Source organism: Saccharopolyspora erythraea NRRL 2338, assembly GCF_000062885.1.
GTDB lineage: Bacteria > Actinomycetota > Actinomycetes > Mycobacteriales > Pseudonocardiaceae > Saccharopolyspora_D > Saccharopolyspora_D erythraea.
In genome coordinates this window covers 6242327-6352712 of the sequence record NC_009142.1, presented here as the reverse complement: position 1 = coordinate 6352712, position 110386 = coordinate 6242327, and the positions used below count along the sequence as shown (strand labels likewise).

Annotated in this window: 115 protein-coding genes and 1 pseudogene (2 of these 116 cut by a window edge); 56 read left to right on the top strand and 60 right to left on the bottom strand. The window is 71.8% G+C overall.

Annotated elements, in window-relative coordinates; translation table 11 throughout:
• Positions 1 to 1226: the 3' portion of an alpha/beta hydrolase gene (locus SACE_RS39530; RefSeq protein ID WP_231849797.1), read on the top strand. 1114 nt of this gene lie to the left of the window's left edge; 1226 of the gene's 2340 nt are visible here — the last part of the coding sequence; its start codon lies beyond the left edge, outside the window; its stop codon occupies positions 1224 to 1226.
• Entirely contained in the window at positions 1220 to 1816 is a 597-nt protein-coding gene (locus SACE_RS27105; RefSeq protein WP_009948266.1) for an AAA family ATPase, read from the top strand. Before SACE_RS39530 ends, SACE_RS27105 begins: the two co-directional genes overlap by 7 nt.
• A gap of 41 nt (positions 1817 to 1857) precedes the next feature.
• Here the strand turns inward: SACE_RS27105 and SACE_RS27100 are convergent, their stop codons facing one another.
• Positions 1858 to 2286 (bottom strand): VOC family protein, encoded by a 429-nt coding sequence (locus SACE_RS27100; RefSeq protein WP_308196722.1) that lies wholly within the window; start codon positions 2284 to 2286, stop codon positions 1858 to 1860.
• Between the two features lie 40 nt (positions 2287 to 2326).
• Between SACE_RS27100 and SACE_RS27095 the strand changes: the two genes are divergently transcribed.
• The 4 genes from SACE_RS27095 (at position 2327) to SACE_RS27080 (ending at position 7272) form a co-directional block, all read left to right on the top strand.
• A complete protein-coding gene (locus SACE_RS27095) occupies positions 2327 to 3034 on the top strand; it encodes a M50 family metallopeptidase (RefSeq protein ID WP_009948269.1) in 708 nt (235 codons plus the stop codon).
• Positions 3035 to 3080: 46 nt separating this feature from the next.
• Positions 3081 to 3986, top strand: coding sequence for an oxidoreductase (locus tag SACE_RS27090; protein ID WP_009948270.1), 906 nt, complete (start codon positions 3081 to 3083; stop codon positions 3984 to 3986).
• Between the two features lie 155 nt (positions 3987 to 4141).
• Positions 4142 to 4951 (top strand): SAM-dependent methyltransferase, encoded by an 810-nt coding sequence (locus SACE_RS27085; RefSeq protein WP_009948271.1) that lies wholly within the window; start codon positions 4142 to 4144, stop codon positions 4949 to 4951.
• 152 nt (positions 4952 to 5103) lie between these two features.
• Entirely contained in the window at positions 5104 to 7272 is a 2169-nt protein-coding gene (locus SACE_RS27080) for a putative bifunctional diguanylate cyclase/phosphodiesterase (protein WP_050784274.1), read from the top strand.
• Here the strand turns inward: SACE_RS27080 and SACE_RS27075 are convergent.
• Entirely contained in the window at positions 7269 to 8363 is a 1095-nt protein-coding gene (locus SACE_RS27075; protein WP_011873748.1) for an IS630 family transposase, read from the bottom strand. The two genes, SACE_RS27080 and SACE_RS27075, sit on opposite strands and share 4 nt — an antisense overlap.
• A gap of 286 nt (positions 8364 to 8649) precedes the next feature.
• On the opposite strand from SACE_RS27075, the gene SACE_RS27070 reads away from it, so the two are divergent.
• Positions 8650 to 9759, top strand: coding sequence for an AAA family ATPase (locus SACE_RS27070; protein WP_011874790.1), 1110 nt, complete (start codon positions 8650 to 8652; stop codon positions 9757 to 9759).
• A gap of 39 nt (positions 9760 to 9798) precedes the next feature.
• On the opposite strand, the gene SACE_RS27065 is transcribed toward SACE_RS27070, so the two are convergent.
• The 3 genes from SACE_RS27065 to SACE_RS27055 all read right to left on the bottom strand — a co-directional run bounded on the left by SACE_RS27065 (position 9799) and on the right by SACE_RS27055 (position 12138).
• Positions 9799 to 10167 carry a DUF4180 domain-containing protein gene (locus SACE_RS27065; RefSeq protein ID WP_009944572.1) on the bottom strand — a complete coding sequence of 123 codons (369 nt, stop codon included), beginning with the start codon at positions 10165 to 10167 and terminating at the stop codon, positions 9799 to 9801.
• A complete protein-coding gene (locus tag SACE_RS27060) occupies positions 10160 to 10615 on the bottom strand; it encodes a helix-turn-helix domain-containing protein (RefSeq protein ID WP_011874789.1) in 456 nt (151 codons plus the stop codon). Before SACE_RS27060 ends, SACE_RS27065 begins: the two co-directional genes overlap by 8 nt.
• A gap of 98 nt (positions 10616 to 10713) precedes the next feature.
• On the bottom strand, positions 10714 to 12138 hold the full coding sequence (locus tag SACE_RS27055; RefSeq protein WP_009944575.1) for an LVIVD repeat-containing protein: 1425 nt from the start codon (positions 12136 to 12138) through the stop codon (positions 10714 to 10716).
• Positions 12139 to 12351: 213 nt separating this feature from the next.
• On the opposite strand from SACE_RS27055, the gene SACE_RS27050 reads away from it, so the two are divergent.
• Positions 12352 to 13086, top strand: a complete 735-nt coding sequence (locus SACE_RS27050; RefSeq protein WP_011874788.1) for a DUF305 domain-containing protein — start codon at positions 12352 to 12354, stop codon at positions 13084 to 13086.
• 43 nt (positions 13087 to 13129) lie between these two features.
• Here the strand turns inward: SACE_RS27050 and SACE_RS27045 are convergent.
• From SACE_RS27045 to SACE_RS39520, 9 genes and pseudogenes are all read right to left on the bottom strand, one after another.
• Positions 13130 to 13456: pseudogene (locus SACE_RS27045) on the bottom strand (TetR family transcriptional regulator C-terminal domain-containing protein); the annotation flags it as partial.
• A gap of 103 nt (positions 13457 to 13559) precedes the next feature.
• Positions 13560 to 13919, bottom strand: a complete 360-nt coding sequence (locus SACE_RS27040) for a GntR family transcriptional regulator (RefSeq protein WP_009944578.1) — start codon at positions 13917 to 13919, stop codon at positions 13560 to 13562.
• Positions 13919 to 14905 (bottom strand): methylmalonyl Co-A mutase-associated GTPase MeaB, encoded by a 987-nt coding sequence (gene meaB, locus SACE_RS27035; RefSeq protein ID WP_009944580.1) that lies wholly within the window; start codon positions 14903 to 14905, stop codon positions 13919 to 13921. The genes SACE_RS27040 and meaB overlap by 1 nt, the downstream gene beginning before the upstream one ends.
• Before the next feature lie 2 nt (positions 14906 to 14907).
• Positions 14908 to 17202, bottom strand: a complete 2295-nt coding sequence (gene scpA / locus SACE_RS27030) for a methylmalonyl-CoA mutase (protein ID WP_009944581.1) — start codon at positions 17200 to 17202, stop codon at positions 14908 to 14910.
• Entirely contained in the window at positions 17199 to 19058 is a 1860-nt protein-coding gene (locus tag SACE_RS27025; RefSeq protein WP_009944582.1) for a methylmalonyl-CoA mutase family protein, read from the bottom strand. The genes scpA and SACE_RS27025 overlap by 4 nt, the downstream gene beginning before the upstream one ends.
• Positions 19059 to 19145: 87 nt before the next feature.
• Positions 19146 to 20105 carry a helix-turn-helix domain-containing protein gene (locus SACE_RS27020; RefSeq protein ID WP_009944584.1) on the bottom strand — a complete coding sequence of 320 codons (960 nt, stop codon included), beginning with the start codon at positions 20103 to 20105 and terminating at the stop codon, positions 19146 to 19148.
• Between the two features lie 370 nt (positions 20106 to 20475).
• Positions 20476 to 20679 carry a hypothetical protein gene (locus SACE_RS27015; RefSeq protein ID WP_009944585.1) on the bottom strand — a complete coding sequence of 68 codons (204 nt, stop codon included), beginning with the start codon at positions 20677 to 20679 and terminating at the stop codon, positions 20476 to 20478.
• A gap of 111 nt (positions 20680 to 20790) precedes the next feature.
• On the bottom strand, positions 20791 to 21567 hold the full coding sequence (locus tag SACE_RS40300) for a helix-turn-helix domain-containing protein (protein ID WP_157355920.1): 777 nt from the start codon (positions 21565 to 21567) through the stop codon (positions 20791 to 20793).
• Positions 21492 to 22280: a PucR family transcriptional regulator ligand-binding domain-containing protein gene (locus tag SACE_RS39520; protein ID WP_009944587.1), complete on the bottom strand. Its 789-nt coding sequence runs from the start codon at positions 22278 to 22280 to the stop codon at positions 21492 to 21494. The genes SACE_RS40300 and SACE_RS39520 overlap by 76 nt, the downstream gene beginning before the upstream one ends.
• A gap of 106 nt (positions 22281 to 22386) precedes the next feature.
• Here SACE_RS39520 and SACE_RS27000 point away from each other — a divergent pair, with 106 nt between their 5' ends.
• The 5 genes from SACE_RS27000 to SACE_RS26980 all read left to right on the top strand — a co-directional run bounded on the left by SACE_RS27000 (position 22387) and on the right by SACE_RS26980 (position 29118).
• On the top strand, positions 22387 to 23865 hold the full coding sequence (locus tag SACE_RS27000) for a sodium:solute symporter family protein (protein ID WP_009944588.1): 1479 nt from the start codon (positions 22387 to 22389) through the stop codon (positions 23863 to 23865).
• A 41-nt stretch (positions 23866 to 23906) separates the two neighbouring features.
• Positions 23907 to 25550, top strand: a complete 1644-nt coding sequence (locus SACE_RS26995) for a thiamine pyrophosphate-binding protein (protein WP_011874786.1) — start codon at positions 23907 to 23909, stop codon at positions 25548 to 25550.
• Positions 25551 to 25622: 72 nt separating this feature from the next.
• The gene (locus SACE_RS26990; protein WP_009944590.1) at positions 25623 to 26045 is read left to right on the top strand and encodes a hypothetical protein; all 423 of its coding nucleotides are present in this window, start codon (positions 25623 to 25625) and stop codon (positions 26043 to 26045) included.
• Positions 26046 to 26092: 47 nt separating this feature from the next.
• Positions 26093 to 28600, top strand: coding sequence for a DEAD/DEAH box helicase (locus SACE_RS26985; RefSeq protein WP_009944591.1), 2508 nt, complete (start codon positions 26093 to 26095; stop codon positions 28598 to 28600).
• 206 nt (positions 28601 to 28806) lie between these two features.
• Entirely contained in the window at positions 28807 to 29118 is a 312-nt protein-coding gene (locus tag SACE_RS26980) for a hypothetical protein (RefSeq protein ID WP_011874784.1), read from the top strand.
• Positions 29119 to 29157: 39 nt separating this feature from the next.
• Here SACE_RS26980 and SACE_RS26975 read toward each other — a convergent pair whose 3' ends face one another.
• Positions 29158 to 29751 carry a TIGR03086 family metal-binding protein gene (locus SACE_RS26975; RefSeq protein ID WP_009944594.1) on the bottom strand — a complete coding sequence of 198 codons (594 nt, stop codon included), beginning with the start codon at positions 29749 to 29751 and terminating at the stop codon, positions 29158 to 29160.
• A 169-nt stretch (positions 29752 to 29920) separates the two neighbouring features.
• Positions 29921 to 30199: a hypothetical protein gene (locus SACE_RS26970; RefSeq protein WP_009944595.1), complete on the bottom strand. Its 279-nt coding sequence runs from the start codon at positions 30197 to 30199 to the stop codon at positions 29921 to 29923.
• 117 nt (positions 30200 to 30316) lie between these two features.
• Here SACE_RS26970 and SACE_RS26965 point away from each other — a divergent pair, with 117 nt between their 5' ends.
• The 4 genes from SACE_RS26965 (at position 30317) to SACE_RS26955 (ending at position 32632) form a co-directional block, all read left to right on the top strand.
• Positions 30317 to 31159 (top strand): helix-turn-helix domain-containing protein, encoded by an 843-nt coding sequence (locus SACE_RS26965; RefSeq protein ID WP_009944597.1) that lies wholly within the window; start codon positions 30317 to 30319, stop codon positions 31157 to 31159.
• 18 nt (positions 31160 to 31177) lie between these two features.
• The gene (locus tag SACE_RS35940) at positions 31178 to 31354 is read left to right on the top strand and encodes a DUF397 domain-containing protein (RefSeq protein WP_009944598.1); all 177 of its coding nucleotides are present in this window, start codon (positions 31178 to 31180) and stop codon (positions 31352 to 31354) included.
• Positions 31355 to 31507: 153 nt separating this feature from the next.
• Positions 31508 to 31930: a universal stress protein gene (locus tag SACE_RS26960; RefSeq protein ID WP_009944599.1), complete on the top strand. Its 423-nt coding sequence runs from the start codon at positions 31508 to 31510 to the stop codon at positions 31928 to 31930.
• A 114-nt stretch (positions 31931 to 32044) separates the two neighbouring features.
• Positions 32045 to 32632 carry a DUF1349 domain-containing protein gene (locus SACE_RS26955; RefSeq protein ID WP_011874782.1) on the top strand — a complete coding sequence of 196 codons (588 nt, stop codon included), beginning with the start codon at positions 32045 to 32047 and terminating at the stop codon, positions 32630 to 32632.
• A gap of 66 nt (positions 32633 to 32698) precedes the next feature.
• On the opposite strand, the gene SACE_RS26950 is transcribed toward SACE_RS26955, so the two are convergent.
• The gene (locus tag SACE_RS26950) at positions 32699 to 34588 is read right to left on the bottom strand and encodes a heavy metal translocating P-type ATPase (protein ID WP_009944601.1); all 1890 of its coding nucleotides are present in this window, start codon (positions 34586 to 34588) and stop codon (positions 32699 to 32701) included.
• A gap of 96 nt (positions 34589 to 34684) precedes the next feature.
• Here SACE_RS26950 and SACE_RS26945 point away from each other — a divergent pair, with 96 nt between their 5' ends.
• Positions 34685 to 35029 carry an ArsR/SmtB family transcription factor gene (locus tag SACE_RS26945; RefSeq protein ID WP_009944602.1) on the top strand — a complete coding sequence of 115 codons (345 nt, stop codon included), beginning with the start codon at positions 34685 to 34687 and terminating at the stop codon, positions 35027 to 35029.
• Between the two features lie 25 nt (positions 35030 to 35054).
• Here SACE_RS26945 and SACE_RS26940 read toward each other — a convergent pair whose 3' ends face one another.
• From SACE_RS26940 to SACE_RS26915, 6 genes are all read right to left on the bottom strand, one after another.
• Entirely contained in the window at positions 35055 to 35387 is a 333-nt protein-coding gene (locus SACE_RS26940) for a YnfA family protein (RefSeq protein ID WP_009944603.1), read from the bottom strand.
• 166 nt (positions 35388 to 35553) lie between these two features.
• Positions 35554 to 37251 (bottom strand): formate--tetrahydrofolate ligase, encoded by a 1698-nt coding sequence (locus SACE_RS26935; RefSeq protein WP_009944604.1) that lies wholly within the window; start codon positions 37249 to 37251, stop codon positions 35554 to 35556.
• Between the two features lie 173 nt (positions 37252 to 37424).
• Entirely contained in the window at positions 37425 to 38267 is an 843-nt protein-coding gene (locus SACE_RS26930) for a methylenetetrahydrofolate reductase (protein WP_044548016.1), read from the bottom strand.
• 18 nt (positions 38268 to 38285) lie between these two features.
• Entirely contained in the window at positions 38286 to 39482 is a 1197-nt protein-coding gene (locus SACE_RS26925) for a glycine cleavage T C-terminal barrel domain-containing protein (RefSeq protein ID WP_009944606.1), read from the bottom strand.
• A gap of 93 nt (positions 39483 to 39575) precedes the next feature.
• Positions 39576 to 42044: a GcvT family protein gene (locus SACE_RS26920; RefSeq protein WP_009944607.1), complete on the bottom strand. Its 2469-nt coding sequence runs from the start codon at positions 42042 to 42044 to the stop codon at positions 39576 to 39578.
• Positions 42045 to 42485: 441 nt separating this feature from the next.
• The gene (locus SACE_RS26915; RefSeq protein WP_009944608.1) at positions 42486 to 43151 is read right to left on the bottom strand and encodes a GntR family transcriptional regulator; all 666 of its coding nucleotides are present in this window, start codon (positions 43149 to 43151) and stop codon (positions 42486 to 42488) included.
• A gap of 93 nt (positions 43152 to 43244) precedes the next feature.
• Here SACE_RS26915 and SACE_RS26910 point away from each other — a divergent pair, with 93 nt between their 5' ends.
• The 4 genes from SACE_RS26910 to SACE_RS26895 are packed head-to-tail and all read left to right on the top strand — an operon-like array spanning position 43245 to position 48224.
• Positions 43245 to 44471, top strand: a complete 1227-nt coding sequence (locus SACE_RS26910) for a sarcosine oxidase subunit beta family protein (protein WP_009944610.1) — start codon at positions 43245 to 43247, stop codon at positions 44469 to 44471.
• 21 nt (positions 44472 to 44492) lie between these two features.
• Positions 44493 to 44768 (top strand): sarcosine oxidase subunit delta, encoded by a 276-nt coding sequence (locus SACE_RS26905; protein ID WP_009944611.1) that lies wholly within the window; start codon positions 44493 to 44495, stop codon positions 44766 to 44768.
• On the top strand, positions 44765 to 47617 hold the full coding sequence (locus tag SACE_RS26900) for a 2Fe-2S iron-sulfur cluster-binding protein (RefSeq protein WP_009944613.1): 2853 nt from the start codon (positions 44765 to 44767) through the stop codon (positions 47615 to 47617). The genes SACE_RS26905 and SACE_RS26900 overlap by 4 nt, the downstream gene beginning before the upstream one ends.
• Entirely contained in the window at positions 47595 to 48224 is a 630-nt protein-coding gene (locus tag SACE_RS26895) for a sarcosine oxidase subunit gamma (protein WP_009944614.1), read from the top strand. The genes SACE_RS26900 and SACE_RS26895 overlap by 23 nt, the downstream gene beginning before the upstream one ends.
• Before the next feature lie 121 nt (positions 48225 to 48345).
• Here SACE_RS26895 and SACE_RS26890 read toward each other — a convergent pair whose 3' ends face one another.
• Complete coding sequence (locus tag SACE_RS26890; protein ID WP_009944615.1) at positions 48346 to 49170, bottom strand: MerR family transcriptional regulator; 825 nt, start codon at positions 49168 to 49170, stop codon at positions 48346 to 48348.
• Between the two features lie 303 nt (positions 49171 to 49473).
• The gene (locus SACE_RS26885; RefSeq protein ID WP_009944616.1) at positions 49474 to 50646 is read right to left on the bottom strand and encodes an NAD(P)/FAD-dependent oxidoreductase; all 1173 of its coding nucleotides are present in this window, start codon (positions 50644 to 50646) and stop codon (positions 49474 to 49476) included.
• A 165-nt stretch (positions 50647 to 50811) separates the two neighbouring features.
• Between SACE_RS26885 and SACE_RS26880 the strand changes: the two genes are divergently transcribed.
• Positions 50812 to 51603, top strand: coding sequence for an IclR family transcriptional regulator (locus SACE_RS26880; RefSeq protein WP_029621472.1), 792 nt, complete (start codon positions 50812 to 50814; stop codon positions 51601 to 51603).
• 130 nt (positions 51604 to 51733) lie between these two features.
• Here SACE_RS26880 and SACE_RS26875 read toward each other — a convergent pair whose 3' ends face one another.
• On the bottom strand, positions 51734 to 53305 hold the full coding sequence (locus SACE_RS26875) for a Na+/H+ antiporter (RefSeq protein WP_009944618.1): 1572 nt from the start codon (positions 53303 to 53305) through the stop codon (positions 51734 to 51736).
• A gap of 141 nt (positions 53306 to 53446) precedes the next feature.
• Here SACE_RS26875 and SACE_RS26870 point away from each other — a divergent pair, with 141 nt between their 5' ends.
• A complete protein-coding gene (locus SACE_RS26870) occupies positions 53447 to 53716 on the top strand; it encodes a UBP-type zinc finger domain-containing protein (RefSeq protein WP_011874779.1) in 270 nt (89 codons plus the stop codon).
• A 129-nt stretch (positions 53717 to 53845) separates the two neighbouring features.
• Here the strand turns inward: SACE_RS26870 and SACE_RS26865 are convergent, their stop codons facing one another.
• Together SACE_RS26865 and SACE_RS26860 are read right to left on the bottom strand one after the other, a co-directional pair.
• Positions 53846 to 55345, bottom strand: a complete 1500-nt coding sequence (locus tag SACE_RS26865; protein ID WP_009944621.1) for an amino acid permease — start codon at positions 55343 to 55345, stop codon at positions 53846 to 53848.
• A 95-nt stretch (positions 55346 to 55440) separates the two neighbouring features.
• Complete coding sequence (locus SACE_RS26860; protein ID WP_009944623.1) at positions 55441 to 56013, bottom strand: TetR/AcrR family transcriptional regulator; 573 nt, start codon at positions 56011 to 56013, stop codon at positions 55441 to 55443.
• A 91-nt stretch (positions 56014 to 56104) separates the two neighbouring features.
• Between SACE_RS26860 and SACE_RS26855 the strand changes: the two genes are divergently transcribed.
• Positions 56105 to 56563, top strand: coding sequence for a nuclear transport factor 2 family protein (locus SACE_RS26855; RefSeq protein WP_009944624.1), 459 nt, complete (start codon positions 56105 to 56107; stop codon positions 56561 to 56563).
• A gap of 46 nt (positions 56564 to 56609) precedes the next feature.
• On the opposite strand, the gene SACE_RS26850 is transcribed toward SACE_RS26855, so the two are convergent.
• Entirely contained in the window at positions 56610 to 57383 is a 774-nt protein-coding gene (locus tag SACE_RS26850; protein ID WP_009944625.1) for a TIGR01458 family HAD-type hydrolase, read from the bottom strand.
• A 47-nt stretch (positions 57384 to 57430) separates the two neighbouring features.
• Positions 57431 to 58432 carry an LLM class flavin-dependent oxidoreductase gene (locus SACE_RS26845; RefSeq protein ID WP_011874778.1) on the bottom strand — a complete coding sequence of 334 codons (1002 nt, stop codon included), beginning with the start codon at positions 58430 to 58432 and terminating at the stop codon, positions 57431 to 57433.
• 653 nt (positions 58433 to 59085) lie between these two features.
• Here SACE_RS26845 and SACE_RS26840 point away from each other — a divergent pair.
• Both SACE_RS26840 and SACE_RS26835 read left to right on the top strand, forming a co-directional pair.
• Positions 59086 to 59892: an HAD family hydrolase gene (locus tag SACE_RS26840; protein WP_157355921.1), complete on the top strand. Its 807-nt coding sequence runs from the start codon at positions 59086 to 59088 to the stop codon at positions 59890 to 59892.
• A gap of 159 nt (positions 59893 to 60051) precedes the next feature.
• Positions 60052 to 60786, top strand: a complete 735-nt coding sequence (locus SACE_RS26835) for an LmbU family transcriptional regulator (RefSeq protein ID WP_269453512.1) — start codon at positions 60052 to 60054, stop codon at positions 60784 to 60786.
• A gap of 237 nt (positions 60787 to 61023) precedes the next feature.
• Here the strand turns inward: SACE_RS26835 and SACE_RS26830 are convergent, their stop codons facing one another.
• Together SACE_RS26830 and SACE_RS26825 are read right to left on the bottom strand one after the other, a co-directional pair.
• Entirely contained in the window at positions 61024 to 61341 is a 318-nt protein-coding gene (locus SACE_RS26830) for a nucleotide pyrophosphohydrolase (RefSeq protein ID WP_009944630.1), read from the bottom strand.
• Positions 61342 to 61391: 50 nt separating this feature from the next.
• Positions 61392 to 61916: a DUF1360 domain-containing protein gene (locus tag SACE_RS26825; RefSeq protein WP_011874776.1), complete on the bottom strand. Its 525-nt coding sequence runs from the start codon at positions 61914 to 61916 to the stop codon at positions 61392 to 61394.
• Positions 61917 to 62128: 212 nt separating this feature from the next.
• On the opposite strand from SACE_RS26825, the gene SACE_RS26820 reads away from it, so the two are divergent.
• The 3 genes from SACE_RS26820 to SACE_RS26810 all read left to right on the top strand — a co-directional run bounded on the left by SACE_RS26820 (position 62129) and on the right by SACE_RS26810 (position 63480).
• Entirely contained in the window at positions 62129 to 62347 is a 219-nt protein-coding gene (locus tag SACE_RS26820) for a hypothetical protein (protein ID WP_009944632.1), read from the top strand.
• A 94-nt stretch (positions 62348 to 62441) separates the two neighbouring features.
• A complete protein-coding gene (locus tag SACE_RS26815) occupies positions 62442 to 63164 on the top strand; it encodes a class I SAM-dependent methyltransferase (RefSeq protein WP_011874775.1) in 723 nt (240 codons plus the stop codon).
• A gap of 136 nt (positions 63165 to 63300) precedes the next feature.
• Positions 63301 to 63480, top strand: a complete 180-nt coding sequence (locus SACE_RS26810) for a hypothetical protein (protein WP_143538239.1) — start codon at positions 63301 to 63303, stop codon at positions 63478 to 63480.
• Between the two features lie 85 nt (positions 63481 to 63565).
• On the opposite strand, the gene SACE_RS26805 is transcribed toward SACE_RS26810, so the two are convergent.
• Positions 63566 to 63994 (bottom strand): nuclear transport factor 2 family protein, encoded by a 429-nt coding sequence (locus SACE_RS26805; RefSeq protein WP_009944636.1) that lies wholly within the window; start codon positions 63992 to 63994, stop codon positions 63566 to 63568.
• Positions 63995 to 64094: 100 nt separating this feature from the next.
• Positions 64095 to 64502 (bottom strand): four-helix bundle copper-binding protein, encoded by a 408-nt coding sequence (locus SACE_RS26800; RefSeq protein ID WP_009944642.1) that lies wholly within the window; start codon positions 64500 to 64502, stop codon positions 64095 to 64097.
• 348 nt (positions 64503 to 64850) lie between these two features.
• On the opposite strand from SACE_RS26800, the gene SACE_RS26795 reads away from it, so the two are divergent.
• Complete coding sequence (locus tag SACE_RS26795; protein ID WP_011874773.1) at positions 64851 to 65102, top strand: DUF2188 domain-containing protein; 252 nt, start codon at positions 64851 to 64853, stop codon at positions 65100 to 65102.
• Positions 65103 to 65127: 25 nt separating this feature from the next.
• Here SACE_RS26795 and SACE_RS26790 read toward each other — a convergent pair whose 3' ends face one another.
• Together SACE_RS26790 and SACE_RS26785 are read right to left on the bottom strand one after the other, a co-directional pair.
• On the bottom strand, positions 65128 to 65841 hold the full coding sequence (locus tag SACE_RS26790; RefSeq protein ID WP_021341743.1) for a YqjF family protein: 714 nt from the start codon (positions 65839 to 65841) through the stop codon (positions 65128 to 65130).
• A gap of 108 nt (positions 65842 to 65949) precedes the next feature.
• Positions 65950 to 66372: an STAS domain-containing protein gene (locus SACE_RS26785; protein WP_009944646.1), complete on the bottom strand. Its 423-nt coding sequence runs from the start codon at positions 66370 to 66372 to the stop codon at positions 65950 to 65952.
• Between the two features lie 472 nt (positions 66373 to 66844).
• Between SACE_RS26785 and SACE_RS26780 the strand changes: the two genes are divergently transcribed.
• A complete protein-coding gene (locus SACE_RS26780; RefSeq protein ID WP_011874771.1) occupies positions 66845 to 68002 on the top strand; it encodes an AI-2E family transporter in 1158 nt (385 codons plus the stop codon).
• A gap of 203 nt (positions 68003 to 68205) precedes the next feature.
• On the opposite strand, the gene SACE_RS26775 is transcribed toward SACE_RS26780, so the two are convergent.
• A complete protein-coding gene (locus tag SACE_RS26775; RefSeq protein ID WP_009944649.1) occupies positions 68206 to 68418 on the bottom strand; it encodes a DUF2188 domain-containing protein in 213 nt (70 codons plus the stop codon).
• Positions 68419 to 68633: 215 nt separating this feature from the next.
• Between SACE_RS26775 and SACE_RS26770 the strand changes: the two genes are divergently transcribed.
• The gene (locus SACE_RS26770; RefSeq protein ID WP_009944650.1) at positions 68634 to 69821 is read left to right on the top strand and encodes a zinc-dependent alcohol dehydrogenase; all 1188 of its coding nucleotides are present in this window, start codon (positions 68634 to 68636) and stop codon (positions 69819 to 69821) included.
• Positions 69822 to 69859: 38 nt separating this feature from the next.
• Positions 69860 to 70405 (top strand): hypothetical protein, encoded by a 546-nt coding sequence (locus SACE_RS26765; RefSeq protein ID WP_009944651.1) that lies wholly within the window; start codon positions 69860 to 69862, stop codon positions 70403 to 70405.
• A 59-nt stretch (positions 70406 to 70464) separates the two neighbouring features.
• Here the strand turns inward: SACE_RS26765 and SACE_RS26760 are convergent, their stop codons facing one another.
• The 4 genes from SACE_RS26760 to SACE_RS26745 all read right to left on the bottom strand — a co-directional run bounded on the left by SACE_RS26760 (position 70465) and on the right by SACE_RS26745 (position 73315).
• Positions 70465 to 71421 carry a hypothetical protein gene (locus tag SACE_RS26760; protein WP_009944652.1) on the bottom strand — a complete coding sequence of 319 codons (957 nt, stop codon included), beginning with the start codon at positions 71419 to 71421 and terminating at the stop codon, positions 70465 to 70467.
• Between the two features lie 150 nt (positions 71422 to 71571).
• Entirely contained in the window at positions 71572 to 71856 is a 285-nt protein-coding gene (locus tag SACE_RS26755; protein ID WP_011874769.1) for a WhiB family transcriptional regulator, read from the bottom strand.
• Positions 71857 to 72006: 150 nt separating this feature from the next.
• Positions 72007 to 72234, bottom strand: coding sequence for a hypothetical protein (locus SACE_RS26750; protein ID WP_011874768.1), 228 nt, complete (start codon positions 72232 to 72234; stop codon positions 72007 to 72009).
• 79 nt (positions 72235 to 72313) lie between these two features.
• Positions 72314 to 73315 carry an NAD-dependent epimerase/dehydratase family protein gene (locus tag SACE_RS26745; protein ID WP_009944655.1) on the bottom strand — a complete coding sequence of 334 codons (1002 nt, stop codon included), beginning with the start codon at positions 73313 to 73315 and terminating at the stop codon, positions 72314 to 72316.
• Between the two features lie 98 nt (positions 73316 to 73413).
• Between SACE_RS26745 and SACE_RS26740 the strand changes: the two genes are divergently transcribed.
• The 3 genes from SACE_RS26740 (at position 73414) to SACE_RS26730 (ending at position 75447) form a co-directional block, all read left to right on the top strand.
• Complete coding sequence (locus SACE_RS26740; protein ID WP_009944656.1) at positions 73414 to 74319, top strand: glycosyltransferase family 2 protein; 906 nt, start codon at positions 73414 to 73416, stop codon at positions 74317 to 74319.
• Positions 74320 to 74562: 243 nt separating this feature from the next.
• Positions 74563 to 74967 (top strand): DUF6292 family protein, encoded by a 405-nt coding sequence (locus tag SACE_RS26735; protein ID WP_009944657.1) that lies wholly within the window; start codon positions 74563 to 74565, stop codon positions 74965 to 74967.
• A gap of 225 nt (positions 74968 to 75192) precedes the next feature.
• Positions 75193 to 75447, top strand: a complete 255-nt coding sequence (locus SACE_RS26730) for a hypothetical protein (RefSeq protein ID WP_009944658.1) — start codon at positions 75193 to 75195, stop codon at positions 75445 to 75447.
• A gap of 21 nt (positions 75448 to 75468) precedes the next feature.
• Here SACE_RS26730 and SACE_RS26725 read toward each other — a convergent pair whose 3' ends face one another.
• The 3 genes from SACE_RS26725 to SACE_RS26715 are packed head-to-tail and all read right to left on the bottom strand — an operon-like array spanning position 75469 to position 77914.
• Positions 75469 to 76413 (bottom strand): glycosyltransferase family 2 protein, encoded by a 945-nt coding sequence (locus SACE_RS26725; protein ID WP_009944659.1) that lies wholly within the window; start codon positions 76411 to 76413, stop codon positions 75469 to 75471.
• Between the two features lie 30 nt (positions 76414 to 76443).
• Positions 76444 to 76971: a GAF domain-containing protein gene (locus tag SACE_RS26720; RefSeq protein ID WP_009944660.1), complete on the bottom strand. Its 528-nt coding sequence runs from the start codon at positions 76969 to 76971 to the stop codon at positions 76444 to 76446.
• A gap of 13 nt (positions 76972 to 76984) precedes the next feature.
• A complete protein-coding gene (locus SACE_RS26715; RefSeq protein WP_009944661.1) occupies positions 76985 to 77914 on the bottom strand; it encodes a polysaccharide pyruvyl transferase family protein in 930 nt (309 codons plus the stop codon).
• A 272-nt stretch (positions 77915 to 78186) separates the two neighbouring features.
• Between SACE_RS26715 and SACE_RS26710 the strand changes: the two genes are divergently transcribed.
• From SACE_RS26710 to SACE_RS26660, 11 genes are read left to right on the top strand one after another with little or no spacing between them, the layout of a single operon-like run.
• On the top strand, positions 78187 to 79821 hold the full coding sequence (locus SACE_RS26710; RefSeq protein WP_009944662.1) for a carbamoyltransferase family protein: 1635 nt from the start codon (positions 78187 to 78189) through the stop codon (positions 79819 to 79821).
• Positions 79818 to 81347 carry an HAD-IIIA family hydrolase gene (locus tag SACE_RS26705; protein ID WP_011874766.1) on the top strand — a complete coding sequence of 510 codons (1530 nt, stop codon included), beginning with the start codon at positions 79818 to 79820 and terminating at the stop codon, positions 81345 to 81347. The genes SACE_RS26710 and SACE_RS26705 overlap by 4 nt, the downstream gene beginning before the upstream one ends.
• Complete coding sequence (locus SACE_RS26700; protein WP_009944665.1) at positions 81344 to 82378, top strand: glycosyltransferase family 9 protein; 1035 nt, start codon at positions 81344 to 81346, stop codon at positions 82376 to 82378. Before SACE_RS26705 ends, SACE_RS26700 begins: the two co-directional genes overlap by 4 nt.
• Complete coding sequence (locus SACE_RS26695) at positions 82375 to 83340, top strand: glycosyltransferase (protein WP_009944667.1); 966 nt, start codon at positions 82375 to 82377, stop codon at positions 83338 to 83340. The genes SACE_RS26700 and SACE_RS26695 overlap by 4 nt, the downstream gene beginning before the upstream one ends.
• On the top strand, positions 83337 to 84554 hold the full coding sequence (locus SACE_RS26690) for a glycosyltransferase (RefSeq protein ID WP_009944668.1): 1218 nt from the start codon (positions 83337 to 83339) through the stop codon (positions 84552 to 84554). Before SACE_RS26695 ends, SACE_RS26690 begins: the two co-directional genes overlap by 4 nt.
• On the top strand, positions 84551 to 85135 hold the full coding sequence (locus SACE_RS26685) for a D-sedoheptulose-7-phosphate isomerase (protein WP_009944669.1): 585 nt from the start codon (positions 84551 to 84553) through the stop codon (positions 85133 to 85135). The genes SACE_RS26690 and SACE_RS26685 overlap by 4 nt, the downstream gene beginning before the upstream one ends.
• Positions 85135 to 86547 carry a PfkB family carbohydrate kinase gene (locus tag SACE_RS26680; RefSeq protein ID WP_009944670.1) on the top strand — a complete coding sequence of 471 codons (1413 nt, stop codon included), beginning with the start codon at positions 85135 to 85137 and terminating at the stop codon, positions 86545 to 86547. The genes SACE_RS26685 and SACE_RS26680 overlap by 1 nt, the downstream gene beginning before the upstream one ends.
• A gap of 29 nt (positions 86548 to 86576) precedes the next feature.
• Positions 86577 to 87266, top strand: coding sequence for an SDR family oxidoreductase (locus SACE_RS26675; RefSeq protein WP_009944671.1), 690 nt, complete (start codon positions 86577 to 86579; stop codon positions 87264 to 87266).
• Positions 87263 to 88219, top strand: coding sequence for a glycosyltransferase family 9 protein (locus SACE_RS26670; RefSeq protein WP_011874763.1), 957 nt, complete (start codon positions 87263 to 87265; stop codon positions 88217 to 88219). Before SACE_RS26675 ends, SACE_RS26670 begins: the two co-directional genes overlap by 4 nt.
• Positions 88216 to 88971, top strand: coding sequence for a UDP-glucose 6-dehydrogenase (locus SACE_RS26665; protein ID WP_143538238.1), 756 nt, complete (start codon positions 88216 to 88218; stop codon positions 88969 to 88971). The genes SACE_RS26670 and SACE_RS26665 overlap by 4 nt, the downstream gene beginning before the upstream one ends.
• Positions 88923 to 90236 carry a UDP-glucose dehydrogenase family protein gene (locus SACE_RS26660; RefSeq protein ID WP_009944678.1) on the top strand — a complete coding sequence of 438 codons (1314 nt, stop codon included), beginning with the start codon at positions 88923 to 88925 and terminating at the stop codon, positions 90234 to 90236. The genes SACE_RS26665 and SACE_RS26660 overlap by 49 nt, the downstream gene beginning before the upstream one ends.
• Before the next feature lie 535 nt (positions 90237 to 90771).
• On the opposite strand, the gene SACE_RS26655 is transcribed toward SACE_RS26660, so the two are convergent.
• The 3 genes from SACE_RS26655 to SACE_RS26645 all read right to left on the bottom strand — a co-directional run bounded on the left by SACE_RS26655 (position 90772) and on the right by SACE_RS26645 (position 92690).
• Complete coding sequence (locus SACE_RS26655; RefSeq protein ID WP_009944679.1) at positions 90772 to 90969, bottom strand: DUF2795 domain-containing protein; 198 nt, start codon at positions 90967 to 90969, stop codon at positions 90772 to 90774.
• Positions 90966 to 91187: a DUF2188 domain-containing protein gene (locus SACE_RS26650; RefSeq protein ID WP_009944680.1), complete on the bottom strand. Its 222-nt coding sequence runs from the start codon at positions 91185 to 91187 to the stop codon at positions 90966 to 90968. The genes SACE_RS26655 and SACE_RS26650 overlap by 4 nt, the downstream gene beginning before the upstream one ends.
• Before the next feature lie 78 nt (positions 91188 to 91265).
• Positions 91266 to 92690: an MFS transporter gene (locus tag SACE_RS26645; protein ID WP_009944681.1), complete on the bottom strand. Its 1425-nt coding sequence runs from the start codon at positions 92688 to 92690 to the stop codon at positions 91266 to 91268.
• A 630-nt stretch (positions 92691 to 93320) separates the two neighbouring features.
• Between SACE_RS26645 and SACE_RS26640 the strand changes: the two genes are divergently transcribed.
• The 4 genes from SACE_RS26640 to SACE_RS26625 all read left to right on the top strand — a co-directional run bounded on the left by SACE_RS26640 (position 93321) and on the right by SACE_RS26625 (position 95726).
• The gene (locus tag SACE_RS26640; protein ID WP_011874760.1) at positions 93321 to 93968 is read left to right on the top strand and encodes a phosphate signaling complex PhoU family protein; all 648 of its coding nucleotides are present in this window, start codon (positions 93321 to 93323) and stop codon (positions 93966 to 93968) included.
• Between the two features lie 186 nt (positions 93969 to 94154).
• Positions 94155 to 94841, top strand: a complete 687-nt coding sequence (locus tag SACE_RS26635) for a DUF6766 family protein (RefSeq protein WP_009944684.1) — start codon at positions 94155 to 94157, stop codon at positions 94839 to 94841.
• A gap of 137 nt (positions 94842 to 94978) precedes the next feature.
• Entirely contained in the window at positions 94979 to 95359 is a 381-nt protein-coding gene (locus SACE_RS37990; protein ID WP_162131624.1) for a hypothetical protein, read from the top strand.
• 34 nt (positions 95360 to 95393) lie between these two features.
• The gene (locus SACE_RS26625; RefSeq protein WP_009944686.1) at positions 95394 to 95726 is read left to right on the top strand and encodes a hypothetical protein; all 333 of its coding nucleotides are present in this window, start codon (positions 95394 to 95396) and stop codon (positions 95724 to 95726) included.
• Between the two features lie 229 nt (positions 95727 to 95955).
• Here SACE_RS26625 and SACE_RS26620 read toward each other — a convergent pair whose 3' ends face one another.
• Positions 95956 to 96147: a CsbD family protein gene (locus tag SACE_RS26620; RefSeq protein ID WP_009944687.1), complete on the bottom strand. Its 192-nt coding sequence runs from the start codon at positions 96145 to 96147 to the stop codon at positions 95956 to 95958.
• 159 nt (positions 96148 to 96306) lie between these two features.
• Between SACE_RS26620 and SACE_RS26615 the strand changes: the two genes are divergently transcribed.
• Positions 96307 to 97437, top strand: a complete 1131-nt coding sequence (locus SACE_RS26615; protein ID WP_009944688.1) for a hypothetical protein — start codon at positions 96307 to 96309, stop codon at positions 97435 to 97437.
• Between the two features lie 14 nt (positions 97438 to 97451).
• On the opposite strand, the gene SACE_RS26610 is transcribed toward SACE_RS26615, so the two are convergent.
• A complete protein-coding gene (locus tag SACE_RS26610; RefSeq protein WP_009944689.1) occupies positions 97452 to 97910 on the bottom strand; it encodes a DUF6328 family protein in 459 nt (152 codons plus the stop codon).
• Between the two features lie 379 nt (positions 97911 to 98289).
• Here SACE_RS26610 and SACE_RS26605 point away from each other — a divergent pair, with 379 nt between their 5' ends.
• Both SACE_RS26605 and SACE_RS26600 read left to right on the top strand, forming a co-directional pair.
• Positions 98290 to 98856: a hypothetical protein gene (locus tag SACE_RS26605; RefSeq protein ID WP_009944691.1), complete on the top strand. Its 567-nt coding sequence runs from the start codon at positions 98290 to 98292 to the stop codon at positions 98854 to 98856.
• 38 nt (positions 98857 to 98894) lie between these two features.
• Positions 98895 to 99401 (top strand): hypothetical protein, encoded by a 507-nt coding sequence (locus tag SACE_RS26600; protein WP_011874758.1) that lies wholly within the window; start codon positions 98895 to 98897, stop codon positions 99399 to 99401.
• A 59-nt stretch (positions 99402 to 99460) separates the two neighbouring features.
• Here SACE_RS26600 and SACE_RS26595 read toward each other — a convergent pair whose 3' ends face one another.
• From SACE_RS26595 to SACE_RS26575, 5 genes are all read right to left on the bottom strand, one after another.
• Entirely contained in the window at positions 99461 to 99943 is a 483-nt protein-coding gene (locus SACE_RS26595) for a DUF4383 domain-containing protein (protein WP_011874757.1), read from the bottom strand.
• A gap of 36 nt (positions 99944 to 99979) precedes the next feature.
• Positions 99980 to 101776, bottom strand: coding sequence for a thiamine pyrophosphate-requiring protein (locus SACE_RS26590; RefSeq protein WP_009944694.1), 1797 nt, complete (start codon positions 101774 to 101776; stop codon positions 99980 to 99982).
• 175 nt (positions 101777 to 101951) lie between these two features.
• A complete protein-coding gene (locus SACE_RS26585; RefSeq protein WP_011874756.1) occupies positions 101952 to 102353 on the bottom strand; it encodes a hypothetical protein in 402 nt (133 codons plus the stop codon).
• 281 nt (positions 102354 to 102634) lie between these two features.
• Positions 102635 to 102856: a hypothetical protein gene (locus tag SACE_RS26580; RefSeq protein ID WP_011874755.1), complete on the bottom strand. Its 222-nt coding sequence runs from the start codon at positions 102854 to 102856 to the stop codon at positions 102635 to 102637.
• 284 nt (positions 102857 to 103140) lie between these two features.
• On the bottom strand, positions 103141 to 103641 hold the full coding sequence (locus SACE_RS26575) for a hypothetical protein (RefSeq protein ID WP_009944698.1): 501 nt from the start codon (positions 103639 to 103641) through the stop codon (positions 103141 to 103143).
• Between the two features lie 836 nt (positions 103642 to 104477).
• Between SACE_RS26575 and SACE_RS26570 the strand changes: the two genes are divergently transcribed.
• On the top strand, positions 104478 to 105335 hold the full coding sequence (locus SACE_RS26570; RefSeq protein WP_009944699.1) for a mechanosensitive ion channel family protein: 858 nt from the start codon (positions 104478 to 104480) through the stop codon (positions 105333 to 105335).
• 102 nt (positions 105336 to 105437) lie between these two features.
• Here the strand turns inward: SACE_RS26570 and SACE_RS26565 are convergent, their stop codons facing one another.
• The 6 genes from SACE_RS26565 to SACE_RS26540 all read right to left on the bottom strand — a co-directional run.
• Positions 105438 to 105683 (bottom strand): DUF6480 family protein, encoded by a 246-nt coding sequence (locus SACE_RS26565; RefSeq protein WP_011874754.1) that lies wholly within the window; start codon positions 105681 to 105683, stop codon positions 105438 to 105440.
• A 129-nt stretch (positions 105684 to 105812) separates the two neighbouring features.
• A complete protein-coding gene (locus tag SACE_RS26560) occupies positions 105813 to 107054 on the bottom strand; it encodes a 3-deoxy-7-phosphoheptulonate synthase class II (protein WP_011874753.1) in 1242 nt (413 codons plus the stop codon).
• Positions 107047 to 107331, bottom strand: a complete 285-nt coding sequence (locus SACE_RS26555) for a chorismate mutase (RefSeq protein WP_009944702.1) — start codon at positions 107329 to 107331, stop codon at positions 107047 to 107049. Before SACE_RS26555 ends, SACE_RS26560 begins: the two co-directional genes overlap by 8 nt.
• Positions 107332 to 107347: 16 nt before the next feature.
• Positions 107348 to 108613 carry a dihydrolipoamide acetyltransferase family protein gene (locus SACE_RS26550; protein ID WP_011874752.1) on the bottom strand — a complete coding sequence of 422 codons (1266 nt, stop codon included), beginning with the start codon at positions 108611 to 108613 and terminating at the stop codon, positions 107348 to 107350.
• 1 nt (position 108614) lies between these two features.
• Entirely contained in the window at positions 108615 to 109604 is a 990-nt protein-coding gene (locus tag SACE_RS26545; RefSeq protein WP_197537794.1) for an alpha-ketoacid dehydrogenase subunit beta, read from the bottom strand.
• 47 nt (positions 109605 to 109651) lie between these two features.
• Positions 109652 to 110386, bottom strand: partial view of a thiamine pyrophosphate-dependent enzyme gene (locus SACE_RS26540; RefSeq protein WP_009944708.1) — the 3' portion only. It continues 396 nt past the right edge of the window; only the last 735 of its 1131 coding nucleotides appear in the window; the start codon falls outside the window, past its right edge — the gene reads right to left on this strand; the stop codon is at positions 109652 to 109654.

The window sequence follows — 110386 nt, the reverse complement described above, 5'->3', positions numbered from 1 at the left end:
TGACGATGGTTCCGGGGACGACTGCGGATCTCGGTGGCGCTGCGGGCGATGTTCAGCGCAATGACGTGATGTTGGGGCTGGCGCGGGAAATGGCTCCACGTCAGGAAGTTGCGGCAGTGATGTGGTGCGACTACGAGTCGCCGGCGGAGGTCTTCCCGTACGCGCTATCCGGCAGCTATTCCGAGGATGCGGGCGGGGACCTCGCCAAGTTTCAGGAAGGCCTACGCGCCACCCATGATGGGCCGCCCTCACACAATACGATCCTCGGCCACAGCTACGGATCCACCGTTGTCGGTGAGGCCGCACGCGATTACGGGGTGCACGCTGACGACATCGCGTTCCTCGGTTCGCCCGGCGTTGGTGTCGAGAACGCCAGCGAACTCGGCGTTCAGCCGGAGCATGTTTGGTCGGGGACCTCGGACAGCGACGCCATCGAGTACGGGGTCACGGCCCGCCCAGACCAGTGGTTCCGGGAAGGGGACTACCACATCCACGGCCACGACCCATCGGACCCGTCGTTCGGCGCGCGGGAACTGCCGACGGACCCAAATGGCGGGCACACGGAGTATTGGGATAAGAAGGCGTCGCTAGAGGGCATGGCCCGGCTGACCGTCGGCAGACGGAAGGGATGCGATGACCGACGACACAGAGCGCTCCGGAACACGGTGGAAGCTGGTTCTTGGTCACATCCTCGCCTGGCCACTTCTCGCCCTCGGTGCCGCAGCGGTCATCACGCTGTATGTGATCGCGAACCAAGGCTACGAAGGCTTCGGCGTGGAGCAGGGCATCGCTACGACGTTCTTCATGGTGTTCGTGCTAGCCAGCGCCATCGGGACCCTCATCCTGGTCACGGTCACCGGATGGCGGCACCCGCTATCCAGGCTCGTGGTTTCGGCGGAGGTCCTGCTGCTCCTAGGCGCGATCATCAGCTTGGTCGTTGGACCCAAGTAACCGTCTCGGATCTTCCTGCTCATCAGAGCACCCGGAGTTTTGCTCCTGAACGCACTGAGACAGCGTCTCGGGTGATATGCAGATGGCCGCCGAGGCGGTGCGGCTGCTGGCGGCCGAGGACGCGCCCGTGCAGCGCATCGCCATCGCGCCGGAACTCGTCGTGCGCGCGTCGGGCTGAGACGGGCGCGGAACTCCGGCTGGTCGCGGCGGGAGCGCCGGGGAGCGTGGAGAATCCCGCGACGGACCGGCTCGCCGTAGGCTGGCCGACGTGCTGATCTGGATCAACGGCGCGTTCGGCGGCGGGAAGACGCAGACCGCCCACGAGTTGCGGAGAAGGCTTCCCGGCAGCCTGGTCTGCGATCCCGAGGAAGTCGGCATCGGGCTGCGCCGCATGATGCCCGCATCGCTGCGAGGGGACTTCCAGGACCTCACGGCATGGCGGCAAGGCGTCCACGAAGTGCTCGACCTGGTCCTGCACAAGCACGAGGGCCCGGTGATCGCTCCGATGACGCTCGTCGAGCCGGTGTACTTCGACGAGATCGTCGGCAGGCTGCGGGACGCCGGCCACGACGTCCGGCACTTCGCGCTGCTCGCCGACAGGCAGACCGTTCTGCGGCGGCTCCGCGGCCGCGGCCTCGGGATCTTCCGGGAGGACTTCGCGGTCTCCAAGGTCGACCTGTGCCTGGACAGGCTCCGGCACCCCGAGTTCGCCGAGCATCTCTGGACCGACCACCTGAGCGTTGCCCAGGTCGCGGAACGCATCGCCGAGTCGGTCGGGGTGGCTCTCGAGCCCAACCGCGACGTGGCGGTGCTCGCCGGACTGCGCCGCTCGTGGACGGCGCTCAAGCAGATCCGGCTCGGCTAGGGTCCGTCGTTCACGACCACTGGCCAGGCGCAGCAGTTCGGCTACCCCCGTTCGGCCGGGCCGCGCTCCACGCAGAACTCGTTGCCTTCCGGGTCGAGCAGCGTCGCCCAGCCGCGGCCGTCGGGTGTGCGGTGGTCCTCGTGCAGCGTCGCGCCGAGGCCGATGACGCGCTCGACCTCCTCGTCTCGCGTGCGGTCGGTGGGCATCCGGTCGAAGTGGATGCGGTTCTTGCTCGCCTTGGGTTCCGGCATCCGGATGAACAGCAACCCGGGCAGCGGCGCGGGTGCCTCGACCAGCACTTCGGGGTCGCCCGGCGCGTACGCTCCGGAGACCGGCCAGCCGGTACCTCGCTCCAGAAAGCGGCCAGCCGGTACGGGTCGGCGCAGTCGACGGTCACGTGGCGCAGGATCACGAGTGCCCAACGTAGTCGCGCGAGCGGAGGCGGTGGTGGGGATTTCCGGGTGTGGCATCCTTGCCGGGCCATCCGACCCCGAACCGTGAGTGTCTGCTGTGGACGAGATCGTACGGAGCTGGACCTCGGAGCTGCTGGACTCCGGCAACCTGCTCGCCCTGGCCGTCGGCGTGGTCGCGCTGGCGCTGGTGGCCTCGCACGGGACCTGGGGGCTGCTGCGCAACGTGGTGACCATCGCCCACGAGGGCGGCCACGCCGTGATCGCGCTGCTCAGCGGCCGCACGCTCAACGGCATCCGGCTGCACTCCGACACCTCCGGGCTCACCGTCTCCACCGGGAAGCCGACCGGCCCCGGCATGGTGTTCACGCTCTTCGCGGGCTATCCGGCGGTTTCGCTGCTGGGCCTGGGCGGCGCGTGGCTGGTGTCCTCCGACGGCGCCCGGCTCATGCTGTGGATCAGCGTCGGCCTGCTGGCCGTGATGCTCCTCGCGATCCGCAACGCTTACGGCGTGCTCTCGGTGGTGCTGACCGGCGGCGTGGTGTTCGCGGTGTCGTGGTTCGCCACCCCGGCTTGGCAGGCCCTGTGCTGCCTGCTGTTCAGCTGGTTCCTGCTCTTCGGCGGCATCCGCCCGGTCGCGGAGCTGCGCCGCAAGCGGGCCGGTGGTCGCGCGCCGAACTCCGACGCCGACCAGCTCGCCCGGCTCACCGGCGTGCCTCCCGCGATGTGGCTGGGGCTGTGGATGCTGATCGGGCTCGGCGCCCTGCTCGCCGGCGGCCGCTGGCTGCTGCTGATCCCGCAGGTGTGAGCCGTCGCTCGTTGCCGATCGCGCCGCGATGCAGCAACATCGCGGCGTGACGAGTTCATCGACGGCACTGGGCGGCACGCTCGACCTGGCCGACGGCCTGGCGGTGCACCGCGTCGGGTTCGGCGCCATGCAGCTCGCCGGTCCCGGTGTGTTCGGCCCTCCCGCCGACCGCGAGGCCGCCGTCGCGGTGCTGCGCCGCGCGGTCGAGCTGGGCATCGACCACATCGACACCAGCGACTTCTACGGCCCGTGGGTCGTCAACGAGCTGATCGCCGAGGCGCTGAGCCCCTACGGTGACGACCTGGTGCTGGCCACCAAGGTCGGCGCCTACCGCGACCACCAGGGCGGGTGGCTGCCGCTCGGCCACCCCGACGCGCTGAAGGCGCAGGTGCACGACAACCTGCGGCGCCTCGGCACCGACTCGATCGGCCTGGTGAACCTGCGCCACCTCACCGAGCAGCCCGGCATCTCGCTGGCCGACCAGCTCGGCGCCCTCGCCGAACTGCGCGAACAGGGCCTGGTGCGGGCGGTCGGACTGTCCAACGTGTCGCTGGAGCAGTTCGAGCAGGCCCGCGGGATCACCGACATCGCCTCGGTGCAGAACCTCTACAACGTCGTCGACCGCACCTCGGCGGACCTGCTGGACCGCACCGCCGAGCTCGGCGTCGCCTTCGTCCCGTTCTTCCCGCTCGGCTCCGGCTTCCACGGCAGCCGGGCGCGCGAGGACGCCGCGCTGCGCGCGGTCGCCGAACGCACCGGCGCGACGCAGGCCCAGGTGTCCCTGGCGTGGCTGCTGCGGCGCTCGCCGAACGTCCTGCTGATCCCCGGTACCTCGTCGCCGGCGCACCTGGAGGAGAACACCGCCTGCGCCGGCATCGAGCTCACCGACGCCGAAGTGGCCGAACTGGACGCCCTCGTCGCCGAGGGCGACACGCTCGAAGAAGCGCACTGAGCGGCTTTCCGCCTCGCCAGGATCCTTGCGGGTCCGGAAGATCTCGATCGATACTGATGACCTCCGCGGTGATCACCGCGGGCTGCGGCCCCGGGGGTGTGGCGTCACCCAGTAGTCTGGCCGACACGTAGCGATGCGACATCCGAGGTGCGGCCTTGAGCGAACAGGTAACGCGGGCAGCCGGGGAGATCGACGAGGAGCTCCCCAGCGCCGCGCGCGTCTACGACTACCTGCTCGGCGGTGCGCACAACTTCGCCGCCGACCGCGAGCTCGCCGAACGCCTGCTGCGGGTGCTGCCCTGCGCGCGCGACCTCGCCCGGCTCAACCGGGCGTTCCTGCGCCGCGCCGTGGTGTACCTGGCGGGCCGGGGTGTGCGGCAGTTCCTCGACATCGGCTCGGGCATCCCCACCGTCGGCAACGTGCACGAGATCGCCCAGGAGGCCGTGCCGGGTGCCCACGTGGTCTACGTGGACCGGGACCCGGTCGCGGTCGCCCACAGCCAGCTCCTGCTGGAGGGCGACGAGCACGCCACGATCGTGCAAGCCGACATGCTCGAGCCGGAGACAATCCTCGGCCACGCCGCGACCCGGCGGCTGCTGGACTTCTCGCAACCGGTGGGGTTGCTCATGACCGGGGTCTTCCACTTCGTCCTGCCCGACGCCGAAGCGCACTGCGTGCTCGCCCGGTACCGGGACGCGTTGGCCCCCGGCAGCTTCCTGGCGTTGTCGCACCTGACCGCGGACACCGGTGCCGAGCAGATGGCCGGTGCCGTCGAGGTGATGTCGCACAGCTCGGACCCGGTGCAGCCGCGCAGCCACGCCGAGATCCGCGAGCTGTTCGCCGGTTTCGACGTCGTCGAGCCCGGCGTGGTGGGCACCGCACAGTGGCGGCCGGACCGGCCGGAGCAGGCCGAGCAGGAGCCCGGCGGCTCGCGGATCTACGCGGGGGTGGGACGCAAGCCGTGATGCCGGGGAGGGGATTGCCACGACAGCAGCGGCGGGGGCCCGCGGCGGGGGCGCGGGTGCCACTGGCACCGATGCCGGAACGCGGCGCGCCCGCCGGACCGGGGCTGGTGTGAGGCGTGGGACCGATGTCGAACAGCTCTGTGGAGCGGGAGATGAGCGTGCGAGAGCCGGGTGACCCGGCGGACGACCGGGTGCCGGGAGTGCTGACGCCGCAACGGCACAACAGCGGGTGGCGCACCGCGGTGGCCAGGAAGTGGGCGAGCCGGCTCAGCTCGGCCTCCTACATCCCGATGTCGCGCGATGCCATCGAGCTGTGCATGCTGGAGCTGGTCGAGCTCATCATCGACGCCCTCGAGGACCCGGAGCGCACCGACCACTCCGGCCGGGCCGTGGGCACCCGCCTGGTGGAGATCCACGCGACCGGCGAGGACAGCCTGACGCTGAGCCTGGACCTGATCCGCGACGTGATGGTCGCCGACACCGCCGACGAGAGCGTGCACCGGATGCTGGGGCTGCTCACCGCGATCGCCGCGGGCTACGCCGCCGCCGACCGGGAGAGCACGTTCGTCCAGCAGGAGACGCTCAAACGCGCGTTGCTGCGCTCGAAGCTGCAGGCCGACCGCGACCTGGCGGCCAGCGAGGCGCGGTTCGGCGAGGTCTTCACCACCACGCCCATCGGCGTCGCGATCTGCGACCTGACCGGCAAGTTCGTGCAGGTCAACCCGGCGCTCGGGGAGACGCTGGGCTACCGGTCGCAGGACTTCGGGTCGATGACGGTGCACGACCTGTTCCACCCCGAGGACGCCAAGTACCTGACCGCCGCCTACGCCGAGCTGGCCGAGGGCGGCCGGACGCAGCGGCTGCGGGAGCGGCGCAGGCTGCTGCGTGCCGACGGCGAGCCGGCGTGGGCCTACCTCGCGGTGTCGGTCCTCAAGGGAGCCGACGGCGCTCCCGCGCACTTCGTCACGATGGTCGAGGACATCAGCGAACTGCACCTGCTGCAGGAGCGGTTCCAGTACCAGGCGCTGCACGACGCCATGACCGGCCTGCCCAACCGGCAGTTCTTCCGCACCCGGCTGGAGGCGGCGCTGGGCAACCTGCCCAAGGACGCCAGGCTGACGCTCTACCACCTGGGTCTGGACGGCTTCGAGCTGATCAACGACGGGCTCGGCCACGAGGTCGGCGACGGCATCATCAAGGCCGTCGCGCGCAGGCTGGAGCAGCTCATCCAGCGCGAGGAGGCGATCCTGGCCCGCTTCGGCGGCACCGAGTTCGCCGTGCTGGTGCTGGAGTCGCCGCGCACCCCGCCGGTGCACGAGTTCGCGCCGATGATCAACGAGGAGCTGGCAGAACCCATCTACGTCGGTGAGCACGGCATCGCCACCTCGGCCAGCATCGGCGTCGTGCAACGCTGCGCTGGAGACGGCGACGCGGCCAACATGCTGTGGGCGGCCGACGTGGCGCTGCGGCGCGCGGAGGCGGCGGGCAAGCGGCAGTGGGCGCTGTTCGACCCCGACCGGGCGCCCGACGAGCGCACGCAGGCCAAGCTGGCGGCGGTGATGCCCGGCGGTCTGGAGCTCGGCGAGTTCGACGTGGTCTACCGGCCGGTGGTGCAGCTCGGCGACAGCAAGCTGATCGCCATCGAAGCGGAACTGAGCTGGGAGACGGGGGAGTTCGGCAGGCTCGACCACGCCGACTGCCTGCGGCTGGCCGAGCGCTCGGGTGTGACGCTGTCCCTGCGGGACTGGATGCTCGGCAGCGCCTGGGAGCAGCTCGCCCGCTGGCACCGGGCGGGACACCGGCCGCCGCTGGTGGTCGGGCTCAGCCCGAACCAGGCGGCGGACCCCGACCTGGTCGGCACCATCCGCCGGGTGCTCGACGAGGGTTCGCTCGACGCGAGCTGGCTGCGGGTGTCGATGCCGATGCGCGTGATGCTCGGCGACAACGACGAGGCCAGGGACAACGTCAGGTTCCTTGACCGGCTCGGCGTGCGCACCGCCCTGCACGGCTTCCACGCCTCGCCCGGCGAGCTGCGCTACCTGCGAGACCTGCCGGTCGACATCATCCAGTTCGCCGACGACGTGGTCCGGCTGGTCCGCGACTCCGCCGAGGACTCGCCGGAGGTGGAGGCGGTGAAGCGGTTCGTGCCGCTGGTGCGGTCCTGCGGGCGGCGGCTGGCGGTCGGCGACGTCGACAGCGAGGAGCAGGCGCGGCGCTGGCACGAGATGGGCTGCGAGGTCGGCGCGGGCGCGCTCTACGGCGGCCCGGTGCCCAACGTCGAGGTGCCCAACCTGCTCGCGCAGCTGGCGTCGGAGAACTAGTGTCGTGAGTCGTTAATTCGTTGGCAGTAGGCTGCGAGGGTTTGGAAGATTTCGTCGGCGGTCTTGGTCCAGACGAAGGGTGTGGGGTCGGCGTTCCAGGATTCGATCCAGGCGCGGACGTCTGCTTCGAGTTCGGTGACGCTGCGGTGGGCGGATCGGCGGAGTTTGCGGTTGGTCAGCTCGGCGAACCACCGTTCGACGAGGTTGAGCCAGGAGGCGCTCGTGGGGGTGAAGTGCACGTGGAAGCGCGGGTGGCGCAACAACCATTTCTTGATCACGGGTGTCTTGTGCGTCGCGTAGTTATCACAGATCAGGTGCAAGTCCAGTTCGGCGGGAGTGTTCTTGTCGATGGTCTTCAGGAATTTCAGGAACTCCTGATGGCGGTGCCGCCGGTAGTGCTGGCTGATGATGGATCCGGTGGCCACGTCCAGGGCGGCGAACAGGCTGGTGGTGCCGTGCCGGACATAGTCGTGGGTCATGCGCGCCGGGGTGGTGGGCATGACCGGCAGGATCGGCGCGGTGCGATCCAGAGCCTGTATCTGGGATTTCTCATCGACGCAGAGGACCAGGGCGTTTTCCGGTGGGTCCAGGTAGAGGCCGACGACGTCTCGGACCTTTTCCACGAACAGCGGATCGGTGCTGAGCTTCCAGGTCTGCACCAGGTGCGGCTTGAGCTCAAAAGCCCGCCAGATCCGGGAAATCGCCGTCTGCGACATCCCGACCGCGTTCGCCATCGAACGAGTCGACCAATGCGAGTCCTCGTTCGGCGGCGCCTCCTCCAGTGTCTTGGCGATCACGGTTTCGACCTGTTGGTCAGTGATCGTGCGCGGGGCACCCGGCCGGGGCTCGTCCGACAATCCCTCCAGGCGATCAGCGACAAAGCGGCGGCGCCACTTCGTCACCGTCGGAGGGGAAATCTGCAACTGCCGCGATACGTCCATGTTGGACACTCCCTCGGCGCAGGCGAGCACGATCCGTGCCCGCAACGCCAACGCCTGCGCGGTTTTCGGGCGACGCGCCCACCTCTGAAGCGTCTCCCGTTCAGCGTCCGTCAACGCCAAATCGGGCAAACGCGGACCTCTACGACCCATCACCAAAACATACAACAAACTTCCAACTCAGGACACTAGTACGTGTTTCGGATGCAGCTTGCGTAGTGGGCGCTTGGCGGAACCTCAGCCGCCTTCCCGCTCCGGGATCTCCGACTGACGTATGTCCTCGACGCCGTGAGGAGACGGCTGAGAACCCGCGGGTGGTCAGGCTGAGTCCCACACCGCAAGCGGCTCCGCCGCTCGTAAGACAGAGCCTGGTCGGCCGACCGGCGGGTGCGCGGGAATTCCGGTCGTCGCCGCGGGTGTGGTGATCTAGGGTCGCGTCGTGCCTGCCGTCGTGTGGTTGCTGGGGACCTCCGGAGTGGGGAAGTCCACCGCCGGCTACCGGTTGCTCGCCGAGCTGGCCGACCGCGGCGTGGTCGCCGCGTTCGTCGACGCCGACCAGCTCCGCCTCGCGGCCGGCGTGCGGGCGTCGGAGACGCGGCTGGTCGCCACCGGACTGCGCGCGCTCGTGCCCGGCTACCGGGAAGCCGGCGCCCGGTTGCTGATCGTCGCCGGTCTGGCCGACGATCGGGAGCACCTCGCCCGGCTGCTTCCCGGCGTGCCGCGCGAGCGCGTCCTCGCATGCCACCTCCACGCCGATGCCGAGGTGCTCCGCGCTCGCATCCGGCAGCGGGCATGGTTGGCCGAGCAGGCCGAACTGGCCGTCGACTACGCCGCGGCGATCGACCCGTCCCTGGCCGACCTGCGCGTCGACACCAGCGGGCTGACGCCCGATGAGGTGTCGCGACGCCTGGCGACGGCCGCGCTCGCGCACGTCGAACGAGCGGCCACCGCAGCGGACCACGAACCGGCGGGCCCTGCCGCGACCGATCCGCCCGTCGGCGTCGTACTCGTGACCGGGCCGGGCGGAGTGGGCTCGTCGACGGTCGGGTTCCAGACCTTCATGCGGCTGGCGAACGAGGGGAGCGGCGTCGCCTACCTGGACGCGCACCAGCTCGGATTCGTCGGCGCCGATCCGCGCGGGCGTCAGCTCGCACCGCTGCGGGCGCGGAACGCGCGAGCCGTGATCGGCGCGCTCGCCGCGCACGGTGCACGAACCGTCATCGTCACCGCCGACATCGCCACGGTGCGCGAATTCGGGGGTTCGGTGCGGGAAGGGCTCGACGTCGCCACCTTCGTCCTGCGGGCCGCGCCGCGCACGCTGGCCGCGCGGATCAGGCGACGTGCCCGAGGAGACGGGCCGCCGATCGCCGGTGACCACCGACGCGGTCTCGCCGGACGTGCCCTGGACGAGTCGATCGCCGCGAGCGTCGACGAGGCCGCCCGCCTCGACGAAGACCTTCCCGGCGCGCACCCGCTCTGCACCGATGACATCGATCCTGCCGATCTCGCGGCGTGGATCGCCGAGAGGACCGGTCGCGCCCCCAGGTGACGCCGGAACCGACTTCCTCCCGGCACCGGCCCTGATCGTTCAGGCGGCGCCGCGCAGACGCGCGTCGAGGGAGTCGAGGTCGGGGACGAACCACACCTGTTCGCCCCGGTTCGACTCGTGCACCAGCGCGCGCAGCGCCGAGCTCGCCGCCAGGTGCCGCGAGATGTCGCCCACGACGGCCAGGCGCAGCCGGTAGTTGGCGAACTTCTGCATGACCTCGCCCGCGAATCGGGTGCTCAGCGTGAAGAAGCGCTCGGGGAGCCTGCTCACGGGTACGGCCACGACCTCGGCGCCGAAGTAGGTCGCGCCGATCAGGTCGAGCACGTCCTGCTCGGTGGCCACCGGCGGTCCGTCCGGGTCGCACACCAGCACCGGCACCCCGGCCCGTTCCTGCGTCAGGTCAGGCATCGCCCGCCTCCCGGGAGAACAGGCCGTTGTCGCCGTCCAGGACGGCTTCGAGCAGTTGCAGCACCTCGGCGGTGTCGCCGGGACTGCCGAGGACCACGATCTTCATCCGGTTGCGCTCCTCGTCGTGCACGGTCTGGATGCGCAGCGGGTGCGCGGAACCGCGGGAGGTGTTGGCCCCGGCCAGCACGAGCGTGCCCAGCCGGTCGGCCGCGGCCCGGTCGACGCCGTCCACCTGCACGATGCTCGACACCTCCGCGGAACCGCCGGGCCCCGCGGTCGCCGGTCGCGTCCGCCCGGTCAGCTCCGCGAGGTCGGAGCGGGCGATCCGGTACTGCTTGCCGATGCGCACCGCCTTGAGGCGCCCGGAGCGGATGTAGCCGCGCACCGTGCGCACGTGCAGGCCGAGCTGTTCGGCGACCTGCTCGACCGAGTACATTTCTTCCGTCATCGCTCCCCAAGATAGCGCACATAGGGAATGATGCGTCACCGACTTCCGCATGAGCAGGCCCCGCCGGGATCGCCCGGCGGGGCCCACTGGTCAGGACGTCAGTCCGCGTACACGGGCTGGGTCTGCGGGTTGAACTCCTCGAAGCGCACCCGCTTGGCGGGGTCGGTCCGCCGGTCCTTGATGTCCAGCACGTCCAGGCCCTCCTGGATGCCGCTGGAGAAGACGCGGCCGTTGTAGTAGTACGCCGACCACGACCCGGCGGTCTGCAGCTTGCCCGGGTCGAACGGGGTGCGGTCGAAGAAGGCGATCTCCTTCGGCTGCGCCGAGTCGGTGAACTCCCACACCGAGACGCCGCCCTGGTACCAGGCCTGCACCATGATGTCCTTGCCCGGGACCGGGATCAGGGAACCGTTGTGCGCCACGCAGTTCTCCGTGGCGGCCTGGTGGCGCGGGATCTTGTAGTAGCTGCGGAACTCCAGCTTGGATTCCGCACCGGAGCCGACGATGTCGTAGATGCCGTTGGCGCCGCGCTTCGGGCCGGTCGGGGCGTCGCAGGTCGCCGCACTGCCACCGCCGAGCTCGTCGGTGAACACGACCTTGGTGCCCTCGTTGTTGAAGGTCGCCGAGTGCCAGAACGCGAAGTTCTGGTCGTCGCGGACCTGGTTGACGACGCGCGGCTTCTCCCGGTCGGAGATGTCGAACAGCACGCCGTCACCCATGCACGCGCCCGCCGCGAGGTCCTTGGACGGGAACACCGTGATGTCGTGGCAGCCCGAGGTCTCCCGGATGCCGCCGGGCTGACCGGGGTTGCCGCCGTCCGGGAACACGACCGGAGCGTCGAGCAAGACCGGTTCGGCCGGGTTGTCCAGCGGCACCTTGATGATTGAGATCTTGTCGTGCGGCGGCTGGCAGTTCGGGAACTCCGGCTTGGGCGCGTAGGAGGAGACGTAGAGGTACACCGCCTTGCCCGCCTTGTCGGGCACCAGGGTGTGGGTGTGCGAACCGCAGGCTGTCGCGATGGAGGAGACGTAGCGCGGCTTGGCCGGGTCGCTGACGTCGAAGACCTTCATGCCCTCCCACCCGTTGGGGTCGGCGGCGGTGGTCGCCTCGCTCTGGCAGGTGTTGTTGGAGCGCGGGTAGTCGGTGGAGACGAACAGCAGGTTCCCGCTGATCGAGACGTCGCCCTGGCCACCGGGGCAGGCCACCTGCGTGACGATCTGCGGCTTGTCGGGCTTGGCGATGTCGTAGACGACGAACCCGCCGTAGTTGCCGACGAAGGCGTGCCTGCCCTTGAAGGCGATGTCGGTGCCGACGGACTCGATGTTGTCGAACGGCGCCTGCTTGGGCAGGTGCGCGGTGTGCTTGATGTTCTTGCTCTTGATCACCTCGCGCGCGACGGCCTGCGCCGAGACCACGCCCGCGCCGGGGTCCTCCGGATGCTCGCTACCGGGGGTGTCGGCCAGCGACGGTGTCGCCAGCAGACCGAGGACCAGGGGAACCACACCGGCGAGAACGCCCGCCACCCGCAACCGTGCCCCGCCGCGACCAGGCCTGCGCCTGGAACTCGGATTCAACAGAACCCACCCCACATTCGATTCGGTTATCGAGCTGCCCGCGCCTGCGCGCGCGCTCGCCAAACAGCGGTACCGGAGTACCAACCCGAATCAGTATCTTTGTCACGTTCTGCGGCCCCAATAGTCCGTGTGGTCGCATTTGGGTCGGTATAAGGAGGATCAATGCAGCTCGGCGCAACCGCGAGGAGGCTCGGCACCGGGACGGCGGCGGTGTTCGCGGTGGTTCTCGCGGCGGGGCTGCTCGGCGCGTGCTCGACCCCGGAACCGCCGCCTGCACCGGTGGTGTTGCCGGGCGCGCCCGGCGACGAGCCGAAGGTCGCGACCGGCGAGGAAGTCCAGGGGCTCGGCCGGCCGGCACCTCCTGGCGAGGCCGAAGCGACCTACGTCGCGATGATGATCCCGCACCACGAGCAGGCGCTGGAGATGACCGCCCTGGCCCCGGAGCGGGCGCAGCACCCGCAGGTGCGGGCGCTGGCCGAACGCATCGGGGGAGCGCAGAAGCCGGAGATCGACATGATGCGCGGCTGGCAGGCGACCCACGGCGCGCAGGGGCGGACCGGGCATGGCGGCGACACCGGCCATGGCGGGCACACCGGCGGCGCGGACACCGGGCACGCCACCGGCACCGGGCACACCGGCGCGGACCCCGCGCACGCCGCGATGCCGGGCATGGCAACGCCCGAGCAGCTCGCCGAGCTGGCCGCCGCCCGCGGCGCCGACTTCGACCGGCTCTTCCTGCGGCTGATGACCGCCCATCACGAGGGCGCGGTGACCATGGCGACCGACCTGCTCACCCGCGGCGTCGACGAACAGGTGCACGCGATGGCCCAGGACGTGCTGGTCACCCAGACCGACGAGATCGCCACCATGCGCGCCCTGTCCGCCGAGGTCGGCTGAGCGGGCGGCTTCCCGCGCCAGGAAGGGAAAGGAGCGTCAGCGGCTACCGGCTCCTGACGCCGAAGACGCGGTCCAGTTGCCGGTCCACCAGCTCCACCGCCTGCTGCGGTGTCCGCTCGCCGATGAGCACGCTGCCGATGAGGCCGCGCACGAGCGAGGTGAGGATTCCCGCCTCCTGCTCGGCGCCGGCGTCCGGATCGGCCTCGCGGATCTGTTCGGCGACCGCCTTCTCGATGATCGGCGAGTAGATCCTGGCGACGGCGGCGAAGTCGTCGTCGACCAGGGCGGCGTTGAAGAAGGCGTGCGACACCAACGACATCCGCCGGCTCTGCGGATCCAGGGGGAGCAGGCCGAGCAGGTGGCCCCGCGCCGTCTCGCGCGGCGCCGCGCGAAGCGCTGAACCCGCCCGGGCCGCGCCAAGCCCGCAGGGCCGCGCTACGCCCGCAGGGCCGCGCTACGCCCGCAGGGCGGCCCTACGCGCGCAGGGCCGCGCGCACGATGGCAAGTGCCTCCTCGCGGGGGATGCCCAGCGCGGCGACGGTCCGGGCGTACTCGGCGGCGGCCTCGGCCGCGCGCTCGTTGCTGCGCTCGCCCGCCGAGCCCACGAAGGTTCCCGCGCGGCCACGGGTTTCGATCAGTCCCGCCTGCTCCAGCTCGCGGTAGGCCTTGGCCGCGGTGTTGGCCGCGATGCCGAGGTCGGCCGCCAGCCGGCGCACGGTGGGCAGCTTGGTTCCGACCGGCAGGACGCGGTCGTTGATCTGCTGCGCGATCTGCGTGCGCACCTGCTCGAACGGTGCGACAGCGGAGTTGGGGTCGACGGTGACGGCCAGCATCAGCGCTCCCGGAAGGCGTCGAGCAGCCGCTCGGCGGCGATGCCCGCGGTCAGTTCCCCGGCCCGCACGTCGGATTCGACCTCGTCGACGATGCGGCGCACCGCCGGGTGCCGGGTCAGGTCGGACATGAGCTGGTCGCGCACCAGCGCCCAGGTCCAGTCGACCTGCTGGCGGCTGCGCTTCTCGGCCAGCTCGCCGGTCTCGGTGAGGGTGGCGCGGTGCTGCTCGACCTGCTCCCAGAGCGTGTCCAGGCCCGCTCCGGTCAGGCCGCTGCAGGTCACCACCGGGGGTCTCCACGACGTGCTGACCGGGGTCAGCAGCCGCAGCGCGCCGCGCAGCTCGCGGGCCGCCTTGCGCGCCTCGCCCTCGTGCGGTCCGTCGGCCTTGTTCACCGCGACAAGGTCGGCCAGCTCCAACACACCCTTCTTGATGCCCTGCAACTGGTCGCCGGTGCGGGCCAGCGTCAGCAGCAGGAAGCAGTCGACCATTCCCGCCACGGCGACCTCGGACTGGCCGACGCCCACCGTTTCCACGAGCACGACGTCGAATCCGGCCGCCTCCATCAGCACGATCGTCTCGCGGGTCGCGCGCGCGACGCCGCCGAGCGTGCCCGCCGAGGGGGAGGGCCGCACGAACGCGCCGGAGTCGGAGGCGAGCTTGGGCATCCGCGTCTTGTCGCCCAGGATGCTGCCGCCGCTGCGCGTGGACGACGGGTCGACCGCCAGCACCGCGACCCGGTGCCCCTGCGCGGTCAGCATCGTGCCCAGCGACTCGATGAACGTCGACTTGCCGACGCCGGGCACGCCGGTGATGCCCACCCGGTGCGCCCCACCGCTGTGCGGCAGCAGCTCGACGAGCAGTTCCTGGGCTTTCGCGCGGTGCTCGGCCCTGGTCGACTCCACCAGCGTGATCGCCTGCGCCAGCTTGGCGCGCGAGCCGCCGAGCACGCCCTTGGCGTAGTCCTGGACGTCGATCTCGCGCGGCATGGTCAGCCCGCGCTCGACGTCTCGCCGGGGGAACCGCCTCGGGCGCCGTCCGACTCGCCGGCAGGCTCGCCGGGCGCGGGGTGGTCGAGCACCGCGCGGAGCTGGTCGAGCAGTCCGAGCGCGGCGTCGGCGATCACGGTTCCCGGCGGGAAGATCGCGCTGGCTCCGCCCTGGCGCAGCGCGTCGAAGTCGGCGGGCGGGATCACGCCGCCGACAACGATCATGATGTCGGAGCGGCCGAGCCCGGCCAGCTCGTCGCGCAGCGCGGGCACCAGCGTCAGGTGGCCCGCGGCCAGCGACGACACCCCGACGACGTGCACGTCGGACTCGACCGCCTGGCGGGCGACCTCGGCCGGGGTCTGGAACAGCGGGCCCACGTCGACGTCGAAGCCGATGTCGGCGAAGGCGGTGGCGATGACCTTCTGGCCGCGGTCGTGGCCGTCCTGGCCCATCTTGGCCACCAGGATGCGCGGGCGCCTGCCCTCTGCCTCGTCGAACTCCTCGACCTTGCGGCGGGCGCGCTCCAGCGACTCCGAGGTACCCGACTCCTCCCGGTACACGCCGGAAATCGTACGGATCTGGCCGGAGTGGCGGCCGAAGACCTTCTCCAGCGCGTCGGAGATCTCGCCGACGGTGGCCTTGTGCCGCGCGGCGTCCACGGCCAGCGTCAGCAGGTTGTGCGCGAGGTCGTCGGGCCGGTTGTCCTCCAGCGCGGCCTCGGCGGCGCCGGTCAGCCTGCGCAGTGCGGTCTCGCACGCCTCGGAGTCGCGTTCCTCGCGCAGCCGCCGCAGCTTGTCCAGCTGCTGGGCCCGCACGCCGGCGTTGTCGACCTTGAGGACCTCGATCTGCTCGTCGCCGTCGTAGCGGTACTTGTTGACGCCGATGAGCGGCTGGCGGCCGGAGTCGATGCGCGCCTGCGTCCGCGCGGCGGCCTCCTCGATGCGCATCTTCGGGATACCGGCGTCGATGGCCTGGGCCATGCCGCCGGCGTCCTCGACCTCGGTGATGTGGGCCCACGCGCGTTCGGCGAGGTCCTGGGTCAGCCGCTCGATGTAGTGCGAGCCGCCCCACGGGTCGATGACGCGGGTGGTGCCGGACTCCTGCTGGAGCACCAGCTGGGTGTTGCGGGCGATGCGCGCGGAGAAGTCGGTCGGCAGCGCCAGCGCCTCGTCCAGGGCGTTGGTGTGCAGCGACTGGGTGTGGCCCTGGGTGGCGGCCATCGCCTCCACGCACGTGCGCACGACGTTGTTGTAGACGTCCTGGGCGGTCAGCGACCAGCCCGAGGTCTGCGAGTGGGTGCGCAGCGACAGCGACTTCGGGTCCGACGGCTCGAAGCGCTTGACCAGCTTGGCCCACAGCAGCCGGGCCGCGCGCAGCTTGGCGACCTCCATCGCGAAGTTCATCCCGATGCCCCAGAAGAACGACAGCCGCGGGGCGAAGGAGTCGATGTCCAGGCCCGCCTGCCGCCCGGCGCGCAGGTACTCCACGCCGTCCGCGAGGGTGTAGGCCAGCTCCAGGTCGGCGGTCGCCCCGGCCTCCTGGATGTGGTAGCCGGAGATGGAGATCGAGTTGAACTTCGGCATCCGCCGCGAGGCGTAGGCGAAGATGTCGGAGATGATCCGCATCGACGGCTGCGGCGGGTAGATGTAGGTGTTGCGGACCATGAACTCCTTGAGGATGTCGTTCTGGATGGTCCCGGCCAGCTTCTCCGGCGCCACGCCCTGTTCCTCGGCGGCGACGATGTAGAGCGCCATCACCGGCAGCACGGCGCCGTTCATCGTCATCGACACGCTCATCCTGTCCAGCGGGATGCCGTCGAAGAGCCGGCGCATGTCGTAGATGGAGTCGATCGCCACGCCCGCCATGCCGACGTCACCGCCGACGCGCGGGTGGTCGGAGTCGTAGCCGCGGTGGGTGGCCAGGTCGAAGGCCACCGACAGGCCCTTCTGCCCGGCGGCGAGGTTGCGGCGGTAGAAGGCGTTGGACTGCTCGGCGGTGGAGAACCCCGCGTACTGGCGCACCGTCCACGGCTGGTTGACATACATCGTCGGGTACGGGCCGCGCAGGAACGGCGCGATTCCCGGGTAGGTGCGCAGGAAGTCCAGCCCGCGGGTGTCGGCCTCGGTGTAGAGCGGCTTGACGCCGATGCCCTCGGGCGCCTCCCACACCAGGGCGTCGGCCTCCTTGCCGGTCTCGGCCAGCAGCGCGTCGTTCCACCGCCCGGCAGGCGCGGGGGCGGGCTCGCCCAGCTCCACGCCGGCGAAGCTGGGGATCGGTTCGTGCTCGTGGGCGGTCACTGCTGCACTCCCAACCTGCGGTGGACGTCCTGCAAGACTTCGAGGGCGTTGCACCCGCCGAACACCCGGCCGTCGACGCCGGGCACCTCGAGCGAGCCGGCCAGCAGCACCTGGTCGGCCCCCGCCTCCCGGAGCGCGCGGGCGGTTTCCTCCGCGTGCTCACCGTAGATCCGGTCACCCGAGCACAGGCAGGCCACCGGCGTGCCCGAGCCGGCGAACGCCTTCACCACGTCCTCTGTGGACTCCGTGGGCCCGGCGTCCGGGGTTTCCAGCCCGCCCGCGCCGAAGAGGTTGCGGGCGAACGACGCGCGGGCGTTGTGCTCGGCGAGCGAACCGAGCGTGGCGAGGAAGACCTTCGGGCGCGCACCGGTTTCGGCGAGGTGGGCGTCGGAGGCGTCGCGCAGCCGCTCGAAGTCCTCGGCGTAGCGGTGGCGGGGCAGGCCGCCCGACAGCGGCTCGGGCGCGGGGTCGCGTCGCAGCGCGGGTTCTTCGAGGTTCGGGAACTCGGTGACGCCGGTGATCGGGTCGGTGCGGTGGGCGACGGCGTCCCGGCGCCGCTGCCAGGTCTCGGCGAGCCGGTCGGCCACCAGACCCGAGCGCAGCGCGGCGGGCAGCCCGCCCTCGGCCTCGATGCGCCGGAACCACTCCCACGCCTTGTGCGCCAGTTCGTCGGTCAGCGTCTCGACGTACCAGGAACCGCCCGCCGGGTCGATCACCTGCGCCAGGTGCGACTCCTCCAGCAGCAGCGACTGGGTGTTGCGGGCGATGCGCCGGGAGAAGGGGTCCGGCAGCCCGATCGCGGCGTCGAACGGGCGCACGGTGACCGACCGCGCGCCGCCCACGCCTGCGGCGAACGTGGCGATCGTGGTGCGCAGCATGTTCACCCACGGGTCGCGGCGCGTCAGCATCGCCGAGGAGGTGACCGCGTGCTGGAGCTGCGCGCGCTCGGCGACGCCGATCTCCCGCGTCACCCGCTCCCACAGCCTGCGGGCCGCGCGCAGCTTGGCGATGGTCAGGAACTGGTCGGCGGTGGCGGCGTAGCGGAACTCCAGCAGCCCGCTCGCGGCCTCGGCACCGAGCTCACCGGCCAGCACCCGCAGGTAGGTGACGCCCGCGGCGATCGAGCAGCCGAGCTCCTCGGCGTCGGAGCCGCCCGCCTCGTGGTAGGGCAGGCCGTCGACGGTGATCGCGCGCAGGCCCGGGTGCGACGCGCAGTGCGCGGCGACCTCGGCGGCGAGGCCCAGGTCGCGTTCCTGCCCGGTGCGAGCCCAGGTGCTCAGCGGGTCGGCGCCCAGGTTGGCGCGCAGCGCGCTGGGCCGCACCCCCTGCTCCCGCGCGAGCTCCAGCAACGCCGACGCGGCCCGCGCCGCCTCGTCACCGGCGTCGAGCACGACGCCGATCATGTCCAGGTGGACGCCTTCGAGGGCGTCGGCCAGCGAGTCCACCGGCAGCCCGGTCGGCCCGAGCTCCAGCCACAGCGAGGTCGTGCCGTTGTAGAGGTCGGCCAGGATCTCGCGGTTGGTCTCCGAGGCGTCGGGGTGGGCGTGGTGCTGGCGGACGTCCCAGCCCTCGCTGACGCAGCCCTGCGCCCGGCTGCCGCGCACGTAGGGCGCCAGGCCCGGGACGCCGCTGGATGCGGGACCCTCGGTGTAGAGCGGGTGCACGGTGATGCCGTCGTAGGTGGCGCTGGCGAGCACGTCCTCGACCGGCTCCGGCGCGGGCCTGCCCTCGGGCAGCAGACCCGACCTGCGCAGGACCTTCTCCACCTGTTGCCGCCACTGCTGCCGGGCGGGCTCGGGGAACTCGGCCGCCAGGGGCAGCTCCGGCCCGTCGCTCGTCGTCGAGTGCGCCACCATGAACAGGATGGTAGGCCGGTGCGGCCCGGCCCGGGGATCGTGTGACGCTTGTCGCAGCCGGACAGGGCAGAGCGTCCGCCGGGCGCCTCAGTCCCAGTCCCAGGCGATCCCGAGCACGCCGCGCGGGACGTCCCGCACCGCGAGGTGCACCGAACGACCACCCACCAGTGTCAGCTCGTCGGTCCCGCGCCCGGCAGCCGGTGCGCCTTGGCGCAGCCGCCTGCACCGCACCGGGACCGCCGACTCCGAGAACCGCACCGACGCGACGTAGCTGCCCGCCGGGTACCGGAACGTGCGGCGGTGGTCGACGCTGCGCACCGGGCGCTCGACGCGGAACTCGTACTCCAGCAGGTGGGTCTCCCCGGCGCGCATCCTGCGGTCGAACAACAGCTCGGCGACCACGATCGGGGCGGCCGGGTGCCTGCTGGTCCGGCCGAGCCGGCAGTTCTCGGTGGCGACCGGGACCAGCGCGCCCGAGTCGGTGCCGGGTTCGCCGCGGTAGACGGCGAGGTGGCGGTCGGGCCCGTCGGCCAGCGCGCGCAGCACCGTGCGGGTACGCACCAGGTGGATCGCCCGGTCCGGGCCGACGGAGGCGATGTCCTCCTGGGAGAAGACGCGCAGGTCGCGGTCGGACGGCCCCAGCACCGGCCCGATCACCTCCGCGAGCTGCCCGGCGGGGTCGTCGATGCCGCGGCCGGGCTCGTGGTTGAGCCACCGGCCGCGCGGGCGCGGCGGACCCAGCAGCGCGCGCAGCGAATGCGCGGGCAGCCGCAGGATGTTCTCGATCGCGCGCAGCGCCAGCATCGAGCCGGTCCGCTCGGGGCGGCTTCGCCCGTGCTGCCAGTAGCTCAGGGTCGCCAGGCTGAGCCGGATGCCGCGCGCGGCCAGTTCACCGCGCAGGGCCTCCAGGGTGAGTCCGCTGTGCGCGATGGCCGCGCGCAGCGCCTCGTGGAAGGGACCGGACCGCAGCAGGGCCTCCACCTCGGCGCGGGAGTCCTCGCACGGCCGGCTCGACGCGGTGCCGTCCGATTGGCCGTGGCCGGACATGGCGACCTCCGTAGCGCGCGGTTCTCCCTGGCGCGCAGCGGATCGTGCGCCCGCGGCCAGGCTATGGCCGCCGCCGGTCCGCGCGACACAGCCGCTCGGCTGGTGAATTCACCGTTGCACGGCGGTGCCGCGCACGCGCGCGGAGTGCGAACATGTCGGATTCGGCTTCGCCGCGCGGTATCGCGGCTGCTCCGCGCCGGTTCGCGGCAGCCGTGCACGATGGGCGGCACGATGGTTTTCCGTTGCCGGAATGGGAAAAACCCACGTCGCGGGACGACTGCGCGTGTTGCACGGGTGATGCGCGAGGAACAGATCCCGGAGCCGCGTCCGAGGTGCCCGGCAGGTGGGTTCAAGCCGGCCACCGAGGTCCCTACGGGCTCTTGCCGTGCGCGCGCAGGTGGTACTCCCAGCCGTTGCCCGGCGTGTAGCGCAGCTCGTAATGGGTCTCGATCTTCGGCCCGTCGTGCAGGTGGATGTGGCGGAGCAGCCGCCCGGCCACCGCCTCGGAGTCGCGGAGGTCCTGGACCCGGCCGTCCAGCGGCCCGCCCACGAAACGAACGCTGCGTTCCTGCATCGGCTTCCTCCCGGGCGGTCGTCGGCTCGGCGCCCATTGTCCCGAACGGGGAGGTCCAGGGCGATGACCGAAACGGACCTGGTACCTGGCTCGGCCGTGGTCGCCGGCCACTCAGCGCGACCAGCGCAGCGCGAACCACAGCTCCATCCGGACCTGCGGGTCGGAGAGGTCGGCCTCCAGCGCGCGCTCGACCTGCCCGATGCGGTGGCGCACGCTGTTGCGGTGGACGCCGAGCGCGGCCGCGGTCCGGTCCCAGCTGCCGTGGTGGGCCAGCCAGCAGTGCAGCGTGTCGGCGAGCTTGTCCCCGGAGCGCGCCCGGTCGATCGCGCGCAGCGGCGCCAGCGCCCGCTCGGCGAAGCCGGCCGCGGCCTCCGGCGCGACGGCGGCGGCCAGGCCGAACCCGGCGCTCTCATCGGCGCGCACCGGGCGGTCCAGCGCGCGTGCCCGCTGCGTGAGCGCGTCGACCTCGGCCGCGGTCTCGCCCAGGCGGTCGGCGGGCCGGGCGGAGCTGACCACCGCCAGCCACCCCTGGGAACGCATCTCCTCCAGCACCTCCGCGCTCGGCGCGGTCGCCACGACCGCGGTGAAGCCGCCGTCGTCGGTGAGCCTGACCAGCGGGTTGCCGAGGCGGCTGCTCAGCCAGTCGAAGGCCGACACCCCGCCGTTGCGGCGGCGCCCCCGCGGCACGCCCACGACCACCCGGTACTGCCCCTTCTCCAGCAGACCGGCCAGCACGTCACCCGCCGGCTGGTCGAGCAGCAGCGCGGTGACCGCGGACCCGAGCGCCGCGTTGTCGGCGCCCGCGCGGCCGGTCAGGCCCAGCAGCGCCGCGCCCACCGCGATGACGGCGCGCTCGGTGGCGTCGAACCGCTGCCTGCGCCCGACCACGAGCAGCTGCGACGCGGTGGCCTGCGGGTACACCGGCTGCGCGACGGCGAAGGAGCCGTCGGCCAGCTCGCCGGTCGCGCTGCGCACCCCCGAGCCCGCCCGCAGCCGGGCGAGCAGCGGCGCCAGTTCGGGCGGCAGCGGTGTGCGCGGGGGGGGGACGTGGCGACGGGCGCGTCGTCGGCGCCCACCAGCGCCACCCAGCAGCGCAGCCTGCGCGCCAGCGCGCCCAGCCCCTCGCCCGCCGACCGGGTCAGCGCCTCCCTGGCCTCGGCGACCCGGCTGCGCTCCCGCTGGGCGGCGTCGCTGATCGCGACGGCGACCGCGCGGCTGATGGCCAGGAACGGGGTGCGCGGCGGGATCACCAGCAGAGGCAGCCCGTGCCGCACGCACGCCTCGCGCAGCGGGTCCGGCAGGGCCTCGTGCATCGGCGGCGTGACGCCGAAGCCGAGCGCGCTCACCCCCGCCGCCAGCAGCCGCTGCACGTAGCGGTCGATCTGCTGCTGCTCGGACGGCAGGTTCACCCCGGCGGTGAGCAGCAGCTCCTCGCCGAGCAGGTACGGCGCGGGGTCCTGCAGCTCGCTGACGTGCGCCCACCGCACGGGCAGCTCCAGCGCGCCGGGCCGCAGCGTCTCGGCCACCACCTCCACGGCCAGCGCGGCGTCGCCGGTGACCGCGTGCAGCGGCACGGAGGGTTGCTCGGACGGCTTGGTCATTCGAACCACGGATCAATCGAATCTGGGATGGATCGTCCCATTCTTCCTGGACCCGGCGAACCCTACGGTTGCCGGAACAGCGTGTCGACGCGGACAGGAGGACCCGATGGTCGCCGACTACTTGGTGATCGCGCTCTACATCGCCGGGATGGTCGGTGTGGGCTGGTACGGCATGCGCCTGGCCAGGACGAAGAGCGACTACCTGGTCGCCGGGCGCCGCCTCGGCTGGTTCATGTACTCCGGGACGATGTCGGCCATCGTGCTCGGCGGCGCGTCCACCATCGGCGGGGTCGGACTCGGCTACACCCACGGCATCTCCGGCGCCTGGCTGGTGCTCACCATCGGCCTGGGCATCCTGCTGCTGCACGCGCTGTTCGCGCGCAGGCTGGTGAAGCTGCGCGTCTACACCGTCTCGGAGATGCTCGACCTGCGCTACGGCGGCTCCTCGACGGTGATCGCCGGGGTCGTGATGTGGGGCTACACCCTGATGCTCACGGTGACCTCCACGCTGTCGTTCGCCACCATCTTCAACGTCCTGTTCCAGCTCCCGAGCATGCTGGGCATCGCCGTCGGCGGCTCGATCGTGGTCCTGTACTCGGTGCTGGGCGGCATGTGGTCGATCACGCTGACCGACATCGCGCAGTTCGTCATCAAGACCATCGGCATCATGTTCCTGCTGCTGCCGGTCGCGGTGACCGCGGCGGGCGGCTTCGGCGAGATGAGCAGCAGGCTCGACCCGGGCTTCTTCCGCCTCGACAGCATCGGCGGCGCGACGATCTTCACCTACGTGCTCACCTACGGCTTCGGCCTGCTCATCGGCCAGGACATCTGGCAGCGCGTGTTCACCGCGCGCAGCCCGAAGGTGGCAACCGCCGGCGGCATCATCTCCGGCGTCTACTGCCTGGCCTACGGCTTCACCGGCGCGCTGATCGGCACCGCGGCCCGCGTCCTCTACCCGAACCTGGGAGACCCCGACGACGCCTTCGCCACCGTCGTCGAGCAACTGCTGCCCTCCGGCGTGCGCGGGCTGGTGCTCGCCGCGGCGCTCTCGGCGCTGATGTCGACCTCCAGCGGCGCGCTCATCGCGTGCTCGACCGTCAGCACCACCGACATCCTGGCCAAGCTGCGCCGCAAGCCCGCCGACGGCTCCGACGTCAGCGCCAGCAGGATGACGACGCTGGTGCTGGGCATCGTCGCGATCGGCATCGCGATGCTGGTCGACGACGTCGTCAACGCGCTCACCGTCGCCTACAACGTGCTGGTCGGCGGGCTGCTGGTGGCCATCCTCGGCGGGCTGGTGTGGAAGCGCGGCACCCGCGTGGGCGCGGTCGCCTCGATGGTCGTCGGCTCGGTGGTGGTGATCGCGTCGATGATCGTCTTCGGCCTGTCGGCCACCGAGCCGATCTACTACGGTCTCGGCGCCGCGCTGCTCAGCTACGTCGTGGTCAGCCTGCTGACGCCCCCGACGGAGCCGGCCGTGCTGCGAGCCTGGACCCAGCGGCTGGCCGGGGTCTCGGCCGTCGAGCCGGCGGATGCCTCGGCGGGGAACTCCGAGCCCGCCGAGCAGGCCGGAGCCGACAAGTGAGCGCGCCCGCGGGCGGCCGGGAAATGACCGAGGAGATCCACATGACCGAAGCCCGCATCGGCGGCGACCTGGTGGTCGAGACGCTGCGCGCCCTGGGCGCGCGGACCGTGTTCGGACTGCCCGGCCAGCACGCGCTCGGCCTGTTCGAGGCCCTGCGGCGGGCCCCCGACCTGCGGCTGGTCAGCTCCCGGGTGGAGAACAACCTCGCCTTCGCCGCCGACGGCCACGCGCGGGCGAAGCTCGCCGAGGGCGGCCCGGTGCCGGTGACGCCGATGATCGTCTCGACCGGTCCCGGCGCGCTGCTGACCCTGGCGTCGTTGCAGGAGTCCCGCGCGTCCTCGGTGCCCGTCCTGGGCATCTCCAGCCAGGTCCCCGCCGCCGGGCTGGGCGGCGGACGCCGCGGCTACCTGCACGAGCTGCCCGACCAGCAGGCCAGCTTCCGCGACGTCGTGAAGTCGGTGCACGTCGCGCGCACCGCCAGCCAGATCCCGGGTGCGCTGCGTGCGGCGTGGGAGAGCGCGGCGACCGCGCCCTACGGCCCGACGTGGGTGGAGATCCCGCAGGACGTGCTGCTCGGCCCGGCCGGGCTGCCGCCGATCACCGGGGTCAGCGCCTCGCCACCGCCGCTGGCCCCGCAGCCCGAGCTGATCGCCGAGGCCGCCGACCTGCTCGCCGCCGCCGAGAACCCGGTCGTCCTCGCCGGTGGCGGCGTCGCCCGCGCCGGGGCGGCCGGACCGCTGCGGGAGCTGGCCGAGGCGCTGCGCGCCCCGGTGCTGAGCACCTTCGGCGGCAAGGGCGTCTTCGGCTGGGACCACCCGCTGTCCGGGCAGTCGTGGATGGAGGACTGGCACAGCACCGAGTTCCTCGCCGCCGCCGACGTGCTGCTCGTGCTCGGCTCCGGGCTGGGCGAGCTGTCCAGCAACTACCACCGGTTCGCCCCGCGCGGCCGGATCGTCCAGGTCGAGGCCGACGCGGGCAAGCTGGAGTCCAACCACCCGGCGCTGGGCATCCACGCCGACGCCGGGCTCGCCCTTTCCGCGCTGCTGGAGCGGCTGCCGCGGCGCAGGGCCGACGGCCGCGCCGAGCGGGCGGTGGCCGAGCTGCTGGCGAAGGTCCACGACCGGCTGGCCGGTCAGGACCTGGAGCGCGAGCAGCACGTGCTGGCCGACGTCCGGGCCGCGCTGCCGGAGGGCACGCCGACGTTCTGGGACATGACGATCCTCGGCTACTGGGCGTGGTCGGCGTGGAACGCCGACGGCGCGCCGATGCACTCGGCGCAGGGCGCGGGCGGCCTCGGCTTCGGCTTCCCGGCGGCGCTGGGCGCCGCGGCGGCGACCGGCGGGCCGGTGCTGGCGGTCTCCGGCGACGGCGGGGCGATGTACGGCATCGCCGAGCTGGCCACCGCCGTCCAGCACGGCCTGGACGTCACGTGGCTCATCGTCGACGACGGCGGATACGGCATCCTGCGCGAGTACCTGACCGGGACGTTCGGCCAGACCACCTCGACCGAGCTGTCGCGGCCCGACTTCGTCGCGCTGGCGGGCGCCTTCGGCGTCCCCGCCGTGCGCAGCGGCCTCGGGACGCTGCGGGCCGACCTCGCCCACGCCCTGCAGACCCCGGGACCGAGCGTGGTGGTGCTGCCGGCCCTGCTGCGCATGTTCGCACCGACACACCTGCCGGTCTGATCGGGCAAGAAGTCCACCCGCAGCGTCTCGCGGCCGTTAACTTGGCGACGCCAGCGAGCTCAGGAGGCGAGTGTGATCGGTAAGGCACGAACCGTGGTGGTCCTCTCCGCGGCGGTGGCGCTGTCCGGCTGTGCGGGCGGCGGACCCGCCCCGGAAGTCGTCGCCGAGGCGTCCGCGCTGAGCGGGGTCATTCCGCCGCCGCATGCGCAGGTGCTCGGAGCGGCGTGCGAGCGCGGCCGGGACCAGTTGTGCAAGTTCGCGGTGGCCGTCGACGCCGCCCAGCTGGAGCCGCTGCTGGCCGCGTCGGACTTCACCGCGGAGCTGGTACCGGGCAAGTCCGCGTCGATGCTGCCGGTCGAAGGCGTCGAGCCGGGGCCGCGGATCGCCTCCGGGGAAGACCAGGTCGTCCACCAGCAGACCGCGAACCGAGAGATCCTGGTGGACCGGACCAACCCGGCCCGGCCGGTCGTGCACGTGTGGGCCTTCACGACCTGACCCCGGCTGCGCGCGCCAGAAGCTGACCAGGGACGATCGGGGGCACGATGATGCTCACCGACCAGCTCCCAGCGACCCCCGAACCCGATGCGCTGCTCGACGCGTTCGTGACGTGGACCACGCACCAGGGCATCGACCTCTACCCCGCGCAGGAAGAGGCGCTGATGGAGGTCGTCACCGGGGCCAACGTCATCCTCAGCACGCCCACCGGTTCCGGCAAGAGCCTGGTCGCCACCGGCGCGCACTTCGTCGCGCTGGCCTCCGGGCGGCGGACCTTCTACACCGCGCCCATCAAGGCGCTGGTGTCGGAGAAGTTCTTCGCGCTGGTCGACGTCTTCGGCGCGGCCGACGTCGGGATGATGACCGGTGACAGCAGCGTCAACGCCGACGCCCCGATCATCTGCTGCACCGCGGAGATCCTGGCCAACATCGCCCTGCGCGACGGTGAGCGCGCCGACGTCGGCCAGGTCGTGATGGACGAGTTCCACTTCTACTCCGAGCCCGACCGCGGCTGGGCGTGGCAGGTGCCGCTGCTGGAGCTGCCGCAGGCGCAGTTCGTGCTGATGTCGGCGACGCTGGGCGATGTCACCCGCTTCCGCGACGACCTGACCCGGCGCACCGGCCGGGACACCGCGGTGGTCTCCTCGGCCGAGCGGCCGATCCCGCTGACCTTCCGCTACGCGATGACGCCGCTGCACGAGACGATCGAGGAGCTGCTGGCGGGCCAGCAGGCGCCGGTCTACGTCGTGTACTTCAACCAGGCTTCGGCGCTGGAGCAGGCACAGGCGCTGATGAGCGTCAACGTCGCCAGCCGCGAGCAGCGCGACCGCATCGCCGAGGCCATCGGCGACTTCCGCTTCACCGCCGGCTTCGGCAAGACGCTGTCCAGGCTGGTGCGCCACGGCATCGGCGTGCACCACGCCGGGATGCTGCCCAAGTACCGGCGGCTCGTCGAACAGCTCGCGCAGGCCGGTCTGCTCAAGGTCATCTGCGGCACCGACACGCTGGGCGTGGGCATCAACGTCCCGATCCGCACGGTGCTGCTGACGGGGCTGACCAAGTACGACGGGGTCCGCACCCGGCACCTGAAGGCGCGCGAGTTCCACCAGATCGCCGGCCGGGCCGGGCGCGCGGGCTACGACACCGCGGGCTACGTCGTGGTGCAGGCGCCCGAGCACGTCATCGAGAACGAGCGCGCGGTGGCCAAGGCCGGTGACGATCCGAAGAAGAAGCGCAAGCTGGTGCGCAAGAAGGCGCCGGAGGGCTTCGTCTCCTGGAGCGAGAAGACCTTCGAGAAGCTGGTCGAGGCCGAGCCGGAGCCGCTGACGTCGAGTTTCGTCGTCAGCCACTCGATGCTGCTCAACGTCATCAACCGCCCCGGCGACGCGTTCGCGGCGATGCGGCACCTGCTCACCGAGAACCACGAGGACCGCGCCGCGCAGCGCAGGCACATCCTGCGCGCCATCGCGATCTACCGGGCGCTGCTGGCGGCGGGTGTCGTGGAACAGCTCGACGAGCCCGACGAGCAGGGCCGCCGGGCGCGCCTGACGGTGGACCTGCAGTTCGACTTCGCGCTCAACCAGCCGCTCTCGCCGTTCGCGCTGGCCGCCATCGAACTGCTCGACGTCGACTCGCCGTCGTACCCGCTGGATGTCCTCTCGGTCATCGAGTCCACTCTGGACGATCCGAGGCAGGTGCTTTCGGCCCAGCAGTTCAAGGCGCGCGGCGAGGCCGTGGCGCAGATGAAGGCCGACGGCATCGAGTACGACGAGCGCATGGAGCTGCTGGAGGACATCACCCACCCCAAGCCGCTCGAGGAGCTGCTGGAGGCGGCCTACGAGATGTACCGCAAGGGGCATCCGTGGGTCGGCGAGCACGAGCTGTCGCCGAAGTCGGTGGCCCGCGACATGTACGAGCGGGCGATGAACTTCGTCGAGTTCGTCAACCACTACGGGCTGGCGCGCTCGGAAGGGCTGGTGCTGCGCTACCTCGCCGACGTCTACAAGGCGCTGCGCCACACGGTGCCCGACGACGCCAAGACCGAGGAGCTGGGCGACATCATCGAGTGGCTGGGCGAGCTGGTCCGCCAGGTCGACTCCAGCCTGCTCGACGAGTGGGAGCGGCTGCGCAACCCGGCCGCGGAGGACACCTCGTCGGCAGCACCGGCATCGGCGGAGGAAGGACCGGCGCGGATCACGGCCAACAAGCGGGCCTTCCGCGTGCAGGTCCGCAACGCGCTGTTCCGCCGCGTCGAGCTGGCGGCGCGCCGCGAGCACGAGCAGCTCGGCGCGCTGGACCCGGAGCTGGGCGCCGACGGCTGGGCCGACGCGCTCGACGACTACTTCGAGCAGCACGACGAGATCGGCACCGGCCCCGACGCGCGCGGCCCGGCGCTGCTGATGATCACCGAGGAGCAGTCGCGCTGGGTCGTGCGCCAGATCTTCGACGACCCGGCGGGGGACCACGACTGGGGCTTCAGCGCCGAGGTCGACCTCGCCGAGTCCGACGAGGCGGGCGAGGCCGTGGTCCGGGTGACCTCGGTCGACCAGCTCTGACGCGAACCGGCCGATGTCGCCGGAGCGTTCGAAGAATCCGGGTTGACCGGCGCTGGTCTTCGCTCCGAGCGGTGGTCGGCGTTCGTCGGTGTGGCGGGTGGCATCCGCGGCCGCTGCGGCACGTGGTGCGTTCTCCCTCCGAGGAGGGAGGCTTCTCCCTCGCTGTCGGGAGGAGGCCGTGGGCAGCCGTGGTTACGGTCGCAACCATGGTCGACTTCTTCCGTCCACGGCGCTGGCCGGCATGGGCACTCGTGGTGCTGTTCGTCGGTTACGCCGCGGGGAAAGCCGTCTTCGCGATGCAGGGCAGGCTGGGGATTCCACGAACGTTGATGCTGTTAGCCCTGGTGGGCATGTCGCTGGCCGTCGGTGCCGGTGCGGCGATCATGGTCGTCGACGGACTCATCGGCCTCGGTGTGGGCTGGCGGTGGTACCACGGCATTCTCGGGATCCTCGTGCTCGGACTGCTCGTGGAGGCGATCCGGTCCTATGCGGTGGTGACCAGGCGGGCCCGGGCCTGATGGCGGGTGCGTACGGGGCGCTGCGCTGCGGCAGCCGGCTCACCCGGCCGGCGGCGTCCGTGGCGGTCGCGGGGTGCGACCTGTGATGGCCACGATCCGGTCGATCAACGGGGCATCGGCTGGTACGTCGACGGCCGTCCCCCACAGTTCCGGAAGCGGCGCGCGGGGAACGAACTCGGACACGTGGTCGAGGCAAGCGCGCAGGGCGTCCTCGGGCATCTCGAAGCGCTGGCCGGTCGCCTGCGCGAGGTCCCAGCCGTGCACGACCACCTCGGTGAGCGCGATCTTGCCCCACACCTCGTTGGGCAGCTCCACGCCACCGCCCGCGTCGGTGCTGCCGTGCCAGGCGGTTGGGGCGTCCCATGCTTCGCCGAGCACTCGCACGTGCCTGGCGACATCCGGTCGGTCGCCGACCACGTCCGGTACGTCCTCGCCGGTCGCACCTTCGCCGCTGCCGTTCGCCGGACCACCGGCCCCGGCGAACACCGCGAAGCCCTGAGCGGCATCGTCGATGTGGGCGATCAGGTCGGCAACGGTGTACTCGCTGCACGGGGTGGCGTCGGCGAGCCGGCTCGCTTCCACGCCCGCCAACAGGCCGATCATCTCCCGGCAGGCCGGCTTCAGGTCGATCAACGGTGCCTCCTCGGGCAGCTCCGCACGCACCCGAGAGAGTAGAGCGCCCCACCGACACGCATGCGCGGCGGAAGGAGCGCCGCACGGTCTTCCTGCCGTGGTCCGGTGGCCTGGGGCGACCAGCTCCGAGCAGCGGGGCACGCCGCCGCGCGTGCCCCGGCCCGGCGTCTCACGCCCACACGAGGTGCAACGGCTGCTCGCGGGACAGGAGCACGTGGGCGCGCTCGGGGGACTGGAAGCTCCCGGTCATCTCCCCGAACGGGCTGACGATCCGCGTGCTGTCGTCGAACGCCATCCCCCAGTAGCGGACGTACCCGTCATCGCGGTCGCCGACCTCCTCGCACAGCGCGAACACCTTCGGCGCCTCGTCGCGCACCAGCTCGCGCAACTCCGCCAGGAACTCCTCGGGATCCATCACTTCGGCCTCCAGGTTGTGTGCCGTGAACACCGAAGATGATGATGTAAATGTTGATGAATGACGATAACTCGGCTGGGTGGTGTAAGCGCAGTGCACTCGACCGGATACACAGAGTGCTGAACGGAGTGGTGGACTCGGAGGCTGACCATGGTGCAACGAAGTGATCCCTCGGCCCTGCGCTGGCTCGTCGGTGTGGAGCTGCGCAACTACCGGCTGCGCGCCGGGCGCACCAGTGCGGCGGCCGCGAAGGAGATCGGCTGCTCGCCGGGCAAGATCACCCACCTGGAGAACGGCCGGTACTTCCCGCAGCCGCAGGAGATCGCCGGGCTGCTGGAGTTCTACGGCGCACCGCACTGGGACGTCGAACGGCTCTCGTCGCTGGCCGCGCGAGCCGATCACAAGACCTGGTGGGCGTCATGGGTGGACGTGCTGCCCGACTGGTTGCGGACCTTCGTCGGTCTGGAGGGCATCGCGGAGTCGGAGTTCATCTACATCCCGCTGGTCCTGCCTGGTCTGTTGCAGACCGAGGACTACGCGGCGGCGCTGACCGCCACCAGTGAGCGCGTTCGGCCCGACCACAACGAGCGGGTCGTCAGCTTCCGGATGGCCAGGCAGCGCCGCCTGGCCGGGGACCCGCCGCTGAAGCTGACGGCGGTGATCGAGGAGTCGGCGCTGGACCGGCCGATCGGGAGTCCGCACGTGATGCGCCGCCAGATGGAGCACCTCATCGAACTGTCCAGCTTGGACAACGTCGACATCCGGGTGCTCCCGACCTCGGTCGGCCCGCACACCGCGCTGATCGGTGGTTTCACGGTTCTGCACTTCGCGGACGCGCAGTCCATCGGCTACGTCGAAATCCAGGACGGGGCGGTTTACGTGCAGGACCAGGACCAAGTGGCCGGTTACATCCGATCAAGCGAACGGCTACTCTCGGTCGCGTTGTCGTCCGAGGACTCGGTGGCGGCGATCAAGGCTCGTACCGTCACCTGACAGGGAAGGCGCACCGCGATGTTCGAGCAGCTGGAGTGGCGCAAGTCGAGCTACAGCGACAACGGTGCGAACTGCGTCGAGGTGGCGTTCGTTGAAGGCCGCGTCGCAGCCCGGGATTCCAAGGACCCGCACGGTCCCGTCCTGGTCTTCGACCGCCGCCGCTGGGCGGCGTTCCTCACCGCGCTGGACGGGTAGCCGCGCCCGAGCCCGTCGTCGCGCCCCGCTGACTGTGGCGTCCCTCCACCGGGTGCCATACGATCAAGCCAGTTCGTCCGGAACGTCCGATAGGTGGTGTGCCGGAGCGGGTTCCTCCCGCGTCATGTGCGCGCACCCGGAGGGAGTTCGACCATGGCGGGTAAGCCGCAGACAGTCATAGCGGGCATCGACGGGTCCGAGGAGTCGGGCAACGCCCTGCGCTGGGCCGCAGAGTACGTGCAGCGCGTGGGCGGCATCGTGCACGCGATCACCGTCTGGAGCCAGCCAGTCCAGTTCGGATACCGGCTGCCCACGCCGGACGCCGAGCTGGAGACGCGCGCCCGCAACTCGCTTGAGACGATCACCGAGCCGGTGAAGGCGGCTTACCCCGACGTCGACATCCGGCCGCGGCTGGTGCGCGGGCAGATCATCGACGAGTTCGTGGGCCTGACCGAGCAGGCCGACCTGCTCGTGCTGGGCAACAAGGGCCACGGCGCGTTCACCGGCATGATGGTCGGTTCGGTCGCGCTCAAGCTGGTGCACCACGCCAAGTGCCCGGTGCTGGTCGTCCGCTGAGCGCTGTCCCCGGCCGTCCGGGCCGGTGTCGACCGCTCGGCGGTGTTCGCAGGGCGCCCGGCGGTTCGACTAGGCTGACGTCGTCGGATCAGCGGGCCAACGGGATCGGTGGGCATGGAGCGGGTCGAGGACCAGACGCTGTTCGGCTTCCAGGGCTGGCGGTGGCTCAACCCGCCGGAGAACTGGCTCTCCTACGCAGGGCTGACCGCCACCGCCGACGGCGGCACCGACTTCTGGCGCACCACGCACTACGGGTTCGTCCGCGACACCGGGCACGCGCTTCTGCGTCCGGTCGGTGCCGAGTTCCGGCTCACCACCCGGTTCTTCGGCGACTACCGCGAGCAGTACGACCAGGCGGGCCTGCTACTGCGGATCGACGAGGCGAACTGGATCAAGACCGGCATCGAGTACGTCGACGGTGAACAGCTCCTCAGCGCGGTGGTGACCCGTGACGTATCGGACTGGAACGTGGTGCCGTTGCAGGCCGTCCACGGCGACGTCGAATCGGTGACGATCGAGATGCACCGCAGTGGCGACACCGTCACGATCCGCTACGCCCCCGAGGGCGAGGAGCCGCGGACCGTGCTGCGCCTGGCGTACTTCCCGCCGGACGTGGACGCCGAGGCGGGCCCGATGTGCGCCTCGCCGGATGGCAGCGGTTTCCCGGTCCGCTTCTCCGACCTCACCTACGCCGAAGGCTGAGCAGGGCTTTTCCGGTCGAGGGCGGGGATCCACGCCGCTACCGCCACCACCGGAGAGCAGCTCACGTCACCGTCCGGCGCTCCATGCGCCGCGCCGCAGCAGTCGCAGGCCGTTGAGTCCGACGATGACCGTCGAGCCCTCGTGGCCGGCCACGCCGAGCGGCAGGGGCAGGTGCCCGGCGAGGTCCCAGACGACCAGCACGGTGATGAAGGTGCCCGCGATGACCAGGTTCTGCTTCACCAGCCGCCGGGCCCGCCGCGACAGGTCGATGACCGCGGGCACCGCCGAGAGCTCGTCGCGCACCACCACGACGTCGGCGGTCTCCAGGGTCAGATCCGCACCAGCGCGGCCCATCGCCACACCGCTGTGCGCGGCGGCGAGAGCGGGCGCGTCGTTGACGCCGTCGCCGACCACCATCGTCGGTTCGCCGCTGGAGCGCACGGCCTCGACCTTGTCCTGCGGCAGCAGGCGGGCGCGGACGTCGGTGATGCCGACCTCGTCCGCCACGCGGGCGGCCGCGCGCTCACCGTCACCGGTGAGCAGGACCGGCTCGGTGCCGGTGACCTCGCGCAGAGCCCGCACCGCCGCCGCGGCGTCGGGCCGCAGCCGGTCGGAGATCTCCAGTTCCGCCGCCGCCACGCCGTCCACGGTGACCACGACGACCGTGCCCGCGGCGGATCCGCCGTCGGACGCCGGACGGGTCACCTCGACCCGCCTGCCACCGACCGTGGCCGAAACACCATGTCCCGCAACGGCCTGGAACTCGTCGGCCCTCGGCACGTCGAGCCCGCGTTCCCGGGCCGCCGCGACGATCGCGTGCGCCAGCGGGTGCTCGCTGAGGTGCTCGGCGCCGGCCGCCAGCGCCAGGACCTCGTCGGCGTCGTGTCCCGGCGCGCCGCGCACCTCGGTGATCCGCGGCCTGCCCTCGGTCAGGGTGCCGGTCTTGTCCAGCGCCACCCGCCGGACCTCGGCGAGCCGTTCCATCGCCACCGCCGACTTCACCAGCACGCCGTGCCGCCCCGCGTTGGCGATCGCCGACAGCAGCGGCGGCATCGTCGCCAGCACCACCGCGCACGGCGAGGCGACGATCATGAAGGTCATCGCGCGCAGCAGGGCGGACTCCAGGCCGTCGCCGAACAGCATCGGCACCGCGAACACCGCCAGCGTCGCGACCACGACGCCGACCGAATAGCGCTGCTCGACCTTCTCGATGAACAGCTGCGTCGGGGCCTGCGTCCGGCTCGCCTCGGAGACCATCTCGACGATGCGGGCGATGACCGTCTCCGACGCGTCGCGGCCGACCCGCACCCGCAGCGCCCCCGAGCCGTTGAGCGTCCCGGCGAAGACCTCGTCGCCGGTCGTGCGGGACACCGGCAGCGACTCGCCGGTGATGGTGGACTGGTCGACGTCGCTGGCGCCCTCGACGACCACGCCGTCGGCGCCGAGCCGTTCGCCGGGGCGCACCACGATCACGTCGCCGACGCGCAGTTCCGCCGCCGGGACGGTCTCCTCCACACCGTCGGCGACGCGGACGGCGGTGTCGGGGGCGAGGTCGAGCAGACCGCGCACGGAGTCCTCGGTGCGGGCGGTGGCGTAGGCCTCCAGCGCCCCGGAGGTGGCGAAGATGACGATCAGCAGCCCGCCGTCGGTCACCTGGCCGATCGAGGCCGCGCCGATCGCCGCGACGATCATGAGCAGGTCCACGTCCAGCGTCCGCTCGCGCAGCGCGCGCAGCCCTTCGAGGGCCGGTTCCCAACCGCCGGTCGCGTAGCAGACGAGGTAGAGCGTCCAGGCCAGCCAGGTGGGGCCGCCGGCGAGTTCGGTGCCGAGGCCGAGCAGGAAGGCCAGCAGCGACCCGGCCGCCCAGCGCGCTTCGGGCAGTGCGAGCAGGGAGCGTCGTGCCGGGGCCGGTGTGCGGGTCGTCGGTGCCGAGGTGGGCTCGGTGAGTGCGCGCATCGAGGCGTCCTCAAGCGGTCGGGGACGGTACGACCGCGGACAATACATGAACAACTGATCAGGTGTTCATATGTGGGTGGTGGCTAGACTGCGCACATGGGTCACGGAGTCGACAGCCAGGCCACGCCCGCCGCGAGGCTGGACGCGGCGTCGGCGGCTTCGGTGGCCGAGACGCTGCAGGCGCTGGCGACGCCGTCGCGGCTGCTGATCCTCAGCGAGCTGCGGCAGGGCGCGCTGTCGGTCACCGAGCTCGCCGAGGCGGTGGGCATGGAGCAGTCGGCGGTTTCGCACCAGCTGCGGCTGCTGCGCTCGCTCGGGCTGGTCACCGGCAACCGCTCCGGGCGCAGCGTCGTGTACTCGCTCTACGACAGCCACGTCGCGCAACTGCTCGACGAGGCCGTGTACCACATCGAGCACCTGCGCCTGGGCATCGCGGACTGAGCGACCCGGGGCCCTCGCGCGCCGGTCACCTGGGGGCGTACATGATCACGGCGACCCCGGCCAGGCAGATCGTCGCGCCGATCAGGTCCCAGCGGTCCGGCCGGAAGCCGTCCACGACCACGCCCCACAGCAGCGAACCGGCGACGAAGACGCCGCCGTAGGCGGCCAGGATGCGGCCGAAGTTCGGGTCCGGCTGGAAGGTCGCGACGAAGCCGTAGATGCCGAGTGCGATCACCCCGGCGCCGATCCACAGCAGCCCGCGCTGCTCCCGCACGCCCTGCCAGACCAGCCACGCGCCACCGATCTCGGCGACGGCGGCGAGCACGAACAGGACCACGGAACGCAGGATGACCAGCATGGCTGAAGGCTAAGCGCGGCCGGAGCGCGGACGGCACGGGGGAGTCGTGCCCGGTCCGAGCCCGATTCCCCCGGCCGCGCCGCGGCTGGTCGGCCATCAGCGCGAGATGCCGACGATGCGTGAGCCCGCGCCGATGCGGTGGGTACCGACCACCGCGTCCACGCACTCAGCTCAGGCCGACGATCTGGCCGTGCTCGTCGATGTCGATGCGCTCGGCGGCCGGGTGCGAACCGAGGCCCGGCATGGTGCGCATCTCCCCGCAGATCGCGTAGATGAACCCGGCGCCGATCGACGCCCGCACCTCGCGCACCGGCAGCGTCCAGCCGGTCGGCGCCCCGAGCAGCGACGGGTCCGACGACAGCGAGAGGTGCGTCTTGGCGATGCACACCGGCAGGCTCCCGAAGCCGATGGCCTCGTAGTCGGCCAGCGCCCGCGCGGCCGCGGGCTGGTAGCTCACGCCGTCGGCGCCGTAGACGCGGGTCGCGATCGTCTCGATCTTGGTGCGCAGGTCGGCGGAGTCCGGGTACAGCAACCGGAACCGGTTCGGCTCCTCGGCCGCCTCGACGACCACCTCCGCCAGCTCCAGCGCGCCCTTGCCGCCCTCGGAGTAGTGGTTGCTGACCGCGACCCGCGCGCCCTCCTCCTCGGCGACGCGGCGGATGGCGTCGTGCTCGCTGCCGTGGTCGGTCGGGAACGCGTTGACCGCGACCACCGGTGACACGCCGTGCAGCCGGATGTTGTCGATCTGCTTGCGCAGGTTCTCCGCGCCTGCGAGCACGTCGTCGGGGTTCTCGGCCAGCATCTCCGGCGGCAGGGGCCTTCCCGCCACGACCTTGTAGCGCCCGGAGTGCGCCTTCAGCGCCCGCACGGTGGCCACCAGCACCGCGGCGTCCGGGCGCATCCCGGAGGTCCGGCACTTGATGTTGAAGAAGCGCTCGGCGCCCATGTCGGCGCCGAACCCGGCCTCGGTCACCAGGTAGTCCGCGCAGCGGCCCGCGATGCGGTCGGCCACGACCGAGGAGTTGCCGTGGGCGATGTTGCCGAACGGACCGGCGTGCACCAGGACCGGCGTGTTCTCCGTGGTCTGCATGAGGTTCGGCTTGATGGCCTCGCGCATGATCGCGGTCATCGCCCCGGCCGCCCGCAGGTCCTCGGCGGTGACGGGCGAACCGTCGCGGGTGTAGCCGACCACGATGCGGCCCAGCCTGCGCCGCATGTCGCGCAGGGACGTCGACAGCGCGAGCACGGCCATCACCTCGCTGGCCGCGGTGATGTCGAAGCCGGTCTGCCGGGGAGTGCCGTCGGCCCGCCCGCCCATGCCGGTGACGATGTTGCGCAGGTCGCGGTCGTTGACGTCGAGGACGCGGCGCCAGGTGATCCGATGTGGATCGACGCCGAGCCGGTTCCCCTTGTGCAGGTGGTTGTCCAGCATCGCCGACAGCAGGTTGTGCGCCGCGGTGACCGCGTGCATGTCGCCGGTCAGGTGCAGGTTCAGCGCCTCCATCGGCACCACCTGGCTGTAGCCGCCGCCCGCCGCGCCGCCCTTGATGCCGAACGTCGGACCCATCGAGGGCTGCCGGACCGCCACCGCCGACACCTTGCCCAGGTGCCGCAACGCCTGGCCGAGCCCGACCGTCGTGGTGGTCTTGCCCTCGCCGAGCGGCGTCGGGGTGATCGCCGAGACCACGACGTAGCGCGCCTGCGGACGGTCCGACAGCTCCTCGATGGCGTCCAGCGAGATCTTGGCGACGTTGTGGCCGTACGGTTCGAGCAGGTGCGGGCCGAGGCCGAGCTGCGCCGCGATGTCCTCCAGCGGCCTGAGGGCGGTCGCCCGGGAGATGTCCAGATCGGACGGGACGGTCATCGGAACTCCTTCGCGGATACCACGGCTTCAGCCGGGGAGAGCAGGGAACGAACCTCTGACGGGCACGGGCGGGCGGCGGCGGTCCACCGCCCGGCGGTGAGCGGGACGCCCGGGGGCGGAGCGGGGAGTCCCCGCCCCCGAAAGGCCCGGCACCGGCGCCGCCGCCCGCCCGCTCAAGCCGGGACCTCCCCGATGCGGGCGAGCAGGTCCTGCCGCCACCGGTCGGTCCGGTCGACCTCGTTGAACGTGAAGAAGTGCCATCCCGCGATGCCGTAGGCCGGGTCGGCGAGGTGGGGGGACAGCTCGTCGAACAGCTCCTCCGGCGTGTAGCGGGTGAGCAGCTTGGTGACCACGCCGTGCTGCTTGCGCAGGAAGCGCATGGACTCGCCCAGGCCGATCTTCAGCGAGATCCGCAGCAGCCGGTGCACGTCGACGACCCCCGGCACGCCGATGTGGATCGGCAGCACCACTCCGCGCGCCCGGACGTCCTTGACCCACGAGGCCAGTGCGTGCGGGTCGTAGCAGATCTGGGAGACGATGTAGTCGGCGTGGGCGGCCTTCTCCGACATGGCCGAGATCGTCGTGGCGTCGGGGATGAACGCGTGCCGCTCCGGATACCCCGTGATGCCGACGCGGGAGGGCCGGCGGCCCAGCTCCTCCATCGCGCGCAGCAGCGACAGGGCGTCCGGGTACGGACCGGCGGGCTCGGCGGAGTCGCCGGCCACCGCGAACACCTCGGTCATGCCCAGGCCCTCGATGCGGTCGAGCACCGCCGCCAGGTGCGCGGGACCGGTCAGCAGCCGTGCCGCCAGGTGCGGCACCACGTGGTGGCCGAGCCCGCGGACCCGGGCGGCGACGTCGAGGGTGGCCTCGACGCCCTTCTTCGGCGAGGACGTGACGGTGACCGTCGTGCCCTCGGGGAGGTTCCCGACCTGCTCGACGACGCCGCGCAGGGGCAGCACCTCGAAACGCGCGTTCTCCAGGTGCCGCTGGAGCGTCCGGGTGGTTTCGCTCATCTCCACTGCCACCTCCAGCTACGCCGACGCGCGCACGAGCCGCTTGGGGATGCTCTTGGTCGGGTCCAGGAAGGGCTTCTGCACCACCACCGCTTCCTGCGGGCCGTGCTGGGTGTGCACGACGAGCTCGGTGCCGTACTCCTGGTAGGCCACCGGAACCATCGCGTAGCCGATGTTGCGTTCCAGGCGGGGGGAGTAGCAGGCCGAGGTGACCTCGCCGATGCGCAGCCCGCGCGGGTCGTGCACGTCGAACACGTCGATCATGTTGCCGTCGTTGAACGAGCCGACGCCCGGACCGCCGATCTCCACGCCGACCAGCTTGCGGCTGACGCCCTCGTCGCGGATCCGGGTCAGCGCCTGCTTGCCGATGAAGTCGGCCTCCTGCTCGAGGTCGACCATCCAGGTCGTCTCGAAGCCGTAGCCGACCTCGAACGGGTTGGTGTCGTAGGTGAGGTCGCAGCCCCACGACAGGATTCCGGCCTCGATGCGGCGGATGTGGCACGGGCCGATGACCCGCAGGTCGTGCGGCTCGCCCGCCTGCCAGATGGCGTCCCAGAGCCGGACGCCGTCGCGGCTGGCGTTGTGCAGGTAGACCTCGTAGCCCAGCTCGGCGGTGTAGCCGGTGCGCGAGACCACGACCTGCATGCCGTCCAGTTCCCGGTCCACCGCGTAGTAGTAGGGAACGTCCAGGATGGACTCGCCGAACAGGTCGGCCATCACCTCCCGGGACTTCGGGCCCTGGATCTGCACAGGGCCCACGTCGGGCTCGTGGATCTGCACGTCCATGCCGAGGCTGTGCGCGAGCCCCTTCGCCCACAGCAGGACGTCGCTGTCGGCCAGCGACAGCCAGAAGTGGTTCTCACCCAGCCGCAGCAGCACCGGGTCGTTGATGATGCCGCCGTCCTCGGCGGTGACGAAGACGTACTTGCACTGCCCGACCTTGCACTTGTTGAGGTCGCGTGGAACGAGCATGTTGGTGAACTCGAACGCGTCCGGTCCGGTGATCTCGACCTGCCGCTCGACCCCGACGTCCCACAGCGTCACGCCTTCCAGCAGGTGCCAGTACTCGGCGACCGGGTCGCCGTAGTGGCGCGGGTGGTAGGTGTGGTTGTAGACGCTGTAGAGCGCGACCCCGTGCCGCCGCGAGGCGTAGTAGAACGGGGACTTGCGCAGCCTCGGGTACTGCAGGACTCCCGGGTTCTGGTTGATCGTCATGGGGGTTCTCTCCCTGGGGCTCGAGGGTGTGCGGGACTCCGGCGGGTCCCGCGCGGGGTCCGCCTGGCTTCGTGACTGGTGTTTCTGCGCCGGCTAGCAGCGCATCCTTCTCATCTCGGGGTCGAACACCGGATCGGCGACGACCGTGACCGGATGTCGCCGGTCGAAGTAGGACACCTGCAGGGAGGTGCCCGGGCCGGACATCTCGGCGGGCAGCCACGCGTAGGCGAGGCTCTGCCCCACGCTGTACCCGTATCCGGCGCTGGTGGTGAAGCCGACGGTCTCGGAGCCCTTTAGCACCGGTTCGGAACCCATCAGCACCGTGCCGTCGTCGATGGTGACGCAGCACAGCTTCCGCCGCGGCGGGTTCTCCCGCCGCCGCAGCAGGGCGTCGCGACCGACGAAGTCGCCCTTGCCGGTCTTGACGGCGAAGTCGAGCCCGGCCTCGTCGGGGTCGTGCACGCTCCACATGTCGGTCCCCCAGGCGCGGTAGCCCTTCTCCATGCGCAGGCCGTTGAAGGCGCCGCGTCCGGCGGGAACCGCACCGTGCCCGGCCCCCTCGGCGGCGAGCAGGTCCCACAGCCGCAGGCCGAACTCCGCCGAGGTGTAGAGCTCCCAGCCGAGCTCGCCCACGTAGGACAGCCGCAGCGCGGTCACCGGCACCTCGCGCACGTGCAGCCTCCTGGCGCGGAAGAACCGGAACGCCTCGTGGGAGATGTCCTCGCCCGCCAGCGGCGCGAGGATGTCGCGGGCGCGCGGTCCCCACAGCCCGATGCAGCAGGTGCCGCCGGTGATGTCGCGGACCGACACCGTCTCGTCGGCGTGCCCGCGCAGCCAGGCGATGTCGCGCGGGCCGTTGCAGCCGACCTGGAAGACGTCCCGCGAGAGCCTGGCCACGGTGATGTCGGCCCGGATGCCGCCGGTCGGCTCCAGCATCAGCGTGTAGGTGACGTAGCCGGGCGGGCGGTCGAGCTGGTTGGTGGTGAGCCGCTGGAGCAGCTCCAGCGCGCCGCGCCCGCTGACCTCGGCCCGCGCCAGCGAGGTCATGTCGTACATGGCGGCCCGCTCGCGCGTCACCTGGTGCTCGGCGCCGACGATCGGCGACCAGTACCGGCCCGCCCACGGCCCCGGCTCGGCGATGGCGCGCCCGTCGGCCAGCGAGCCGTTGGACTCGAACCAGTGCGGCCGCTCCCAGCCGTTGGCCTCCAGGAAAACGCCGCCCAGCTCCTGCTGCCGCGGGTAGAACGGGCTGGTGCGCAACGGCCGCGGGTGCTCGGGCGGCTGCTGCGGGTGGATGATGTCGTAGACCTCGCGGAAGCTCTGCGCGCTGCGCTCGCCCACGTAGGACGGGCTGTGCGCGAACCCCTCGAAGCGCCGGATGTCGGCGGCCCGCAGGTCGATCTCGGGTACCCCGCTGGTCATCCACTCGGCCATCGCCTTGCCGACCCCGGCGGCGTGGGTGATCCACACCGCCTCGGCGGCCCAGAAGTTGCCGACCTCGTTGGACGGACCCAGCACCGGCATGCCGTCGGAGGTGAACAGGAACAGCCCGTTCATGCCCTCGGTGATGTCGGTGCCGCCGAGCACCGGCAGCAGGTCGCAGGCGTCCGACCACGGCTTCTTGAAGTCCTGCGGGGTGAACGGGTGCACCGAGGCCATGCCCTTCCAGCCGCCACCCCCCGACGGCGCCTCGGCACCGCGACCCGGCGCGGCGGTCGGGGCCAGCTCGCCGGTGCTCACCGGGATCGCCCGGTGCTGGTAGGAGCCGACGCCGTAGCGGTCGTGGATCTGCCGGAAGTACATCGAGCTGTCCTGGTGGCGCAGGATCGGCTGCGCCACCTCGCGGCCGGCGTCCAGACCGGGCACCGGGCCGGTGACGGCGTACTGGTGCGCCAGCGGCTGGACCGGGATCGACACGCCGGCCAGCGCGCCGACCTTCGGGCCCCAGATCCCGGCGCAGCACAGCACGGTCTCCACCGACACGTCGCCGCGCGAGGTGCGCACCGTCCGGATGCGTCCGTTGTGGACGTCGAAGCCGGTGATCTCGGTGTCGCCGACGAACCGGACGCCGCGCCGCCGGGCTTCGCGGGCCATGAACTCGGCGGCCCGCACCGGTTTGGCGATCCCGTCGCTGGGCACGTGCAGCCCGCCGAAGACGCGCTCGGCCGGCACGTGCGGGATCAGCTCGGCCACCTCCGCCGGGCCCAGCAGCTCGGCCTCCACTCCCCACGCGGTGGCAAGACCGAGCTTGCGGTGCAGGTCGTCCCACCGCTGCGGGGTGGTGGCGACCTCGATGCCGCCGACCTGGTGGAAGCAGGGCCTGCCGTCGACCTCGGCGCCGGCCCAGGTCCGCACGGTGTGCCGCGCGAGCTGGGTCATCGTCTGCGACGCGTTGGTCTGGAAGACCAGGCCAGGCGCATGGGAACTCGACCCGCCGGTGGCAGGCAGCGGACCCTGCTCGACGACCAGCACGTCGGTCGCACCCAGCAGGGAGAGGTGGTATGCGGCGCTGCACCCCACGATGCCCGCACCGACGACCAAGATCTGCGCACCCGAATCCATTGGCTGCCGCCTTGTTGCGTCTACGACAACATCCCGCGTCAGACGCAACAGTGCGCTTCCATCCGGGTGTGAGTCAAGGCACATTGGCCCTGATTTTCCCGATCTCCCCCGAAGGGGTCAGAGCAGCACTTCCGCGGCTTGATCGACAAGCCTTCGATGGTCGGCGCGGTGCGGAGGACGGCGGGTTTGCTTGACGCGGCAAGGCGTTCCGGGCTATCGCGCGCGGAGGGCTGCGCCGCGGAGCCGGCGTCGGGAGCGCCCGGGGTGATCAGCCCGGTGGGCGCGTGGGGTGCTCGGTCGGCGAGGACCGGGTCGGCGCGGCGGGCACCCCGGAGCGCTCGGGCGTCGGGCATGCAGACGCGGCCGCGGGGTGTTCGGGTGTCGGGCATGCCGACGCAGGAGCGCGGCGTGGCGTGCGCCGGTCGTGTCGCGGGGTCCGGGTCAGATCACGTCGCGGATGGCGTGCTCGAAGTGGTCGACGTGGGCCACCGCGATCTGCTCGGCGCGCTCGGCGTCGCCCGCGATGACGGCCTTGAGCAGCTCGGCGTGCTCGCCGACGTGGTCGGTGACGTCGGGCAGCCGGTCGAAGAACAGGCACCAGATCCGCAGCGCCAGGTTGTAGTACTGGCCGAGGGTGTTCTCCAGGTACCGGTTGTGGGTGCAGCGGTGGATCGTGCGGTGCACCCGCGTGTCGACGGCCATGATCGGCGCCTGCTCGTTGGAGACGTCGGCGACCAGCTCGCAGAGCTGCTCGAGCTCGGCGCGGTCGGCGTCGGTCGCGCGCTCGGCGGCCCGCCACGCCGCGTGCCCCTCCAGCCTGCGGCGGACGTCGGCGATCAGCGCGTGGTCGGTGATGTTGACCTCGGTGACGAAGCTGCCCCGGCGCGGGTAGATCGCGATCAGCGACTCCGACTCCAGACGCTTCACCGCCTCCCGGAACGGGGTCCGGCCGATGCCGAGCTCCTTGGTCAGCGGCTCCTCCTGGACCGGGGAGCCCGGCGGCAGCCGCAGGGTCAGGATCAGGTCGCGCAGCGTCAGGTAGGCGCGCTCGGCCTGGGACTGGCCGGCGTTGCTGCCCCCGTACGGGGAATTGACCACGGCGGACATGGCTCCTACCCTACCCGACATACTGATATATCAGTTGTTGATGAGTCGTATCGCGAGGTCTCGCGCACCCCAGCCGGCTCCACAGGAGGCCGCATGGCCACGACCCGACCGCACCCGGCCGAGCCGCCGGCCCGGCTGTGGCGCAACCCGGAACCCAAGCGGGCCTACGACGTGGTGATCGTCGGCTCCGGCGGGCACGGCCTGGCCACCGCCTACTACCTCGCCCGCAACCACGGCATCACCGACGTCGCGGTGCTGGAGCGGGGCTGGCTGGCGGGCGGGAACATGGCCCGCAACACCACGATCATCAGGTCCAACTACCTGCTCGACCAGAGCGCCGCGCTCTACGAGCACGCGCTGCGCCTCTGGGAAGGACTGGAAGCCGAGCTGGACTACGACTTCCTGCTCAGCCAGCGCGGCGTGCTCAACCTCGCCCACACCGAGCAGGAGGTCCGCGACTCGCGGCGCCGGGTCTTCGCCAACGCGCTCAACGGGATCGACGCGCAGTGGGTGACCCCGGGGGAGATCGCGGAGCTGTGCCCGATCCTCGACGTCTCGCGGGACGTGCGCTACCCCGTGCTCGGCGCGACCTGGCAGCCCCGCGCCGGAATCGCCAAGCACGACCACGTCGCGTGGGCCTTCGCCCGCCGGGCCGACCAGCTCGGCGTGGACCTGGTCCAGAACTGCGAGGTCACCGGGTTCACCACCGACGGCGACCGGGTCACCGGCGTGGAGACCTCGCGCGGCACCATCGCCGCCGGCCGGGTCGGCCTCGCCGCGGCCGGGCGCACCAGCCTGCTGACCGACACCCTCGGGCTGCGGCTGCCGCTGCAGAGCCACCCGTTGCAGGCGCTGGTCTCCGAGCTGCTGGAACCGGTGCACCCGTGCGTGGTGATGTCCAACCACGTGCACGTGTACTGCAGCCAGGCGCACAAGGGCGAGCTGGTGCTGGGTGCGGGCATCGACAGCTACAACGGCTACCGCCAGCGCGGTTCGGTGCACGTGATCGAGCACCAGATGGCCGCGGCGCTGGAGCTGTTCCCGGTTTTCGCGCGGGCGCACGTGGTCCGCACCTGGGCGGGCACGGTCGACGTGACGCCGGACGCCTCGCCGATCATCGGCCCGGCGCCGGTGGAGAACCTGTTCCTCAACTGCGGCTGGGGGACCGGAGGGTTCAAGGCCACGCCCGGTGCGGGCTGGGTGTTCGCGCACACGATCGCCACCGGCGCACCGCACCCGATCAACGAGCCCTACGGGCTGGAGCGCTTCGCCACCGGCGCGCTCATCGACGAGCACGGCGCGGCCGCCGTGGCGCACTGACGACGGAGAGGAGGTCGCCGGATGCTTTCCATCCAGTGCCCGTGGTGCGGGCCGCGGGACGAGGCGGAGTTCCGCTACGGCGGTCAGGCGCACGTGACGCACCCCGACGACCCGGACGCCCTCGACGACGCCGCATGGGGCGAGTACCTGTTCTTCCGCGACAACCCGCGCGGGCCGTTCGCCGAGCGCTGGTGCCACTCGGCGGGCTGCCGCCGCTGGTTCGACGTCGTCCGCGACACCGCGACCAACGAGATGCGCCCCGAGACACCCGCGGCGCGCAAGCCGGTGATCCCATGAGCCGCCTGCCCACCGGAGGCCGCGTGGACCGCGGCCGGACGCTGCGCTTCACCTTCGACGGCGAGCAGTACACCGGCCATCCCGGTGACACGCTGGCCTCGGCGCTGCTGGCCGCCGGGCGGATCGAGGCCGGGCCGTCGGTCCACCGCGGCAGGCCCAGGGGTGTGCTCACCGCCGGCACCACCGAGCCGAACGCGATGGTGCAGGTGGTCGGCGACTGCCCGGAGCCCATGCTGCCCGCCACCGCCGTGGAGCTGGTCGACGGGCTCGCCGCCGAGAGCCTCTCCGGCGTCGGATGGCTCGGCAGCGCGCCCGACAGCGCCGTGCACGACAAGAAGTACGTGCACGCCGACGTCGTCGTGGTCGGCGCCGGGCCTGCGGGCATCGCCGCCGCGCTCGCGGCGGGCCGAAGCGGCGCGCGGGTGGTGCTGGTGGAGCAGGACCGCGCGTTGGGCGGGGCGTTGCTCGACGGCGGCGAACGCGTCGACGGCAGGCCCGCGTCGGAGTGGATCAACCGCGCGGTGCGGGAGTTCGTGGAGATGCCCGAGGTCCGGGTGCTCACCCGGGCCACGGCCGTCGGCCTCCACGACCAGAACTACCTGCTGGTTGCCGAACGCCGCGAACGCGACTCGGTCCGCGCCCGGCTGTGGCACATCCGCGCGGGGCGCGTGGTGCTCGCGACCGGCGCGCACGAACGCCCGATGGTCTTCGCCGACAACGACCGGCCGGGCATCATGCTGGCCTCGGCGGTCCGCACCTACCTCAACCGCTTCGCGGTGCTGCCCGGCACCGAGGCGGTGGTGTGCACGACCTCCGACAGCGCGTACCTGACGGCGCTGGACCTCGTCGCGGCCGGGGCGCGGGTTCACGCGCTGGTCGACACCCGGCCGAGCCCGCCGCCGCGGCTGGCCGCGCGGGTGCGGGAGGCCGGTGTCGACGTCCACCCGGGCTCGGCCGTCGTGGGCACGACCGGCGACCGGCGACTGGCCTCCGCCAGGGTCGCGGGCATCGACGAGTCCGGCGCGATCACCGGCGGCGTCCGGGAGATCGCCTGCGACCTGCTCGCGGTGTGCGGCGGCTGGAGTCCGGCGGTGCACCTGCACGGCCAGGCGGGCGGCAAGCTGCGCTGGGACCGGATCGTCGCGGGATTCGTGCCTGACGGCGGAGTCGCGGGGTCCAAGGTGATCGGTGCGGCCAGGGGCACCTACGACCTCGCGGGCTGCCTGGCGCAGGGCTTCGCCGCCGGGGCCGAGGCGGCCACCGCGGGCGGCTTCCGCGTCGCGGCCCCTCCGGTGCCACCGGTCGACGGCGACCGGCCCGCCACGGCGCCACGTCCATTGTGGATCGTGCCCGGCGAGACCGGCGACCCGTCGAGCTGGCGGAACCACTTCGTCGACCTGCAACGGGATTCCACGGTCGCCGACGTGTGGCGCTCGGTCGGCGCGGGCATGCGCTCGGTCGAGCACGTCAAGCGCTACACCACGATCGGCACCGGCAGCGACCAGGGCGCGACGTCGTCGGTCAACGCCATCGGGGTCCTGGCCGAAGCGCTGAGTTCGGGATCGCCCGGCGCGGTCGGCACGACGACCTTCCGCCCGCCGGCGAACCCGGTCTCGTTCGCGGTGCTGGCCGGCCGCGACCGCGGCGCGCTGCACGACCCGGTGCGCACCACGCCGATGCACTCCTGGCACGTGCGGGCCGGCGCGGTGTTCGAGGACGTCGGCCAGTGGAAGCGCGCCCGCTACTACCCGCTCGACGGCGAGGACATGGACACCGCCGTCGAACGGGAGTGCCGCGCCGCGCGCGGGGGAGTGGCGATGATGGACGCCACCACGCTCGGCAAGATCGAGATCGCCGGGCCGGACGCCGCGACCTTCCTCAACCGCGTCTACACCAACGCCTTCGCCAAGCTCCCGGTCGGCAAGGCCCGCTACGGGATGATGTGCGGGGCCGACGGCATGGTCCTCGACGACGGCGTCTCGCTGCGGCTGGCCGAGGACCGCTACCTGATGACCACCACGACCGGCAACGCGGCGAAGGTCATGGACTGGCTCGAGGAGTGGTTGCAGACCGAGTGGCCGCACCTGGCGGTGCACTGCACGTCGGTCACCGAGCAGTGGGCCACGATCGCCGTCGCCGGCCCCGACTCGCGCACCGTGGTCGGGCGGATGGCGCCCGCGCTGGACGTGTCGGCGGAGGCGTTCGGGTTCATGGAGTTCCGGGAGACCGTGCTGCACAACGGGATCCCGGCCCGCATCTGCCGCATCTCGTTCTCCGGCGAGCTGGCCTACGAGATCAACGTCGCGTCCTGGTACGGGCTCGCGGTGTGGGAGGCGGTGGCCGAGGCGGGCGCCGACCTCGACATCACGCCGTACGGCACCGAGACCATGCACGTGCTGCGGGCGGAGAAGGGGTTCGTGATCGTCGGCCAGGACACCGACGGCACGGTGACCCCGCACGACCTCGGCATGGACTGGGTGGTGTCCAAGCGCAAGGACTTCGTCGGGCGCCGCTCCTTCGCCCGCCCCGACACCGCGCGGGAGGACCGCAAGCAGCTCGTCGGACTGCTCCCGGTCGACCCGGCCGAACGCCTCCCGGAGGGCGCGCAGCTCGTCGCCCCCGGCGCGCCCGCCGAACCGCCGGTGCCGATGCTCGGGCACGTGACCTCCAGCTACCGCAGCGCCGCGCTCGGCCGGACCTTCGCGCTGGCGCTGGTCGCCGACGGCCGCCGCCGCATCGGCGAGGTGCTGCACGCCCCGGTCGGCGACCGCACCATCGCAGCCGTTGTGACCCGGCCGGTGTTCTACGACGAGGGAGGAGCACGCCGTGACGGTCGTCAGCCGAGTTGATCCCGGCACCGCGGTGCTCGCGCTGCGGCGCAGCCCGCTCGCGTCCAGGGCCGCCGAGCTCGCGGCGCGCAGCGCGGACGGCCCACGCGGGGTCGCGCTCGCCGAGGAGCCTTTCCACACGCAGGTGAACCTGCGAGTGCATCCCGGCAGCCCGGCCGTGGCGCGCGTCGAGCACGCGCTGGAGGTCGCGCTGCCGCACCGCACACCGAACCGCGTCGCGGGCGACGAGCGGACCGCCGTGCTGTGGCTCGGACCCGACGAGTGGCTGATCCACGCACCAGACGGGCACGCCGACCGTATCGTCGAGGCCCTGCGCAGGGCGCTCGCCGACTCGCTCGGGTCCGCTGTGGACGTCTCGGCGAACCGGACGACGCTGCGGCTGTCGGGTCCGATGGCGCGCGAGGTGCTGGAGAAGGTGTGCTCGCTGGACCTGCACCCGCGCGCCTTCGGCCCCGGCCAGTGCGCGCAGACGCTGCTCGGCCGCACCCAGGCCGTGCTGTGGCAGGTCGGCGCCGAGCCCGCCTACCGGCTGCTGGTGCGGTGCTCGTTCGCCGACTACCTGGCGGACCTGCTGCTCGACGCGATGGCCGAGTACACCGGCCGGTAGGGCTCGGCCGGGCGGCGGTGGGATTGGGCGCCCGGCCTTCGAGCGCCGGCCTCCGCCCCGTGTCGCAGTCCGGCTTCGGGCGCCGCCAGGCTTCCACCCGGCAGACGCCCGGCGCCTCCTCTCACGCCTTGGTGATCGGCTGCTGGATCTCGGTCACCCACTGGTCGGGTCCGCCCTCGCAGGACAGGTAGTGCTCGCGGCCGAGACCGACCGCGCGGAAGCCGTTGGCGTCGATCCAGTGCGCGAGCTGCTGCACGGTCGGCATGACCTCGTCCATGTCGCCGCGGTGGACGATGGTGGCCGCCCGCTCGACCGCGGGCAGGTCCACGACGTCGAAGCCGCGGCCCGCATGCGGCTCCACCGCCACCGTGACCCCCGCGTGCACGACGACCTCGTCGTCGCCTTCGGGCGACTCCTCGTAGTAGGCGATGTTCGGGCCGGAGCCGGACACCCCGGCCGCGGCCATCCGCCGGCACAGCTCGCCGTAGAGCGGACGGATGACCGGCCCGATGTCCTCGGGCCCGAAACTGCCCGCGATGGCGGTCAGCTCCGCCACCCGAACCGCTGGGATGCTCTTGACCACGACGTCTTCGGTGGGCATGCGCCCCTCGCTCTCGATCGTCCGGAGCCTCGCCTCGACCTGGCGCAGCCGGGCGGTGTCGGCGGCGACGGCGGCCTCCAGCTCGCTGAGGCGCAACCGCAGCATCCCGCGCATCTGCTCGGCGCTCACGTCGGCGTCGAGGAGGTCTCCCACCTGCTGGAGCGTGAAGCCGAGGTCCTTCAGCGCGATGATCCGGTTGAGCCGGCACAGCTGCGCCGCCTCGTACCGCCGATAGCCGCTGGCCGCGTCCACGTGCGCGGGCCGCAGCAGTCCGATCGCGTCGTAGTGCCGCAGCATCCGCACCGAAACCCTGCCGTGCTTGGCGAAATCTCCGATGTTCAACATGACGCCTCCCAGTCCAGGCCCTGACACGGTGTCACGGTCAAGCCCGGACCGGCAGGCGCCCGCGAACGGCTGGCAGCAGTGGTTCGCGCAGCCGGTCGGGTGGTACCGCAGGCGTCCTCTGGCTCCGGGATCTTTTTCCGGCGTATGCCCATACGCCGCGAAAAAGCTGTCCTCGCCAGAGGACGCCTGAGAACCCGCGGCGGTGCCGGTTGTGGTGGTGGGCCAAGCGGCTGCGCCGCTTCGAAGCTCAAAACCCGCAGCGAGCTGGCGCACACCCCAGGGGCCGACGCCGCTTGCGAACTCCTATCCCTTCGCCAGGGCGGGGGTGAGGGTCGCGGCGAGGCGGCGGCGGTGGACGGCGAACTGGCGCGGGCTGTTCATCGCGAACACCGCCACCATCCGGCCGCCCCGCTGGTAGGTGGCGACGAACCGGCGCGCGCCGGGCGAGCCGTCGACGACGTCGATGCGGTCCTTCGGACCGGCGTACCCGGCGAACTGGAACGTCGAGCCGTGCTGCCGCGACCACAGGTGCGGGATGCCGGTGTAGTGCTCGACCGTCCGCCCCGCCAGCAGGTTGCGCACCGCCACCGGCGGCTGGTTCGCCGCCGTCGACCAGTGGCTGCCGCGGACGGTGTGGTTGCGGTGCACCGGCTGGTAGCGCGCGACGTCGCCGACGGCGACCACGTTCGGCACCCTGGTCACGCACCCGGAGTCGGTGAGCACGCCGTCCCGCAGCCTGACCCCGGAGCCGCGGAGCCACTCCGCCGCCGGCTTGCTGCCGACGTCGGTGACCACCGCCTCCGCCGGGATCACCCGGCCGTCGGCCAGCTCGACGCCGGTGACCCGGTCCTCGCCGAGCACCCGCGTCGCCGGCGTCCCGAACCGCAGCCGCACGCCGTGGTCCTCGTGCAGCGCCGCGCACAGCGGTGCGATCTCGATGCCGAAGGTGCGGGCCATCGGCAGGTGCTGGGCGTCGACCACCGTCACCTGCGCCCCGAGCGACCGGCAACTGGCCGCGACCTCCGAGCCGACCAGCCCGCCGCCGACGACCACCACCCGCGCGCCGGCGCGGATGTCGGCTTTCAGCGCGTGCGCGTCGTCGAGGGTGTGCAGGCGGTGCGCCGGCGCCCCGGGCAGCGTCGCCCGCTCCGCGCCGGTCGCCAGCACTACTCCATCGGTGTGAATTCGTGACCCGTCGGCGAGGACGACTTCAGCGGACCGGCTGTCCAGTCCGATGGCTGGGACACCGAGCCTCCACTCGGCGTCGAGCGCGGCTTCCTCGTCCGCGCCGTCCAGCGCCAGCTCGCCGGAGTCCAGGTTGCCTGTCAGGAACTCCTTGGACAGCGGCTGCCGGTCGTACGGCCGGCGCTCCTCGGCCCCCACCAGCACCAGCCGTCCCGTGAAGCCCTGCTCCCGCAGCTCCTGCGCCGCCCGCCAGCCCGCCAGGGCGGCGCCGACGACGACAACGGTTCTCACGCCATGACCCCAGCGTCCGTGGGAACGATCGCCAACAGGACCTCCGTTGCGCATTAGGGAACAGAGAGTATCATGTGCAACGAATCTGCCTTCGCATCGAACCAACGTCAAGGGGGCGTGCGGATGGTTGACGAAATGTCCCGCCGGAACCGATACGGTTGACGCGTGAGTAACGCAGACGCCGCCCACGGGAGGAGTTCCGGTGCCCTGGTGCAGTCCGTCGACAGGGCTGTGACCGTCCTGGAGCTGCTTGCGCGCAACGGGGAAGCCGGCATCACCGAGATCGCCGGTGAGCTCGGCGTGCACAAGTCGACCGCGTCGCGGCTGGTCAGCGTGCTGGAGGCGCGCGGGCTGGTCGAACAGCTCGGCGAACGCGGCAAGTACGCGATCGGCTTCGGGATCGTCCGGCTGGCGGGCGCCGCCACCGAGCGGATGGACCTGCCCCGCCTCGGGCGTCCGTTCTGCGACTCCCTCGCCGCCGAGCTCGGCGAGACGGTCAACATCGCGATCCGGGACAACGACGTCGCGATCAACATCAGCCAGGCCAGGGGCACCGCCTCGGTCACCGCGCACAACTGGGTCGGGCAGCGCACGCCGCTGCACGCGACGTCCAGCGGCAAGGTCCTGCTGGCCCACGCCCCGCCGGAGGACCAGGACGACCTGCTCGGCGAGCCGCTGGAGCGCTACACCACCCGGACCGTCACCGACGCCGCCGAGCTGCGCAAGGACTTCGAGGCGATAGTGCGCGACGGCTACGCGACCAGCTACGAGGAGCTGGAGCTGGGTCTCAACGCCGCGGCCGTCGCCGTCTACAGCTACGACGGCGCGGTGATCGCCGCGCTCAGTGCGTCGGGGCCGTCCTACCGCTTCTCGCGCCGCCGCATGCGGGAGGTCGTCGGCGCGATGCGCGTCGCGGCCAAGGAACTCTCCTCGCAGCTCGGCTACCTCGACGTCTGAGCCCGCAAGGGCAGCCGGGAGGCATCGCCAGTCCTCCGCCAGCCCGACCGGCTCCCGCGGCTCCTCCCGACGGTCGTCGGCCTCCGACCAGCTGCCTCACCAGGCCGCGCCCGCCGCTCCGCCCCCGCGGTCACTCCCGCCGGAGCATCAGCTCCTCCAGGTCCAGCTCGTGCAGCACCCGCCGCAGGACCTCGTCGTCGATGCGGTGCTCGTCGCGGAAGCGCACGAACACGTCCCGCTCGGCGGCCAGCATCTCGCCCCGCAGCCTCCGGTACGCCTCGCTGGGGCTCTCGCCGACCTCGTCGGACGACCGCCCGAGCCGTTCCCACGCCTGGTTGCTGCGGTGCTGGGCGGCCTGCCGGAGCCGGTCGGCGACCATGCCCGGCGGCTCGGACTCCCGCGTCAGGTCGTCGAGCCGGTCCCGTGCCGCGCGGGCGGCGTTGTGCTGCGCCTCGGCTTCGGCGAGCGCGTCGGTGTAGCTCTCCTGGCCCCGCACGCCCAGCAGCCGGATGAGCCACGGCAGCGTCGACCCGTGCAGGAGCAGCGTGGCGAGGGTGACGAAGAAGGCCAGGAACATCACCTCGGCGCGGTCCGGGAAGGGCGCACCGGACAGCGTCGCGACCGGTACGGCCGACGCGGCGGCCAGCGACACGACACCGCGCATGCCCGACCACGACACGACGACGGCGTGCCGCCACGGCGGCGCGTCCCGCTTCCCCGACAACCACGACGGCGCGTACAAGGTGCTGAACACCCACAGAGCGCGGGCCGCGACGACCGCGGCCGTCACCGCGAGCCCGGCGGCGGTCAGCGGCAGCAGGTCGGCGGAGACGCCCTCGACGACGGTGCGCAGCTGGAGCCCGATGAGGGCGAAGACCATCGCTTCGAGCAGGGTGTCGGCGGCGTCCCACACCGCCCGGTCCTGCAGGCGGGTCGCCGCGTCGGACGCGGGGGCGCGGTGCCCGAGGTAGAGCCCGGCCACCACCACGGCCAAGACGCCCGAGGCGTGGATCTCCTCGGCCAGCAGGTAGGTGGCGAACGGGACCAGCAGCCCGACGGCGCTTTCCAGGTTGCCGTCGTCGAGGCGGGCGCGGACCTGGTGCACGAGCCACCCCACGACGTAGCCGACGACGAGCCCGCCCGCGGCGGCCAGCAGGAACATCCCGACGCCGCCCAGCAGCGACAGCCCGGACCCGATCACCGCGGCGATGGCCACCCGGTAGGCGGTCAGCGCGGTCGCGTCGTTGACCAGGCTCTCGCCGCCGAGCACCGTCATGATCCGGCGCGGCAGTCCCAGCCTGCGGCCGATCGCGATCGCGGCCACCGCGTCGGGCGGGGCGACGACCGCGCCGAGCACCAGCGCCACGCCCAGCGACATGCCCGGCACCAGCCGCCAGGCGACGAGCCCGGCGGCCAGGGTGCTGAACAGCACGAGCCCGAACGCCAGCAGCCCGATGGGGCGCAGGTTGGCCTTGATGCCGATCGACGAGCTGCGCAGCGCCGCCGAGTACAGCAGCGGCGCGATGATCAGCACCAGCACGATCTCCGGGTCGAGCTGGTAGTCGGGCAGCCCCGGCAGGTACGACATCGCCAGGCCCACCACGACCAGGGCCAGCGGCGCGGAGAACCCCAACCGCCTGGCCAGCGCCGTCACCGCCAGGGCGCCCGCGAGCAGGGCCATCAGCTCCGGCAGGTCGTGCATGCTTCCTCCCGCTCGGCTGCGCGGCCCGCGACCGCGGGCTAGGTTCGGGGACGTCGTTTCCCCGAGGGAAGGATTCGGCACGACGCGCCGAGCCGCACGCCCGGCGACGCCCTGCCGCGAGCCGACCGAGGAGGTCACGCGATGGCAGCGAGTTGTGAGCACCTGGTGTCGGCCGATGCGCGCAAGCCGACACCGAGCAGCCCGGACGGCTGCGAGGAGTGCCTGGCCGAGGACCGCCACGACTGGACGCACCTGCGGATCTGCACCGAGTGCGGGCACGTGGGTTGCTGCGACTCCAGTCCGATGCGCCACGCCACCGCGCACTACCACCGCACCAGCCACCCGGTGGTGCGCTCGTTCGAGCCGGGGGAGTCCTGGCAGTGGTGCTACGTGGACGAACGGATCGGCTAGGGGAGCGTTTCAGCACTGGTCCGCGAAGGGGCTGACGCCGCGCCCCTGCCGCGGCGTCCGCCGAGCCCCGGAGTGCGACGGGGTGGCCCCGCGCCGCGCGGGGCCACCCCTGTTCGAGTCGGCCGAGGCTCACAGCCCTCCGGCGGCCTCCTCGATCGACTGCTCCTTGGCGAGCCTGCTGTGGCGGGCGCTGTAGGCGAAGTAGACGACCAGCCCGATCGCCATCCAGATGCCGAATCGGATCCACGTCCACCCGTCCAGGTTGAGCATCAGGTACAGGCAGGACAGCACCGCCAGGATCGGGATCACCGGAACCCACGGGACCTTGAACGCACGAGGCAGGTCCGGCCGCGAGCGCCGCAGCACCAGCACACCCGCCGAGACCAGCACGAACGCGAACAGGGTGCCGATGTTGGTCATCTCGGCCAGCAGGTCGATCGGCGTCAGCGACGAGATGATCGCCACCAGGATGCCGGTGATGAGCGTGATCCGGTAGGGCGTCCGGTACTTCCGGTGCACCTTGGCGAACCACACCGGCAGCAGCCCGTCGCGGCTCATGGCGAACCCGACCCGGGCCTGCCCCAGCATCAGGATGAGGATCACCGTCGTGAGGCCGGCGATCGCGCCCAGCGACACCAGCCCGACCGCCCACGGCGCGCCGATGGCCTGGAACGCCGTGGCCATCGGAGCCGCGGTGTCGAGCTGGGTGTACTTGACGATGCCGGTCATGACCAGCGACACCAGCACGTAGAGCACCGAGCAGACCGCCAGCGAGCCCAGGATGCCGATCGGCATGTCGCGCTGCGGCTTGCGGGTCTCCTCGGCGCCGCTGGCGACGATGTCGAAGCCGATGTAGGCGAAGAACACCAGCGCGGCACCGGCGACCAGGCCGCTGAGGCCGTAGGAGCCGGTGGCCCCGAAGATCGCGTTGATCAGCGGCTCGTCCAGCGCCGAGCCCGCCGCGCCCGGGTCCGGTGGCTGGTGCGGCGGGATGAACGGGCTCCAGTTCGCGGCCTTGACGAAGAACGCGCCGAAGATGATGAAGAACAGCACCACGGCGAGCTTGATGGCCACGACGACGTTGGTCACCGCGGAGCTGAGCCGGATGCCCACGACCAGCACGATGGTGAGCAGCAGCGCGATGACCGCCGCGGGCAGGTTGACCACCCCGCCGGCGCCGGGAGCGGCCGTCATCGCGGGCGGCAGGCCGAGGCCGATGGCGCTGAGCGCCTCGACGAAGTACTGCGACCAGCCGACCGACACCGTCGAGGCGCCGATGATGAACTCCAGCACGAGGTCCCAGCCGATGATCCAGGCGAGGAACTCGCCCAGCGAGGCGTAGGAGAACGTGTAGGCCGACCCCGCGACCGGCACGACCGAGGCGAACTCGGCATAGCAGAGCGCGGCCAGCCCGCACGCTATGCCCGATATCACGAACGAAATCGCGATTCCCGGTCCGGCGTCGGTGGCCGCGGCCACCCCGGTCAGCACGAAGATGCCCGTGCCGATGATCGCGCCGATACCGATGCCCAGCAGGTCCCACGCGGACAGCACCCGGCGGAGCCGGAACTCCGGGGCTTCGGCGTCGCGTATCGACTGCTCCGCTGACTTCACACGCATGAATGTCATGGAATGCCTCCTCGCCGGAGGGCCCCGCCAGCCGGGGCGTCACGCGTCCCGGCGAGCTTGGCGACGTACCGTCACGACAAGAATTGTGCGTCAGGTCACACTTGACAACTCGTCGGCTCGTTTCGCTCGGCTGCCGATACCAGTGCTTGAGCGGCCGAGCGGGCGGCGAGCGCGGTGCGGGGCGAGCCGCCGATCGCGGCGCCGGTGATGGCCCCGTCGATCAGCACGAGCACTTGGTCGGCGAGTTCTTCCTGGTCAGGGGCATCCAGCAGGCCAAGCAGGTAGGCGCGCAGGGTGTCCTTGTGATCCTGCGCGGCGCGTGCCACCGCGGGGGAGATGGCCCCCAGTTCGCCGAAGGAGTTGATGAAGGCGCATCCGCGGAAACCGGGTTCGGTGAACCACTCGTGGAGCCAGTCGAAGACGGCCAGCACTCCGCTGTCCGGGTGGGTGGTGACGTAGCGGTCGAGTGACGCCCGCCAGCGTTCGTCGCGGCGGCGCAGGTACGCCTCGACGAGCCGGTCCTTCGACTCGAAGCACTGGTAGAGCCGCTTGAGCGAGACGCCGGAGGCGGTGCGGACCTCGGCCATCCCGACCGCCTGCACCCCGCGCTCGTAGAACAGCGCCTCGGCGGTGTCGAGCAGCCGCTCCTCGGCTTCGCGGCGTTGCACGCTGCCTCCCGGTGGCGAAGGAGAACGGTCGTTCTCTACTGTAGCGGCCGAGCGGAGAACGACCGTTCTCCAACGCACCTGGAGCCGCCGGATGACACCCCGCCCGCCTTTCCCGCCGTTCGACGAGGACACCGCGCTGCAGAAGGTGCAGGTCGCGGAGGACGCCTGGAACACCCGGGACCCGGAGCGCGTCGCGCTCGCCTACACCGAGGACTCGGTATGGCGCAACCGGGACCGCTTCATCACCGGCCGCGCCGAGATCGTCGCCTTCCTGCGCGAGAAGTGGCAGCGGGAGCTCGACTACGCGCTGCGCAAGGAGCTGTGGGGCTTCCGGGGCGACCGGATCGCGGTGCGCTTCCAGTACGAGTGCCACGACCCGGACGGCGTTTTCTGGCGCAGCTACGGCAACGAGCTGTGGGAGTTCACCGAGGACGGTCTGATGCGCCGCCGGGAGGCCGGCATCAACGACGTGCGGATCGAGGAGTCGCAGCGCCGGATCATCGGGCCGCGGCCCGCTTCGGAACGCGGAGTGCTGCTGCCGGTGCACTGATTCCGGCTTCTCGCCCCACCGGCCTGGTCGGACGACCGGTTGGCGGTCAGATCCCGAGCAGGGACGGCACGTCGGCGAACGAGTCGAGCACGTGGTCGGGCACACCCGAAGCGGCCTCGGTGGTCGCCGCCGTGTACTTGCCGGTGCGCACCAGCACACCGGTGATCCCCAGGCGCTGCGCGGCCAGCACGTCGGACTCGACGTCGTCGCCGACCATCAGCGCCGCCCCGGACTCGACCCCCAGGGAGCGCAGCGCCGAGGTGAAGAACTCCGCGCTGGGCTTGCCGACCACCACCGCCTCGCGGTTGGCCGCCCGCTCGATGCCGAGCAGGAACGCGCCGCTGTCCAGGGCGAGCCCCTCGCTCGTGCGCCACCGCAGGCTGTTGTGCATCGCGACAAAGGCGGCACCGCGCTGGACGTGGCGGAACACGCGGTTGATCGCCCCGTAGCTGAACTCCGGGCCCGCGCCGCCGAGCACGACCACGTCGGGGTCGTCGTCGACGAGCGTGACGCCTTCCAGGTCGTCGGTGACGTCCCCGCTGTTGAGCAGCAGGCACCGGGCGCCGGGGTGGTGGCGGCGCAGGTACTCCGCCGTGGCCACCACGCCGGTCATGACGTCGTCGGTCGCGATGTCGAAGCCGCCGGTGCGCAGCGCGCGGACGATGGAGGAGCGGGTCCGCGACGTGGTGTTGGTGACCAGCCGGACGCCAAACCCCGCCGCGCGCAACCGCGCCAGCGCCTCGACGTTGCCCGGCAGCGGCTGCCACGACACGGTCAGCACGCCGTCGATGTCGATCAGCAGAGCGCGGAAGTCCACCATGTCGGCACCGTAAGGCCGAATCCGCGCTCTGGCCGGACGTCGGCTCGTCAGCTGCCCACAGGGGCGGACAGCAGCCCCGCCACGGACGCGAGCCTGCGGTAGGAGTCCAGCATCCGCCCGCGGTCGTAAGTGCTCGTGGTGACCAGGATTTCGTCGGCGCCGGTTCGCTCGGCCAGCCGGGTCAAAGCCGCGCGGACCTCGTCCTCGGTCCCGTGGACGTCGGCGCGCACCGCCTCCTGGAACAGCCGCCGCTCGCGATCGGTCATCTCCAGCGACAACACCTCGTCGACCGGAGCGAGCGCGGGGAACACCCCGCGCGTGCGGGAGTAGGCCATCGCCCATGCCTCCGACACCAGCAGCTCGTACGCGCGTTCGGTCGTCTCCGCCACCGCCACCGTGCGAGAGAGGACCACGTACGGCGCCGGTGTCGAGGCGGACGGCCGGAACCGGTCGCGGTACCGCTCGATCGCGCGCAGCATCGCGTCCTCCCCGCGCACGTCGGCTATCACCAGCGGGAGTCCGAGCTCGGCCGCGTGGTCGGCGCCGGCACCGGTGGCGAGCACGAACGCGGGGACGCGCAGCCCTTCGCTCGGGCTCACCCGCACGCCGGGCCTGTCTCCGGCGAAGTACCCGAGCAGCTCGGCGACCTGCTCCCGGAACCGCTCGGCGTCCGCCTTGTCCGCGCCGAGCGCGCGCCGGACCGGCCCGGTGAAGCCCAGCGAGCGGCCGAGACCCATGTCGATGCGGCCGGGGAACAGCGACTCCAGCACCCCGAACTGCTCGGCCACCACCAGCGGCCGGTGGTTCGGCAGCATCACGCCACCGGTTCCGACGCGGATGCGCGAAGTGGCCGACGCGACCGCGGCGGCCAGCACGGTCGGGGCGGATCCGGCCACACCCGGGACGCCGTGGTGCTCGGAAACCCAGAACCGGTGGTAGCCCAGCGCCTCGATCTCGCGGGCGAACGCGACGGTGTCCCGCAGCGCTTCGGGGTGGCCCTGCCCCTGGCGGGTGCGCGAGCGGTCGAGCACGGAGAAACGCGGTGGCATCACGTTCAAAGTCAACGCACGCACCACGGCGGGATTCCCGCCGCCGCTCGCGGCAGGCGCCGCCTCGCCGCCGCGCGCGTGTGTTGTGGCGGCTGGCCGCGTCGCGTCGTCGCCGCCCGCGTGCGTTGTGGCCGGTGGCCGCGTCGCGTCGTCGTCGGGCACGTGCGTTGCGCTGGCCGCGTCGCGTCGTCGCCCGCCCGCGTCGACCGTTGCTGCCCGCGTCGATCCGCTGGGGCCGCGTCGACCGTTGCCTCCCGCGTCCGCCTCGGCACCTCGCCCCGAACTCCCGGAATATTCCGCTTTTCTCGTTGTCGAATTTCCCCGGGTGCGTTGCCGTCACCCGGATGGCCGCCGACATGGAGGCGTAGCGGTGCGACTCACATCCGATTCTCCCGCGCTACGCCACGCACACCCCTACGTGCGGCTTTGCGTTCAACGGAGTCCGGGCAGGCGGCCGTGGTTGTCCCGCCGGCGGGACAACCACGGCCGGGGCGTGTTGACAGCCGCTCGTGGCATGCAGCACGGTTGACGATCGGCCGACCTGGTGTGCGGCGCCCCGGAGCAAAGCGAGCGGTACCCGTCGTCGCGCGCCGAAAACCCGGCACGTCCAGGCAACGCATGTCGAACACTTTCCCCAGAAGTGGTGTGTGGCGGTGATTGCTGAAACCCGTACCGAATTCCTGGTCGCATCCAGCCTGGACAATGCTTTGGTGGCGGCCGGGGCGGGCGTAACGAAGCGCACCCGGCGCGCGATAACCCGGTTGTGCTCCGGCGGAGGGCGATTCGTGCTCGTCACCACCCGCCCGCTTCGATCGGCGCTGGAATTGGCGCGGCAGGCGGGTGCTCAGACATTGGTCTGTTCCGGTGGTGGAGTCGTGTTCGACCCTTGGCGGGAGCGGCTGCTGGCGGCGAAAATGTTCTCCGTGCAGGAATCGCGTCGGCTCGCGGCAATCCTGCGGGGCAGGCTCGACGACGTACGGCTCGCGTTCGACTCGCTCGGCGGGTGCGAGCTGGACGAGGATTTCCGGATCGGCTGGGCGGACTCGCCCGGGCTGAGCTGGTCCGAAAGAGCCGAGGTTTCGGGTCCTGTGACAAAGGTCATGGTCCAGTCCGATTCCGTTCCCGTGGCGATCCTGGCGGAGAAAGTCCGGCGTGAAATCGCTTCCATGGGGGCGGTGGCGATTCCCGCGCCCGGTTTCGTCGACGTGCTGCCGGTGGGAGTGGACCACGCCAGCCACCTGAGATCGTTGTGCCGTCAGGGGAAAGCGTCGGCCGCGACAACGGTCGCCTTCGGCGCGGTGCCCGCGGACCTGCCGTTGCTGGATTGGTCGGACATCCCGGTGGCGATGGCCGATGCAGATCTGGAATCGATGGACGTGGCGGGTTATCTCGCCGGACCGCATGACGAAGAAGGGGTTGCCGAGTTCATCGAACGGTTGCTGGGCAAGCAATCATTGTGATTTCGTCACCCGGTTGGATGTATGCCGGGGGTGGGTTTGCCCGTATGGTGGGATTGAATGCCTGGGGGCAAGGATGCGTCTTCGATGCCGCGAGGGCATGCGCGTTATTGGTGGGCATGCCGTCGCGCGTGCGCAAGAAAGGGATCAGTGGTACAGGACATGCGCGATCGCGATCATGGTTCTCGGCTGACCAATGGCGATTCCCGGTCCCTGGACAGTGGCAGGGAAAAGCGAGTGGAACGCTCCGGTGAGGTGCTGGCGACCCAGGTGGGGTTGCAGTTTCCGCATTCGCTCCCATTCGAGGACTGGGAGCGGGCGGGAAAGAAGATTACCCGTATTGTGAATTCGTCGGCCTGGTTCCTCGGTGACTGGGTGGTCTACGGGCAGGCGCGGTATTCGGATCGTTACCGGCGGGCGATCGAGACCGCCCGGCTCGATTACCAGACGATCCGCAACTACGCCTGGGTCGCCCGGCGCTTCGAGCTGTCGCGGCGGCGCGACAAGCTGAGCTTCCAGCACCACGCCGAGGTCGCCGCGCTGCCGGTCGACCAGCAGGACCGCTGGCTCGACCGCGCCGAGGAAGCCGGCTGGTCGCGCAACCAGCTCCGCCAGCACATCCGCAACAGCCGGCTGGCCGTGCAGGGCGCGGGCAGCGTCGAGCGGGCGATGCCCGCCATCCAGGTGACCAGCGAGCGCCTGGAGCGCTGGCAGCGCGCCGCCGAGCGGGCGGGCAGCAGCATCGAGAGCTGGATCGTGGCCAACCTCGACTCGGCCGCGGGCCGCGTCCTGGAGGAAGCCGACCAGCCGCCCCGGCAGGTCGAGGCGCCCCGGCAGACCGAGCACCCTCCCCGCCAGGTCGAGCAGCAGCACCGGCAACTGGTCGCCCGGGCATAACCCGGGACTCCGACCGCCGCGCGGGCATCCTTACGGCGTGTGCCCGCACGGCGGTCACTGCCGCGTCCGGTGCGGCCACCCGGCGGCCGCACCGGACGCGGCATCGCCGCTCCGTGGCCAAGCGCACGGCTGCTGACCACATAGGACGAATAGCGGTTTGTCCCCGACTCGCAAGCGTTCCGAGCAAGTCGTGCGCACATGCTGCCGATATGGAACGACGATCTGCCCGCGTGACGGCTAGGACTTCCTGGGGAAGCGGTGCTCGTTGCGTTCGATCTTGGCCTCGGACGCGGCCAGGAGGTCGACTCCCAGCACGTCGGCGAGGCGGACCAGGTAGATGGTGACGTCGGCGAGCTCGTCGAGAACGTCCGGCGAGAGTTCCGGGTCGCGGGCGGCAGCGGCCGACTCCTCGGGGGTCAGCCACTGGAAGAGCGCCGCCAGCTCGCCGACTTCGCCGCTCAGGGCCATGACGAGGTTCTTCGGCGTGTGGTACTGCTCCCAGTCGCGGTCGGCGGCGAACACGCGCAGGCGGTCCCGGAGTTCTGCCAGATCCATACCGCATGCCTACCAGACCCGGCCCCGCGGCCATGGCCCTGCTCGGCGGGTCAGGACTGCGACTGCTGCATGCGGGCGTAGGCGAGCTGCAGGAAGTCGGCGCCGGTCATGGCGGTGAAGGTGGTGGCGACGAGGCGGGTGAGGCGCGGCGCGAAGACCATGCCGACGGCGAAACCGGTGGCGATCCACAGGTCCAGGCAGAAGGGGCAGGTGATGAGCTCGCCGATGGCGTGCCTGGTCTGGCTGCTGCGGCGGACCTCCTCGTTGACCTCGGCCGGCCCGCCGGTCTCCTCGTACCGGGTGAAGGGCGTGCGTAGCGGGCTGGTCACCGCGTCCTTGGACAGCGTGCGCGCAAGCTTGTGCGTGCCGGCGGTGAGCAGGAGCAAGTCGTATCCGCGGACGTCGGAGGGCAGCCGGCGCCCGGTGGCGGCGGCCAGCCCCGCCGCGGCCGCGACCAGGGCGCTGAACAACGCCATCATCAGCACGTGGCCGCGCAGGGGTCTGGGTGCTCCGCCGCGGTAGGTCTCGGCCTCCTCGTGGATCTCTCCGGCCGCCTTCGCGGACTTCTTCGCCATGCCGTCGGCCTCCCCGGCGATCGGGCGGCGCCGCACGCCGCGTCCTGCGCTCTTCTTCGTCAGGGGTTGCCCGCCGGAGATCCGCTCCCAAACCACCCAGTGCGAAGACCGGCCAACTCGCCAGGCGTCGACGACGGCCCGGCGTCCCAGGAGGCGGGGCCGGCGAGGCGGTCCGGTGGTTCGCGTCCGCGCCCGCGGGGTAGGCGGATGGCATGGCTGCACAACGAGATCTCGATCCACACCAGGGCGAGCAGGACCGCGACGTCGCTCCCGGTGACGAGGACGTCTTCGAGACCGAGCTGGTCGAGGGCGACTCCGAGGGTGCCGAGCAGTCGGCGTCCCAGCCGGAGCACCTCGCGATGCGGCCCCGGACCGAGCAGGAAGCGCCCATCGGCACCGAGGGGATCACTGCGGACCCCGACGAAGAGTAGCGGTCAGAGCGGCACGGGCGTCGGTCCCGGCGTCGGTGTCGGTCCCGGGCACTAAGGTCGCAGGGCTCGCAGGAGATGGGCCGGGGAGGTCTTGGTGAACCGGGATATCCGCACGTCGGAAGACGTCATGCGCATGCTCGACCGACTGCTGGTCGACGACGCGGACCGCCGGCGGGCCGGTGGCTCCGGCTGGTGGGACGGTTTCTACGCCGACCGCGATGCGCCGATCCCGTTCTTCGTCGCCAAACCGGACGAGAGCCTGGTTTCGTGGCTCGAGCGGGGGCTGATCGCTCCGGGCCGGGCGCTCGATCTGGGCTGCGGACCCGGTCGCAACGCACTGCACCTGGCGTCGCTCGGCTTCGAGGTCGACGCCGTCGACCTCTCACCGCGCGCGGTCGCCTGGGGGAGGGAACGGGCGCGCGAGGCGGACGTCGCGGTGCGCTTCCACTGCGCCGACGTCTTCACCGCCGAACTGCCGTCCCGCCGCTACGACCTGGTCTACGACTCCGGCTGCCTGCACCACCTCCCGCCGCACCGCCGGGTGAGCTACCTGGAGCTGCTGGACCGCCTGCTGGTCCCGGGAGGTCACTTCGGCCTCGCCTGCTTCGCGTCCGGAGCCATGGGCTCCGAACTCCCGGACGAGGAGTTCTACCGCCGCGGCAGCCTCGAGGGCGGACTGGCGTACACACCTGAGGCGTTGCGCTGGATCTTCACCGAGTACTCGGAGATCGAGTTGCGCGCGATGGCGGAACAGCCGCCGAACTCGCCGCTGTTCGGGGTTCCCTTCCTGCTGGCCGCGCTCTTCCGCAGGGAGTAACCGAAGGACGGGGAACGGAGAACCGGGTGGCTGCGGACAGAACAAGCGGCGAGGCGCGGTACCGGCCTACGCTTGATGTCCGCTCCGCCACTGCCGAGCGGAGGGACGTCAGGACCGGCTACTACGGGGAGTGGACATGACGAGACCGGATTCGCAGCCGCGCCGGGTGCCACCCGAGGACGAACCCGACTTCGCCGAGGAGCACACCGAGCCGACATTCGAGGGCGAGCAGGCCGACCAGCCCGCCGTGAGCGGTGACGAGGCGGTACCGGAAGGCCCGGCGGGCGAGGACGATCGCGGCACCAGACCGCTGTGAGCGGCTGTCAGGACACAGTGGAGGAACCCGTCTGGCGGCCCGCCGACACGTGATCAACGGTGCACGCGGCCTCCGCACCGTGCGATCAACCGCGCGGATCGAATGCTTGAGCGACGGCGAGACTGTCCTCGTAGACGTGGTGGCGCGTGACTAGGCCGTCCTCGACCGTGAGGTGCAAGGCAAAACGCGCGCGATACGCGCGCCCGGTGGACCGGGCGGTCTGGCGGATCTCGCCGAGCACGACCGCATCGCTGCCGTCCACGAGGACGCGCTCGACCTCGGTCGCCGCCCGCTCGGGCAGGTGGTGCTCGGCGAGTTCGCGGTAGTGAGCGGCGGCGTCGCCGCGGGTGGCGCGGTGGCGGATCCACGGCGTGGCCGCGCGGCCGTGTTCGGACTCCGGCCAGTCGAGCTTCCAGTCGCATTGCTCGGCATACAGCTCGGCGATGCGGTCGGGGTCACCCTCACCGATGCGGCGCAGAAGCTCTTCAACCGCGGTGCGCGTGGCCATGGACATGGGTGATCCCTCCTGGAACTTCGTACTGCAACGGAGAGATCGCAGTCTTGCAGGGCCGCCACGCCACGGCGATTACCTCGGAGGTAATCGGGCCGACCCGTCAGCCGAGCAGCGGGATGAGGGCGGTGCAGGCGTCCTCGCAGCGGCGGCACGCGTTGGCGCAGGCCGCGCAGTGGGCGTGGGCGGTGGCGTGGCGCTCGCACTCCTCGGCGCACTGCTGGCACGCCTTGCGGCAGGCTTCCAGCAGCGCCCTGGTCACCGCGCCGTTGTCACCGGTGTGCCTGGAGAGCAGGGCCGTGGCCGACTGGCACAGGTCTGCGCAGTCCAGGCACTTGCGGACGCAGGCCCGCAGCGCTGTCACGTCGTCCTCGGCCAGGCAGGCGTCGGCGCACGCGGCGCAGGCCTGGCCGCAGACCATGCACTCCTCGACGCACACCGTCAGCGCCTCGAGGTCGGGTGCGTCGACCCGCGTCGGGTAGGTCTCGATCATGCGCATCGCCTGGGACATGGCCGTTCACCTCGAATCGCGGGAAGTGCCGAGCGGGGTACGGCCATCGGCTGCCCGTGCCGCCGCGGCCCCAACCCTCGCCGGGGTCGAAGCCCGCGACCGGGTGACCGCGGCGGCGCGGAAAACGGGCCGAAGGTCCCGGCGGCGCGCGACGTAGGCGATCGGCGGAATCCGGCGAAACACCGATGCGACCCGGCTTTGGCGGAGCCGCGCGCTCGGTCACCCCGAACGCGGGCGGACCGGTAGATCGGCTCCAGAGGTCCGAACAGGATTGGCGACGGGTGCGTGAGGGCACTCCGAGGGCGGAACTGGGCGCGACGATCTTGGTGGGGTTTCGTGGAGGGCTCAATGGGAGTGTGGCGGGTCCGTCAACATCCGGAAGGCCGGTGGCAGGTCCTGACGCCGGGCGACACCCAGGCGTGCAAGCGCATGGAGTCGCAGGCCGACGCGGTCGCGGCGGCCTACCGCTTCGCCGCGGACGAAGGCGGCGGAGCGGTCATCGTGCACGCGTCCGGTGACGAGGTGGAGTGGCGGCGGATCGTGCCGCCCAGCGCCGAGCCCTACCGGTGGGAGTGGGGACAGGTGGAGACCTCCGGCTGAAGCGGCCGAGCGCGGCGAACGCGGGTCAGAGGAAGGCCGGCAGGCCGAGCCCGACCCGCGTGCCCGGCGAGTACAGCACGTGCGCGCTCTCGTCCGGTGGTCGCAGCCCGGCGTCGGTGAGCAGACCGCCGTCGGCGAAGGCGACCAGTTCGCCGGTGCGCAGCGCCCACGGTTCGTGCCTGACCGGAACCCGCATCGTCGTGCCGTACCAGCGGTTGTGCAGGCGCCAGCGCGCGGTCAGGAAGTGGTCGAGCGGGTCCGGTTCGACCACATCGCCCAGCCGAACCCGGAATCTCATGCCGATCGGCGGGAAAACGCCCGAAGCAGCGCGACCGGAAGAACCGAGACGGAAGCGGCGACCCCTACGACGGGCGCTGTACTCGACCTCGGTGTCGGAGGCCCGCCCGGCGACCGCCGCAGAGTGGTAGGGAAGCCGCCCGGCGAGCCTTGCCGCGAACCCGAACGACGGCCGGGACGTCTCCATGGACAGGAACACCAGTCCCCGGCGCCCGCGGGAGTCGACGCAGTAGGTCCGGACGTTGAGCTGGGTGCTCCGGGTGGTGCGCCGAACGGGCGGCGGCACCGGAAGACCGAGCGCGCGCACCGGTTCCATCGCGAGCCCCACGACGCCGATCCAGGCCCTGCCGTCGAAGACGTCGGGTTCGGTGCCCGCGGGCAGCAGCGGGCGGATGCGCTCGGGGTCGTACGGCCAGTGCAGGAAAGTCACGTCGTGCAGCATCTGGTGCACCAGTGGACGAAGTGACGGGTGAGGGGCGTGCGGCGTGACGGGCTCGGTCTCCGGCAATGCTCTCCCCGCCCCGCGCGGCGCCCGCGCCTGCCCGCGGCCTCAGATCGGTGACTCGTTGGGCTCCAGCGCGGCTTGCACGCTGGGGTAGCAGTTGATCGACTCGTCGAGCCAGGCCATGTGCAACGCGTGCTTGATCTCGCGGTCGCAGACGACCAGCCGCATCGCGAACTCACCCGCCTGCGCGCGGTGGTAGGTGTAGTCCAGCAGCGCGAGTCCCGCCACGCCGAGGAAGTCGACCGCCACCAGGTCGACCACGATCAGCCGCACCTCCGCCGACAGACGCGGCAGGAGGGCGTCCTCGAAGCGTTCGACGGTGGCGCCGTCGACCTCGCCCACCAGGGTCACCACGATCGCGTCCGGGCGCGGGCTGGAGATCCGCACCCGCAGGGTGTGGGGGAGCGCCGCCGGCTCTCCGAGATCGGGGCCGGGTGCGCCGTTCGGTGCTTGCGGTTCGACGGTCACGGCAGTGCTCCTCTCGCTGGTGCCGAGAGGGGCGCAGCTCTCCGCTGCTCGGCGGCTGACGCAGCCGGCGGCACGCCGCCGAGACGGATCGCCGGCACCTCGTCGGCCTGGTGCACTCGATCCACCGGCTGGCTGTTCAACCACCTGGGAGCATACCCTCCGCGCCCGCTCGCGAGCACAGTCGCGCGAGCGGAAGGCGGCGGTGGAAAGCGGGTCACGCTTCCACCGCCGGACGGGCCACCGGGCCGACGACTCGCCGCGCCGAAGCGGCGGGAAACCGGTGCCAACGCATCCTTACCCGGCGCCTGCGCGGTGCGAAACCACGCGCTCGGCAGCGCACCATGACGGGTGCCACGGTGCGCAGCGGGCGGGTTTAGCGCCGCGGCGCACAGGTCAATCGAGGTGAATGGCTCGTCCGACGATCGGCGCCGCGCGCGCGGAGAACGACCGTGGACCCTCCGAAGAACGCTGGATGCCGCGCGGGCTGAGCGGGGCGGCCGCGGTGAGCTGGCGAGTGCTCGTCGTCGCGGCGGCGGTGGGCCTGGCCGGCTACGTGCTCACCTACCTGGCGGCGGTGGCGATGCCGGTGGTCATCGCGCTGCTGCTCGCCGCGCTGCTCGGTCCTTTCTCGAACTGGCTGACGGGCAAGGGCGCACCCCGCGCGCTGGCGACCGCGCTCGTGGTCTGCGTGGGGCTGATCTCGGTCACCGGCGTGCTCGCGCTGGTGGTCGGCACCGTGGTCGCCGACCTGCCGCGCCTGCAGGCGCAGGTCTCCAACACGCTGGAGAGCGGGGAGGCGTGGCTGCGGCTCGGACCGCTGCGGCTCGACCAACGCCAGCTCGACGAGCTGGTCAACGACGCCACCGCGACCCTGCAGACGCACCAGGGCGGCATCATCTCCGGCGTGCTGAGCACGGCCGTGACCTCCGGCGAGGTCCTCGGCGGCGCGTTGCTGGTGCTGTTCACCCTGATCTTCTTCCTCTACGACGGGGACCGGATCTGGAACTTCCTGCTCCGCGGTTTTCCCCTGGGGAGCAGGGACCGCGTGGACCTGGCCGGGCGCAGCGGATTCGACGCGCTGACCGGTTACGTCCGCGCGACCGCGGCCGTGGCGTGCATGGACGCCATCGGAGTCGGAGTCAGCGCGGCGCTCATCGGCGTGCCGCTGGCCCCGGCGCTGGCGGCGCTGGTCTTCCTCGGCGCCTTCGTGCCGTACCTCGGAATCCTGATCACCGGCACGCTGGCGGTGCTGGTCTGCCTGGTCACGGTCGGTTTCTGGCCCGCCGTGCTGATGGCGGCGATCGTCATCGTGGTCACGCAGCTGGAGGGCCACGTGCTCCAGCCGCTGCTGCTCGGCAGGGCGTCGCACCTGCACCCGCTCGCCGTGGTGCTGTCGATCTCGGTCGGATTCGTGCTGGCGGGCGTTGCGGGCGCGGTCGTCGCGGTGCCCGTGCTCGCGGTGTCGGCCGCGGCGGTCCGGTCGCTGAGCGAACCTGAGGGGCGGCGAGATCGCGGGACGGAGGAAGAGGAGGCGCACGGTGGCGAGGGCCACGGCGGGGAGGGCCACGGCGGGGCGGACCGAGCCGGGGAGCAGGCCGAGTCGCCCAAGCCGCCGCCACCCGGCCGCTGACCCGGCCAAGCCGTCGGCCGGGGACCTGGCCAAGCCGTCGGCCGGGGACCTGGCCAAGCCGCTAACCCGGCCAAATCGCCAGCCGATTCCCGGCCGAACCGTCGGCCGGGGACTGGCCCGGCCATGCTGCTGACCCGGCCAAGCCGCCGGGAGGCCCCCGGGACCTGACGGTCGCGGGTCCGCCGGCGCGCGCACCGGGCGCGCTACCGCTGGCGCGGGTGCACGACCCGCTTCTCCTGCACCGCGCCGTCGAGGCCGTGGACGAGGACCTCGCCACCGTCGTGCGCCAGCTCCGCGATCGCCTGCTCGACCGCTTCGGCCTGGGTGTCGGCCTGCTGCTCGGTTGCGCCGGTGCTCGATCCGATGACCTTCCAGCCGCCGTGCCCCCGGTTCGGGACCACGTGTCGCTCACCCATGGCGTCCTCTCCTGACGATGTCTCCGACGACCACCGCCTACCCGCATCCGCTCCGCGCCTACACCCGCCGACGTTTGTCCGGGTGGCGGAAGCGGGTAGCACCTGATCACCCGGTTCCAAGCGCCGGGCCGCTGCCGCGCAGGGCGAGCAGCGGGCGGGGAAGACCGCGCTTGGAACCGGCTTCAGCCGGAACCGAGTCGTGCGGGGTGCCGAAGATGAGAGCGCTGACCTGGCAGGGACCGCGGGACGTGCGGGTGCAGGACGTGCCCGACCCGCGGCTGGAGACCGACACCGACGCCATCGTGCGCATCACCAGCACCGCGATCTGCGGTTCGGACCTGCACCTGTACGAGGTGCTCGCGCCGTTCCTCAGCCCCGGGGACGTGCTCGGCCACGAACCGATGGGCATCGTGGAGGAGACCGGCTCCGCCGTCGAGCACATCAGGCCGGGCGACCGGGTCGTCGTGCCCTTCAACATCGCGTGCGGCGACTGCTGGATGTGCCGGCGCGGCCTGCACGCCCAGTGCGAGACGACGCAGAACACCGACCAGGGCTGCGGCGCGTCCCTGTTCGGCTACACCAAGCTCTACGGGCAGGTGCCCGGTGGCCAGGCGGAGTACCTGCGCGTGCCGCAGGCGCAGTTCGGACCGATCAAGGTGCCCGAGGGACCGCCGGACGAGCAGTTCCTGTACCTCTCCGACGTGCTGCCGACCGCGTGGCAGGCCGTCGAGTACGCGGCCGTGCCGGAGGGCGGTTCGGTCGCGGTGTTCGGGCTCGGTCCGATCGGGCAGATGTCCGCCCGGATCGCACGGCACCGCGGATTCCGTCCCATCGCGGTCGACCTCGTCGACGAGCGGCTGAAGATGGCCGAGCGCAACGGGATCGAGGTGGTCGACGCCCGCCACACCGACGACGTGCCCGCGGTGCTGCGTGAGAGGACCGACGGCCGGGGCCCCGACTCGGTGATCGACGCCGTCGGGATGGAGGCGCACGGCTCGCCCGGAGCCGAGTTCGCGCAGAAGATGGCGAGCGTCCTGCCCGACGCGGTCGCCGAGCCGCTGATGACCAAGGCGGGTGTGGACCGGCTGGCCGTGCTGCACCAGTGCATCGACTCGGTGCGCAGGGCGGGCACGATCTCGCTCAGCGGCGTCTACGGCGGGATGGCCGACCCGCTGCCGATGCTCACGATGTTCGACAAGGGCCTGCGGGTCGCCATGGGGCAGGCCCACGTGCGGCGCTGGATCGGCGACCTGCTGCCGCTGGTGGAGGACGAGTCCGACCCGCTCGGCGTGCGCGACCTGGCGACGCACCACCTGCCGCTGGAGGAAGCGCCCAACGGCTACGACATCTTCCAACGCAAGGTCGACGGCTCGATCAAGGTTCTCCTGCACCCGCAGGGGTGATCGGAGTACTCCGACGCGGAAGGGGGTAACCGGCCGACATGGGCACTCCTTTCCGGACCGCCCGGATTCGCCGGCGCAGTGCGAACGTCCTGCGGCGCGGCGCGTGGCACGGCCTCGTGGCCGGTGCCGCCGGAGTGGCGGTGATGACGCTGGCGGAGAAGGCCGAGCAGGCGGTCACCGGCAGACCGGATTCCCACGTGCCGCGGCGAACTCTGCTGCGCGTACCCGGCTCACCGGTGCGGCCCGAGGGCAAGAACCTGACCATGCACCTGGGACAGGGCGTGCTGCTCGGGGCGCTGCGCGGTGTGATGGCCGACGCCGGTCTGCGCGGTGGGTGGGCGTCGGCGATGTTCGGGGTGGTCCGCCTGACCAACGACCAGGTGCTGGAGAACGTCACCGGCGTGGGGGCACCACCGTGGACCTGGCCGCGCCGGGAGCTGGTGATCGACCTGCTCCACAAGGCGATCTACGCCTACGCGACGGGTGCCGTCGCGGACCGGTTGGCCGCGCGCCTCGGTGACGCGCCAGGACTCCGGCATGCCCGGCTGCGCGAAGGGCGGCACCCCCACGTCGGGCCGGTGTAGGGCTGCCCAGGCGGCTCGGAGACCCGCCCGCACAACGTCGCCTTCGGGGGGCTTTTCCGTCACTCTTCGAGGTCCGCGACCCGGTCCTCGGCGCGGGAGCGCTGGCGCTCGGCCCGGTCACGCCGTCGTTCCGCCTGCTCCGCGGTGCGCCGCGCCTTCTCGAGTTCGCGCTCGGCTCTGCGGGTCTCCTCCTGTAGTTCGTCGACCCGGCGTTCGGCCGCGCGGTGCTCCTGACGGGCCTGCGCGAACTCGTCGTCGGCTCGTTGCAGGGCGGCGACGGCCTCGTCCCGGTCTCCGCGCGCGGCGGCGAGCCGCTTCTCCCGCAGGCTGGGCCGTTTCTCCTCCGCCTTGCGCGCGGACTTCTTCGCCGGAGCGGGAGAGGGCTCCGGCTTCGCCTTCTCCGGCTTGGCCTTCTCAGGCTTGGCCTTCTCCGCCTTCTCCGGCTTCGCGGCACCCTTCGAAGGCTTCGCGGAGGTTTCCCGCTCCTTGCGTGTTGTGCGGGTCGCGGCGCGGCGGACGGCCTCGGCGGAAAGCTCGTCGAGTCCGAAACCGCTGTAGTCCAGGGGCTTCGCGAGCGTCCCAGCGCGCACCTCGCCTGCGCTGCCGGGGTCCGACAGCGCCGCGTTGAGGGTCTGCTCGACTTGCTGGCGGGCCTGGTTCCCCAGTTCCTGCCCGGCTTCCTCGGCGAGTGCCGCGGCGCGCTCGACCAGGTCGCGGTGCAGCCGCGACCGCTGGCGGTCGAGCTCGCGCAGGTCGTCGGCGCGCAGCGACCGCTGCGCCGAACGGAGCCGGTCACCGACGTCGACGAGCTGTTCCAGCCGTTCGCGGTCGGCCACCGCGACGCGATTGAGCGCCCACGCGGCGAGCGTGGGCTTGCGCAACTTGCCGATGGCCTTCGCGAGTTCGCGGTCGCCGCGTTCGCGCGCCTGCGCGACCCGCTCACCTCGCACGCCGGTGAACTCGTTCGGCGGGAGTTGATAGAGCTCCCGCGCCACCTCGTCGAGCTCACCGCTCACGCGTTCTCCCGAGCCTGGGCGCTATCGGAGGCGACGGCACTCCGGTTGTCCACAGTGGTACGCCAGCGTCGAGCGGACCCGGACCCCTGCTCCTCGTTCGGGTTCAGCCTCCAGCGCCCGCGCCGCGCCACGGCACGACCTCCCCGCGCCTCAAGCAACCTGCCCGCTGGCGACCAGGGTCCGGCGCTCGTGTTCGCTCAGACCGCCCCAGACGCCGTACGGCTCCCTCGTGGCCAGCGCGTGAGCGCGGCACTCCCGGATGACCGGGCAGGTGTGGCACACCCTCTTGGCGTTGCGCTCCCGCTCGTCGCGCGAGTTGCCGCGCTCGTGGTCGGGGTGGAAGAACCGGCTCGAGGCCAGGTCGCGGCAGGCCGCCTTGAGTTGCCACTGCCAGGAGTCGCTGACAGGCTTGGGAAGTCGCGCCGTCGTCGTCAACTCGATCACCTCCGCGCCGATGGGGTATCCGTCCCTCTGGCAGTCGATTACCCACCGGGCCCTGCGCGGACACACGCAAACGGGTGAAGATCTTCAGTGACCGTGCACACGTCCGCGGCGGCGACTACGGTCCGCTCGCCTCGCGAAGAGCTACGCCCCCTGCCCGCCGTCGGGCGGGATGTCGGCGGGGAGATGCCGCGGGTGCGATTGCTTCGGCGGCTCCGGTTCCTCGTCCGGCGGGGATTCGCGGTCAGGGGTGATCCGGTCTCCGGCCGCCTCGTCGTATCCGGTGTCCTCGGGCACGTCGCTGCGCGGCTGTTCGGCCTCGGCCTGCTCGGGCGCGCGGTCGGGGCGTTCACCGCGTTCGCTGTCGGCCATGACGACCTCCGCGATGTCGCACTGCTCGTTGCACGCACCGGATTGCCGCGAAGACGGGCCGGCCAAACTCCGGTGCGGCTCAGCCGACGCTCACGTGCCCGGTGCCGTGCTGGTTGCGCTGGAACCACATGATCGTGCGCAGCAGCCCTTCCCTGGTGCTGGTGGCGGGCCGCCAGTCCAGTTCCCGCTCGGCGAGCCCGATGTCCGGGCAGCGGCGTTTCGGGTCGTCGACCACGGCGGGGACGTGGGTGATCGGGGAGGCCGAACCGGCCAGCTCGCGGACCAGCTCGGCGAGCCCGCGGACGGTCAGCTCGTCGGGGTTGCCGATGTTCACCGGCCCCGGCCAGTCGCCGGCGGCGACACCGAGGAGACCGCGCACGGTGTCTCCGACGTAGCACAGCGACCGCGTCTGCGTTCCGTCGCCCGCGACCGTGATCGGTTCGCCGGCCAGCGCCTGGCGGACGAACGTCGGCACCATCCGGCCGTCGTCCGGGCGCATCCGCGGGCCGTAGGTGTTGAACACCCGGGCTATGCGGGTGTCGGTGCCCCGGCACGAGCGGTGCGCGGAGGTCAGCGCCTCGGCGTAGCGCTTGGCCTCGTCGTAGACGGAGCGCGGGCCGATCGGGTTGACGTTGCCCCAGTACTCCTCGGACTGCGGGTGCTCCAGCGGGTCGCCGTAGACCTCGCTGGTCGACACCAGCAGGAACCGGGCGCCGTTGCGCTCGGCCAGCTCCAGGGCGTGTTCGGTGCCCGCGCTGCCCGCACGCAGCGTCTCCAGGGGCAGCCGCAGGTAGTGCTCGGGTGAGGCCGGTGAGGCCATGTGCACCACGAGGTCGATGCCGCCGGCGTGCACCGGCGAGCGCGCGATGTCGTGGTCGACCAGCTCGAAACGCGGATCACCGCGCAGCGCTTCGACGTTGCCCGCCGAACCGGTCACCAGGTTGTCCAGGCACAGCACCTCGGTGCCCGCGGCGACGAGCCGTTCGCACAGGTGCGATCCCAGGAAGCCCGCCCCACCCGTGACGGCCGCGCGTCCGAATCCGTTGCCCACCGCAGAACCGCCTTCCTGCCGGACCCGCATCGAACTACCCGTTGGTGGTGCCGGACAAACGCGCGGGCGTGGGACGGCGACCGGCGGGGTAGTTCAACGTCGGCGACCGCGACGGCGAGGAGATTCCGGTGCACCACAACGGGAAAGCGCGTTCGACGGTGGTGGTCATCACCCGCGGCCGGCGCGAGGAGTTGCTGAACACGCTGGCGCACATGACCTCGCTCCCCGACGCCGCCCCGGTCATCGTCGCCGACAACGCTTCCACCGACGGCACCGCCGACGCCGTCGCGGAGCGCTTCCCCGAGGTGACGCTGCTGCGCGAGAGCACCAACCGCGGCGCCATCGCCCGCAACGACGCGGTGGCGCTCGTCGGCACGCCGTACGTGTCGTTCTGCGACGACGACACGCGGTGGCAGCCCGGCGCCGTGGAGCGCGCCTCGCAGGTGCTCGACGAGCATCCCGGGCTGGGCGCGGTGATGGGCCGCTGCCTGGTCGAACCCGGCCTGGCGGAGGACCCGCTGACACCCGAGCTGCGCGACTCGCCGGTTCCGGGCCCAACGTGGCTGCCCGGACCGGCGCTGCTGAGCGTGATGGCCGGGCTGACCACGGTTCGCACCGAGGCGTTCCGCCAGGTGGGCGGGTTCTGCGAGCGGCTGTGGCTGGGCGGCGAGGAGGAACTGCTCGCGCTCGACATGGTCTGCCGCGGCTGGTGGCTGTGCTGGGTCGAGGACATCGTCATCCACCACGCGCCCTCGCACACCAGGGACGCCCGGCGGCGCAGGCAGCTCGGTATCCGCAACACGCTGTGGACCACGTGGCTTCGCAGACCGCTGCCCAGCGCGCTGCGGCGCACCGCCGGCCTGCTGGGCTCGGCGCCCAGGGACCGGCACACGGTGTCGGCCGTCGTCGAGGCGCTGGGGCAGTGGCGCTGGGTGCTGCGCGAGCGCCGCGTCGTCCCCGACCACGTCGAACGGCTCCTGCGGCTGCTGGACGAGCCCCAGCGCAACTCCGCCGCGCGCCGCTACGTCGGCTGAGGCCAGGGCGCATCTGAACCGTGGAGGCGGCGAGGTCCCGGGCGTCCGGGATCCGGCCCGTGAGGCCCGGCTCACCGTGCGGTTGGTTTCACAGCGTTGGCATGAGACCTGTTTGAGGGTCGCCCGGCGGGGGCAAGCTAGACACAAGCACCTCACCGAGGAGGGTTTCCAACCCGTCCGAACCGTCCGAACCGCCGGTGCGCCTCCGGTCGCCGACGGACCCGCCGGAGAGGAGGAGCCGTGATGGATGTGAGCGGTTCAGCGCTGGACGGCTTGGTCAACTACGTCGAAGCGGTGGTCGGCCGCCTGGGCGGTGATGTCGAGGGCGCGGAGGTCGACGTCGACGGCGGTTTCGCCACGGCGATCATCGCGGTGCGGTCGAGGGTTCCCACGCTGCCCGGCTGCCGGGTGCTGCTGACCTGGGACGAGATCAACGGCTGGGCGCTGCGGGTCATCACCAGCGAGGAAGACGACACGGTCGTGGTCAGCTACCTGGGCGAGGACATCCTGCCCAAGCCGCAGACCGTGGACCGGTACCTGCGGGAGGCCGAGGACGGTGAGCACCCCGGCGCGCTCGTGCCGCCGGACTTCCGGCGTCCGAACGCCGACGACGGCTTGGAGCACCGCCTGGTCCGGTTCGGCGGGTAAGGAACGTTTCAGAAGTGGTTTGCATAGCGGGGCGGGTGGCGGAACCTCAGAAGCCTTCTCGCTCCGGGACCGCCGACCTCGAGAATGTCCAATCCGCCACGTCGGCGCTGTCCTCGCCAGAAGGCTTCTGAGAACCCGCGGCGGCGCGAGCTGGGTCCCCCCACACCGCAAGCGCCTGACGCCGCTCATGAAACAGAACCCAGCCGTCCGGGAAGGAGCGCAGCAGTGACGATCCCCGAGCGTCGCGACGACCGGAACGCAACGCGGACGCCGGTAGGCGAGTCGCCCGGCTCGCCGCACCCGGGCACGCCGGAGGTGCCGGACCCGGACTGGCCGGGCACACCCGAGGTTCCGGAGCCGCCGAACACCCCGCGGCCGGTCCAGCCGGGCAAGCCGACCGCCCCGGGCAAACCCGAGGTACCGGACCCGGATCGGCCCGACGCGCCTGAGACACCTGAGGTGCCGGAACCGCCGTCGTAGTTTGGACGCCCTTCGCGGAACTCAGCCCTCCAGCAGCCGGATCATGTCCTCGACGCGCGCCGGCAGCCTTCTCCTGCGCAGCAACGCCGACGGCAGGCGCCGAACCGCCGCGAGCAGTGCCCGCCGCGCCACGCGGTCGTGCCGGGCCGCGGCGGCGAGTTCGCGTGCCTCGCCGAGCGCGACCCGGACTGGTCTGCGCATCCACGCGATGAGCGCGTTGTTGCGCAGTTCGAGAGTCCGGCGCCAGTCCGACGGCGGCCGGTGCGGTGACGGGTGGTGGTGGGCGACCACGGAACTGACGTAGCAAAGGTCCCAGCCCTTGGCCGCCAGGTCGTAGGAGAGCAGCTTCTCCTCGGCGACGAAGAACAGCAGCCGGCTGAATCCGCCCGCTTCGGCGAACGCCCGCCTGCGCACGACGGCCGCGCACGCCGTGAAGCCGAGAACGGGCGGACCCGGCATCGGGTGGGTGCGGGGCAGCGCACTGTCCCGCATCAGGTCGGTGACCGGGTCCGGCGCCCCGTCCGCGCCGACCAGCGTCCGCCCGGCGACCAGCGCCACGGCGGGGTGGTCGTCGAGCACGCGTTCGGCTTCGGCGAGAGCGCCGGGCTCCCACCAGGAGTCGTCGTCGCTGAAGGCGATGTAGGGCGTCCGAGCCCGCAGCACGCCGAGGTTGCGGGCGACCGCGCCGAGATTGCGCGGCGAGCGCACGACTTCCACATCGGGGAACTCCGGCTCCACGAGCAGCCTCAGGTCGGCGTCGGAACCGTTGTCGACCACGACGACCGGTGTGCGCGGGAACGCCGTTCGCTGCTCGCGAAGCGTGCGCAGCAGCTCCTCGGCCCGGTTGCGGGTGGCTATGACGATGGTCGTGCGCGGCGCCGGGCCGCTCCGGTCGGCCAGGTCGTCTCCCGCCGTCGAAGCCGCGCGACGACCGGTGTGAGCGGGTGTGTCGTGGGAAGCCGGCATGTGCTCTCCTATTCGGTCGTGAACGCCCGGTCAGTCCGGAAAACCGAAGCCGCGCAACGACATCGAGATCAGGTGGGCGACGCGGTCTATCCGCGGCTGCTCGACCGCGTCGAGGGCGTGCGAACGTCCCGAGTAGAGGTTGAGCGCCGCGGGCCCGGGGTCGCCGCGGGCCAGCGGCGCCGAGATGAAGCCGTGCACGTGCTGCTCGCGTGCCGAGCGCGCGAAAGCGGGCCAGTGCACTCTGACCTCGGTGAGGTCGGCCCGCACCGTGGTCCCCGCGTGCAGCGCCTGCACGCACGGTCCGTCACCCGCCTGCCGTTGCGCGAGGTCGACCCGCCACGCCCGCTCGTCGGTGCAACCGGCCGGCCGCAGCCGCCCGCGGTCGCTGACGACCACGCTCGCCATCTCCGCGCCCGGGACCGCGTCGACCACGAGTGCGAGTCCCCAGTGCAGGACAGGCGTCCACGTGCGCGCGGTGGACATCATCCGCAGCAGGCGTGCCACCTCCGCGGTGGCCGCCGTGGCGGAACGACCGGTTCGCACCACCGGCCCGGCCATGTGGCACCTCCTGTCAGCCCTGCCGGTCGTCGGCCCCGGAACCGGCGACCGCGCATCCGCGGAGTTCGGCGAGCATTCGTTCGGTCAGCCCCCGGCTGGTGTCGACGTCGGTGCGCGCCCGCATCCGGGCCAGGGCTTGCGCGATGGGCGACGTGCACCATGACCACCAGTCGTCCAGCACCTCCCACGGCCTGCGCGACTGCAGGACCTCGTCGACACCGACCACCGCGGGCCAGTTCCACGCCTCGGCCTGGGCGGAGACCTTGCCGCCGCCGTCGACCGGGTCGACCGCGAGCGCGGGAACTCCGCTGCTCAACGCGAAAACGAGCCCGTGCAGGCGGGAGGTGAGCACCACGTCGGTGCGCCCCACGAGCACGGCGAACTGCTCCGGTGTGGAGCAGTGCCGCCAGTCGCCGGTGTCGAGCCGGGTGTCCAGTTCGAGAGGTGCGCAGTCGAGCGCGTTGATCCACTCCCGCAACACCCGGTGCAACTCGTCGTGGCGGCGCCGGTCGCCGTACTCCGGCTGTCCCGGTGCGAGAGCGACTCCGGCGACCGGCAGCGGGCGGCATGGTCGGTGCGAAGCCAGATCTTGCACCGGTGTTCCCGGCCCGTCGCGTGCCAGCACGACGTCGAAGCCGGTGACCGCGGGATCGCCCGGGTCCACGACGGACACGCCCACGGCGATCCGCCGGCAGCGGGCGTAACGCTGGTGCAGCTCGCGCAGCTGCCATCCCTGCGCGGGACCGCAGGTGAAGACCACGTCGGTGTAATCACGGGGCTCCGCCTCGGAGAGGCTCATCGCACCGGGTTCGAAACCCGGGCTCCAGGCGCAGTCGCAAGGCACCCCGGCGGCGTGCAGCGCGGTGGCCACGCGCTCCATGGCGGCCACGTCACCGGCAGTGGCCTCCCCGTGCAGGAAGCTCGCCCAGCCGACCACCAGCACACGCACGCCATCACCCCTCGTCGTCGACGCATCCTTCGTGTAACCCGAATACGGAAGCGGTAACCGCACGCGGCGTAGCGGCTCTCGCGCGGCGGATCTCCGAAAGTGGTTCTTCATAGGCGATTTCCCACGCCTGCGGAGATCGATACCGCCTGCGGTTCGGCGGTTCGCCGTTTGGAGAGTCGCTTCGCAGGGTAGCGGTATAGGTGGTGGCGCGTAGCACAAGCGCTTCTGGCCACAACCGATCATTCACATCCACTGTGGAGGAGCCTGTGCGCATCCTCGGCATCAACTCTGTCTTCCACGACCCCGCCGCAGCGCTGGTCGTCGACGGCGACGTGGTCGCCGCGGCTGAGGAGGAGCGCTTCAGCAGGCGCAAGCACGGCAAGCAGCCGGTGCCGTTCTCGGCCTGGGAACAGCCCGAGCGCGCGGCGGCGTGGTGCCTGCGGGAGGGCGGCATCTCCGCGGCCGATGTGGACGTCGTCGCCTTCTCCTATGAACCCACGCTGGTCGACAACGGACTGGACGGGCTGGACCCCGGCTGGGAGGACCTGCGCACCACCTACGCCGAACGCGCTCCGCGCTTCCTGCGCACCGCGTTGCCCGGGATCGAACACGCGCGAAGCAGGTTCGTCCCCCACCACTACGCGCACGCCGCCTCGGCCGGGCTCGCGGCGCCGTTCGGCGACTGCGCCGTGCTCACCGCCGACGGGCGGGGCGAGAGCACGTCGATGCTGGCGGGGGAGTACCGCTACGGCAAGCTCGAAGTGCACGCGCAGCAACGGCTGCCGCACTCCCTCGGGCTGATGTACGAGGAGCTGACCGAGCACCTGGGCTTCCACCGCGCCGGCGACGAGTACAAGGTGATGGCGCTGGCCGCCTACGCGAAGCCGGCTCACCTCTCCGACTTCGCGGAACTCGTGCGCGTGGCCGACGGCGGCTTCACCGTCGCCCCGATCGACTGGGAGCGCTGGGCGCCGCGGCGCCGTCCCGGCGACGAGATGCTCACCGCGCACGCCGAACTGGCCGCCAGCGTGCAGGTGCGGCTGGAAGAGGTCCTGCTGGAGCTGACGAGGTGGCTGCACGACCGCACCGGCCGGCGGCACCTGGCGATGGCCGGCGGCATCGCGCTGAACTGCGTGGCCAACACGCGCATCGCCGACGAGGGGCCGTTCGACGAGGTGTGGGTGCAGCCCGCGGCCGGGGACGCCGGTACCGCGCTCGGTGCCGCGCTGCACGTGGCGGCCGAGAGCGGGGAGGCCGTCCGCCCGATGAGCGGTGCCGACCTGGGACGCGGCTTCGGCGAGGCCGAGCTGGCAGCGAAGCTCGACGCCGCCCGCGTTCCGTACGAGCGTCCGGACGACCTGGCCGAGGAAGTGGCCGAATCCCTGGCGCGCGACGAGATCGTCGGCTGGTTCCAGGGGCGCGCCGAGTTCGGGCCGCGGGCGCTCGGGCACCGCTCGCTGCTGGCCCACCCCGGACACGCGGGCAACCTCGAACGTCTCAACGACGTCAAGGGCCGCGAGCAGTTCCGTCCGATCGCGCCGATGGTGCTCACCGAACGGGCACCGGAGCTGTTCGGCCGAGGCCCGATTCCCAGTCCGTACATGCTTTTCGTGCACGACGTGGCCGAGGAGTGGCGCGACCGCATACCGGCCGTAGTGCACGTCGACGGTACGGCGCGCATCCAGACCGTCGACCGGAATCGCGAGCCGCTGCTGGCCCGCGTGCTCGACGCGTTCGCCGCGCGGACCGGACTGCCCACTGTGGTCAACACGAGCTTCAACACGGCGGGCAGGCCGATGGTCGACGACCCCGTCGACGCGCTGGAGTGCTTCGGTGCCTCTCCGATCGACCTGCTGGTGCTCGGGCCCTTCGTGGTGAGGAGGCCGGGGGTGCGGCGGTGAGCGCGGGCCTCGTCGACTACGCGGTCGTGGTGCCCACGACCGGGCGCCGGAGCCTCGGCGTGCTGCTCGCCGCGCTGGAGGACCTGCCGGGCCCGCAGCCGGTCGAAGTGCTCGTCGTCGACGACCGTCGCGATCCGCCCGCACCGCTGGAGGTTCCGCCCACGTCTTTCCCGACCCGGGTCGTCCGCTCGGGAGGGCACGGACCGGCCGCGGCGCGCAACGCCGGCTGGCAGGACACGCACGCGGAGTGGGTCGTCTTCCTCGACGACGACGTGGTGCCGGGACCGGACTGGAAGAGCGCTCTACGACGTGACATCGGCGCACTGCCCGGCGACGTGGGCGCGAGCCAGGCCCGCATCGAGGTGCCGCTGCCGCGGCACCGCCGGGCGACGGACTGGGAACGCGGTACCGCGGGGCTCGCCCGCGCGCGGTGGATCACCGCCGACATGGCCTACCGCCGCGCCGCGTTGACCATGGCCGGCGGGTTCGACGAGGAGTTCCCGCGCGCCTTCCGGGAGGACGCCGACCTCGCGCTGCGCGTGCGGGCCATGGGCTACCGCATCGTCTCCGGTACCCGGACCACCGTCCACCCGGTGCGCCCGGCCGGTTTCCTGGCCAGCGTCCGAGCTCAGGCGGGCAACCAGGACAACGCGATCATGCGCCGCAAGCACGGCCGCTCGTGGCGCACCGAGATCGGGGAGGGCCCGGGGCGGCCTCGAAAGCACCTGCTCACCACCGCGTCCCTGGTGGCGACCGGGGCGCTGGCGCTCGCCGGCCGCAGGCGTCCGAAGTGGACCAAGGTCTCCGCGGTGACCGCCGGTGTCTGGTTCGGGATGACCGCGGAGTTCGCCGCGCTGCGCATCGCGCCCGGGCCGCGCGACGCCGCCGAGGTCGCGCGGATGCTGGTCACCAGCACGCTGATCCCGCCCGCGGCGACCTGGCACCGGCTGCGCGGGGAGCTGCGGCAGGCCCGCAGGCGACGCCGGCGCCGGGGACGGCCCGCGGTGGTGCTGTTCGACCGGGACGACACGCTGATCCACGACGTCCCCTACAACGGCGACCCCGCGCGCGTACGCCCGGTCGACGGAGTGCGTGCGGCGCTGGACCTGTTGCGCACCAACGGGATCGGCATCGGCGTGGTCAGCAACCAGTCGGGTGTCGCAAGAGGACTGATCGACGAGTCCGACGTCGCCGCGGTCAACCGCGAGGTGGAGCGCCACCTCGGCCCGTTCGGCACCTGGCAGGTCTGCGTCCACGGCGACGCCGACGGCTGCGGCTGCCGCAAGCCGGCGCCCGGCCTCATCGAGCGGGCGGCCTCCGAGCTGCACGTGCCCACGAGCGCCTGCGTGGTCATCGGCGACACCGGCGCCGACGTCGACGCCGCGAGCGCGGCCGGAGCCAGGGCGATCCTGGTGCCCACCGAACGCACCCTCGCACCGGAGATCCAGTGGGCGTGGCAGAACGCCGAGGTCGCGCGGACGGTGCCGGAGGCGGTCACCCGGATCCTGGCGGAGGCGGCGCGGTGACGGGCCGGGTCCTTGTCGTCCGGCTCGACAACGCCGGCGACGTCCTGCTGGCAGGACCGGCCATCCGGGCCGTGGCCGCGGGCGCCGACGAGGTGGTGCTGCTCGCGGGCCCGCGCGGAAGTGCCGCGGGCGAGCTCCTTCCCGGCGTGGACCGGGTCGTCGAGTGGTGCGCGCCGTGGATCGACCCGGAACCCGGGCCGGTCACCGACGAGGAGATGACGCGGTTCGTGCGGCGGGTGCGCGAGATCGGCCCGGACGCCGCCGTGGTGTTCACCTCCTTCCACCAGTCGCCGCTGCCGCTGGCGCTGCTGCTGCGCATGGCCGGCGTCGGGTGGATCGGGGCGATCAGCGAGGACTACCCGGGCTCCCTGCTCGACCTGCGCCACCGGGTCGACGGCGATCCGCCGGAACCGGAGCGCGCCCTGTCGCTGGCCCGCGCGGCGGGTTTCGAGCCACCGCCCGGGGACGACGGCAGGCTCGCGGTGCGGCGCCCGCTGCCCGACGTGTCGGCGCTGGTCGGCGAACCCGGCTACGTCGTGGTGCACCCCGGTGCCTCCGCGCCAGCGCGGCAGGCTCCGCCGGAGCGCAGCGCGGGCCACGTCGATGCGCTGGTGCTGGCCGGGCACCGGGTCGTCGTCACGGGCGCACCGGCCGACAAGGACCTCACCGCAGAGGCCGCGGGCGATCGGGCCCTGGACCTCGGCGGCCGCACCGACCTGGCCGAGCTGGCCGCGGTGCTCGACGGCGCCGACGTCGTCGTCGCGCCCAACACCGGCCCCGCGCACCTGGCCGCCGCCGTGGGCACACCGGTCGTGTCGCTGTTCGCGCCGGTGGTCTCGCCGCTTCGGTGGGCGCCGTACGGGGTGCCGGTGGTGCTGCTCGGCGACCAGGCCGCGCCGTGCCGCGACACCCGCGCCCGCGAGTGTCCGGTGCCGGGCCATCCGTGCTTGGCGGGCGTCAGCGGTGAGGACGTCGTGCGGGCGGTCGAGCGCCTGCGGGATTGCCGCGTCGGCACCGGGGAGGCGGTATGAGGGTGCTGACCTGGCACGTGCACGGCTCGTGGACGACGTCCTTCGTCCATGGCGACCACACCTACGTCGTCCCGCGCACCCCGCGGCGCGACGCCGACGGCCGGGGACGCGCCCGCACGTTCCCCTGGCCGGACAACGCCGTCGAGCGCTCGCCCGCCGAGCTGCGCGCCGAACCCGTCGACGTGGTCGTGCTGCAACGCCCGCACGAGATCGAGCTGGCCGAGCGCTGGCTGGGCAGGCGGCCGGGTGTCGACGTCCCCGCCGTCTACGTCGAGCACGACACGCCGCGCGGCCCGGCCGCGGCCACCCGGCATCCGATGGCCGACCGCGCGGACATCCCGCTGGTCCACGTCACGCACTTCAACGAGGTCTTCTGGGAGAGCGGCGCCGCGCCGACACGGGTGATCGAACACGGCATCGTCGATCCCGGCCACCACTACACCGGTGATCTCGACCGGGCGGGCATGGTCGTCAACGAACCGGTGCGGCGCGCCCGGATCACGGGCTCGGACCTGCTGCCCGCCTTCGCCGCCGCCGCGCCGCTGGACGTGTTCGGCATGGGCGTGCGCGGCCTGCCGGACCACCTCGGCCTGCCCGCCGGCCGGATGCGGGTGCACGAGGACCTGCCGCAGCACGCGATGCACCGCGAGCTGGCCGCGCGCCGCGTCTACGTGCACCCCTACCGCTGGACCTCGCTCGGCCTGGCGCTGCTGGAGGCGATGCAGCTCGGCATGCCGGTCGTCGCGCTGGCCGCGACCGAGGCCGTGGAGGCGGTGCCCGCCGACGCGGGCGTGGTCTCGACCCGGCCGGACGTGCTCGCCGACGCGGTGCGCGAGCTGGTCGCGGACCCGGGCAGGGCGAAGGAGATGGGGCGGGCGGCACGGGCCGCCGCGCTCCGCAGGTACCCGCTCGAGCGCTTCCTCGCCGCGTGGGACGAGCTTCTGCAGGAGGTGACCGGATGAGGATCGAGCTGATCTCCGAGCACGCGAGCCCGCTCGCCCCGCTCGGGGGAGCCGACGCGGGCGGTCAGAACGTGCACGTCGCGGAGCTGGCCACCGGGCTGGCCCGGCTCGGGCACGAGGTCGTGGTGCACACCAGGCGGGACTCCCCGGAGCTGCCGCCCAGCGTGCGCGCGGCGCCGGGCGTGACCGTCGAGCACGTGCCCGCCGGCCCCGCCGAACCGATTCCCAAGGACGACCTGCTGCCCCACATGACCGAGTTCGGCGACCGGCTGGCGGTGCGCTGGGGGCTGGAGCGGCCGGACGTGGTGCACGCGCACTTCTGGATGAGCGGGGTAGCCGCCCGCCGGGGCCTGCGCGACCTCGACGTCCCGCTGTTGCAGACCTTCCACGCGCTCGGCCGGGTCAAGCGCCGCCACCAGGGCGTCAAGGACACCAGCCCGCCGCAGCGGGAACGCATCGAGAGCGAGCTCGCCTGCGGCGCGGACGTGGTCGTGGCGACCTGCTCCGACGAGGTGCGCGAGCTCGAGGAGATCGGGCTGCCGCCGCAGCGGGCGGCGATCGTGCCCTGCGGCATAGACCTGGACAAGTTCGCCCCGGAGGGACCGGTCGCCCGCTGCGGCGACGCGCCGCGCATCCTCAGCATCGGCCGCCTGGTCGAGCGCAAGGGCGTCGACACCGCGATCAGGGCCCTCGCCGAGGTGCCCGGCGCGGAGCTGGTCGTGGCGGGCGGGCCGGCGCACCGCGACTGGGACGGCGATCCCGAGGTCGCCCGGCTGCGCGCGGCCGCCGCCGGGGCAGGGGTCGCCGACCGGGTGCGCTTCACCGGGCAGGTGCCGCACGACACCGCGGCCGCCCTGTACCGGTCGGCCGACGTGGTGGTCAGCGTGCCCTGGTACGAGCCGTTCGGGACCGTCCCGCTGGAGGCGATGGCCTGCGGCGTGCCGCTGGTCGTCTCCGCGGTCGGCGGGCATCTCGACTCGGTGGCCGACGGCGGGACGGGGCTGTTCGTGCCGCCGAAGGACAGCTCCGCGCTCGCCTGCGCGCTGCGGGACCTGCTGTCGGACCCGCGCAGGCGGGCCGAGATGGGCCGGGCCGGGGTCCGCCGGGTGCGCGAGCGCTTCGGCTGGGACCGGCTGGCCGCCCAGACCGAGGCCGTCTACCAGCGGGCCCGCACCCTGCACCGGCCCCTGGCGTCGACAGGAGGCAAGCCATGATCGAGGAACACTTCACCGCGCTGGCCGACTCCGCCTCGCGGGCCAGCCGGTACGCGCGGTCGATCGACTCCTGGGGCAGGCACCTGGCGACCGTGCTGGAGTCCGGAGGCAGGCTGCTGGCGTGCGGCAACGGCGGCAGCGCCGCCGAGGTGCAGCACCTGACCGGTGAGCTGGCCGGGCGGTTCCTGCACGACCGCAGTCCCTACGCGGCGATCCCGCTGCACGCCGACACCTCGGCCTTCACCGCGATCCTCAACGACTACGGGGAGCAGGAGGTCTTCGCCAGGGGCGTGCGCGCCCACGGCCGGCCCGGAGACGTGCTCATCGCCCTGTCGACCAGCGGGCGCAGCCAGAACGTCATCGCCGCGGTGAAGACCGCCAACGAGATCGGGATGCGCACCTGGGCGCTGACCGGCCCGGCGCCGAACACGCTGGCCGCCGTCTGCGACGACGCGGTGGCGGTGCAGGCACCGAGCCCGGCCACCGTCCAGGAGATGCACCTCGCGCTGATCCACGCCCTGTGCGCGGTCTTCGACGAGGTCGCCGGCGCCCGGCAGGAGGAGAGGAGCGCGGTGCGGTGATGCGCGGTCCGCTGGTGGTGGTCGGTGACGCCCTGCTCGACATCGACATCGAGGGCACCGCGGAGCGGCTGTGCCCGGACGCGCCGGTGCCGGTCGTCGACGTCACCGCGCGCAGGCGCCGCCCCGGCGGTGCGGGACTGGCCGCGCTGATCGCCGCCCGCCAGGGCGTGGAGGTCGTGCTCGTCGCCGGTGTCGGCACCGACGACCACGGCCGCGAGCTGAGCGGACTGCTGGCCGAGCACGTCCGGCTGGTCGACCTGCCGTTCCAGGGCGCCACGCCGTGCAAGACGCGGGTGCGGGTCGCCGGCCAGTCGCTGCTGCGGGTCGACTCCGGCGAGGGCCAGGTGCTCGACGGGCCGCTCGGCGCGCACCTCCCGCCGGTGCTCAACAACGCGGGCGCGGTGCTGGTCGCCGACTACGGACGGGGCACGACGCGCAACTCTTCCCTGCGCCGCGCCCTGCGCGGGCTGCCCTCCGACGTGCCCCTGGTGTGGGATCCGCACGGCAGGGGTGCCGAACCGGTGGAGCGCGCCGACCTGGTGGTGCCCAACCGCGCGGAGGCCGCGTACTTCACCGGAACGCAGCACCTCGACTCCGCCGCCGGCGCGGGCCGGGAGCTGCTGCGGCGCTGGGGGTGCCGAGCGGTCGCGGTGACACTGGGGTGCGAGGGGGCGATGCTCGTCCCCCCGCACAGGGGTCAGCCCTTCCCGGTGCCCCGCGCCCGCTCGGTCAGGTCCAGCGCCGACGTCTGCGGCGCGGGCGACAGCTTCGCGGTCGCCGTCGCGCTGACGATGGCCGAGGGCTCCGAACGCCCGGACGCGGTGTCGGAGGCGGTCGACGCCGCCAGCCGCTTCGTCGCCGACGGCGGCGCCTCGCACCTGGCCACAAGTCAGGAGCGGGCGGTCGCCACCGACCCGACCGCGGGCAGGCCCGCCCTGGAGGACGGGGCCACGGGCGGGCGCAACGCGCTGGACGTCGCCGCCGACGTGCGTCGCGGCGGTGGGCGGCTGGTGGCCACCGGCGGGTGCTTCGACCTGCTGCACCCCGGCCACGTGCGGCTCCTGCAACGTGCCCGCGAGCTGGGCGACGCGCTCGTGGTGTGCATGAACTCCGACGACTCGGTGCGCAGGCTCAAGGGCCCCGGCCGCCCGGTCGTCGGCGAGGCCGACCGCAGGCACCTGCTGGAGGCGCTCGAACCGGTCGACGCCGTCGCGGTCTTCGACGAGAGCTCACCGTCGGCGCTGCTCGACGAGCTGCGGCCCGACGTGTGGGTGAAGGGAGGCGACTACGACCTCGCCTCGCTGCCCGAGGCCGACGTGGTCCACCGCCACGGCGGTCGCACCGTGTTCGTCCCGCTGGTCGAGGGCTACTCGACGACGAGGCTGCTCAGCGGTCTGAGCACGGCCGTGTAGAGCACGCACCGACCCGAGGAGGGAGAACGATGAAGCCGCTCGGCAACGTACTCATCACCGGAGGCGCGTCGGGCCTGGGCGCCGCGACGGCCCGGGCCGTGGCCGAGGAGGGCGGGAGCCCGCTCGTGCTCGACATCGCCGCCCCGGAGATCGACGCACCGCACGTCCGGGCGGACCTCGCCGACCGGGAGGCCACCGAGGAGGCGGTCCACGAGCTGGTCCGCAAGGCAGGCGGCAGGCTCGACTCGGTGTTCACCGCCGCCGGGGTCGACTCCTGCGGACCGATCGACTCGGTGCCCGCCGAGGAGTGGGATCGCGTGGTGCGGGTGAACCTGCTCGGCACGGCGGCGGTGGTGCGCACCGCGCTGCCGTACCTGAAGCAGAGCCGCGGAGCAGTCGTCACCTGCTCCTCGACGCTGGGCCTGAAGGCGGTGCCGGACGCGACGGCCTACTGCGCGTCCAAGTTCGGCGTGCTCGGCTTCTCCCGGGCGCTGGCCGCCGAGACGGCCGGTTCGGTCGGCGTGACCACGCTCGTGCCGGGCGGCATGCACACGGCGTTCTTCGACGGGCGGGACGAGCAGTACAAGCCGCCGGCGGACGCCAAGCTCAACCGGCCCGAGGACGTGGCGCGGACGGTGCTGTTCGCGCTGCGCCAGCCCGCCGGGTGCGAGGTCCGCGAGATGGTGGTGTGTTCGTCGGAGGAAGGGTCCTGGCCGTGACGAGCACCGTGCTCGTCCTGCGGGCGCTGGGGCTGGGCGACCTGCTGACCGCGGTCCCGGCGCTGCGCGGGCTGCGGCGGGCCCACCCCGGCCACCGCATCGTCCTCGCCGCGCCGCGTGGTCTGGGGCCGCTGCTGCCGCTGGTGGACGCGGTGGACGAGCTGCACCCGACGCCGGACATGCGCGAGTTCGACTGGCCGGATGCGCCGGTGGAGCTCGCGGTGAACCTGCACGGCTCGGGTCCGCAGAGCACCACGGCTCTGCGCGCCGCCCGTCCGCGGCGGCTGGTCACCCACGCGAACCCTGCTCTGCCCGATGTGGAGGGACCCCGCTGGCCGAGCGGTGAGCACGAGGTGCGGCGATGGTGCCGGTTGCTGCGGCACCACGGCATCCCGGCCGATCACGACGACCTCCGGCTACGGCCCCCGGACGCGACGAGCCCGGCGCCGGACGCCGTCGTCGTGCACCCCGGCGCCAGCCACGCCGCCCGATGCTGGCCGCGGGAGCGCTTCGCCGCGCTGGCCCGCTGGCTGGCCGCGCGGGGCCGGCGGGTGGTGATCACCGGCGGCGCCGAGGAGCGCGAGCGCGCCCACCAGGTCGCGGCACTCGCAGACCTGCCACCGGAAAGCGTGCTCGCGGGGCGCACCGCGCTGCCGGAACTGGCCGCGCTGGTCGCGAGCGCCCGGCTGGTGGTGTGCGGTGACACCGGCGTCGCGCACCTGGCCACCGGCTTCGGCACGCCGTCGGTGGTGCTGTTCGGCCCGGTGTCCCCAGCGGAGTGGGGGCCACCGGAGGACCCGAACCACGTCGCGCTGTGGACGGGCACGGTGGGCGACACCTTCGCCGACGAGCCGGACCCCGGCCTGCTGCGGCTGACCACCGACGAGGTGATCGAGGCGGCCGCGGCGCAGCTCGACCGGTGCGCCGCCGTGCCACGTGGGGGACCGCCGTGACGGGCCCGCGCCGCCGGGTCCTCGTCGTCGGCGCCGAGGGGCCGTGCCGGGTGGCGGCCGAGGGCCTTGCCGTGCTGGGGCACGAGGTTCTCCGGTCGGGCGAGTCCGCGCGGCGCGCCGAGATCGTCTTCGTGTGCGGAGCCCGCGACGGCGAAGCGGTGCTGGCGCCGGTGCGCGAGCACCTGCGGCCCGGGGCCGTCGTGGTCAATTCCTGTTGCCCACCATGGGAATCGACATATGCGCTGCGCGCCGGGCTGCGCCGCGGCGACCTGGCGCTGATCAGCAATCCACGGCAGTCCGAATGCTCCACCGCGCAGTGGCTCACGCCGGACGCGGTCGTCATCGGGTCTGATGTGGACGATGCCGGCGATGCGGTCCATTCACTGTACGAGGGCATCGCGGCGCCCGTCGTTCGCACGGACGTGCGGAGCGCGGACCTGCTGCCGCACGCGGTGAACGGCTGCGCGGCGGTGAAGCAGTCGTTCTTCAACGACCTCGCGCAGCTGTGCGACCGGCTCGGCGTCGACATCACCAGCGTCGTCCGGGCGCTGTCCTACGACACCCGCATCGGGACTTCCTGCACGAGGCCCGCTCCGCTGTCTCCGGCGCAGCGGCGCAGCATCGAGGTGCTTCGGGCGGCGGCTGCCGAACCGGGGCTGCTGCACGCCGTCGCCGCCGCCGGCACCTTCCCGGAGGAGGACGCATGTTCGCCCGTCGGATCGTTGTGGTGGGGACCGGTTACGTCGGGTTGACCACGGGTGCGTGTCTGGCGTCGTTGGGGCATCGGGTGGTGTGCAGCGATGTGGACGCGGCCAAGGTGGCGGTGTTGGCGCGGGGTGAGGTGCGGATTCTGGAGCCGGGGCTGGCCGAGTTGGTGGGTGAGGGGCTGGCCGCGGGGCGGTTGGAGTTCGCGGTGGGGTCGGCGGCGGCGGTGGCCGAGGCCGAGGTGGTGTTCTTGTGCGTGCCGACGCCGATGGGTTCGGGTGGTGCGGCGGATCTGGCGGCGGTGGAGTCGGTGGTGGCCGAGGTGGGTGAGTTGCTGCCGGCGGGGTGTGTGCTGGTGTGCAAGTCGACGGTGCCGGTGGGTACCTCGGCGCGGGTGGCCGAGCTGGTGGGGCGTGCGGATGTGGCGGTGGTGAGCAATCCGGAGTTCTTGCGTGAGGGTTCGGCGGTGCATGACTTCCTGAATCCGGATCGGATCGTGGTGGGTTCGGATTCGCAGGACGCGGCGGAGCGGGTGGCGGCGTTGTATGCGCGGTTGGGGGCGCCGACGGTGCTGACCGACGCGGCGAGCGCGGAGATGGTCAAGTACGCGGCGAACTGTTTTCTGGCGACGAAGTTGTCGTATGTGAACGCGGTGGCGGAGTTGTGCGAGCGGTTGGGTGCCGATATCGCGGATGTGACCGAGGGGATGGGGTTCGATCGGCGGATCGGGCAGTCGTTCCTGCAGCCGGGTCCGGGTTGGGGTGGGTCGTGTCTGCCGAAGGACACCGCGGCGTTGATGCGGGTGGCGGAGTCGGTGGAGTTCGAGTTCGGGTTGTTGCGGGAGACGATCGCGGCCAACGCGCGGCAGCGGGAGCGGATGGTGGACAAGGTCGCCGAGGCCTGCGGGGTGGGCGCGGGTGCGTCGTTGCGGGGTGTGCGGTTGGGGTTGTTGGGGTTGACGTTCAAGGCGGGTACGGATGATCTGCGGGATTCGCCGGCGATGGCGGTGGCGGGGTTGCTGGCGGCGCGGGGTGCGGAGCTGGTGGCCTACGACCCGGGGTTGCGGGGCGATGAGCCGGGGGTGGCGGAGTTGGTGACGTTGGTGGATGACCCGTATCAGGCGGCCAAGGGCGCGGCGGGGTTGGTGGTGCTGACCGAGTGGCAGGAGTTCCGGACGGTGGACTGGACGCGGGTGGCGGGGCTGTTGGAGGGCCCGGTGGTGGTGGATACCCGCAACCATCTGGATCCGGACGTGTTGCGGCGGGCGGGGTTGTCCTGGCGGGGTGTGGGCCGCACCCCGGTGACCCCCTGACCCGACACCGACCCCACCGGCACACCGACACACCGACCCGACCGGCACGCGACCTGCCCGGCACGCGACCTGCCCGGCACGCGACCTGCCCGGCACGCGACCTGACCGGCACACCGACCTGGCCGACCGCGACCTGACCGACACGCCGACCCGACCAACACGCCGACACGGCGGCCTCGACGGCGGGCAGTCCTGGACCGCCAAGCCCGACCGGCCTTCTACCGACAGGCCCGCCGCCGAGCCCGACCGGCCACCTCGTCGGCTGGATCGGACCACCAAGTCCCGACCCCGCGAACTCGACCCGCAGCCCGATCGGCAGGCCGAGCCCGACCGGCAGCCTCGCCGACAGGCCCCGACCGCCAACCGCGCCCCGCAGCCCCGATCGGCAGATCCCAGGCCACCCCAGCCCGCCCGCAACCGCGTGCCCCGACCCCAACCCGGCGCCGTGCACCACCAGCCCGCCCTTCCGACACGAGTGCACCGGGCGACCCCGTGGCCGCCCGGTGCACGGCGCAGCGCGCGGTGCGCGCCCGCTTCACCCGCTCTGGTACGGGATGGCCTGGAGCGCCGTGTCGGGCTCCACGTAGGTGCCCTCCGGCAAGTCCTCCAGAGCCGCCAGGCAAGCAGGCGGAGCGCCCTGCGCCACCAGCTTCTCGTGGATCTGCTGCTTGGTCGCCGGGTAGTCCACACCGGACAGCAGGCGCAGCAGCTCACCGCGCGGCGGGCCGCTCATGAGCCACCCCCTTCGCCCACCGAACGCTCTTCCCGGACAACCCCGTCGGTTCCGTGCACGAAGAGCTTCCCGCCGCCGTCGGCCAGCAGGCGGTCCCTGGCGTAGTCGACCGCACCGCCCTGCGTCGTGGTGCGGTGCTCGCTCGAGCCGGGGTCGGGGCCGGTCACCACCCAGCCGCCTTCGGCGTCGTCGCTCGGCCTGACGTGTCGTTCACCCATGGCGTTGGCACCTTCGCATCGGGTCCCTACGGCCACGGGCGTACCCGGCCACCGCCCGCGGTAAGCGGCGAGCCCGGGTCACTCCACCGATGCGTGCGAACGCGCACGGTTGCGGCGGCGGGCGATGCGGCCGGTGCGACGCCGGCCGGGTCGCTGCCACTGGGGTCCGCGCGGTGGACGCACCACCGCCTTGTCCGCCACCGGCGGCAGGTCCACCGACGGCGACGCGGGGTGCACCGCCGCCAGCCGCGCCCACTTCTGCTGCCGAGGCAGGTCGCGCCGTTCCTTCATCCACGAGAACAGCGCCCAGGCGCCCGCGGTCGCGGCGACCGTGACGGCCCCGGCGACCTGCAGGGCGTGCCCGGCTCCGGCGGTCTCCGACATCCAGCCCAGCAGCGGCCCGCCGACCGCGCCCGAGGCGGCGGTGACCATCCCCTTGGCGGCCAGCACGCGGCCGCGCATGTCCTCGTCGGAGTCGAGCTGGATGCGCGTGCTGGTGGCGGTGTCGAGCACGACCGCGCCGACGGCGATGGGGAACACCGCGACCGCGAAGGTCCACAGGTCGGGCGCCGCACCGCTGAACGCCTGCAGGACGCTGGTGCCCAGCGCCATCGCGAGCACCAGGTGCAGGGTCAGCTCCTGACGGGAGGCGGCCACGAACCCGCCGACGATGGTGCCCGCGGCGAACACGACCGACAGCGTGCTGTAGCCGGCCGCGCCCGCGTGCAGCGGCCCCTGGCTCATCGCGGCCATGGTCACCTGGTAGTTGCGGCCGAGGCTGGAGAGCACGAACGTCAGCGCGAACAGCACGATCAGCGGCCGGTGCCCGCACACGTAGCGGACCCCTGCCCGCACGCCGGCCCGCTCGGGCGGGCTGGAGGCGATGGGGTGGATCCCTTCCGGCCGCACGCGGGCCAGCGCGAACAGCACCGCCCCGAAGCTCAGCGCGTTGATCAGGAACAGCACCGGAACGCCGGTCACGGCCACGAGCGCGCCCGCCAGCCCCATGCCCAGGATCCGGCCGCCCGAACTGAGGATCGAACCCAGGCCCAGCGCGTTGCTCAGGTCCTCGCGGGTGACCAGCTGCGAGCCGAAGCGCCCCAGCGCCGGCCCGTCGAAGACCGAGACCACACCGCCGGCCAGCGCGATCGCGTAGACGGCGCCGAGCGGGCCGTCGGCCCACGCCACCCCGGCCAGCACCAGCGCGAGCACGCCGTGCAGCGCCTGCGTCACGTACAGCACCCGCTGCGCGGGCCACCGGTCGGCCAGCGCGCCCGCCCACGAGGCGAGCAGCACGCCCGGAAGTGCCTGGAACAGAAGGGAAAGCCCGAGCAGGCCGGGCGATCCGGTCTTGGTGAGCACGAACCAGTTGAGCCCGAGGTTCTGCATCCACGCACCGGTCACGGACACGAAGTCCGCGGTGGCCCACCGCCGGTAGTCGGGGTATCTGAGCGCGCGGAACGCGCTGGCGGGCGAGGAGCGCACGGCGGTGCGGCCTTTCACGTCGGGGTTCGGGGCCCGCGACCTGCGTGCGCACCTGGATCGCCACGTGGGCAACGCATCGGGGGAGGTGGTCGCGGGAGCACCTCGGCGGGCGCTGGGCCCGCCGGCTGGCACCCGACCACATTGGCACCGGAAACCGAGACGCGAACACCCTTTGTGTTCGTCCTCTCAGGATTCCAGGCCCGTCACCCACGCTGGAAACCGGAACTGACTACGCAGAGTCAGCGCACTGCCGTGGCGTTCGGTATGGGCGCGAGCGGCCGCGTTCGCAGGGGTTCGGTGCGCGGCGCTCACGCCCGGCTCAGGGCTTTCCGCGACGGGGCCGCTGGGAAACCCCACCAGGCGGGTCCGGCGGGGTCCGCGGACCGGTGTGCAGCAACGGATCGCGCCCTCCGCCGCCTGCTACACCGCTGGTCCGCGCTGTCGACGTCCAACGGCGAACCGTGCTCGCCGCCTTCGCGCATGCCTGCCTGAAGGTCATCTTCGCCTCCTCGGCGCTGTCAGGGCTTCGGCGTTGCGGGGCCGTGGTCTGGCCTTGACCTGCCCACTCGCCTGATTCCCTTGCGGCCCAGCGGCAAAACTCGTCGCCGGTCCCCCTGCGAAGTGCGCGCGGAGGCATACCCTCGAAACGTGCGCGAGGAGTTCCACGGGCAGTTGGAGCGGCTGGGCGGCGAGCTGACCGGCATGTGCGGGCTCGCCGCGGAATCCATGCGCCGGGCCACCCGGGCGCTGCTGGAGGCCGACCTGGAGCTTTCCGAGCGCGTCATCGCCGACGACGTCGAGCTCGACGAGGCGGGCGAGCGGTGCGAGGAGCACGCGAGCACGCTGCTCGCGACGCAGGCGCCCGTGGCCACCGAGCTGCGCACCGTGCTGGCCACGATCTACTGCGCGGTCAAGGTCGAACGCATGGGCGACCTGGCCGCCCACGTCGCCGAGATCGCCCGCCGCGCCCACCCCGCACCCGCCGTCCCGCCCGAGCTCCTCGACCGGGTGCGCGAGATGGCCGGGCTCGACATCGACATGGCCACCCGGCTCGCGGCGCTGGTGTCCGGGGAGGGCGCCGAAGGCGGCTTCGACGAGCTCCGGCACACCGACGACGCGGTCGACGCGCTGCACGCCGAGCTGCTCGACGCCGCTACCGGCGCCGAGTGGACGCACGGCGTCGCGGCGGCGATCAACCTCGCCCTGCTCGCCCGTTTCTACGAGCGCTTCGCCGACCAGGCGGTGTCGGTCGCCCGGCGCCTGGAGTTCGCCGCGACCGGCACCCTGCCGGGGTGACCGCCGGTCCCGCCGGTGCCTGCTTTCTGATCGGGAGCGGGTACCCCTGCTGCCGACCAGGCGTGTCCGTCCGGCGTACCCGCCGTTACCGCCGAGGAGGTGCGAAGTGGTGGGCAGGTTCGTGTTCGCGGCGTACCTCGTCGCGGGTCTGGTCTACTTCGCCGCCGTCAGCGCGGTGCACCCCTGATGGGCGCGCCGGCGCGGAGCCTGCGCAACAACGGCCTGAGCATCGCCTTCGGCGTGCTGTTCCTGGCCGCGCTCGCCGGGCAGGCGCTCGCGGGCCACGCGGAATTCAACGAGGAGCAGTCGTCGCACGGGCTGCCCGGGATCGGGCTGGGCTCCTACCTGATGTCCTCGCAGTTCGCCGTCGACGTCGTGGAGAACTGGCGGTCGGAGTACCTGCAGTTCTTCCTCTACGTCTACGCCACGGTCTGGCTGCTGCAACTCGGGTCGCCGGAGTCCAAGCCCGCCGAACGGATGGGCGACGAGACCGACCCCGAGCAGGAGGTCGGGCGGTGGTCCCGGCGGCGGTCACCGCCCTCGGCCCGGGCCCGCGGGGCGCGCCGGAAGCTCTTCTCCGTGTCGCTGGGCCTGGTGATGGGCACGATCTTCCTCGCTTCCTGGGGAGTGCAGGCGTGGTCGGGCTGGTCGGCCTACAACTACCAGCAGGTCGAGCAGCACCACCGGGCCTCGGTCGGCTTCGCGGAGTACCTGACCAGTGGTGACTTCTGGAGCCGGACGTCGCAGAACTGGCAGTCGGAGTTCCTCGCGGTCGGTTCGATGGCCGTGTTCAGCGTGTACCTCAGGCAGCGCGGTTCTCCGGAGTCGAAACCGGTCGGTGCGCCGCATTCGGCCACCGAGGAATCGGGTTAGCCGCCTCCCCGTCCGGTCGGGATTAGACAGCCGGACGCGCGGGTAACCGACCGGCAGAGTTGGGTGGTGAGATTTCGGTGGTTGTTCAACGGCAGCCCGAATCGGGTCCCCTCTTCGAGCAGGATTGGGAGGGGCTCGTGGCGGCCGCGGAAGACGCGGGCCGTCGCGCCGCGCACGAACTGGCGGATAGCCGGGATCCGCGCGAACTGGCGGCGGCAGGCGAAGTCGAATTGCGAGTGGGGCCGAGCGAGAGCCCTGTAGCGGGGTGGTTGCTGCGTACCGGACGAGGACGCCCCGACGACAGCGGGAGCGGAATCCTCGTCGACTTCGCAGTGAGGCCCGATGAGCTAGGTCCGGGGACTTCGGCCGAACAGAAGGCGCGGTCTCCGCTGGTTCGCGAAACCTATGCGCGGGCGTATTGCGCCGTTCTCGCCGAGGAAGCCGGAGCGGTGGCGGAAACGCACGTCGTAGAAGGCGGCGGCGACCGCGAACCGCCCGTTCAGGCGACCGCCGGATGACACCCCGACGCGCTCGTGGAAGGAGATGCGCACGATGCCGCAAGCGTGGAACCGAAAGCAGGAACGCCAGTACGAGCACATCAAGGAGTCGACCAAGGAGCGCGGGTCCAGCGAGCGGCGCGCCGAGGAGATCGCCGCCCGCACGGTGAACAAGGACCGCGCGCAGCAGGGGCAGTCGCGCCAGCAGAGCAAGACCTCGACGCAGGACATCCCGCCGCAGCGCAGGGGAGGCATCCGGTCGGGCAACCGCACCGGCCCCGGCGGGCGGACCAAGCAGCAGCTCTACGAGGACGCCAGGCGCCAGAACGTGAAGGGCCGCTCCAAGATGACGAAGCAGGAGTTGGAGAAGGCGGTCAGCAACCGCTAGGAGCGCTGCAGATCGCGTAGCGGTGCGGGGTGGGGCCCGCACCGCTATGGAATGCGCGCTTCCTGTCGCAGTCGCGAGTGGAACAGCGGGAATGCACCGCAACCAGCGCGAAATCCAAGGGCAGCATTGACAAACCAATGCATCACAACATGACGAACCAGCGCATCACGACGGGGTGGGGTCGGCACGGACGTGCCGACCCCACCCCGGGATCACGCTGCGAGAGCTGCTATTCCTTGTTCTTCTTCGTACCGGTGACCGCGTCCTTCAGCTTCTCACCGGCCTGCTTCAGGCTGCCCTTGGCCTGTTCTGCCTTACCCTCGGCCTGGAGCTGCTCGGTGTCGGTGACGTCTCCGAGCTTCTCCTTGGCCCGGCCCTTGAGTTCTTCGGCCTTGTGGTCGGCCTTGTCCTCGTTGGCCATCACGTGTGCCTCCTCGAATCGGCTCAGCCATGGGATACCCTCTTCGGTTCATCCTCATGCACCGGTGGGCGGCGAATTCGTGTCCACCGGCTCGGGATCGGGTAGTACCGGTTTCGCCGACCGGCGGGGTGCCGGAAGTCGTGACGGAAAGGGGCGCAGTTGAACCAGGACCGGGAAAGCTCGCAGAACTCCGGCGGAACCGACCAGGTCCTCGGACTGGTCACGGACCCGGACATGCCGACCCAGGTCGGTTCCCGTCTGAAGGACCGGCTGGCCGAGTGGCTGGGGGAGCGCACCGGCCGCAAGTGGGTGGTCGAGGTCGTGTCGCACCCGGTGACCGCGGGCGAGTTCGACAGCGAACGCATCCTCGAGGACCTGGAGCGCTTCCGCGACCGGCACGGGTGGGGCTACGCGATCTGCCTGACCGACCTGCCGCTGCTGCTGGAGAAGGGGCCGCTGCTGGCCGACGCGAGCATCCGGCGCCGCGCGGCGCTGGTCTCGCTGCCCGCGCTCGGTGCCCTTAACCCGTACCGGAGCATGCTGCGCATCCTGACGCGGCTGCTCGACGACCTCGTGGAGGCCGAGGGCACGGGCAGGACGATCGGCCGGCTGGCGCCCGTGCGCCGCACGGTGCCGGAAAACCAGCGCGTTGACGCCCGCTACGTGACGACGCGCGTTCGCGGCTGGGTCCGGCTGGTGGCGGGCATGGTGCGCGGCAACCGCCCGTGGCAGCTGCTGTGGGGGCTCTCCAGCGCGCTGGCCGCCGCGCTGGCCGCCGCCGGCTTCGGGCTGTTCACCTCGACGGTCTGGCAGATCGGCGACGTGCTGAGCCCCTGGCGGGCGGCCGGTGCCATGCTGTTCTCCCTGACGCTGATGACCGTCTGGCTGATCGCCGCGCACGGGCTCTGGGAGCGCGTCGGCGAAGGCGTGCGCGACCGGCGCGTGGCGCTGCTCTACAACACCTCGACGGTGGCGACCCTGACGCTGGGCGTGGCCTGCCTCTACGGCCTGGTGTACGTGGTCAGCTTCGTCGCGGCCATCAGCCTGATAGACCCGAGCGTGCTGGCGAACATGGTCGGGCACCCGGCGGGCCCGGCCACCTACGCCCGGCTGGCCTGGATGGTCGCCACGATGGCGATCATCGCCGGATCGCTCGGTTCGAGCCTGGAAACCGACGCCGCGGTCCGCCAGGCCGCCTACGGCTACCGGGAGGAGCAGCGCCGAGCGCGGCACGCCGAGGAGTCCGAGCGCGCCGACGAGTCCGGGAGGACCGAGCGCGCCGAGACGTGAACCGCCCCGGACCGTCACTGCTTGCGGATGCGCAAGGGGAGCAGGAACCACAGCGCCAGGAACAGGAAGCCGACACCGGCCCCGATGGCCGCCGTCCCCCATCCCGGCCCGAGGACTACGATCCCGATCAGCAGCACCGTGCCGGTCATCGACGCCGCCAGCAGGGCCAGGCCGCCCAGCGCGCACCAGTTGGCCGCGCGGATGATCTCCTCCCGCCGCCGCTTGCGGAACAGCACCCGGTGCCACGCCGCCGGTGCGATGAGCAGCGCGGCCGCGCAGGTGGCGAGCAGGACGGTCACGATGTGCAGGCCGTGGGCGAAGCTCCCGGCGCTCGCGAAGCGCTCCATGAACGCCACCGTGAGCAGGAAAGCGAAGAGGATCTGGACGCCGGCCTGGGCGACGCGCAGCTCCTGCAGCAGCTCGCTGAGGTTGCGGGTGAGCCGCGTGTGCCTGGATTCGTCCGGCCGAGTCATGTTGACCTCCCACCGCCTGCCCGGTCCACGGGGGACGCGCGGAACCGCCGCCGCCCGCTGCGGCGCGCGATCCGTGCCGGCGGTCGATTTCCCCGGCGTGGTGCGGAAATCCGATCATCGCACTCGAACGGGCGCTGTCAACCCCGCTCGTGGACCATCCGGTTCGGCCGGAAACCCACGGGACCGGATACGGGGCCTCCGCCGCCACGGCCGTGCAGGGCCGTTTGCAGGGCAGGTGGCGGGGTACTTCTGAAGGCAGAGGGGGCAACGGGGGAAATTCGCAGACGCGACCAGCGACCGGTCGGCACCGACACCCGCGGCACGCGGGAGAGGTGACGCGTCGGCGCCGCGGGCCCGCCTGCGGGGTCAGGGGGTCGACATGAGCACAGCCAGCCTGGTCACCATCGTCATCGTGGTCCTCGTCGTGCTGCTGGTGCTGCTGGTCCTGGCGATCGGCTACGTGCTGTGGCAACGGCGCACGGCACGGCTCCGGGAGCGGTTCGGACCCGAATACTCGCGCACCGTCGAGGAATCCGGCGGACGCCGCAAGGCGGAGGCGGACCTGCGCGAGCGGGAGAAGCGGCACGACAGGCTCGAGCTCCGCCCGGTGTCCGACGAGGCCGCGCGGCGCTACCGCGCGGACTGGGACGCGATCCAGCGCAGGTTCGTCGACGAACCCGGTGGTGCGGTCGAGGAAGCCGACGTGCTCGTGGTGCGCATCATGCGCGACCGCGGCTACCCGGTCGACGACTTCGACCAGCGCGCCGACGACGTGTCGGTGGACCATCCCGAGGTGGCGCAGCACTACCGGGCCGCTCACGGGGTGGCGGTCGAACACCAACACGGGAAGGCCGGCACCGAGCAGCTGCGCGGGGCCGTCACGTCGTACCGCTCGCTGGTCGACGCACTGCTGGAGGACGGCGCGGGAGGACAGCGGCGGCAGTGAGCGGGCAAGGCCGGAACTCGCATCCGAAGGAGCAGGTCATGACCAGCAACGAAGAGAACCCGCAGCGGCCCGACCAGACGCGGCAGGAGTCCGGCCAGGAGCAGCCGACGACGGCGACGCGGGACCGCGGTTCCGAGTCCGCGGGAAGCGCCGGCTGGACAACGACCGGACCGGGCGCCACCGGGGCGGAGGGCTCGTCGCAGCAGGAGAGCGGCGGAATGCGGAGCACCGCGACGCCCGCCGGCGGCGAGGCGGACGGTCGCCCTCAGGAGGGCGGTGAAGCCCACCTGATGCCCACCGAGGTCGCACAGGACATGCGTGCGCGGTGGGATGCGGTGCAAGGAGCCTTCGTGGATGATCCCCGCCGCGCGGTCAACGACGCGGACAACATGGTTTCCGATGTCCTGCAACGGCTTTCGGCCACCTTCGAGACGCAGCACAAGGAGCTCGAGGGCCAGTGGAAGAACGGCGAGCCCTCCACCGACGACCTCCGGACGGCGTTCCACCGCTACCGGAGCTTCTTCAACCGGCTGCTGGAGGTGTGAACCGGTCGCGTGGTCCGGGCGGTGCCGGGAGTGCACCGCCCGGACCACGCACGCGCCGTTCAGTGTTCGGCGTCCTTGCGCTCCATGTCGGTCCCGATGAAGCGCTCCGAACGCCGCTTGCGGTACCACGGCACCGCACCCGCGCCGACCGCGACCACGAAGCCGACCAGCGCCAGCCCCGCGTGCAGGAACATCTCGGCGGGGTCCAGCCGGAACCACGTCGTGGTCTTGTCGGCGGTGCTCTGCGCGGTGCCGTAGAGGAAAAGCGCGGTGAACGCGGCGAACATGAACAGCGACCACCGCAGCATGCCCGTGTGGTTGGTCGCGAAACCCATCGACAACGCGCCCACTACGACCAGCAGGACGCTGTGGCCGGAGTTCAACCGCAGGAAGAGGACGTCGGCCTCGTTGTCCAGCCCCAGCCCGGGACCCGTGCCGAGCGCGACCAGCCCGGCGGTGCCGAAGCCCACCAGGACCAGGCCCACCGCGGCCAGCACCAGCCGCCAGGCCATCGACGCGCGGTACGGCGATGGGGATGGCATCGTCACCTCCGTCCACAGCGGACCGCGTCTCCCGGGTCACCTGCGATCGTCGCGCGAGGGCAGGAACTCCTGCACCTTCGACTTCACGCCCTCCCGGACGACCGACCAGGCGGCCGGGTCGCCCTTGACCAGCGAGGCGGCCACGTTGTTCATCTGCTCCAGGTCGGCGTGCGGCGGGATCGGCGGCACCGACGGGTCGGTCACGAACTCCAGCACGCACGGCCGGTCCGAGCTCAGCGCCTGCTCCCACGCCGAACGCGTCCGGCCCGGGGCGTCGACGCGGATGCCGCGCAGGCCGGTCAGCTCGGCGAACTCGGCGTAGCCGAAGTCGGGGAGCTGCTGCGAGGGCAGGAACTGCGGCGCCCCGCCCATCGCCCTCAGCTCCCAGGTGACCTGGTTCAGGTCGCGGTTGTTGAGCACCGCGACCACCACCCGCGGGTCCGACCACTCCCGCCAGTGCGCGGCGATCGTGATCAGCTCGTTGATCCCGTTCATCTGCATCGCGCCGTCGCCGACGAGCGCGAACACCGGCCGGTCTGGGTGGGCGAACTTCGCGCCGGTCGCGTACGGCACGCCCGGGCCCATCGTCGCCAGGGTGCCCGAAAGCGAGCCGCGCATGTTCCCGCGCATCTTCAGGTGCCGCGCGTACCAGTTGGCCGCCGACCCCGAGTCCGCGGTGATGATCGCGTTGTCGGGCAGCAGCGGGGAGAGGTCGGCGAAGACCTTCTCGGGGTTGACCGGGTCGGCCTCGACCTCGGCGCGCCGGTCCATGACCTCCCACCAGCCGCGCACGTTCTCCTCGACCGTCTCCCGCCAGCCGCGGTCCTCGTTGTACCGCAGCATCGGCAGGAGCTCGCGCAACGTGTACTTGGCGTCACCGAGCAGGTGGACGTCGAAGGGGTAGCGCATGCCGATCAGCGTCGGGTCGATGTCGATCTGCACCGCCCGCGCGTCGCCGAACTCCGGCAAGAACTGGCTGTAGGGGAAGCTCGAGCCGATCATCAGCAGCGTGTCACAGTCGCGCATCAGCTCGTACGACGGCCTGGTTCCCAGCAGACCGGCGGAGCCGGTGACGTAGGGCAGCTCGTCGGACAGGACGTCCTTGCCCAGCAGCGCCTTCGCGACCCCGGCGCCCAGCTTGTCGGCGACTCCGGTGACTTCGTCGGCGGCGTCGTGCGCGCCCTGGCCGACCATGATCGCCACCTTGCGCCCGGCGTTGAGCACCTCCGCCGCACGCTCCAGGTCCTCGCGCGGCGACACCGACACCGTCCGCGGCGAGCCGAGGCTGGAGGGCACCATCTTGAACTCGTGCTTCGGCGGCGTGTACTCCAGCTCCTGCACGTCGCCGGGGATGATCACGGCGGTGACCGTGCGGCGCGCCTCGGCGGTCCGGATGGCGCGGTCGAGCACGTTGGGCAGCTGCTCGGGGACGGTCACCATCTGCACGTAGTCGCCGGCGACGTCCTTGTAGAGCGACAGCAGGTCGATCTCCTGCTGGTAGGCGCCGCCGAGGGACGAGCGGCCCTGCTGCCCGATGATCGCGACCACCGGCACGTGGTCGAGCTTGGCGTCGTAGAGACCGTTGAGCAGGTGGATCGCGCCGGGACCCGACGTCGCGGCGCAAACCCCCAGCCGCCCGGAGAACTTCGCGTACCCGACGGCTTCGAACGCTGCCAGCTCCTCGTGCCGGGCCTGCACGAACCGCGGCTGGTCGTCCGCCCGCTCCCAGGCCGCGAGCAGGCCGTTGATCCCGTCACCGGCGTAGGAGAAGACGGTGTCCACGCCCCACTCGCGCAGTCGCGCCAGGACGTGGTCCGCTACCAGCTGGGCCATCAGCACACCTCAATCGGGTCGACACCCACGTACACCCACAAGCCAACTACCCCGTGAGCGCCGCCCGACAAACGTCAAGTTCGCCGGAGGTGTCGGCCGTCGTGTTCCGCGCGCCCGGCCGACGTTCGCTGGCGGCTGAGTGTGGACGCGAGGGTTCCGGTCCCTGTGAGGGGCTCTAGCGCTCGTCCGGCGGAGAATTCGGCGCGCCCGCCACGTGCTGGTCCCCGCCGCCGGTGCTCCCCGAATGCGGTCCGCGCGGGCTCCCGTCCTCGGAGTCGGTTCCCGCTTCCTCGATCAGCTTCTGCAACGCCTCGGCGAACTCCTGGAGCCGGCCGTCCTCGGTGAGCTGCCTGGCCTGCTCCAGCGTCAGGTCGTCCCGGTCGACGCACCGGATGCTGACCCGCGTCGGGCCGGGCTCGCCGTGCACGTCGGTGCGGAACAGCCGCACGGTGATCCGGCCGACGCTGATGGCCTTGCCGAAGTGGATCACCACGGAGGAGTCCAGCTGCTCGTATATGCGCTCTTCGAGTTCGGTGTCCTTGCACCATGCGGGGTGCCGGAGCCCGCTTGCGGCCATCGCGATCACCCGTCCCTCCGCGTCGTGGCCGAACTGCTCCGATTATGCGTCACGCGAGGTCCATTCAGTTCCGCGCGCACACGGGGGCATCCCAGGTTGGGCCCGCTGGTGTTGAGCGCTCGAAAGCCGATTCGAATGGCCGAGCGCTGTTGTTCCCGCGGGCACTGTGTTCTTGCGGGACTGCTGCTTCGTATACGGACTGCTGATGCTTGCGGGAACTGTGTTCCTGCGGGACTTCTCTTTCGCGCAGGGGTTTCTGGTTTCTGCGGGAACTGCTGTTTCTAACTGCCCTGCCAGTCGTCCCAGTCGTCGCGCTCCTCGTCCTCGGCGCTCTGAACCGCGTTCGACTGCGGCTTCTCCTCGGTCCGGCCGTCGCGGCCCGCCGCGGGCTGTTCGCTTTCGCTGTCGGCCCGGCTCGGCTCGCGCGGCTCGGTGCCGCCGACGTCCGTGGGGCCTTCGGCCGGTTCGGAGGGGTGTTCCCGAGGTGGATCCTGTTCGCGCATCGCCACGCCCTCTGCTCAGTGGCGCGGGACCATAGCGGCCTCGCACGCCGGGACAGCGACCGGTTCCTGCGCACGACGATACGCCGAGAACACCTGCTCGCGCCCCCTGCGACGGGACCCCCGAACGCACGCTGAGCGGCCGCCGGTGCGCGAATGCCCGGGACGGGGGAGTGCGATGCCTCCCGGAGCTGATTTCGTGGGGCGCAGAGGAGCGCTCCCCCGGCTCCGCCTCCAGGAGAGCGCCTCAGCGCCGCCAGAGCGCCATCTCCGCCCGCGACGCCGCCTCAGGACCACGTCAGCTGGTCCGGCACCACCGGCCGGCCGGGAGGTTCCGCCTGCTGTCCCGGTTGCCGCTGCTCCGCTCCGCCTTGCGGCTGCTTGGCTCCGCGCTCCGCTGCGCCTTCTCCCTGCTCCGTTCCGCCGTCGCGTGGGGCCGGGATGTGCTCGGGCACCGCACGCATGTGCAGGCAGTAGTCCGCGGTGCTGGCCGAGCCCTGCCACCAGGCGAGCGACGCCCAGAACTCGGTGACCTGCGCCGCCATCTCCGCCGAGCCGGTCCACCGGTAGCCCGGGAGGCGGTCCAACAGCAGCCGGAGCGCCTGGGTGAGCAGCCCGCGGTGCTCGCGGGCGGCCGGATCGACCCGGATGCCTTCCACGGTGGCCAGCTCGCAGTGCACGCAGGTCCACAGGTCGATCGTGCCGATGTGCCGGCCGTCGAGGCCGATCTCGACGGTGCGCGGACCGGAGGTCCGCAGGTCGGGGAGACGCAGTTCGAGGTAGGCCATGGGTTCCTCTGCTTCCAGACGTTCATTGCCGGGGGTTCGTACGTGGCCGGCGGACAGCTTCCGGATGTCCACGCCGTACTCCCAGGAGATTCCGAAGTGCCTCCTGCGGAGTCGCGGTGGACCAGGTTCGCGCGGTCCCGGCCGGCGAAACCAAGCCTCGCCGAGCTACCGCGCAGCCGCCCGGGCCGAAAGGCCCACGGCGCCGGTGAGACGGACCACTGCCACTCCAGACCCAGCCGGCGAACGCCCGACCCAGCCCTGCCCGCCACCACGCCCTGACGCCGGGTACCGGCCCTGCCCGACGAGATCTGCCGCCCTGCCCGGCTGGCGCCGGCCGCCCGCTCCGCCGACACCTGCCGCCTGCTCCGCCGAGGCCGGCCGCCCGCTCCGCCGACACCTGCCGCCTGCTCCGCCGAGGCCAGCCGCCCGCTCCGCCGACACCTGCCGCGCGCTCCGTCCACACCAGCTGCCCGCTCCGCCGAGGCCAGCCGCCCGCTCCGCCGACACCTGCCGCCCCCCCCGCCGGGCACTCCACGCCGCTCGCGAGACGTCAGTCAAGTCCGCTGCCCGCCGCCCAAGCGCTCCTCCTCTACCTTTCTGCCCGTTCCCGGTTCCACAATTCCGGCGGAAAGTTTCAATCCACTCTTTCGAGTGAAAACAGGCACCCTGAGTTAGCGACGCGCCGAAAGTCCGGCGGTGTTCCCGGGCGTGGCCCGGCCGCGGCCGGGCGTCCGGTCGCAATGCGTTGAAGGTCTGCGGGCAGTCGCTGACCAGCGCCGTTTATGTCCTCTTCGGCCCGGGAATTCCGCCGCTGAGCCGATCGAAAGGAGAGCACCATGTTCCTCGCGCAAGGCGATATCGGCAGGTCGCTGCTCGGTGGTCTCGAAGCCGTGATCGCCTACATCCCCACGATCATCGGCGCCTTGGTGATCCTGCTGATCGGCTACATCGTGGCCAAAGTGGTGCAGAAGGTCGTCGAGAAGGGCCTGCACAAGATGGGCGTCGACCGCAGGCTCAAGGACACGCCGCTGGGCGGTCAGATGGACCGCGCCACGCCGGGAGCCTCTCCGTCGCGCGTGCTCGGCAAGGTCGGCTTCTGGCTGATCTTCCTCATCGGCCTGGTTTCGGCCCTCGGCGCGCTCGGGATCGCGGCGGTCACGAACTTCATGAACCAGGTCCTCGCCTACGTGCCCAACATCATCGCCGCCATCCTGATCTTCATCGCGGCCGCGCTCGTCGCGGGTGCGATAGGCGGGCTCGCGCGGCGGACGATGGGCGACACCCCGACCGGCAAGATCGTCGCGACGGTGGGTCCGACCCTGGTGATGGGCATCGCGGTGTTCATGATCCTCACGCAGCTCGGCATCGCGCCGGCCATCGTCCAGATCACCTACACCGCTCTGATGGGCGCCATCGCGCTCGGCCTGGCGCTGGCCTTCGGCCTCGGCGGCCGCGACATCGCGGCCGACATGCTGCGCTCGGGTTACGACCGGGCCCAGCGGGAGCAGGCCCAGGCGCGGCAGGAGGCCACGGTCGGCCGCGGCGCCGCGGAGGACACGGGCTGGAGCACCACCTCGCCCGGCGGTGCCACCACACCTTCCGGCACCGCACCTTCCGGCACCACCTCACCGGGTTCGGCGACCGGCGCGCCGCAGACCGGCGGCCAGATGCCGAACCGCCCACCTGCAACCTGATGGGCGACCGCCCACGGGAAATCACAACCACCGCTTATGAGAGGTTCCCGGGACGCCGCACAGTCCCGGGAACCTCTCATGTCCGCAGTGGACGCCGACCGCTCAGAACACCAACCCGAGCGCCAGGAACCCGAAGAACCCGGCGACCAGGATGACGATGATCGCCGTCACCAGCAACCACACCCACTTCACCGGCCGAGCCTCGGCCTCCTGCCGGTGGGAGACGCCCTCCGTCGCCGAACCCGACTCCGGCGGAGTCTCACCGGGCGGCACCGACCCGCCCGGTTCCAAACCGGGCGTCCGCTCCGGCTCCGGATCCGGTGGCCCACCGGACTCTCTTGTAGCCATGCCCACCCGGGTAACCGCTCACCGTCCTGGGAAAACCTGTACATTCAGCGGTAGTCGTCCAGGTGTTCGAAAGCGGTGCGGGTCGCGGAGTGCGGCGGTCACGCTCTCGGGAACAGCGGACCACCGATGTCATGGCCGAGCCGCCAGACCCCCGACTGCGACGGCCAGCTCGCGCGCTTGATCGGCATTCAAACGCGGGTCACAAGCCGTCTCGTACCGTCGATCCAGGTCCTCCATGAGCACCGCAGGAGTGCCCCCAACGCATTCGGTGACGGCCTCACCGGTGAGTTCAAGGTGCAGTCCGCCCGGATGCGTGCCCAGCGTCCGGTGCACCTCGAAGAAGCCGGCGACCTCGTCGAACACGTCGTCGAAGAGGCGGGTCTTGTGACCGCTGGCAGCGGTGAAAGTGTTGCCGTGCATGGGATCGCACACCCACGTCACCGGCGCGTGCTCGGCGGCCACCTTCTCCACCAGCGGCGGCAGCAGGTCACGGATCTTCCTCGCCCCCATTCGGATGATCAACGACAGTCGCCCTGGTTGCCGTTGCGGATCAAGCTTGTCGACCAGCGCGAGCACATCGTCCGGATTCACCGCCGGCCCCAGCTTGACGCCGACCGGATTGCTGATCCCGGCGGCGAACCGCACGTGCGCGCCGTCGAGGTTCCGGGTCCTTTCCCCGATCCACAGTAGGTGGCCCGACGTGCCGTAGCGCTGCCCGGTCAACGGATCCGTACGGCAAAGAGCCTCCTCGTACGGGAGCAACAGGGCTTCATGGCTGGTGAAGAAGTCGTTGCCGCCCGGGCCGCCGTCGCTTGTTCGCGGATGCGGCAGCAACGAGTCCCCGGGCGAGGCGGGTTCGTCCTGCTTGCGCAGCACGGCCAAGGTGCCGGCCGCCGTGCGGTACGCCTGGAGAAGCCTGCGCGGGTCCGGAGTCCGCGCCGCTGGTGTGAAAGCCAGGCCGTTCACGGCGTCGCCCCGGTAGCTCGGGAGGGTCTGCCCAAGGTGGGACTCGGTGGGCCACGACCGGGGCTTGGCATACTGCCCCGCGATGCGGCCCACTGTCACCACCGGAAGGCCCATCCGCTCGGCCAGGATCTCAGCCATCTGGCCGAGCAGCCGGACCTTGCGGCCGACGGCTTCCGAAGCGGCCCCGGCGAAGGTTTCCGCGCAGTCGCCTCCTTGGAGCAGGAAAGCTCCACCACCGGCCACAAAGGCGAGCTGGTCTCGTAGCAGATCGCACTCGCGTGGGGAAACCAGGTGCGGTTGCACGGCCAGTTCGGCCAGCGCCGTCCGCAAGGCGGCCGGGTCCGGCCAGACCGGCTGCTGCGCGGCGGGTACGGCGGACAAGGCAGCCTGCTGTGTTCTAGGCATCGGGCTCTCCTCGGCAAATCCGCAGCAGTGCCGAAGCAAGGGTGTTACCGGCGGTACCGAAGCTCGCCCGGTAAGTCTCGGTGATCTCGGCTTCTCTGGCCGGTACAAGCCGCGGCCCACCCGTATCGGTGCGGCCGTGCTGAACCTGCCGGGACAGCTTCCGGCGAGCGTGCAGCAGCTCGATGATGTCCCGGTCGATGACATCAATCCTCCGGCGAAGCGTGCACACGTCGACCTCGCCATCGGTGAATCGTTCTGGCATGGAGATGAGAGACACGGCTACCACCCTCCGGCTATGGGAACGAGATGAGTTTGAGCGGCTGTTCGACGCGATCCGCGACATGGCGGAGGAAACCGGATGCGGTCTCGCCGTCGCAGACTCGGTGGTCGAAAGTCAGGGTCAGTTGCACGACCTGGCGCACCGCGAGTTCGCCACCGTGCACCCAGGGTTTGGCCACGATGCGGCCCACGCCGAGCATCGCGGTCTCGGGATGGTTGATGATCGGTGTGGCGCCGTCGATGCCATACCGGCCGTAGTTGTTCAAGGTGATGGTCGCGCCGGTCAACTCCGACGGGGACAGCGTGCCGGTCCGGGCGGACTCGGTGAGCCGCGCGATCTCACCGGACAGTTCCGACGTGGACATCCGGTGCGCTCCGTGCACGACGGGTACCAGCAATCCCTTGCCGGTTTGGACCGCGAAGCCGAGATTGACGTCAGAGAACCGTATGATCTCTTGACGGTCGGTGTCCACCATGGAGTTCAGTTCAGGGAACCGGAGTGCGGCGGCGACGCACATGCGTGCCAGCAGTGCCAGCAGACTGGTGCGCTCGGGGCCGGAACCGAGCGCTTCCCTCGCCGCGAGAAGGCCGGTGGCATCGGTGTCCACCCAGCAGGTGACGTCCGGAATCTCGCGGCGGCTACGGGACAGCTTGTCGGCAATGGCTTTGCGCACCGAGCGGATCGGGATCCGCTCGCTCTCCGCGCGCCCGGCCGCATGAGCACCGCGGGTCGCAGTGATCGCCCGTTGGACGTCCGCGCGCAGGACGAGACCAGCAGCGCCCGTACCCTGGACCGTCCGCAGGTCGACCCCGTTCTCCCTGGCGAGTCGGCGTACCAGCGGCGACACCACGGCGACCGGTGCACCCACGGGAGTCGCCGCGTCGGTACGCGGACTCGGTGCCTGCCGAGCTACTGGGGTCGTTGCTCTCCGGCTTGGGACGGAGCCCGAGCGAACGCGACGGCGTCTACGTGCGGGCGCGGTATGGACACCGGAGCCGACCAGCACTTTGCCCGCATCCTCCTGGGACTGTTCGGATGTGGCCGCGACCGTCACCAGGATGCTGCCAACGGCGACGACCTCGCCCTCCTCTCCCATCCGGCAGGTGACTGTTCCATCGTGCGGGCAAGGCAGTTCGACGGTGGCCTTGGCCGTCTCCACCTCGACCACCGGCTGGTCGACGTGCACGTGGTCGCCGACGTCCACGAGCCAGCGTACGATCTCCGCCTCGGTGAGGCCTTCACCGATGTCGGGGAGCCGGAACTCAAGGATCGGTGACATGTCAGCTCGCTCCCTCGGGTGCGCCCGACTCCCATTGCAGGCGGGCCACGGCATCGAGAATCCGGTCGACGGAAGGCAGGTGATGGTTCTCGAGCATCGGCGGCGGGTACGGGATGTCCAGCCCCGCGACGCGTAGAATCGGCGCTTCAAGGTGGTGGAAGCACCGTTCGGTGATGCGCGCCGCGATCTCCGCACCCGCTCCCGCGAAGCCGGCCGACTCGTGCACCACGACGGCGCGTCCGGTCCTGCGCACGGCTGCACACACCGTTTCGTCGTCGAACGGCACCAACGAGCGAAGGTCCAGCACTTCGAGCCGCCAGCCCTCCTGCTCGGCCTCCTCTGCCGCTTCCATGCACACCGGCAGGCTCGGTCCGTAGGTGATAAGCGTCGCGGAAGTCCCGTGACGACGGACCGCCGCGACACCGACCGGATCGACGTCCAGGTCTGCGTCGGGCGTCCACTGGGCTTTGGACCAGTACAGTCTCTTGGGCTCCAGGAACACCACCGGGTCGTCGGAGGCGATCGACGCCCGCAGGAGACCGTAGGCGTCGGCATGGGTGCCTGGGCAGACCACGTGCAGCCCCGGCGTGTGCATGTAATAAGCCTCCGAGGAGTCGCTGTGGTGCTCGACCGCACCGATTCCGCCGCCATATGGGATGCGGATGGTGATCGGCAGCGGCATGCGGCCCTTCGTCCGGTTACGCATGCGGGCGACATGGCTGACCAGCTGCTCGAACGCCGGGTACGCGAAGGAGTCGAACTGCATCTCTACCACCGGGCGCAGACCGTTCATCGCCATTCCCACGGCGGTCCCCAGGATCCCGGCCTCTGCCAGTGGTGTGTCCGCGCAACGGTCGTCGCCGAACTCGGCGGCCAGCCCGTCGGTGATCCGGAACACCCCTCCGAGAGCGCCCACATCCTCGCCCATGACGTGCACGGAGGGGTCGGAGCGAAGAGCATCCCGCAGCGCTGTGTTGAGCACCTGTGCCATCGTCATCGAGGACTGGGGCGAAGGCACGATCGTGGTCGAAGAGTTGGTCACGGTTGGTCGCTCCCTTCCGCCTGCAACTCGGCTCGCACCATCGCTTCCTGCTCGCGCAACTGCGATGTCTTCTCGGCGAAGACATGCGAGAACAGCGTCATCGGATCGGGGTTCGGCGGGTGGCCGTGGCGCTCGCGCAGGTCGGCTGCGAAGTCGTCGGCCGAGCGAGCCGCGTCCTCGATGTCGGCGTCACTGAGGACTCCCATGTCGCTCAGGCACCTCTCCAGGACGAGAACGGGGTCGTGCTCGCGCCACGTGTCGGCGTCCGACGGGTCGCGGTAGCGGCTGTCGTCGTCGGAGTTGGTGTGCGGATCGATGCGGTAGGTGACGGCCTCCACCAGGGTCGGCCCGCCGCCGTGGCGGGCGTTTTCCACGGCGGCGGTCAGTACCTGGTGAACGGCGGCCACGTCGTTGCCGTCGACAAGGCGTCCGGGAATCCCGTAGCCGGCAGCCTTGTCCGCCAGCGCCAGTGCGGCGGTCTGCTTGGCCAGCGGGACGGAGATGGCGAAGCCGTTGTTCTGTACCAGGAAGACCACCGGTGCCTGCCACACGGCAGCGAAGTTGACGGCCTCGTGGAAGTCGCCCTCGCTTGTGCCGCCATCGCCCACCATGGCGAGGACGACGGTGTCTTCGCCCTTCAGCCGGGCAGCCCGCGCGAAGCCGACCGCGTGCGGGAGCTGGGTGGCAAGCGGCGTGCTCAGCGGGGCGACCCGATGCTCGTGCGGGTCGTA

Excerpts from the sequence above, each read along its gene's own strand:
- SACE_RS27100 (WP_308196722.1), bottom strand. The coding sequence starts at position 2,286 with ATGCCACACCCGGAAATCCCCACCACCGCCTCCGCTCGCGCGACTACG.
- SACE_RS27080 (WP_050784274.1), top strand. The coding sequence starts at position 5,104 with ATGAGCGTGCGAGAGCCGGGTGACCCGGCGGACGACCGGGTGCCGGGA.
- SACE_RS27075 (WP_011873748.1), bottom strand. The coding sequence starts at position 8,363 with ATGGGTCGTAGAGGTCCGCGTTTGCCCGATTTGGCGTTGACGGACGCT.
- SACE_RS27065 (WP_009944572.1), bottom strand. The coding sequence starts at position 10,167 with ATGCCTGACCTGACGCAGGAACGGGCCGGGGTGCCGGTGCTGGTGTGC.
- SACE_RS27060 (WP_011874789.1), bottom strand. The coding sequence starts at position 10,615 with ATGACGGAAGAAATGTACTCGGTCGAGCAGGTCGCCGAACAGCTCGGC.
- SACE_RS27050 (WP_011874788.1), top strand. The coding sequence starts at position 12,352 with ATGCAGCTCGGCGCAACCGCGAGGAGGCTCGGCACCGGGACGGCGGCG.
- SACE_RS27040 (WP_009944578.1), bottom strand. The coding sequence starts at position 13,919 with ATGCTGGCCGTCACCGTCGACCCCAACTCCGCTGTCGCACCGTTCGAG.
- meaB (WP_009944580.1), bottom strand. The coding sequence starts at position 14,905 with ATGCCGCGCGAGATCGACGTCCAGGACTACGCCAAGGGCGTGCTCGGC.
- SACE_RS27025 (WP_009944582.1), bottom strand. The coding sequence starts at position 19,058 with ATGGTGGCGCACTCGACGACGAGCGACGGGCCGGAGCTGCCCCTGGCG.
- SACE_RS27020 (WP_009944584.1), bottom strand. The coding sequence starts at position 20,105 with ATGTCCGGCCACGGCCAATCGGACGGCACCGCGTCGAGCCGGCCGTGC.
- SACE_RS27015 (WP_009944585.1), bottom strand. The coding sequence starts at position 20,679 with ATGCAGGAACGCAGCGTTCGTTTCGTGGGCGGGCCGCTGGACGGCCGG.
- SACE_RS39520 (WP_009944587.1), bottom strand. The coding sequence starts at position 22,280 with ATGACCAAGCCGTCCGAGCAACCCTCCGTGCCGCTGCACGCGGTCACC.
- SACE_RS27000 (WP_009944588.1), top strand. The coding sequence starts at position 22,387 with ATGGTCGCCGACTACTTGGTGATCGCGCTCTACATCGCCGGGATGGTC.
- SACE_RS26995 (WP_011874786.1), top strand. The coding sequence starts at position 23,907 with ATGACCGAAGCCCGCATCGGCGGCGACCTGGTGGTCGAGACGCTGCGC.
- SACE_RS26985 (WP_009944591.1), top strand. The coding sequence starts at position 26,093 with ATGATGCTCACCGACCAGCTCCCAGCGACCCCCGAACCCGATGCGCTG.
- SACE_RS26980 (WP_011874784.1), top strand. The coding sequence starts at position 28,807 with ATGGTCGACTTCTTCCGTCCACGGCGCTGGCCGGCATGGGCACTCGTG.
- SACE_RS26965 (WP_009944597.1), top strand. The coding sequence starts at position 30,317 with ATGGTGCAACGAAGTGATCCCTCGGCCCTGCGCTGGCTCGTCGGTGTG.
- SACE_RS35940 (WP_009944598.1), top strand. The coding sequence starts at position 31,178 with ATGTTCGAGCAGCTGGAGTGGCGCAAGTCGAGCTACAGCGACAACGGT.
- SACE_RS26960 (WP_009944599.1), top strand. The coding sequence starts at position 31,508 with ATGGCGGGTAAGCCGCAGACAGTCATAGCGGGCATCGACGGGTCCGAG.
- SACE_RS26955 (WP_011874782.1), top strand. The coding sequence starts at position 32,045 with ATGGAGCGGGTCGAGGACCAGACGCTGTTCGGCTTCCAGGGCTGGCGG.
- SACE_RS26950 (WP_009944601.1), bottom strand. The coding sequence starts at position 34,588 with ATGCGCGCACTCACCGAGCCCACCTCGGCACCGACGACCCGCACACCG.
- SACE_RS26945 (WP_009944602.1), top strand. The coding sequence starts at position 34,685 with ATGGGTCACGGAGTCGACAGCCAGGCCACGCCCGCCGCGAGGCTGGAC.
- SACE_RS26940 (WP_009944603.1), bottom strand. The coding sequence starts at position 35,387 with ATGCTGGTCATCCTGCGTTCCGTGGTCCTGTTCGTGCTCGCCGCCGTC.
- SACE_RS26935 (WP_009944604.1), bottom strand. The coding sequence starts at position 37,251 with ATGACCGTCCCGTCCGATCTGGACATCTCCCGGGCGACCGCCCTCAGG.
- SACE_RS26930 (WP_044548016.1), bottom strand. The coding sequence starts at position 38,267 with ATGAGCGAAACCACCCGGACGCTCCAGCGGCACCTGGAGAACGCGCGT.
- SACE_RS26925 (WP_009944606.1), bottom strand. The coding sequence starts at position 39,482 with ATGACGATCAACCAGAACCCGGGAGTCCTGCAGTACCCGAGGCTGCGC.
- SACE_RS26920 (WP_009944607.1), bottom strand. The coding sequence starts at position 42,044 with ATGGATTCGGGTGCGCAGATCTTGGTCGTCGGTGCGGGCATCGTGGGG.
- SACE_RS26915 (WP_009944608.1), bottom strand. The coding sequence starts at position 43,151 with ATGTCCGCCGTGGTCAATTCCCCGTACGGGGGCAGCAACGCCGGCCAG.
- SACE_RS26910 (WP_009944610.1), top strand. The coding sequence starts at position 43,245 with ATGGCCACGACCCGACCGCACCCGGCCGAGCCGCCGGCCCGGCTGTGG.
- SACE_RS26905 (WP_009944611.1), top strand. The coding sequence starts at position 44,493 with ATGCTTTCCATCCAGTGCCCGTGGTGCGGGCCGCGGGACGAGGCGGAG.
- SACE_RS26900 (WP_009944613.1), top strand. The coding sequence starts at position 44,765 with ATGAGCCGCCTGCCCACCGGAGGCCGCGTGGACCGCGGCCGGACGCTG.
- SACE_RS26890 (WP_009944615.1), bottom strand. The coding sequence starts at position 49,170 with ATGTTGAACATCGGAGATTTCGCCAAGCACGGCAGGGTTTCGGTGCGG.
- SACE_RS26875 (WP_009944618.1), bottom strand. The coding sequence starts at position 53,305 with ATGCACGACCTGCCGGAGCTGATGGCCCTGCTCGCGGGCGCCCTGGCG.
- SACE_RS26870 (WP_011874779.1), top strand. The coding sequence starts at position 53,447 with ATGGCAGCGAGTTGTGAGCACCTGGTGTCGGCCGATGCGCGCAAGCCG.
- SACE_RS26865 (WP_009944621.1), bottom strand. The coding sequence starts at position 55,345 with ATGACATTCATGCGTGTGAAGTCAGCGGAGCAGTCGATACGCGACGCC.
- SACE_RS26855 (WP_009944624.1), top strand. The coding sequence starts at position 56,105 with ATGACACCCCGCCCGCCTTTCCCGCCGTTCGACGAGGACACCGCGCTG.
- SACE_RS26850 (WP_009944625.1), bottom strand. The coding sequence starts at position 57,383 with ATGGTGGACTTCCGCGCTCTGCTGATCGACATCGACGGCGTGCTGACC.
- SACE_RS26845 (WP_011874778.1), bottom strand. The coding sequence starts at position 58,432 with ATGCCACCGCGTTTCTCCGTGCTCGACCGCTCGCGCACCCGCCAGGGG.
- SACE_RS26835 (WP_269453512.1), top strand. The coding sequence starts at position 60,052 with ATGCGCGATCGCGATCATGGTTCTCGGCTGACCAATGGCGATTCCCGG.
- SACE_RS26830 (WP_009944630.1), bottom strand. The coding sequence starts at position 61,341 with ATGGATCTGGCAGAACTCCGGGACCGCCTGCGCGTGTTCGCCGCCGAC.
- SACE_RS26825 (WP_011874776.1), bottom strand. The coding sequence starts at position 61,916 with ATGGCGAAGAAGTCCGCGAAGGCGGCCGGAGAGATCCACGAGGAGGCC.
- SACE_RS26820 (WP_009944632.1), top strand. The coding sequence starts at position 62,129 with ATGGCTGCACAACGAGATCTCGATCCACACCAGGGCGAGCAGGACCGC.
- SACE_RS26810 (WP_143538239.1), top strand. The coding sequence starts at position 63,301 with ATGACGAGACCGGATTCGCAGCCGCGCCGGGTGCCACCCGAGGACGAA.
- SACE_RS26805 (WP_009944636.1), bottom strand. The coding sequence starts at position 63,994 with ATGTCCATGGCCACGCGCACCGCGGTTGAAGAGCTTCTGCGCCGCATC.
- SACE_RS26800 (WP_009944642.1), bottom strand. The coding sequence starts at position 64,502 with ATGTCCCAGGCGATGCGCATGATCGAGACCTACCCGACGCGGGTCGAC.
- SACE_RS26795 (WP_011874773.1), top strand. The coding sequence starts at position 64,851 with ATGGGAGTGTGGCGGGTCCGTCAACATCCGGAAGGCCGGTGGCAGGTC.
- SACE_RS26790 (WP_021341743.1), bottom strand. The coding sequence starts at position 65,841 with ATGCTGCACGACGTGACTTTCCTGCACTGGCCGTACGACCCCGAGCGC.
- SACE_RS26780 (WP_011874771.1), top strand. The coding sequence starts at position 66,845 with ATGCCGCGCGGGCTGAGCGGGGCGGCCGCGGTGAGCTGGCGAGTGCTC.
- SACE_RS26775 (WP_009944649.1), bottom strand. The coding sequence starts at position 68,418 with ATGGGTGAGCGACACGTGGTCCCGAACCGGGGGCACGGCGGCTGGAAG.
- SACE_RS26770 (WP_009944650.1), top strand. The coding sequence starts at position 68,634 with ATGAGAGCGCTGACCTGGCAGGGACCGCGGGACGTGCGGGTGCAGGAC.
- SACE_RS26765 (WP_009944651.1), top strand. The coding sequence starts at position 69,860 with ATGGGCACTCCTTTCCGGACCGCCCGGATTCGCCGGCGCAGTGCGAAC.
- SACE_RS26750 (WP_011874768.1), bottom strand. The coding sequence starts at position 72,234 with ATGGCCGACAGCGAACGCGGTGAACGCCCCGACCGCGCGCCCGAGCAG.
- SACE_RS26745 (WP_009944655.1), bottom strand. The coding sequence starts at position 73,315 with ATGCGGGTCCGGCAGGAAGGCGGTTCTGCGGTGGGCAACGGATTCGGA.
- SACE_RS26735 (WP_009944657.1), top strand. The coding sequence starts at position 74,563 with ATGGATGTGAGCGGTTCAGCGCTGGACGGCTTGGTCAACTACGTCGAA.
- SACE_RS26725 (WP_009944659.1), bottom strand. The coding sequence starts at position 76,413 with ATGCCGGCTTCCCACGACACACCCGCTCACACCGGTCGTCGCGCGGCT.
- SACE_RS26720 (WP_009944660.1), bottom strand. The coding sequence starts at position 76,971 with ATGGCCGGGCCGGTGGTGCGAACCGGTCGTTCCGCCACGGCGGCCACC.
- SACE_RS26695 (WP_009944667.1), top strand. The coding sequence starts at position 82,375 with ATGAGGGTGCTGACCTGGCACGTGCACGGCTCGTGGACGACGTCCTTC.
- SACE_RS26690 (WP_009944668.1), top strand. The coding sequence starts at position 83,337 with ATGAGGATCGAGCTGATCTCCGAGCACGCGAGCCCGCTCGCCCCGCTC.
- SACE_RS26685 (WP_009944669.1), top strand. The coding sequence starts at position 84,551 with ATGATCGAGGAACACTTCACCGCGCTGGCCGACTCCGCCTCGCGGGCC.
- SACE_RS26680 (WP_009944670.1), top strand. The coding sequence starts at position 85,135 with ATGCGCGGTCCGCTGGTGGTGGTCGGTGACGCCCTGCTCGACATCGAC.
- SACE_RS26675 (WP_009944671.1), top strand. The coding sequence starts at position 86,577 with ATGAAGCCGCTCGGCAACGTACTCATCACCGGAGGCGCGTCGGGCCTG.
- SACE_RS26660 (WP_009944678.1), top strand. The coding sequence starts at position 88,923 with ATGTTCGCCCGTCGGATCGTTGTGGTGGGGACCGGTTACGTCGGGTTG.
- SACE_RS26655 (WP_009944679.1), bottom strand. The coding sequence starts at position 90,969 with ATGAGCGGCCCGCCGCGCGGTGAGCTGCTGCGCCTGCTGTCCGGTGTG.
- SACE_RS26650 (WP_009944680.1), bottom strand. The coding sequence starts at position 91,187 with ATGGGTGAACGACACGTCAGGCCGAGCGACGACGCCGAAGGCGGCTGG.
- SACE_RS26635 (WP_009944684.1), top strand. The coding sequence starts at position 94,155 with ATGGGCGCGCCGGCGCGGAGCCTGCGCAACAACGGCCTGAGCATCGCC.
- SACE_RS26625 (WP_009944686.1), top strand. The coding sequence starts at position 95,394 with ATGCCGCAAGCGTGGAACCGAAAGCAGGAACGCCAGTACGAGCACATC.
- SACE_RS26620 (WP_009944687.1), bottom strand. The coding sequence starts at position 96,147 with ATGGCCAACGAGGACAAGGCCGACCACAAGGCCGAAGAACTCAAGGGC.
- SACE_RS26610 (WP_009944689.1), bottom strand. The coding sequence starts at position 97,910 with ATGACTCGGCCGGACGAATCCAGGCACACGCGGCTCACCCGCAACCTC.
- SACE_RS26605 (WP_009944691.1), top strand. The coding sequence starts at position 98,290 with ATGAGCACAGCCAGCCTGGTCACCATCGTCATCGTGGTCCTCGTCGTG.
- SACE_RS26600 (WP_011874758.1), top strand. The coding sequence starts at position 98,895 with ATGACCAGCAACGAAGAGAACCCGCAGCGGCCCGACCAGACGCGGCAG.
- SACE_RS26595 (WP_011874757.1), bottom strand. The coding sequence starts at position 99,943 with ATGCCATCCCCATCGCCGTACCGCGCGTCGATGGCCTGGCGGCTGGTG.
- SACE_RS26590 (WP_009944694.1), bottom strand. The coding sequence starts at position 101,776 with ATGGCCCAGCTGGTAGCGGACCACGTCCTGGCGCGACTGCGCGAGTGG.
- SACE_RS26585 (WP_011874756.1), bottom strand. The coding sequence starts at position 102,353 with ATGGCCGCAAGCGGGCTCCGGCACCCCGCATGGTGCAAGGACACCGAA.
- SACE_RS26580 (WP_011874755.1), bottom strand. The coding sequence starts at position 102,856 with ATGCGCGAACAGGATCCACCTCGGGAACACCCCTCCGAACCGGCCGAA.
- SACE_RS26575 (WP_009944698.1), bottom strand. The coding sequence starts at position 103,641 with ATGGCCTACCTCGAACTGCGTCTCCCCGACCTGCGGACCTCCGGTCCG.
- SACE_RS26570 (WP_009944699.1), top strand. The coding sequence starts at position 104,478 with ATGTTCCTCGCGCAAGGCGATATCGGCAGGTCGCTGCTCGGTGGTCTC.
- SACE_RS26565 (WP_011874754.1), bottom strand. The coding sequence starts at position 105,683 with ATGGCTACAAGAGAGTCCGGTGGGCCACCGGATCCGGAGCCGGAGCGG.
- SACE_RS26560 (WP_011874753.1), bottom strand. The coding sequence starts at position 107,054 with ATGCCTAGAACACAGCAGGCTGCCTTGTCCGCCGTACCCGCCGCGCAG.
- SACE_RS26550 (WP_011874752.1), bottom strand. The coding sequence starts at position 108,613 with ATGTCACCGATCCTTGAGTTCCGGCTCCCCGACATCGGTGAAGGCCTC.
- SACE_RS26545 (WP_197537794.1), bottom strand. The coding sequence starts at position 109,604 with ATGGCACAGGTGCTCAACACAGCGCTGCGGGATGCTCTTCGCTCCGAC.